Annotated in this window: 92 protein-coding genes, 4 tRNA genes and 1 pseudogene; 56 read left to right on the top strand and 41 right to left on the bottom strand. The window is 63.2% G+C overall.

Features of this window, described 5'->3' with window-relative positions; translation table 11 throughout:
• Positions 1-91: 91 nt before the first annotated feature.
• Together HMPREF9465_RS02740 and HMPREF9465_RS02735 are read right to left on the bottom strand one after the other, a co-directional pair.
• Positions 92-580 carry a single-stranded DNA-binding protein gene (locus HMPREF9465_RS02740; protein WP_005433879.1) on the bottom strand — a complete coding sequence of 163 codons (489 nt, stop codon included), beginning with the start codon at positions 578-580 and terminating at the stop codon, positions 92-94.
• Between the two features lie 25 nt (positions 581-605).
• Positions 606-1,808: an MFS transporter gene (locus tag HMPREF9465_RS02735; RefSeq protein WP_038006409.1), complete on the bottom strand. Its 1,203-nt coding sequence runs from the start codon at positions 1,806-1,808 to the stop codon at positions 606-608.
• A gap of 143 nt (positions 1,809-1,951) precedes the next feature.
• Here HMPREF9465_RS02735 and uvrA point away from each other — a divergent pair, with 143 nt between their 5' ends.
• Together uvrA and HMPREF9465_RS12175 are read left to right on the top strand one after the other, a co-directional pair.
• Positions 1,952-4,738, top strand: coding sequence for an excinuclease ABC subunit UvrA (uvrA, locus tag HMPREF9465_RS02730; protein WP_038006407.1), 2,787 nt, complete (start codon positions 1,952-1,954; stop codon positions 4,736-4,738).
• Between the two features lie 31 nt (positions 4,739-4,769).
• The gene (locus HMPREF9465_RS12175; protein ID WP_051008971.1) at positions 4,770-5,684 is read left to right on the top strand and encodes an SDR family oxidoreductase; all 915 of its coding nucleotides are present in this window, start codon (positions 4,770-4,772) and stop codon (positions 5,682-5,684) included.
• 98 nt (positions 5,685-5,782) lie between these two features.
• Here the strand turns inward: HMPREF9465_RS12175 and galE are convergent, their stop codons facing one another.
• A complete protein-coding gene (galE, locus tag HMPREF9465_RS02720) occupies positions 5,783-6,778 on the bottom strand; it encodes a UDP-glucose 4-epimerase GalE (protein WP_005433873.1) in 996 nt (331 codons plus the stop codon).
• A gap of 150 nt (positions 6,779-6,928) precedes the next feature.
• On the opposite strand from galE, the gene ruvX reads away from it, so the two are divergent.
• Together ruvX and HMPREF9465_RS02710 are read left to right on the top strand one after the other, a co-directional pair.
• The gene (ruvX, locus tag HMPREF9465_RS02715; protein ID WP_005433870.1) at positions 6,929-7,324 is read left to right on the top strand and encodes a Holliday junction resolvase RuvX; all 396 of its coding nucleotides are present in this window, start codon (positions 6,929-6,931) and stop codon (positions 7,322-7,324) included.
• A gap of 11 nt (positions 7,325-7,335) precedes the next feature.
• Entirely contained in the window at positions 7,336-8,187 is an 852-nt protein-coding gene (locus tag HMPREF9465_RS02710) for a lysophospholipid acyltransferase family protein (RefSeq protein ID WP_005433868.1), read from the top strand.
• Between the two features lie 7 nt (positions 8,188-8,194).
• Here HMPREF9465_RS02710 and HMPREF9465_RS02705 read toward each other — a convergent pair whose 3' ends face one another.
• Entirely contained in the window at positions 8,195-9,019 is an 825-nt protein-coding gene (locus tag HMPREF9465_RS02705; protein WP_005433866.1) for a symmetrical bis(5'-nucleosyl)-tetraphosphatase, read from the bottom strand.
• A gap of 107 nt (positions 9,020-9,126) precedes the next feature.
• Between HMPREF9465_RS02705 and galU the strand changes: the two genes are divergently transcribed.
• Positions 9,127-9,966 carry a UTP--glucose-1-phosphate uridylyltransferase GalU gene (gene galU, locus HMPREF9465_RS02700; protein ID WP_005433865.1) on the top strand — a complete coding sequence of 280 codons (840 nt, stop codon included), beginning with the start codon at positions 9,127-9,129 and terminating at the stop codon, positions 9,964-9,966.
• Positions 9,967-10,049: 83 nt separating this feature from the next.
• Here galU and rfaE2 read toward each other — a convergent pair whose 3' ends face one another.
• From rfaE2 to rfaE1, 4 genes are read right to left on the bottom strand one after another with little or no spacing between them, the layout of a single operon-like run.
• Positions 10,050-10,544 (bottom strand): D-glycero-beta-D-manno-heptose 1-phosphate adenylyltransferase, encoded by a 495-nt coding sequence (gene rfaE2 / locus HMPREF9465_RS02695; RefSeq protein WP_005433863.1) that lies wholly within the window; start codon positions 10,542-10,544, stop codon positions 10,050-10,052.
• Complete coding sequence (gene gmhB, locus HMPREF9465_RS02690; RefSeq protein ID WP_005433862.1) at positions 10,541-11,119, bottom strand: D-glycero-beta-D-manno-heptose 1,7-bisphosphate 7-phosphatase; 579 nt, start codon at positions 11,117-11,119, stop codon at positions 10,541-10,543. The genes rfaE2 and gmhB overlap by 4 nt, the downstream gene beginning before the upstream one ends.
• On the bottom strand, positions 11,116-12,120 hold the full coding sequence (rfaD, locus tag HMPREF9465_RS02685) for an ADP-glyceromanno-heptose 6-epimerase (RefSeq protein WP_005433860.1): 1,005 nt from the start codon (positions 12,118-12,120) through the stop codon (positions 11,116-11,118). The genes gmhB and rfaD overlap by 4 nt, the downstream gene beginning before the upstream one ends.
• A gap of 12 nt (positions 12,121-12,132) precedes the next feature.
• Positions 12,133-13,053, bottom strand: a complete 921-nt coding sequence (gene rfaE1 / locus HMPREF9465_RS02680; RefSeq protein WP_051008970.1) for a D-glycero-beta-D-manno-heptose-7-phosphate kinase — start codon at positions 13,051-13,053, stop codon at positions 12,133-12,135.
• Positions 13,054-13,264: 211 nt separating this feature from the next.
• Here rfaE1 and HMPREF9465_RS02675 point away from each other — a divergent pair, with 211 nt between their 5' ends.
• From HMPREF9465_RS02675 to HMPREF9465_RS12170, 15 genes are all read left to right on the top strand, one after another.
• The gene (locus tag HMPREF9465_RS02675; RefSeq protein WP_005433856.1) at positions 13,265-14,647 is read left to right on the top strand and encodes a phosphomannomutase/phosphoglucomutase; all 1,383 of its coding nucleotides are present in this window, start codon (positions 13,265-13,267) and stop codon (positions 14,645-14,647) included.
• Positions 14,648-14,671: 24 nt separating this feature from the next.
• Positions 14,672-16,126 carry a hypothetical protein gene (locus tag HMPREF9465_RS02670; RefSeq protein ID WP_005433854.1) on the top strand — a complete coding sequence of 485 codons (1,455 nt, stop codon included), beginning with the start codon at positions 14,672-14,674 and terminating at the stop codon, positions 16,124-16,126.
• Positions 16,127-17,089, top strand: coding sequence for a lipopolysaccharide heptosyltransferase I (gene waaC / locus HMPREF9465_RS02665; RefSeq protein WP_005433853.1), 963 nt, complete (start codon positions 16,127-16,129; stop codon positions 17,087-17,089).
• Positions 17,086-18,399, top strand: a complete 1,314-nt coding sequence (locus HMPREF9465_RS02660) for a 3-deoxy-D-manno-octulosonic acid transferase (protein ID WP_005433852.1) — start codon at positions 17,086-17,088, stop codon at positions 18,397-18,399. Before waaC ends, HMPREF9465_RS02660 begins: the two co-directional genes overlap by 4 nt.
• The gene (gene thiD, locus HMPREF9465_RS02655) at positions 18,360-19,199 is read left to right on the top strand and encodes a bifunctional hydroxymethylpyrimidine kinase/phosphomethylpyrimidine kinase (RefSeq protein ID WP_005433851.1); all 840 of its coding nucleotides are present in this window, start codon (positions 18,360-18,362) and stop codon (positions 19,197-19,199) included. The genes HMPREF9465_RS02660 and thiD overlap by 40 nt, the downstream gene beginning before the upstream one ends.
• A 59-nt stretch (positions 19,200-19,258) precedes the next feature.
• A tRNA-Met gene (locus tag HMPREF9465_RS02650) sits at positions 19,259-19,335 on the top strand.
• A 103-nt stretch (positions 19,336-19,438) separates the two neighbouring features.
• The gene (gene miaB / locus HMPREF9465_RS02645; RefSeq protein ID WP_005433850.1) at positions 19,439-20,767 is read left to right on the top strand and encodes a tRNA (N6-isopentenyl adenosine(37)-C2)-methylthiotransferase MiaB; all 1,329 of its coding nucleotides are present in this window, start codon (positions 19,439-19,441) and stop codon (positions 20,765-20,767) included.
• A 10-nt stretch (positions 20,768-20,777) separates the two neighbouring features.
• Positions 20,778-21,809, top strand: a complete 1,032-nt coding sequence (locus tag HMPREF9465_RS02640) for a PhoH family protein (RefSeq protein ID WP_005433849.1) — start codon at positions 20,778-20,780, stop codon at positions 21,807-21,809.
• Positions 21,806-22,267, top strand: a complete 462-nt coding sequence (ybeY, locus tag HMPREF9465_RS02635; RefSeq protein ID WP_005433848.1) for an rRNA maturation RNase YbeY — start codon at positions 21,806-21,808, stop codon at positions 22,265-22,267. Before HMPREF9465_RS02640 ends, ybeY begins: the two co-directional genes overlap by 4 nt.
• Before the next feature lie 69 nt (positions 22,268-22,336).
• Complete coding sequence (locus tag HMPREF9465_RS02630; RefSeq protein WP_231289329.1) at positions 22,337-23,146, top strand: HlyC/CorC family transporter; 810 nt, start codon at positions 22,337-22,339, stop codon at positions 23,144-23,146.
• A gap of 1 nt (position 23,147) precedes the next feature.
• Positions 23,148-24,701: an apolipoprotein N-acyltransferase gene (gene lnt, locus HMPREF9465_RS02625; protein ID WP_005433842.1), complete on the top strand. Its 1,554-nt coding sequence runs from the start codon at positions 23,148-23,150 to the stop codon at positions 24,699-24,701.
• Positions 24,702-24,793: 92 nt separating this feature from the next.
• Complete coding sequence (glyQ, locus tag HMPREF9465_RS02620) at positions 24,794-25,702, top strand: glycine--tRNA ligase subunit alpha (RefSeq protein WP_005433835.1); 909 nt, start codon at positions 24,794-24,796, stop codon at positions 25,700-25,702.
• A gap of 23 nt (positions 25,703-25,725) precedes the next feature.
• Positions 25,726-27,816, top strand: coding sequence for a glycine--tRNA ligase subunit beta (glyS, locus tag HMPREF9465_RS02615; RefSeq protein WP_005433833.1), 2,091 nt, complete (start codon positions 25,726-25,728; stop codon positions 27,814-27,816).
• Between the two features lie 112 nt (positions 27,817-27,928).
• Positions 27,929-28,651 (top strand): lysophospholipid acyltransferase family protein, encoded by a 723-nt coding sequence (locus HMPREF9465_RS02610; protein ID WP_005433831.1) that lies wholly within the window; start codon positions 27,929-27,931, stop codon positions 28,649-28,651.
• On the top strand, positions 28,626-29,456 hold the full coding sequence (locus HMPREF9465_RS12170; protein ID WP_005433829.1) for a M48 family metallopeptidase: 831 nt from the start codon (positions 28,626-28,628) through the stop codon (positions 29,454-29,456). Before HMPREF9465_RS02610 ends, HMPREF9465_RS12170 begins: the two co-directional genes overlap by 26 nt.
• Positions 29,457-29,459: 3 nt before the next feature.
• On the opposite strand, the gene rsmA is transcribed toward HMPREF9465_RS12170, so the two are convergent.
• Genes rsmA through HMPREF9465_RS02585 form a run of 4 tightly spaced genes read right to left on the bottom strand, consistent with a single transcriptional unit; the run spans position 29,460 to position 34,902 of the window.
• On the bottom strand, positions 29,460-30,275 hold the full coding sequence (gene rsmA, locus HMPREF9465_RS02600) for a 16S rRNA (adenine(1518)-N(6)/adenine(1519)-N(6))-dimethyltransferase RsmA (protein WP_005433828.1): 816 nt from the start codon (positions 30,273-30,275) through the stop codon (positions 29,460-29,462).
• On the bottom strand, positions 30,256-31,227 hold the full coding sequence (pdxA, locus tag HMPREF9465_RS02595) for a 4-hydroxythreonine-4-phosphate dehydrogenase PdxA (RefSeq protein WP_005433826.1): 972 nt from the start codon (positions 31,225-31,227) through the stop codon (positions 30,256-30,258). The genes rsmA and pdxA overlap by 20 nt, the downstream gene beginning before the upstream one ends.
• An 8-nt stretch (positions 31,228-31,235) precedes the next feature.
• Complete coding sequence (locus HMPREF9465_RS02590; RefSeq protein WP_005433824.1) at positions 31,236-32,594, bottom strand: peptidylprolyl isomerase; 1,359 nt, start codon at positions 32,592-32,594, stop codon at positions 31,236-31,238.
• Entirely contained in the window at positions 32,587-34,902 is a 2,316-nt protein-coding gene (locus HMPREF9465_RS02585) for an LPS-assembly protein LptD (RefSeq protein ID WP_005433822.1), read from the bottom strand. Before HMPREF9465_RS02585 ends, HMPREF9465_RS02590 begins: the two co-directional genes overlap by 8 nt.
• 156 nt (positions 34,903-35,058) lie before the next feature.
• Here HMPREF9465_RS02585 and HMPREF9465_RS02580 point away from each other — a divergent pair, with 156 nt between their 5' ends.
• The 10 genes from HMPREF9465_RS02580 (at position 35,059) to HMPREF9465_RS02535 (ending at position 45,656) form a co-directional block, all read left to right on the top strand.
• On the top strand, positions 35,059-36,078 hold the full coding sequence (locus tag HMPREF9465_RS02580) for an aminoglycoside phosphotransferase family protein (RefSeq protein WP_005433820.1): 1,020 nt from the start codon (positions 35,059-35,061) through the stop codon (positions 36,076-36,078).
• Positions 36,079-36,083: 5 nt separating this feature from the next.
• Complete coding sequence (locus HMPREF9465_RS02575) at positions 36,084-36,791, top strand: nucleotidyltransferase family protein (RefSeq protein WP_005433819.1); 708 nt, start codon at positions 36,084-36,086, stop codon at positions 36,789-36,791.
• 96 nt (positions 36,792-36,887) lie between these two features.
• Entirely contained in the window at positions 36,888-37,874 is a 987-nt protein-coding gene (dusB, locus tag HMPREF9465_RS02570; protein WP_005433817.1) for a tRNA dihydrouridine synthase DusB, read from the top strand.
• Positions 37,867-38,253, top strand: a complete 387-nt coding sequence (locus HMPREF9465_RS02565) for a helix-turn-helix domain-containing protein (RefSeq protein ID WP_231289328.1) — start codon at positions 37,867-37,869, stop codon at positions 38,251-38,253. The genes dusB and HMPREF9465_RS02565 overlap by 8 nt, the downstream gene beginning before the upstream one ends.
• Before the next feature lie 11 nt (positions 38,254-38,264).
• A complete protein-coding gene (gene purH / locus HMPREF9465_RS02560; RefSeq protein ID WP_005433811.1) occupies positions 38,265-39,818 on the top strand; it encodes a bifunctional phosphoribosylaminoimidazolecarboxamide formyltransferase/IMP cyclohydrolase in 1,554 nt (517 codons plus the stop codon).
• Between the two features lie 139 nt (positions 39,819-39,957).
• Positions 39,958-41,253, top strand: coding sequence for a Tol-Pal system beta propeller repeat protein TolB (tolB, locus tag HMPREF9465_RS02555; RefSeq protein ID WP_005433809.1), 1,296 nt, complete (start codon positions 39,958-39,960; stop codon positions 41,251-41,253).
• A gap of 54 nt (positions 41,254-41,307) precedes the next feature.
• Entirely contained in the window at positions 41,308-41,835 is a 528-nt protein-coding gene (gene pal / locus HMPREF9465_RS02550) for a peptidoglycan-associated lipoprotein Pal (protein WP_005433807.1), read from the top strand.
• Positions 41,836-41,952: 117 nt separating this feature from the next.
• Entirely contained in the window at positions 41,953-42,678 is a 726-nt protein-coding gene (gene ybgF, locus HMPREF9465_RS02545; protein WP_005433805.1) for a tol-pal system protein YbgF, read from the top strand.
• A 272-nt stretch (positions 42,679-42,950) separates the two neighbouring features.
• Entirely contained in the window at positions 42,951-44,573 is a 1,623-nt protein-coding gene (locus HMPREF9465_RS02540; protein ID WP_005433803.1) for an NAD-dependent malic enzyme, read from the top strand.
• A 207-nt stretch (positions 44,574-44,780) separates the two neighbouring features.
• Entirely contained in the window at positions 44,781-45,656 is an 876-nt protein-coding gene (locus tag HMPREF9465_RS02535; RefSeq protein ID WP_005433801.1) for a segregation and condensation protein A, read from the top strand.
• Positions 45,657-45,736: 80 nt separating this feature from the next.
• On the opposite strand, the gene HMPREF9465_RS02530 is transcribed toward HMPREF9465_RS02535, so the two are convergent.
• The 3 genes from HMPREF9465_RS02530 to HMPREF9465_RS13085 all read right to left on the bottom strand — a co-directional run bounded on the left by HMPREF9465_RS02530 (position 45,737) and on the right by HMPREF9465_RS13085 (position 49,874).
• Positions 45,737-47,485 carry a SulP family inorganic anion transporter gene (locus HMPREF9465_RS02530; RefSeq protein WP_038006325.1) on the bottom strand — a complete coding sequence of 583 codons (1,749 nt, stop codon included), beginning with the start codon at positions 47,483-47,485 and terminating at the stop codon, positions 45,737-45,739.
• A gap of 131 nt (positions 47,486-47,616) precedes the next feature.
• On the bottom strand, positions 47,617-49,674 hold the full coding sequence (metG, locus tag HMPREF9465_RS02525) for a methionine--tRNA ligase (protein ID WP_005433797.1): 2,058 nt from the start codon (positions 49,672-49,674) through the stop codon (positions 47,617-47,619).
• Positions 49,671-49,874: a hypothetical protein gene (locus HMPREF9465_RS13085; RefSeq protein WP_147645214.1), complete on the bottom strand. Its 204-nt coding sequence runs from the start codon at positions 49,872-49,874 to the stop codon at positions 49,671-49,673. Before HMPREF9465_RS13085 ends, metG begins: the two co-directional genes overlap by 4 nt.
• Here HMPREF9465_RS13085 and apbC point away from each other — a divergent pair.
• A complete protein-coding gene (gene apbC, locus HMPREF9465_RS02520; protein ID WP_005433796.1) occupies positions 49,873-50,961 on the top strand; it encodes an iron-sulfur cluster carrier protein ApbC in 1,089 nt (362 codons plus the stop codon). The genes HMPREF9465_RS13085 and apbC overlap by 2 nt on opposite strands.
• Before the next feature lie 119 nt (positions 50,962-51,080).
• Here the strand turns inward: apbC and HMPREF9465_RS02515 are convergent, their stop codons facing one another.
• Together HMPREF9465_RS02515 and HMPREF9465_RS02510 are read right to left on the bottom strand one after the other, a co-directional pair.
• Entirely contained in the window at positions 51,081-52,166 is a 1,086-nt protein-coding gene (locus tag HMPREF9465_RS02515) for an NAD(P)/FAD-dependent oxidoreductase (protein ID WP_005433794.1), read from the bottom strand.
• A 106-nt stretch (positions 52,167-52,272) separates the two neighbouring features.
• On the bottom strand, positions 52,273-53,772 hold the full coding sequence (locus tag HMPREF9465_RS02510; RefSeq protein WP_005433792.1) for a M48 family metallopeptidase: 1,500 nt from the start codon (positions 53,770-53,772) through the stop codon (positions 52,273-52,275).
• 147 nt (positions 53,773-53,919) lie between these two features.
• On the opposite strand from HMPREF9465_RS02510, the gene moaC reads away from it, so the two are divergent.
• The gene (moaC, locus tag HMPREF9465_RS02505) at positions 53,920-54,402 is read left to right on the top strand and encodes a cyclic pyranopterin monophosphate synthase MoaC (RefSeq protein ID WP_005433791.1); all 483 of its coding nucleotides are present in this window, start codon (positions 53,920-53,922) and stop codon (positions 54,400-54,402) included.
• 80 nt (positions 54,403-54,482) lie between these two features.
• Here moaC and HMPREF9465_RS02500 read toward each other — a convergent pair whose 3' ends face one another.
• Both HMPREF9465_RS02500 and HMPREF9465_RS02495 read right to left on the bottom strand, forming a co-directional pair.
• A complete protein-coding gene (locus HMPREF9465_RS02500) occupies positions 54,483-55,346 on the bottom strand; it encodes a LuxR C-terminal-related transcriptional regulator (RefSeq protein WP_005433789.1) in 864 nt (287 codons plus the stop codon).
• A gap of 240 nt (positions 55,347-55,586) precedes the next feature.
• Positions 55,587-56,486, bottom strand: coding sequence for a universal stress protein (locus HMPREF9465_RS02495; RefSeq protein WP_005433787.1), 900 nt, complete (start codon positions 56,484-56,486; stop codon positions 55,587-55,589).
• Positions 56,487-56,737: 251 nt separating this feature from the next.
• Here HMPREF9465_RS02495 and HMPREF9465_RS02490 point away from each other — a divergent pair, with 251 nt between their 5' ends.
• The 6 genes from HMPREF9465_RS02490 to mnmC all read left to right on the top strand — a co-directional run bounded on the left by HMPREF9465_RS02490 (position 56,738) and on the right by mnmC (position 62,848).
• Positions 56,738-57,526: a tRNA threonylcarbamoyladenosine dehydratase gene (locus HMPREF9465_RS02490; protein ID WP_005433778.1), complete on the top strand. Its 789-nt coding sequence runs from the start codon at positions 56,738-56,740 to the stop codon at positions 57,524-57,526.
• Positions 57,527-57,607: 81 nt separating this feature from the next.
• Positions 57,608-58,042: a universal stress protein gene (locus tag HMPREF9465_RS02485; protein WP_038006379.1), complete on the top strand. Its 435-nt coding sequence runs from the start codon at positions 57,608-57,610 to the stop codon at positions 58,040-58,042.
• Positions 58,043-58,199: 157 nt separating this feature from the next.
• Positions 58,200-58,595 carry a hypothetical protein gene (locus HMPREF9465_RS02480; RefSeq protein WP_005433773.1) on the top strand — a complete coding sequence of 132 codons (396 nt, stop codon included), beginning with the start codon at positions 58,200-58,202 and terminating at the stop codon, positions 58,593-58,595.
• 48 nt (positions 58,596-58,643) lie between these two features.
• Positions 58,644-59,294 (top strand): hypothetical protein, encoded by a 651-nt coding sequence (locus tag HMPREF9465_RS02475; RefSeq protein WP_005433772.1) that lies wholly within the window; start codon positions 58,644-58,646, stop codon positions 59,292-59,294.
• A gap of 213 nt (positions 59,295-59,507) precedes the next feature.
• Entirely contained in the window at positions 59,508-61,172 is a 1,665-nt protein-coding gene (ettA, locus tag HMPREF9465_RS02470) for an energy-dependent translational throttle protein EttA (protein ID WP_005433771.1), read from the top strand.
• A 38-nt stretch (positions 61,173-61,210) separates the two neighbouring features.
• Positions 61,211-62,848 carry an FAD-dependent 5-carboxymethylaminomethyl-2-thiouridine(34) oxidoreductase MnmC gene (gene mnmC / locus HMPREF9465_RS02465; RefSeq protein WP_196793843.1) on the top strand — a complete coding sequence of 546 codons (1,638 nt, stop codon included), beginning with the start codon at positions 61,211-61,213 and terminating at the stop codon, positions 62,846-62,848.
• An 89-nt stretch (positions 62,849-62,937) separates the two neighbouring features.
• Here mnmC and HMPREF9465_RS02460 read toward each other — a convergent pair whose 3' ends face one another.
• Positions 62,938-63,633, bottom strand: coding sequence for a UPF0149 family protein (locus tag HMPREF9465_RS02460; protein ID WP_005433769.1), 696 nt, complete (start codon positions 63,631-63,633; stop codon positions 62,938-62,940).
• Positions 63,634-63,795: 162 nt separating this feature from the next.
• Between HMPREF9465_RS02460 and HMPREF9465_RS02455 the strand changes: the two genes are divergently transcribed.
• Positions 63,796-64,626 carry an undecaprenyl-diphosphate phosphatase gene (locus HMPREF9465_RS02455; RefSeq protein WP_005433768.1) on the top strand — a complete coding sequence of 277 codons (831 nt, stop codon included), beginning with the start codon at positions 63,796-63,798 and terminating at the stop codon, positions 64,624-64,626.
• 59 nt (positions 64,627-64,685) lie between these two features.
• Here HMPREF9465_RS02455 and trmB read toward each other — a convergent pair whose 3' ends face one another.
• From trmB to HMPREF9465_RS02415, 8 genes and pseudogenes are all read right to left on the bottom strand, one after another.
• Positions 64,686-65,444, bottom strand: coding sequence for a tRNA (guanosine(46)-N7)-methyltransferase TrmB (trmB, locus tag HMPREF9465_RS02450; protein ID WP_005433766.1), 759 nt, complete (start codon positions 65,442-65,444; stop codon positions 64,686-64,688).
• Positions 65,445-65,529: 85 nt separating this feature from the next.
• Positions 65,530-65,603: transfer RNA gene (locus HMPREF9465_RS02445), tRNA-Gly, on the bottom strand.
• 69 nt (positions 65,604-65,672) lie between these two features.
• Positions 65,673-66,083 (bottom strand): phosphate-starvation-inducible PsiE family protein, encoded by a 411-nt coding sequence (locus tag HMPREF9465_RS02440; protein WP_005433763.1) that lies wholly within the window; start codon positions 66,081-66,083, stop codon positions 65,673-65,675.
• Between the two features lie 59 nt (positions 66,084-66,142).
• A pseudogene (locus HMPREF9465_RS02435) lies at positions 66,143-66,943 on the bottom strand (MetQ/NlpA family ABC transporter substrate-binding protein).
• Positions 66,944-67,169: 226 nt separating this feature from the next.
• Positions 67,170-67,823 carry a methionine ABC transporter permease gene (locus HMPREF9465_RS02430; protein WP_005433758.1) on the bottom strand — a complete coding sequence of 218 codons (654 nt, stop codon included), beginning with the start codon at positions 67,821-67,823 and terminating at the stop codon, positions 67,170-67,172.
• On the bottom strand, positions 67,813-68,862 hold the full coding sequence (locus HMPREF9465_RS02425; RefSeq protein WP_005433756.1) for a methionine ABC transporter ATP-binding protein: 1,050 nt from the start codon (positions 68,860-68,862) through the stop codon (positions 67,813-67,815). The genes HMPREF9465_RS02430 and HMPREF9465_RS02425 overlap by 11 nt, the downstream gene beginning before the upstream one ends.
• A 179-nt stretch (positions 68,863-69,041) precedes the next feature.
• Positions 69,042-69,117: transfer RNA gene (locus HMPREF9465_RS02420), tRNA-Lys, on the bottom strand.
• Positions 69,118-69,142: 25 nt separating this feature from the next.
• Positions 69,143-69,218, bottom strand: a tRNA-Lys gene (locus HMPREF9465_RS02415).
• A 389-nt stretch (positions 69,219-69,607) separates the two neighbouring features.
• On the opposite strand from HMPREF9465_RS02415, the gene recA reads away from it, so the two are divergent.
• The 3 genes from recA (at position 69,608) to HMPREF9465_RS02400 (ending at position 72,537) form a co-directional block, all read left to right on the top strand.
• The gene (gene recA / locus HMPREF9465_RS02410; RefSeq protein WP_005433754.1) at positions 69,608-70,723 is read left to right on the top strand and encodes a recombinase RecA; all 1,116 of its coding nucleotides are present in this window, start codon (positions 69,608-69,610) and stop codon (positions 70,721-70,723) included.
• 112 nt (positions 70,724-70,835) lie between these two features.
• Positions 70,836-71,654, top strand: coding sequence for a recombination regulator RecX (gene recX / locus HMPREF9465_RS02405; protein ID WP_005433752.1), 819 nt, complete (start codon positions 70,836-70,838; stop codon positions 71,652-71,654).
• A 145-nt stretch (positions 71,655-71,799) separates the two neighbouring features.
• Positions 71,800-72,537, top strand: a complete 738-nt coding sequence (locus tag HMPREF9465_RS02400; protein WP_005433750.1) for a TerC family protein — start codon at positions 71,800-71,802, stop codon at positions 72,535-72,537.
• 288 nt (positions 72,538-72,825) lie between these two features.
• Here HMPREF9465_RS02400 and HMPREF9465_RS02395 read toward each other — a convergent pair whose 3' ends face one another.
• Both HMPREF9465_RS02395 and mnmA read right to left on the bottom strand, forming a co-directional pair.
• Positions 72,826-73,431, bottom strand: a complete 606-nt coding sequence (locus HMPREF9465_RS02395; RefSeq protein ID WP_005433745.1) for a helix-turn-helix transcriptional regulator — start codon at positions 73,429-73,431, stop codon at positions 72,826-72,828.
• Between the two features lie 237 nt (positions 73,432-73,668).
• Entirely contained in the window at positions 73,669-74,757 is a 1,089-nt protein-coding gene (mnmA, locus tag HMPREF9465_RS02390) for a tRNA 2-thiouridine(34) synthase MnmA (protein WP_005433742.1), read from the bottom strand.
• Between the two features lie 76 nt (positions 74,758-74,833).
• Here mnmA and HMPREF9465_RS02385 point away from each other — a divergent pair, with 76 nt between their 5' ends.
• A complete protein-coding gene (locus HMPREF9465_RS02385) occupies positions 74,834-75,922 on the top strand; it encodes an NAD(P)H-dependent flavin oxidoreductase (RefSeq protein ID WP_005433740.1) in 1,089 nt (362 codons plus the stop codon).
• A 278-nt stretch (positions 75,923-76,200) separates the two neighbouring features.
• Positions 76,201-77,709 carry an SLC13 family permease gene (locus HMPREF9465_RS02380; RefSeq protein ID WP_005433739.1) on the top strand — a complete coding sequence of 503 codons (1,509 nt, stop codon included), beginning with the start codon at positions 76,201-76,203 and terminating at the stop codon, positions 77,707-77,709.
• Positions 77,710-77,787: 78 nt separating this feature from the next.
• Here the strand turns inward: HMPREF9465_RS02380 and HMPREF9465_RS02375 are convergent, their stop codons facing one another.
• Positions 77,788-78,519, bottom strand: a complete 732-nt coding sequence (locus tag HMPREF9465_RS02375; protein ID WP_005433733.1) for an LrgB family protein — start codon at positions 78,517-78,519, stop codon at positions 77,788-77,790.
• Positions 78,520-78,521: 2 nt separating this feature from the next.
• Positions 78,522-78,875: a CidA/LrgA family protein gene (locus HMPREF9465_RS02370; protein ID WP_005433731.1), complete on the bottom strand. Its 354-nt coding sequence runs from the start codon at positions 78,873-78,875 to the stop codon at positions 78,522-78,524.
• Between the two features lie 253 nt (positions 78,876-79,128).
• On the opposite strand from HMPREF9465_RS02370, the gene HMPREF9465_RS02365 reads away from it, so the two are divergent.
• Positions 79,129-79,365 carry an RNA-binding S4 domain-containing protein gene (locus HMPREF9465_RS02365; RefSeq protein WP_005433729.1) on the top strand — a complete coding sequence of 79 codons (237 nt, stop codon included), beginning with the start codon at positions 79,129-79,131 and terminating at the stop codon, positions 79,363-79,365.
• Between the two features lie 75 nt (positions 79,366-79,440).
• On the opposite strand, the gene HMPREF9465_RS02360 is transcribed toward HMPREF9465_RS02365, so the two are convergent.
• The gene (locus HMPREF9465_RS02360; RefSeq protein WP_005433727.1) at positions 79,441-81,123 is read right to left on the bottom strand and encodes an AMP-binding protein; all 1,683 of its coding nucleotides are present in this window, start codon (positions 81,121-81,123) and stop codon (positions 79,441-79,443) included.
• A 252-nt stretch (positions 81,124-81,375) separates the two neighbouring features.
• Positions 81,376-81,915 carry a menaquinone-dependent protoporphyrinogen IX dehydrogenase gene (gene hemG, locus HMPREF9465_RS02355; RefSeq protein ID WP_005433726.1) on the bottom strand — a complete coding sequence of 180 codons (540 nt, stop codon included), beginning with the start codon at positions 81,913-81,915 and terminating at the stop codon, positions 81,376-81,378.
• A gap of 321 nt (positions 81,916-82,236) precedes the next feature.
• Here hemG and infA point away from each other — a divergent pair, with 321 nt between their 5' ends.
• The gene (gene infA, locus HMPREF9465_RS02350; protein WP_005433725.1) at positions 82,237-82,500 is read left to right on the top strand and encodes a translation initiation factor IF-1; all 264 of its coding nucleotides are present in this window, start codon (positions 82,237-82,239) and stop codon (positions 82,498-82,500) included.
• Between the two features lie 102 nt (positions 82,501-82,602).
• On the opposite strand, the gene HMPREF9465_RS02345 is transcribed toward infA, so the two are convergent.
• From HMPREF9465_RS02345 to HMPREF9465_RS02325, 5 genes are read right to left on the bottom strand one after another with little or no spacing between them, the layout of a single operon-like run.
• The gene (locus tag HMPREF9465_RS02345) at positions 82,603-83,574 is read right to left on the bottom strand and encodes a phosphatidate cytidylyltransferase (RefSeq protein WP_005433724.1); all 972 of its coding nucleotides are present in this window, start codon (positions 83,572-83,574) and stop codon (positions 82,603-82,605) included.
• Complete coding sequence (locus tag HMPREF9465_RS02340) at positions 83,571-84,185, bottom strand: lysophospholipid acyltransferase family protein (protein WP_005433723.1); 615 nt, start codon at positions 84,183-84,185, stop codon at positions 83,571-83,573. Before HMPREF9465_RS02340 ends, HMPREF9465_RS02345 begins: the two co-directional genes overlap by 4 nt.
• Before the next feature lie 55 nt (positions 84,186-84,240).
• Positions 84,241-85,722, bottom strand: coding sequence for a metalloprotease TldD (gene tldD / locus HMPREF9465_RS02335; RefSeq protein ID WP_005433721.1), 1,482 nt, complete (start codon positions 85,720-85,722; stop codon positions 84,241-84,243).
• 4 nt (positions 85,723-85,726) lie between these two features.
• Positions 85,727-86,536, bottom strand: a complete 810-nt coding sequence (locus HMPREF9465_RS02330; protein WP_005433719.1) for a nitrilase-related carbon-nitrogen hydrolase — start codon at positions 86,534-86,536, stop codon at positions 85,727-85,729.
• Between the two features lie 49 nt (positions 86,537-86,585).
• The gene (locus HMPREF9465_RS02325; protein WP_005433718.1) at positions 86,586-90,689 is read right to left on the bottom strand and encodes a YhdP family protein; all 4,104 of its coding nucleotides are present in this window, start codon (positions 90,687-90,689) and stop codon (positions 86,586-86,588) included.
• Between the two features lie 473 nt (positions 90,690-91,162).
• Here HMPREF9465_RS02325 and HMPREF9465_RS02320 point away from each other — a divergent pair, with 473 nt between their 5' ends.
• From HMPREF9465_RS02320 to HMPREF9465_RS02310, 3 genes are all read left to right on the top strand, one after another.
• Positions 91,163-91,813 (top strand): hypothetical protein, encoded by a 651-nt coding sequence (locus HMPREF9465_RS02320; RefSeq protein ID WP_005433717.1) that lies wholly within the window; start codon positions 91,163-91,165, stop codon positions 91,811-91,813.
• Positions 91,756-92,220: a hypothetical protein gene (locus tag HMPREF9465_RS02315; RefSeq protein ID WP_005433716.1), complete on the top strand. Its 465-nt coding sequence runs from the start codon at positions 91,756-91,758 to the stop codon at positions 92,218-92,220. The genes HMPREF9465_RS02320 and HMPREF9465_RS02315 overlap by 58 nt, the downstream gene beginning before the upstream one ends.
• 81 nt (positions 92,221-92,301) lie before the next feature.
• Positions 92,302-94,017 (top strand): transposase, encoded by a 1,716-nt coding sequence (locus tag HMPREF9465_RS02310; protein ID WP_005433715.1) that lies wholly within the window; start codon positions 92,302-92,304, stop codon positions 94,015-94,017.
• A gap of 613 nt (positions 94,018-94,630) precedes the next feature.
• Here HMPREF9465_RS02310 and HMPREF9465_RS02305 read toward each other — a convergent pair.
• The gene (locus HMPREF9465_RS02305) at positions 94,631-95,695 is read right to left on the bottom strand and encodes an IS110 family transposase (protein ID WP_005433713.1); all 1,065 of its coding nucleotides are present in this window, start codon (positions 95,693-95,695) and stop codon (positions 94,631-94,633) included.
• Between the two features lie 443 nt (positions 95,696-96,138).
• Here HMPREF9465_RS02305 and glnE point away from each other — a divergent pair, with 443 nt between their 5' ends.
• The 7 genes from glnE (at position 96,139) to dnaJ (ending at position 106,157) form a co-directional block, all read left to right on the top strand.
• Positions 96,139-99,000, top strand: coding sequence for a bifunctional [glutamate--ammonia ligase]-adenylyl-L-tyrosine phosphorylase/[glutamate--ammonia-ligase] adenylyltransferase (glnE, locus tag HMPREF9465_RS02300; protein ID WP_005433711.1), 2,862 nt, complete (start codon positions 96,139-96,141; stop codon positions 98,998-99,000).
• 39 nt (positions 99,001-99,039) lie between these two features.
• Complete coding sequence (locus HMPREF9465_RS02295; protein ID WP_005433710.1) at positions 99,040-100,014, top strand: YheT family hydrolase; 975 nt, start codon at positions 99,040-99,042, stop codon at positions 100,012-100,014.
• Positions 100,015-100,102: 88 nt separating this feature from the next.
• Complete coding sequence (locus HMPREF9465_RS02290; protein WP_005433709.1) at positions 100,103-100,657, top strand: VUT family protein; 555 nt, start codon at positions 100,103-100,105, stop codon at positions 100,655-100,657.
• A gap of 142 nt (positions 100,658-100,799) precedes the next feature.
• Positions 100,800-101,840 carry a ferrochelatase gene (hemH, locus tag HMPREF9465_RS02285; RefSeq protein ID WP_005433707.1) on the top strand — a complete coding sequence of 347 codons (1,041 nt, stop codon included), beginning with the start codon at positions 100,800-100,802 and terminating at the stop codon, positions 101,838-101,840.
• 136 nt (positions 101,841-101,976) lie between these two features.
• On the top strand, positions 101,977-102,594 hold the full coding sequence (gene grpE, locus HMPREF9465_RS02280; RefSeq protein WP_005433705.1) for a nucleotide exchange factor GrpE: 618 nt from the start codon (positions 101,977-101,979) through the stop codon (positions 102,592-102,594).
• A gap of 334 nt (positions 102,595-102,928) precedes the next feature.
• A complete protein-coding gene (gene dnaK, locus HMPREF9465_RS02275) occupies positions 102,929-104,845 on the top strand; it encodes a molecular chaperone DnaK (protein WP_005433703.1) in 1,917 nt (638 codons plus the stop codon).
• 160 nt (positions 104,846-105,005) lie between these two features.
• Complete coding sequence (gene dnaJ / locus HMPREF9465_RS02270; protein ID WP_005433701.1) at positions 105,006-106,157, top strand: molecular chaperone DnaJ; 1,152 nt, start codon at positions 105,006-105,008, stop codon at positions 106,155-106,157.
• 74 nt (positions 106,158-106,231) lie between these two features.
• On the opposite strand, the gene HMPREF9465_RS13615 is transcribed toward dnaJ, so the two are convergent.
• On the bottom strand, positions 106,232-106,417 hold a 186-nt coding region (locus tag HMPREF9465_RS13615), incomplete at its 5' end, for an ISL3 family transposase (RefSeq protein ID WP_005433699.1).

Genomic DNA, 106,417 nt, shown 5'->3' with positions numbered 1-106,417 from the left:
AGATTTTAGGGCGTACAACCGTGGTTGTACGCCCTAATTTAATTCCCCGCTTTCATGCGCAGGGGGGTGGCACTAAAGTGCTACACACCTCTTAGAACGGAACGTCGTCGCCTTCAAGCTGGTCGAAGGGGGTGTTGGACGTCACCGGGGCGCTCTGGCGGGCTGGCTGGGGAGCTGGCTGGGGAGCGGGACGCGAGGCGCGCGGAGCGCTTTCGAAGCCGTCGTCCATGCCCTGGTTGTCGGACTGGCGGCGGTCGAGGAGCTGCATCGTTTCGCCGATGATTTCGGTGGCGTAGCGGTCAGTGCCGTCCTTGGCCTGGTACTTGCGGGTGCGCAGGCGGCCTTCGATGTAGCACTGGCTGCCCTTGTGGAGGTATTCCTTGGCGATTTCGGCAAGGCGGGAGAAGAGGACCACGCGGTGCCATTCGGTTTCGCTGACGGTCTGGCCTTCGGCGTTGCGGTAGCGGCGCGTCGTGGCGATGTTGAGCGTCGTGATGGCGGTGCCGCCGTCCGTCGTGTAGCGGGTTTCGGGATCTCGGCCGAGATTGCCGATCAGGATTACCTTGTTGATGGAAGCCATGATTAACTAACTTGCAAAATTATATCTATCGAACTTGAATTGCTTCACCTTGTTCATGCTGTCTGCGGGGCTTGGGCTCCTTGAGGCCAAGTGCAAGCAGGAACCAACAAAGCATAGCAAAACTCGATGCATAGAACACGGCCTGCGATGAAAAATGTTGGGCGATCCAGCCGCCCGCGGCGCCGCCGACGAAGAGCCCGAAGCTCTGCGTCGTGTTGTAGATGCCGAGTGCAAGCCCCTTGTCGGCCTTGGGGGCCGTGCGCGAGATGAGGCCGGGCAGCGTGGCTTCGAGGATGTTGAAGCCGATGAAGAAGAGCGTCACGAGGAAGGCCACCTCCCAGACGGAGTGCATCAGGAAGGAGAAGAGCACGAAGACGACCGCGAGAAGGAGCACGTTCATGCGCAGGAGCGAGGCGACCTTGCGGTTGCGCTCGGCCCAGATGATGGGCTTCATCATGACGGCGAAGCCGATGAGCACGGCGGGAAGATAGATGTACCAGTGGTGCAGGACGGGAAGTCCCATCTCGACGAGCTGCGTCGGAATGACGACGAAGAGGGCCATCTGCACGCAGTGCAGGCAGAAGATGCCCGCGTTGAGGCGCATGAGCTGAGGGTCGAAGGCGACCTTGGGCCAGGGCTGGTGGTCGTCCGCCTCCTCGGTGGCGACGGCGGGCACGTCGGGCACGACCTTGAGGACGATCCAGACGGCGCCTGCGGAAAGGACGGCCGTGAGCCAGAAGAGTCCGGGCACGCCCCAGAGTTCGGTGAGCGGCGGGGCGGCGACGAGGCTGAACGCGAAGGTGAGGCCGATCGAGGCGCCGACGAGCGCCATGGCCTTCGTGATGACGTGGTCGCGCACGCTGTCCGCAATGAGCGCGGTGACGGCGGCGGAGATGGCGCCCGCGCCCTGAAGCGCGCGGCCGATCATGACGGCCCAGATCGTGGTGCCCATGGCGGCGACGACGCTGCCTGCAATGAAGAGCAGGAGGCCGGCGACGATGACGGGCTTGCGGCCGAGACGGTCGCTCGCAGCGCCGAACGGAATCTGCAGGACGCTCTGGGTGAGGCCGTAGATGCCGAGCGTGAGGCCGACGAGAAAGTCGCTGTCTCCGCCGGGCAGGTGCCTGGCATAGACTGCGAAGACGGGAAGAATGAGGAAGAGTCCGAGCATGCGCAGGGCGAAAATGCCTGCGAGGGAGATGCTGGAACGCTTCTCCTGAGCCGTCATGGCTCCGGAGGCGTTTGAGGGATCGTGTTTGGCGCGCATGAGTAGCCGTAAGAATGAAAAGTCGGGAGGACATCCTTTCCCCGAACGGTAGGACAGTCTATATTTGTTAGTTTGATTTTGCCCTTAAGAGCCGTCTTCACATGATGAAAGCCATTTCCGTGCGTGGCGCGCGCACCCACAACCTCAAGAACGTCAGTCTGGATATCCCGCGAGACAAGCTCACGGTCATCACGGGACTTTCGGGCAGCGGCAAGAGTTCGCTCGCCTTCGACACGCTTTACGCGGAGGGGCAGCGCCGCTACGTGGAGAGCATTTCGGCTTATGCGCGGCAGTTCCTTGAGCTGCGTCCGAGGCCCGACGTCGACGGCATCGATGGACTTTCGCCCTCCATCGCCATCGGACAGCGCAGGAGTTCGGGCTCGTCGCGCTCGGTCGTGGGCACCGTCACCGAAATCTCGGACTACATGAGGCTTCTCTTCGCCCGCGCGGGCGTGCCCTACTGCCCCGAGCACGGCAAGCATCTGGAGATGAGCTCGATCGCCTCGATCGTCGACCGCACGCTCACGCTCTCGGACGGCGCGAAGATCATGGTGCTCGCACCTGTTTCTCGCGGCAAGACGGGCAACTTCAAGGCGTATTTCGAGAAGTCCCTCGCCGATGGCTACGTGAGGTTCAGGATCGACGGCGTCGTTCAGGTTCTCGAGGTTGCACCGTCCCTCAACGACGGCCGGCCGCACGACGTGGACGTCGTGGTCGACCGTCTCAAGGTCTCGCCCGAGGCCCGCACTCGTCTGGCTGAAAGCTGCCAGAGCGCATCCGACCTGAGCAACGGCCGCGTCTACATCGAGGAGTTCGGCACGGGGATGCACTACGAGTTCAGCACGCAGTTCGCCTGTCCGCTCTGTAGCTTCAGCGTTCCTGCGCTCGAACCCATTCACTTCTCCCCCTTCAATCCCGCCGGATGCTGCACGGCCTGCGAAGGCACGGGTACCGTGCGGGCCTTCGACGCAGGGAAGGTCGTAACGGCCGAGACGGGATCGATTGAGGCGGGCGCCATCCCGGGATGGGATGCGAGGAACGGCGTCAAGTTCAAGCTCATCTCCGCTGCGGCGGAGGTGCTCGGCGTGTCCGTCCGCACGCCCTGGTGCGAGTATCCGGAAGAGGTGAAGCAGGTCTTCCTCTATGGCAACGAGCAGACGCGCAAGCTACGGGTGCCCTTCATCGGCGTGATGAACGACCTGCAGAGGCAGTGGGACGATCCGAGGACCCTCAGCTACATGAGGCAGGGTCTCGAGACGTACCGCTCCGACGTCACCTGTCCCGTCTGCAAGGGCGAACGACTTCGCCCCGAGCTTCTGTCCGTCTACGTGGGGGACGGCGACAAGCGCTACTCCTACGGCGAGATGAACTCGATGAGCCTCTCGCAGCTTCGAGCGGCGTTCGCGGGACTTGAGTTCTCGGAGCGCAGGGCTGCGGTGGCCGAGCGTCTGACGGCGGCCATCTCGAGCCGCCTCGCCTTCCTTGAGAACGTGGGGCTGGGCTATCTCTCCCTGAACCGCCGCGCCGACACGCTGTCGGGCGGCGAGATGCAGCGCATCAGGCTTGCGAGCCAGATCGGCTCGGGGCTCTCGGGCGTGCTTTACGTTCTGGACGAGCCGAGCATCGGCCTGCATCAGCGTGACAACGAAAGGCTTTTGAAGAGCCTCGCCGACCTGAGGGACCTCGGCAACACCGTCATCGTCGTCGAGCATGACGAGGACGCCATGCGTTCGGCCGACTATCTCGTCGACATGGGGCCCGGTGCGGGCGAGAAGGGTGGCGAGGTTCTCGCTGCCGGCACGCCCGAGGAGGTCATGGCAAGCGAGCGCTCCCTGACGGGCAAATACCTCAGGGGCGAGCTGAAGATTCCCGTGCCGAAGGAGCGCCTCAAGCCCGAGCGCGGCTGGCTTACGCTTTCGGGCGCCTGCGGCCACAACCTGCGCAACGTCACCCTCAGGGTTCCCGTCGGACTTCTGAGCGTCGTGACAGGCGTTTCGGGCTCGGGCAAGTCCTCGCTCGTCATCGACACGCTCTATGCGGCGATGTCCCGCACGATCAACCGTGCGACGACGATGCGGCCGCTTCCGTACGGACGCATCGAGAACATCGAGGCCTTCGACAAGGTCATCATGGTCGACCAGTCGCCCATCGGACGCACGCCCCGTTCGAACCCTGCGACCTATACGGGCATCTTCTCCGCCATCCGCGAGGTGTTCGAACAGACGCAGACTGCGCGCGAACGCGGCTACGCGGCAAGCCGCTTCAGCTTCAACGTCAAGGGAGGCCGATGCGAGGCCTGTCAGGGCGACGGCATCGTCTGCATGCAGATGCAGTTCCTGCCCGACGTCTACGTGCCCTGCGACGTCTGCCATGGACGCCGCTACAACAGGGAGACGCTTGAGGTGACCTATCAGGGCAGGAACATCGCCGACGTGCTCGAGATGACCGTCGACGAGGCGCTCCCGTTCTTCGACGCCTATCCGAAGATCAAGCGCGTCCTGCAGGCGCTCGCCGACGTCGGCCTCGGCTACATCAAGCTCGGCCAGAGCGCGACGACCTTCTCGGGCGGCGAGGCCCAGCGCATCATGCTCGCCGCCGAGCTGTCGCGACCCGAAACGGGCCGCACGCTCTACATCCTCGACGAACCCACGACGGGCCTTCACTTCAAGGACATCGAGCAGCTTCTCGGCGTCCTGCGCCGCCTGACGGATCAGGGCAACACCGTCCTCCTCATCGAGCACAACCTCGACGTCGTCAAGTGCGCCGATTACGTGGTCGACATGGGCCCCGACGGCGGTGAGAACGGAGGCGTCATCATGGCCGAGGGCACGCCTGAGGAAGTGGCGGAGTCCGACAGCGTCTCGTCGCCTTATCTGAAGCGTGTTTTATAAGTCGATATAAGGAAATACATCTGTGTCCGTGATGATTTTGGGTGCGTCGGGCCGTCTCGGCAGGGCGCTTTGGGAGAGCCGTCCGCAGACGCTCGAAGTGACGGCGCTGACGCATGCGGAGCTTGATGTAACGGACATTCGGGCGGTCGAGGCCGTCATTGCGCTCGCTAGGCCCGACGTCGTGATCAATGCCGCGGCTTGGACGGACGTGGCGGGCGCCCAGACGAACGCGGCCGCTGCGCGGGCTGTCAATGCCGTGGCGCCCGGCGCCATGGGGCGTCTTTTCGCCCGCACGGGCGTCAGGATCGTGCACTTCTCGACGGACTATGTCTTTTCGGGAGAGGGTTCCTCACCCTGGAACGAAGCTTCCGAGGCCCATCCCAGACAGGCGGGCGTCTACGGCGTCACGAAGCACGAGGGGGAGAGGCTCCTTGAGGAAAGCGGCGTTTCGGGAGCGATCGTGCGCGCGGGCTGGCTTCACAGCGGCGAGCGCGACTTCGTGAAAGCCATTCTGTCGGCGGCGGCCGAGGGCAGGGCTCTCTGCGTGACCGCCTCTCAGATCGGTACGCCTACTTCGACGGAGGCGCTCGCCCGATGGACCTGGGACGCCCTGCCCGAACTGACGCCTGTCGATCGACTGACGACGGTCCACTACGTGGAGGAAGGCGGCTGGATCAGCAGGGCCGATATGGCCGTTCATGCACTGGAGGCGGCCGAGGACCGGGCCATCAGGCTCGGTGAATTCAAGCTGGCCATTCGCTTCCGAAAGGCCAGGGAGGGCATGCGGAGAACGGATGCCGACGACGGCTTCAGGCCGCTCAACTGCCGGCTCTCGAGTCTCAAAAAGGACGAGTTTCCGCGGACGGAACGGTGGATGGAGGGTGTGGATAAGTCTGTGGATATCGTGGTTGAGGCCAAAAAATCCCTGTGGATAACTCAAAAATGAGAGTCTGAATCTCCTTGAATTTCAATAAGATGAAATGAAAACGGCCGCCAAGGGGGCGGCCGTGGATAACTTTGGCTCTCCTGTAGGGGAGCGGTGCGTCAGCGCTTGTTGGACTCGAAGTTCCAGGCGTCCCTGCACATGTCGTCGATCGTGCGGGAGGCCTTCCATCCGAGGAGCCTTTCGGCGCGGGCGGGGTCGCACCAGTTGGCGGCGATGTCGCCCTCGCGGCGGTCGACGAGTTCGTAGGGAACGGAACGGTCGCTGGCCTTTTCAAAGGCCTTGACGACTTCGAGGACGCTGTAGCCGCGGCCGCAGCCGAGGTTGATGGCGATCCAACCCGTGTGGTTCATGATGTAGGGCACGGCCTTGGCGTGGCCGTCGGCGAGGTCCATCACGTGGATGAAGTCGCGCACGCCCGTGCCGTCGGGCGTCGGGTAGTCGTGTCCGAAGACGCGCAGGCGGGGCAGCGTGCCGTGAGCCACGCGGGCGACGTAGGGCAGCAGGTTGTTCGGAATGCCGTTGGGATCCTCGCCGATGAGGCCCGAGGGATGGGCGCCGATCGGGTTGAAGTAGCGCAGGCAGACGGCGCTGAATTCGGGATAGGCGCGGCAGACGTCCGCGAGAATCTGCTCGATGTGCAGCTTCGAGCGGCCGTACGGGTTCGTCGGTTCGCCGGTCGGGCAATCCTCGGTGAGGGGAAGCGTCTCGGGCGTGCCGTAGACCGTCGACGAGGAGCTGAAGATGATGCGGTTGACGCCCTTCCTGCGCATGGCCGCGAGCAGCACGAGCGTGCCGTTGACGTTGTTGTCGTAGTACTCGACGGGCTTGCTGACGGATTCGCCCACGGCCTTGAGGCCTGCGAAGTGAATGACGGCGTCGACACCGTCGAGCGCCTTCTCCATGGCGGCGGCGTCGCGGATGTCGCCTTCGATGAAGACGGGGCGACGGCCCGTGATCGTCTCGATTCGGTCGAGAACGGAGCGGTCGGCGTTGGAGAGATTGTCGAAGAGCACGACGTCATGGCCGGCCTCGATGAGCACGACGGCCGTATGGGAGCCGATGAAGCCCATGCCGCCGGTGAGCAGAATGTTCATGTCTGGGTCCTGCGAGGTGAAGACGGGAGGCGCGGGAGCGCCGTCCCCTGGGGTGGTGGCATTGTAATGCTGCGGCGTGATTGCAACAACAGTCTTCCCGAATCGGCGTGCGGCCCGGCCGTATAATCACAGTTTTTTGCAGGATCGAGCATGCAGGAAGGAACCGTACTCTGCTTTGACTTCGGACTGGCCAGAACCGGCGTCGCCTCGGGCAATACGCTCACGCGCAGCGCGCAGCCCGTCACGATCATTCATGCCAGAACGAACGACGAGCGCTGGAAGGCCGTCGAGGCCCTCGTGAAGGAATGGGAGCCCGTGCTTCTGGTGGTCGGCGTACCCCGTCACGGGGACGGCACGGACTGCGACCTCACGCCCCGCTGCGAGCGCTTCGCCCGCCAGCTCGGCGGCCGCTTCCGCCTGCCCGTGCGCACCGTCGACGAGCGCTTCTCGTCCGTGATGGTCGAACACGGCGCGGACAAGATCGACGACGAGGCCGCCGCCGTCATCCTGCAACAGTACTTCGACGAGCAGGACGCCGTCGCCTGAGGAAGCCTTTCATGCGCTATGTCATCGGATGCGGCCGCATGGCCGCCGTGGGGATCATGATCCTTGTGATCCTCTTCATCCTTCTCGTGCTTTTCCCGCTGGTCGGCCGCAAGGGCCGCGGCCGCTGCGTCAGGCGCGTCTGCCGCGTGCTCATGCGCGTGCTCGGCGTGCGCATGACCGTCAGGGGCGCGGTGCCCGTCGCGCAGAGCGCCGAATGCGGCGTGAACGGAGAGGGACCGGGCTACATGGTCTGTGCAAACCACGTTTCCTTCATCGACATCTTCATCCTCGATGCGGTCCTTCCGTGCCGCTTCGTCGCCAAGAAGGAGATCGCCTCCTGGCCCGTCTTCGGCTTCATCGCCAGGGGAACAGGCACGCTCTTCATCGACCGCAACCGCAAGCGCGCCGTGCTTGAGATCGCCGACGCCATGGCGGGCGCCATCAACGAGGGCACCAACGTGCTCTTCTTTCCCGAGGGCACGACGGGCAACGGCCTTGAGCTTCTGCCTTTTCATCCGAATCTCTTCGAGGCCGCCGTCCGCTCGGGCGCGCAGATTCTGCCCGTGACGCTCCGATACACGCTCGACGGCAAGCCGAGCGGGCTCGTTTCCTATGCGGGGGACGTCGCGCTCTTCACGGTCCTCAAGCGAATCCTCTTCACGCCGGGACTCGACGTCGAGGTGACGGTGCTCGATCCCGTCTCCGTCGACGGAAAGACCCGCCAGGCGCTCTGCCTTGAGGCATCCGCGCTCATGTCGGGGGCGCTCGGCGTCTCCGACGTCACCGCTGAACGCGAAGAGGCCCGCAGGCGCCGCCTGCAGGCCATGTCCGAAACGAAGGCCGAAGCCGAAAAGACCGTCTGAGACGGACTTATTTGTATTTGAAGGGGTCTGCCCAGCAGGGGCAGTCCTCCTGATAGATCCGCCTGTCGGGGAAGCGCACGGCGGTGAGCTTCCCGCCCCACAGGCATCCCGTGTCGATGGCCACGATGTCGTCGCGGCGGATGAGGCCCAGCATGGACCAGTGGCCGAAGCAGATGGGCGTGCCCGCCATGGGGCGCTTCGAGTATTCGAACCACGGGATCAGGTGCTTGGGTGCGGAGCCGATGTCCTCCTTCTGCTTGAAGTCGAGCTCGGCCGTCTTTTTGTCCACGAAACGCATGCGCGTGAAGCAGTTGAGAATGGCCTGCATGCGCTCGCCGCCCTTGAGCCCGTCGTCCCAGTCGCTGTTGCCGTACATCTGCTGGAGCATGGCCTTCCAGTCGGGCCCCGACAGCACGGCCTCGGCCTCGCGTGCGAGTCCCCTGGCCTTTTCCAGCGTCCAGAGCGGATGAACGCCCGCATGCACGAAGACGGCGTCCTCGGTTTCGATCATGATGGACTGGTGCCTGAGCCACTCGATGAGTTCGTCCGCGTCGGGCGCCTCGAAGATTTCTCCGATCGTGTCCTTCTTGTGCACCTTGCTCGCACCCGCCGCCACGGCCAGAAGGTGCAGGTCGTGGTTGCCGAGCAGGCATCGCGCCCTGCTGCCGAGGCCAGCGACGCGCCGAAGGGTCGCTAGCGATTCGGGCCCCCTGTTGACGAGATCGCCGAGGAAGATGAGCGGGGCGTCCTCCGGGAGCTGTTCGAGCAGACCGTCCAGGCTTTCCAGACAGCCCTGCAGGTCGCCGATGGCGAAGTACGGGTTCGTGACCATAAGAATCTCTAATTCGTGCTAGTCTTTACGACAATTTCAGCGTTGATTGCCCCGACTGAGGGACAACCCTGATTTTCTCAATTGTACTTTTTATTGGTCACAAGACAATGAAGCCTGTTCGCAAAGTCGTGTTCCCCGTCAACGGTCTCGGCACCCGCTTTCTTCCCGCCACGAAGGCGATGCCCAAGGAAATGCTCCCCGTGGTCGACATGCCCCTGATCCAGTACGCAGTGGCGGAAGCCGCTGCGGCGGGCATCACCGAAATGATCTTCGTGACCGGCCGCAACAAGCGCGCCATCGAGGACCACTTCGACTCCTATCCCGAACTCGAGCGCGAGCTTGAGGAAAAGGGCAAGGACGAGCTTCTCGAGCTCGTGCGCGGCATCGTTCCCGCCGGCGTCAAGTGCATCTACATCCGCCAGCCCAAAGCCCTCGGCCTCGGCCACGCCGTGCTGTGCGCCAAGCCCGTCGTGGGTGACGAGCCCTTCGGCGTCATGCTCGCCGACGACCTCGTCGACGCTCCGAGCTCCTGCATCGGCCAGCTGACGGCCGTGCGCGAAGCCCGCGGCGGCGGTTCCGTGATCGCCGTCCAGGACGTTGCTCCCGAAGCCACGAACAAGTACGGCATCGTGAGCGTGGATGACACGAGCCTGCAGACCTCCCAGATGCGCGGCATCGTCGAGAAGCCCGACCCCAAGGTCGCGCCGTCCCGTATGGCCGTGATCGGCCGCTACGTCTTCGAACCCGAAGTCTTCGACTACCTCGAGAAGGTCACGGTCGGCGTCGGCGGTGAAATCCAGCTCACCGACGGCATCGCCTCGTCGCTCGACACGGTGCCGACCTACGCCCACCGCTTCGAGGGCACGCGCTTTGACTGCGGCAGCAAGCAGGGCTTCCTTGACGCGACCATTCACTTCGCACGCAAGCGCGGCTTCAAGATCAACTGATCCCGCCTTCCGCAAGAATGACAAAACCCGCACAGGCCGACAGCCGTGCGGGTTTTGTTGTTTCAGAGGGCTTCGGGAGGCCGTCAGGCGCCGCGGACCTTCTTCAGAAGGGCCGTGGTGGAGCGTTCGTGCTCGAACTGAACCGTGACGGTCCTGGCGCCCCAGGTGGCGACGAGCTTCGCCTCGGGGAGGTCCTCGATGCGGTAGTCGCCGCCCTTGACGTAGATGTCGGGGTGGGCAAGCTCGACGGCCTTGAGCGGCACCTTGTCCTGGAAGACGACCACGAGGGAGACGGACTCGAGCGAGGCGAGTACGGCGGCGCGGTCGGCCTCGGTGTTGATCGGACGGTCGTCGCCCTTGCCGAGCATCTTGACGGAGGCGTCGCTGTTGATGGCCACGACGAGACTGCCGCCGAGGCTGCGGGCCTGGGCGAGGTAGGTGACGTGGCCGCGGTGCAGGATGTCGAAGACGCCGTTGGTCATGACGACCGGATGCGCAAGCGCGGCGGCGCGCTCGGCGAGCTCGTCCATCGTGCAGATCTTGCCTTCAAAGGCAGGGGCGGGTAGACGGGTGCTCACGGGAGACTCCTTTGCTTGAGTTGTGCGAACCAGGGGGAGGCGACGGCGTCGGCCAGACTCCTGAAGGCCCCGGTGGCGTCCGCGGAGGGAACGGGGGCCTCAAGGCCGTCGGTGCCGAGCTGAATGCGCTCAACGCAGCCTGCGGCGCGGCCTGCCGTCATGTCGCCCGGCTTGTCGCCGAACATGATCGAGGTCGAAAGGTCGATGCCGAGGTCCTCGGCAGCCTTGAGAAGCATGCCGGGACGGGGCTTCCTGCAGTCGCAGTCCATGCGGTAGGGCAGATTCGCCTTTTCGGGATGGTGTGGACAGAAGTAGACGCCTGCGACGGGGGCGCCCGCCTCGGCGAAGCGGGCCTTCATCCAGTCGGTGAGGCGGGTGAAAGCGGCTTCGTCGTAGTATCCGCGTCCGATGCCCGACTGGTTGGTGACCACGACGAGCAGGTAGCCTGCTTCCGAGAGGGCGCGGGCGGCCTCAAGGACGCCCGGAACCCAGTCGAACTCCTCGATCTTGTGGACGTAGGCGTGATCGATGTTGATCACGCCGTCACGGTCGAGAAATGCGGCCTTTCTCATCATTCTTCCACGTTCGGGAAGGCGGCGAGGAGGTTCTGCATGTACTCGCGGGTGCCCTCCTGAACCGTGCGGAACTCGACGTCGCAGCCGGCCTTGCGCAGGTTCTCGAGGTTGGCCTGCGTGAAGGCCTGGTACTTGCCCTTGAGGGCTTCGGGGAACGCGATGTACTCGAGCTCGCCCGTCGCGACGGCCTCTTCGAGCGTGAGCTGCTGCCTGCCGTCGTGTTCGCGCAGGGCGTTGATCACGGACAGGGCGACGTCGTTGAACGGCTGGGCTCGGCCCGTGCCGCAGTTGTAGACGCCGGAGACGGGCTTGTCGAGGAAGTGCATAAGCACCTTGCAGACGTCGCCGACATAGACGAAGTCGCGGGACTGCTCGCCGTTGCCGTAGCCGAGGCAGCCTTCAAAGAGCTTGACCTTGCCCGTGCGGCGGTACTGGAAGTACTGGTGGAAGGCGACGGAGGCCATGCGGCCCTTGTGCTGCTCGTTCGGGCCGTAGACGTTGAAGTAGCGCAGGCCGATCACGGGAGCGCGAAGGCTCTTGAGTTCGCGGCGAAGCACCTGGTCAAAGAGGTACTTGGAGTAGCCGTAGACGTTGAGCGGGCCTTCATAGCGGACGTCCTCGATGAACTCCTGGTGCGCGCCGTACGTGGCGGCGGAGGAGGCGTAGATGAAGGGAATGCCGAGTTCCTGGGCCCAGCGGTAGAGCTCAAGCGTGTAGCGGTAGTTGTTCTCCATCATGTACTTGCCGTCGTGCTCCATCGTGTCGGAGCAGGCACCCTGATGGAAGATCGCCTCGGGCTTCGGAGCGGAGCCGTCACGCACGCGGGCGATGAAGTCGCGCTTGTCGAAGTAGTCGGAGATGCTGCACTTGGCAAGGTTCTGGTACTTTTCGCCGCGCTCGAGATTGTCGACGGCGATGATGTCGGTGATGCCGCGCTCGTTGAGGGCGAGAACGTTGTTGCAGCCGATGAAGCCGGCGGCGCCGGTGACGAGAATGCTCATGGCAGTCAATCCTTAAAAGAGTTCTTCATAAGAAACGGTGGCGGTGCCGAGCTTGCCGACGACCACGCCGGCGGCACGGTTGGCCGTGCGGACGGCTTCCTCGACGGTCATGCCCGTGGCGAGCATGGTGGCGAGGATGGCGATGACGGTGTCGCCCGCGCCCGAGACGTCGTAGACCTCGCGCGCCTGAGTGGGCACGGTGATCTGGCCGCCTTCAAAGTAAAGGGTCATGCCTTCCTCGCTGCGGGTGAGGAGGAGGTACTTGAGGCCGAGCTCGGCGCGCAGGCCCTGGGCCTTGGCGGTGAGCTCCTCCTCGGTCCTCCAGGAGCCGACGACCTGGCGGAGTTCGGAGCGGTTGGGCGTGAGCATCGTGGCGCCGCGGTAGCGCGAGTAGTCGTCGCCCTTGGGATCGATGAGGACGGGGATGCCCGCATCGCGCGCCATGGCGATCATGGAGACGATGTGGGAGAGGCCGCCCTTGCCGTAATCGGAGAGAATCAGGGCGTCGTGTTCGGCGAGCAGGGCGCGGAACTTGTCGAGGTGCTTGTTGAGGACCTCCTCGGCGGGATGCGACTCGAAGTCGCAGCGAAGCATCTGCTGTTGGCGGGCCACGACGCGCAGCTTGACGGTCGTGTCGAGCGATTCGTCGAACTGGAAGTGCGGCGTGATGCCCTGTTCGCGCGCAAAGCGTTCGAGCGTGCGGCCGGGTTCGTCGTTGCCGACGACGCAGAGCAGGGAGGAGCGGCCGCCGACGCTGGCGATGTTGACCGCGACGTTGGCCGCGCCGCCGAGGCGCTCTTCGGTGCGGCTGATGCGCACAACGGGAACCGGCGCTTCGGGGGAGATGCGTTCGGCGTCGCCAAACCAGTAGCGGTCCAGCATGGCATCGCCCGTCACGAGAACGCGGGCTTTGGAAAGAGTCTGTTTGTCCATAAAACTTGCGGGCGGCGCAACGGCCGCCATGGTGGTAGACGTGCCCTGATTGTAATGGTTGGCGGGCCCTCGCGTCGGCGCGGCCGTGCGTTTGCCAACGGTTGCAATCGGGTTTTGGGCGGAAGTCACCGATTGGCTACAATTATCTAATTACCTGAAGCAGGCGCAGGCCCCGTTCCAGCGCCTGCGGACTAATACGAGGAGAGAAATTATGGCGCCCGACGCCTCTATTTTTAAGGCTTATGACATTCGCGGCATTGTTGACAAGACTTTGACGGAGGATGCCGTCCGCCAGATCGGCCGGGTGCTCGGCACGATGGCGCACGAGGCCGGCAGGACCTCGTTCTGCGTCGGCCGCGACGGCCGCCTGTCGGGCGAGAGGCTCGCGGGCGCCCTGATGGAGGGCATCACTTCCGCAGGCGTGGACGTCATCGACATCGGCATGGTGCCGACGCCCGTTCTCTACTTCGCCACCGTCCACTTCGGCAACGGCACGGGCGTCGCCGTGACCGGCTCGCACAATCCGCCCGAATACAACGGCCTCAAGATGATGATCGGCGGCATCACGCTCTTCGCCGACCAGATTCAGGGCATTCTCGCCCGCATCCGGAACGAGGACTGGCGCACGGCCGAGGTGCCGGGCACGATCCGCCGTGAGGACGTGGTGCCCGCCTATCTCGAGCGCGTCCTTTCCGACGTGCGCCTCGAGCGCTCAATGCGCATTGCGATCGATGCGGGCAACGGCGTCGCCGGCCCCGTCGCCGCCAGGCTCTTCAAGTCCCTTGGCTGCGAGGTGACCGAACTCTTCACGGACGTTGACGGCACCTTCCCGAACCATCATCCCGATCCCTCCAAGCCCGCCAATCTCGAGGACCTCAAGAAGGCGGTTCTCAAGGACGGCATCGAGCTCGGCCTCGCCTTCGACGGCGACGGCGACCGCCTCGGCGTCGTGACGAAGTCGGGCGAGATCATTTATCCCGACCGTCAGATGATGCTCTTTGCGAAGGACATCCTTGCGCATCATCCCGGCGCCCAGATCGTCTACGACGTCAAGTGCACGCGCCGTCTGGTGCCCTGGATCGAAGCCTGCGGCGGCGTCCCGACGATCAGCTGCACGGGCCACTCTCTCGTCAAGGCCAAGCTGCGCGAGACGGGCGCTCCGTTCGCGGGCGAGATGTCGGGCCATCTCTTCTTCAACGACGGCCGCTGGCCCGGCTTTGACGACGGCGTTTATGCCGGCGCCCGCATCCTTGAAATCCTTTCCCGCGAGGCGGATCCGTCCGCCGCGCTTGAAGCGCTCCCGAGCGCCGTCAACACGCCCGAACTGCAGATCCGCATGGCCGAAGGCGAGAACAAGGCCTTCATCGCCCGCCTGCAGAAGGAGGCCCGCTTTGACGACGCGCTTGACGTGATCACGATCGACGGCGTGCGCGTCGAGTGGAACGACGGCTTCGCGCTCGCCCGCTCCTCCAACACGACGCCGGTCGTCGTGCTTCGTCTCGAAGGCGACACGCCCGAGGCGCTCGAGCGCATCAAGAAGACCTTTGCGGAGGTGCTGCTCAAGGTCGAGCCGTCGCTTGAGCTTCCCTTCTGATAGACCGCGTCAGGAATTTTCCTCATGACTGATTCGAACAACTGGACCCTGCTTCCCTTCCTGCGCGACAGCGCAGGCGTGGACACCATGGTGACCGCCTGCGGGATCCGCCTTGACATCTCCCGCCAGCGCCTGACGGGCGAGGACCTCAAGCGCCTTGTCGACCACTGCCGCACGCGCGGCGTCGAGGAGGCGCACCGCCGCATGATGGCGGGCGAGATCGTCAATCCGAGCGAAGGGCGCGCAGCGCTTCACACTTCGCTGCGATCCTTCTCGGCCGGTGCGCCGAAGTTCGCCGAGGTCGACCGCGAGCGTCGCCGCATGCTCGACTTCGCGCGCCAGGTGCGCGAGGGCATCCGCCTCGGCTGCAGGGGTGACCGCATCACCGACGTGATCAACGTCGGCATCGGCGGCTCCGACATGGGGCCGCACGCGGTCTACCATGCGCTTCGTCCCTCCAATCCGAAGATCCGCGTCCATTTTCTCTCCACCGTCGACGGCGTGCTCCTTGAGCGCATTCTCGACGTCTGCAATCCGCTGACGACCCTCGTCGTCGTCTCCTCGAAGAGCTTCGGCACCCGCGAGACGCTCGTCAACGCCGCAGCCGTCGACCAGTGGCTGCTCAACCACGGCATCGTGGGCACGGACCGTGCGCACCACATGGTGGTCGTCTCGGCCAACCCCGACGCGGCCGCCCAGATGTGCCTGCCCGAGGAGAACTTCTTCCGCATGTGGGACTGGGTCGGCGGCCGATTCTCCGTCTGGGGCGCAGTGGGCCTGCCGCTCGCACTCTCTCTCGGGCCCGAGGTTTTCCTCGAGTTCCTGCAGGGCGCGGCCGAAATGGACCGCCACTCGCTGACGGCGCCGCTTGAGAAGAACCTTCCCGCGACGCTGGCCATGATTGCGTTCTGGAACGCCAACCGCCTCGAGATCAGCACGCACTGCGTGCTGCCCTACGACGAGCGCCTGCGCGTGATCGTGCCCTGGCTGCAGCAGCTCGAGATGGAGTCGCTCGGCAAGAACCACACGCCTGACGGCCGCCGCATCCCCGGCAGGACCGGCCAGGCCGTCTGGGGCGCAAACGGCAACGAGGCCCAGCACAGCTTCTACCAGTGGCTTCGCGAAGGCACGGGCCGCGCCAGCATCGATCTCCTCTGGAGCGAGATGCCCGGCCACCGCTATGCGGAGCACTACCGCGTGCTGCTCGCCAACGCCCGAGCTCAGGCCGAGGCGCTCATCATGCGCGATCCCGACAATCCCTGCTTCAACGCCGTCTCAGCCATCGTGATGGACGCCGTGACGCCGCGCCGCCTCGGCGCGCTCATGGCCATGTACGAGCACAAGACGACGATGCTCGGCACGCTCTTCGGCATCAACCCCTTCGACCAGCCCGGCGTCGAGCTTGGCAAGCGCCTGAGCAAGCGCGCTGAACGTGGCGAGGATCCGATGACTGCAGTTGCGGAAGAGGTGAGGTTTTAATTGAAGATCCTCGTCATCAAGTCCTCCTCCATGGGCGACATCATTCATGCGCTGCCCGTGGCTCATGACATCAGGCAGGCTCTGCCCGAGGCCGAGCTTCACTGGGTTGCGGAAGAGAGCTTCCGCGACATTCCGACGCTCGCCCCCGCAGTCTCCAAGGTTCACGTGACGGCCTTCCGCCGCTGGCGCAAGGCCATTCTCTCGGGTCCCGTCCGAGCCGAAATGGCGGACGTGAAGAATGCGCTTCGCGCCGAACACTACGACGTCGTGCTCGACATCCAGGGGCTGATGCGCTCGGCGATGGTCGCCCGCTGGGCGGGCGTTCCCGCCACGGGCTACAGCTGGGGCACGGCCCGCGAGCCGATCGCCTCGCTCGCCTATGCCCGCAAGCTTGATCTGCCCGCATCGCTCGGCGCCGTGCGCCGCTACCGCATGGCCGCAGCCGAAGCTCTCGGCTACGAGATCGATCCCGAAAGGCCCGTCTTCGGCCTGCAGGCGAATGCGGAGCCGTCCGTGAAGCCCGCCGGTCCCTATGCGGCGCTGGCCGTCAATACGAGCCGTGACGAAAAGCTCTGGCCCGAGGAGTACTGGACGCATCTGGGCCGCAAGTTCGCCGGCGCAGGCCTCAGAAGCGTTCTCTTCTGGGGCAGCGACGTCGAGCGCGAGCGCGTGGAGCGTCTGGTCAGGACCATTCCCGGCGCCGAAGTGGCTCCGAGGACCACTCTGGCGACGACGGCCGCCACGCTGGCCCGTGCCGAGTGCGTCGTGGGCGTCGACACGGGGCTTGCCCATCTCGGGGCGGCGCTCGGTCGTCCGAGCGTCGGCATCTTCGTCTCCACGCCGACCGAGACCCTGAAGCTTGTCGGGGACGGTCCCGTGCGCAGCCTCGGCGGCATCGGACAGTGTCCGGACGTCGACGAGGTTTGGAAGGCGCTCGTCGCCGTTCAGGGAGAACGCTTGTGAGAATCACTCCGTCCATGTACAGGGCGGTGAGCGTCGTTGCGCTCCCGCTCGCCAGTCTTTATCTGATGTGGCGCTCCCGCCGCCAGCCCGCTTACCGCCAGTTCTGGGACGAGCGCTTCGCCTGGTCGAGCTTTCCGCTCAAGACGGGGCGTCCGCGCGTCTGGATCCACGCCGTGAGCGTGGGCGAGACGAATGCCGCTAAGCCGCTGCTCGAGGCGGTTCTCGAGCGCTGGCCTGAGTGCGACGTGCTGCTCACGCACATGACGCCGACGGGTCGCGAGGCCGGCGCTAAGCTTGTGGCGCTTGCGCCCGACCGCATCCATCAGTGCTATCTGCCCTACGACGCGCCGTATGCCGTCGAGAAGTTCTTCCGCCAGACCCAGCCCACGATCGGCATCATCATGGAGACCGAGGTGTGGCCGAACCTCATGAGCGAGGCCAAGCGGTGCGGCGTGCCGATGGTGCTTGCCAATGCGCGCGAAAGCGAGAAGTCCCGCGCTCAGGCCGAGAAGTTCCTCGACGTGATGGGCCCCGCCTTCGGCAGCTTCACGGCCATCCTCGCGCAGAGCGAGGAGGACAAGGAGCGTCTTGAGAGCCTTGGCGGACGCAACGTCACCGTCTGCGGCAGCGTCAAGTTCGATATCCGTCCGAACGCCTCCCAGGAGGCCGCCGCGCGTGCCTGGAAGGCGTCGCTCAGCCGCCCCGTCGCGCTCATCGCCTCGACCCGTCAGGGCGAGGAGGTGCTGTTTGCGAAGGCCATGGCCACCCGTCCCGAACTTCTCAGGCGTGCGCAGTTCTGGCTGGTGCCGCGTCATCCGCAGCGCTTCGACGAGGTCTTCCGCACGCTCACCGGCGCAGGCCTCAAGGTCTGCCGCCGCTCGCAGATTGCGGAGCCCGCCGACGTGCCCGCCGACACCGACGTCGTGCTCGGCGACAGCATGGGCGAAATGAGCTTCTACTGCGCTCTGGCCGACATGACGGCCATGGGCGGATCCTTTCAGAACCACGGCTCCCAGAACGTGATCGAGCCCGCGCTTGCAGGCTCGCCCATCGTCGTGGGACCGTCCATCTTCAACTTTCAGAAGGTCATCCGCGACGGCCTGTCCGCCGGCGCCATGGTGCAGGTCGAGACTCCCGAGGAGGCACTCGACCGGTTCGAGCACTGGCTTGACGTTCCCGAAACCCGCGTGAGCGCGAGCGAGGCTGCCCTCGGCTTTTCGAGGCAGTATGCGGGCGCGACTCAGCGAATGATGACGATATTGGAGGTCTTGTGGCAGAAGGCACAGAAAACAGCATCCCTAACGTCGTAAGCATCGCGGGGGTGGACCCCTCGGGCGGTGCGGGCGTTCTCGCCGACGTCAAGGCCATGAGCGCCTGCGGCGCCTATGCCTGCGGCGTCATCGCGGCCCTGACCGCTCAGAACACGCAGACCGTCACGGGCGTCATGCCCGTGCCCGCGACCTTCCTCAAGGAGCAGATCGACACGCTCTTTGACGACGTTCGCATCGACGCGGTCAAGATCGGCATGCTCGGCACGGTCGAGCAGATCGAGACGGTGGCCGACGCGCTCGTGCGCCGCAAGCCCCGCTTCGTGGTGCTCGACCCCGTCATGGTCGCCAAGGGCGGCAGCCGGCTGCTTGCGGCTGACGCCGTCGACGCCTTGAAGGAGAGGCTCCTGCCGCTCGCCACCATCATCACGCCCAACCTGCCCGAAGCCATGTGCCTTCTCGGACGAGAAGAGGACGTGACGGAGGAGGAGTTCCCCGAAGTCGCCCGCGAGCTCTGGAAGCTCCTCGGGCGTCGAAACGCCTGGGTCTATCTCAAGGGCGGCCATCTTGAGGGCGAGTCCGCCTACGACCTGCTCTTCAACAACGTCGTCTCGGTTCCCTTCACGGCTCCCCGCGTACCGACGAAGAACACGCACGGCACGGGCTGCACGCTTTCGTCCGCCATCGCGGCCTTCCTGCCGCAGTCGGTCGACGTGCCCGAGGCCTGCCGCCGCGCCAAGGAGTACCTGACGGGCGCCGTCCGACACGCAGGCGAGCTCGACGTCGGCCACGGCCACGGTCCCACGAACCACTTCTGGCGCCTCTGGAAGGAGAGGGTGTAAAAATTTGTAACGCCTCCTTGACGGGGGATTGGGAAGGCTGCATAATCTCAGTCCTCAACGGCGCATTAGCTCAGTCGGTTAGAGCAGAGGAATCATAATCCTTGTGTCCGCGGTTCGAGTCCGTGATGCGCCACCAGATTTCAAAAGCCCCGCCTTCTCCACTGAAGCGCGGGGCTTTTTTCTTTCCCGGCCGCAGGCCATGGTCCTGCGGCTCTAAACATCGTCCCCGGATCTAAACCGTGCAAGCGAAGAAACTCTATCTGCGCAGCTTCGGCTGCCAAATGAACGACTACGACAGCGGTCGCATCGCCGACCTTCTCAACGCCGAAATGGGCTATGAACGCACCGACGTGCTTGAGGAGGCCGACCTGGTCGTCGTCAACACCTGCTCCATTCGTGAAAAGGCTCAGGAGAAGACTTTCTCCGACCTCGGCCGCATCCGCGAAGTCAAGAAGACGCGTCCCGGCATGCTGATCGCCGTGGGCGGCTGCGTCGCGAGCCAGGAGGGCGAAAACGTCATCCGCCGCGCGCCCTGCGTTGACGTGGTCTTCGGACCGCAGACCCTGCATCGTCTGCCCGACATGCTTCGCGCCCGCGTTGAGACGGGCCGTCCCCAGGTCGACGTGAGCTTCCCCGAAATCGAGAAGTTCGATCATCTGCCCGCCCCGAAGGCGCATGGCGCCGCCGCCTTCGTCTCGATCATGGAAGGCTGCTCGAAGTACTGCTCCTACTGCGTGGTGCCCTACACCCGCGGCGAGGAGATCTCGCGCCCGATGGTGGACGTCCTCATGGAGGTCGCCCAGCTTGCCGATCAGGGCGTCAGGGAAGTGACGCTTCTCGGCCAGAACGTGAACGCCTATCGCGGCAAGATGCCCGACGGCTCGATTGCGGACTTCGCCCTGCTGCTTGACTACGTCTCCGAAATCGACGGCATCGAGCGCATCCGCTACACGACGAGCCATCCGCGTGAATTCTCCCAGCGCATCATCGACGCCTACGGCCGCCTGCCCAAGCTCGTCAACCACGTGCACCTGCCCGTGCAGGCGGGCTCCGACCGCGTGCTCGCCGCCATGAAGCGCGGCTACACCGCCGCCGAGTACGTCGAGATCACGAGGAAGCTCCGAGAGCTTCGTCCCGACATCTCGATCGCGACCGACTTCATCGTGGGCTTCCCCGGTGAAACCGCCGAGGACTTCGAGGACACGATGAAGCTCGTCGAGGAAGTGGGCTTCGACGCCAGCTTCTCCTTCATCTACAGCCCGCGTCCCGGCACGCCCGCCGCCCGTCTTCCCGACGACACGCCCTATGACGTGAAGCTTGCGCGCCTGCAGCGCCTGCAGGCGACGATCGACGCGAACGCGACCCGCATCAGCGAGAGCATGCTCGGCACCGAGCAGCGCGTGCTCGTGCTCGGCCCCGCGCGCAAGGGCGAGGGCTTCCTCATGGCCCGCACGGACAACAACCGCATCGTGAACTTCGAGGGACCGCTTTCGCTTGTGGACACGATGGTGCGTGTTAAAGTGACGGATGTGTATCCGCATTCGCTTGGCGGACAACTTCTGGACTGACTACCGACCTATGGCTAGTGAAAAGACCGTGCAGCCCGAAACGCTGCGCTACTCCGCAGATGCGGGAAACGCCGAGCTTTCCGCGCTTTGCGGCCCGCTTGACGAAAACCTGAGGCAGATCGAGACGATCCTCAACGTGCGCGTCAGCCGCCGCGGAGACGTCTTCCGCGTGACGGGCGAGCTTGAGGCCGCCCGCCGCGCCGTGACGGCGCTCGCAGCCCTGATGACCCGCGTCAAGAGCACGGGCGAGGAGCTGAGCGTCGACGACATCCAGTGGCACTTCGTCGGACATGACGACGAGTACCGCAGCGGCGCCGCGTCCGATCCCGAGGGCGCCGTCGACGACGTCGACCTCAAGGTCCGCCGCCGCGACCTCCAGGGCCGCACGCCCAACCAGCGCCTTTACCTCAAGGCCATCATGGGGCACGACATCAGCTTCGGCGTCGGTCCCGCCGGCACGGGCAAGACCTTCCTCGCCGTCGCCGCGGCCGTCGACGCCTTCGAGCGCGGCACCGTCGAGCGCATCGTGCTCACGCGCCCCGCCGTCGAGGCGGGCGAGCGTCTCGGCTTCCTGCCCGGCGACCTGACGCAGAAGGTCGATCCGTACCTGCGTCCGCTCTACGACGCGCTCTTCGATCTGATGGGCTTCGAGAAGTCACAGCGCCTCATGGAGCGCCAGTCGATCGAGGTGGCGCCGCTCGCCTACATGCGAGGCCGCACACTCAACAATGCGTTCGTCATCCTTGACGAGGCCCAGAACACGACGCCCGAGCAGATGAAGATGTTTCTCACTCGCATCGGCTTTGGTTCCAAGGCTGTGATCACGGGCGACGTGACGCAGATCGACCTTCCGAAGGGCGTTCCGAGCGGCCTGAAGCATGCGATCCGCATTCTTGACGGCGTGCGCGGCATCGAGATCACGCGTTTCACGTCCAAGGACGTGGTGCGCCATCCGCTCGTCGCGCGAATCGTCGACGCTTATGAAGAGGCCGCCAAGCAGGATGAGCTTGCGGCCAAGGCCAGAAAAGAGGTGAAAGAATGAGCGAACCTGCAGTGAAGTTTTCGTTCCAGAACGCGGCCGCTTTCCCGCAGCTGCCTTCGCGCTCCGTGATGATTCGCTGGATGACGCGCGCCTGCGAGCTTCCGACGATGATGACGGTCCGCTTCGTCGACCAGGAGGAAGGCTACGAGCTCAACCACTCGTACCGCCACCGTGACTACGCGACGAACGTTCTGACGTTCAACTACACGACCGAGCCCGAGGTGACCGCCGACGTGGCGATCTGCGTGCCCGTCGTCGAACGTGAGGCAGCGGAGCAGAACAAGGAGTTCCGCGCGCATCTCGCACACCTGCTCATCCATGCGGTTCTGCATGCCCACGGGTATGATCATGTTACGCAGGAAGAGGCTGAGGTCATGGAGGCTCGCGAAACCGAGCTCATGCTCTCCCTCAAGTTCCCCAATCCCTACAGCGACCGCATCGGCATGGTGCACGACTGACTCTGACCAAGTTGAAAACAAGCTGTTCCGGCAAATATGTCCAGTTCCTCTGAACCTCCCAGTCCGACCTTGGGCCGTACTTTTCTTGACCGTCTTACCTCCGTCTTCCACGAAGAAGAGCTCAACGACCGGGCCGACGTGCTCGAAGTGCTCGGCGAGGCCCGCCGCCGCAATGTGATCGACGACGAAGTGTTCTCCATGATGGAGGGCGCGATGGCCGTTTCCGAAATCAGGGCGGGCGACCTGATGGTGCCCCGCTCCCAGGTGCAGGCCGTCGACTTCTCGGAGCCGCGCGAAGTCTGGCTTCCCGCCCTCATTGCCTCGGGGCACTCCCGTCTGCCCGCCGTCGAGGACGATCTGGACAACGTGCTCGGCATCCTGCACGCCAAGGACCTGCTGCAGGTGCTTATGAATCCCGCGGTTGATCCGAAGACGCTTCTGCGTCCCGCCCGCTTCATTCCGGAAACGCAGCCGATCAACGTGCTGTTGCGAGACTTCAAGGAGACCCGAAGCCATCTGGCCCTCGTCATTGACGAGTTCGGCAGCATCTCCGGCCTCATCACCATCGAGGACGTGCTCGAGCAGATCGTGGGCGAGATTTCCGACGAGTTCGACCATGACGAAGAGGGTAGCAACATCGTCGCCGACGGCGAGGGCCGCTGGCGCGTCAAGGCCATCACGCCAATCGAGCAGTTCAACGACTACTTCAAGTCGAACCTCGAGGACCAGTACTGCGAAACGATCGGTGGTCTCGTGACCGACCGCTTCGAGCATGTGCCGCACACGGGCGAGACCATCGAGGAGAACGGCTTCCGCTTCCGCATCCTCGGCGGCGACGACCGTCAGGCTCGTCTGCTGAGCGTCGAGAGGATCAAGTAGCGTGAGCGAGGCGTCGCACTGGTGGGAGCGCCGGCCCGAAGCGGCGGGCGCGCTCGGCGCCTTGGGCATGGGGCTTCTCTTTGGCACGGGGTTTGATCCGCTTGGCTGGCAGTGGATGTCGCTCATCGCGCTCGTCGGCTTCTTCCTCGTCTTCGCGGCGCGTCCGACGCCCGCCCGAGCCGCGCTCGTGGGTTTTCTCTTCGGACTCGGCTGGTTCGTGCCGGGACTCTCCTGGACGATGAACTCCATTGCGGTCTACGGGCGCCTGCCCTGGGCCGTTGCGGCGCTTGCGCTTTTTGTACTGGGCGCCGTCCTTTCTCTCTTTCCCGCCTTCGCCTGCTGGATTGCGAAGAAAATCGGCGGCGGAAGGCTCGCCACCGAGCTGCCCGCGCTCGCAGGCGTCTGGACCCTTGCGGAATGGCTCAGGGGCGACGCGCTCGCCAATTTCGGCTGGCTCATGCCGGGGTACGCCGTCATCGACACGCCGCTTGCGGGCTGGGCCCCGCTGGGCGGCATCTACGCGGTCACGCTCGCACAGCTTCTCTTCGCGGCGCTCGTCGCCGTCGCGCTCAGCTGTCGCCTTGCCTGGCTTGCGGTGCCCGTCATCGGTGCAGCGCTCATTGCTGGCACGGGGCAGGTCTCCCGACAGCACGCCTGGTCGGAGCCGTCCTCCACGGTGGACGTGCGCATCATTCAGCCCGCGCTGCCCGTGGTCGACGCCTATACGCGCGCCAATCCCGCACAGCGCATCGAGGCGCTCTTTCCCGCCGCCTTCAAGCCGTGGCCCGCATCCGACAGGCCCCGACTGCTGCTGACGCCCGAGGGCATCGTGAACGTGCCCGTGAGCCGTCTCGGCAGGGAGGCGGCAGGCAGGCTCGTGCTCCTTCAGGAGAAGACCGAGGCAAGGGTGCTCTTCAACGGCTTCCGCAAGGACGGTCCGCGCTTCTTCAACACCTCCTTCGTTCTGGACGAGGGGCAGATCGCCTACAGGCTCGACAAGCGTGAGCTCGTGCCCTTCGGCGAATACGTGCCTGCAGGCTTCCACTGGTTCGTCGAGATGATCGGCATTCCGATGTCGGACCTGATGCGGGGCGACGCCGTGCAGCCGCTCCTGTCGCTCGGAGGGGCCGATGCGGGCATTCTCATCTGCTACGAAAACCTCTACGGCAGCGTGGTCCGCACCTTCTGGCAGTCCCGCTCGCCCGACTTCCTCATCGTGACGTCCAACCTCGGCTGGTTCGGACGCTCCGTGCTCGGACAGCACCTCACGATGAGCCGCATGCGCGCGATGGAAAGCGCAAGGCCGCTGGTGAGCGTGAGCAACACGGGCATGAGCGCCCTCGTCAATTCGAAGGGCGAGATCGCGGCCATGCTCAGGACCGATGGTCCCGATGCCGCGACCATGCCGCTTCTGGGCGCCACGGGCTCGCCCACGCCCTATGTGAGGCTCGGCAGCTGGCCCGCGCTGCTCGCATCGCTCGTTCTGGCGCTCTGCGCCGTGCTCGTCCGCTTAGGGACAGCCAGAATCCGAGCGGGCAAGGTAAAGGGCTTATAATTAAATCTTTGAGCTCCCGTTTCCGTCAGGAAAGGGAGGGCTCCCTCATTTTTTGAATCAACAGGCGCCGACAAGAATCGGCGGCATAGAGAATGATTACCTTTCAGGAAGTAATCCTGCGCCTGCAGGAATATTGGAACCGCCAGGGCTGTGCTTTGCTGCAACCGATCGACTTGGAAGTCGGTGCCGGCACGTCCCATACTGCGACCTTTCTGCGGGCTCTGGGGCCGGAACCCTGGCGTGCCGCCTACGTTCAGCCCTCGCGTCGTCCGAAGGACGCCCGCTATGGTGAAAATCCGAACCGCCTCCACCAGCACCACCAGTTCCAGGTCGTGCTGAAGCCGGCTCCGACGAACATCGTCGACCTCTATCTGGGCAGCCTTCGCGCGCTCGGCATCGACACGGAAATCAACGACATCCGCTTCGTCGAGGACAACTGGGAAAACCCGACGCTCGGCGCCTGGGGTCTCGGCTGGGAAATCTGGATGAACGGCATGGAAGTGACGCAGTTCACGTACTTCCAGCAGGTGGGCGGCCTTGAATGCAAGCCGATCACCGGCGAAATCACGTACGGTCTCGAGCGCCTGACGATGTATCTGCAGAACTGCGACAACGTCTTCGACCTCGTCTTCACGACGTGGACCGATCCGGACGGCACGGAACGCAAGCTCACCTACGGCGACGTCTTCCATCAGAACGAAGTCGAACAGTCCGTCTACAACTTCGAGGCCAGCGACTGCGAGAAGCTTCTCAAGCAGTTCGACTACTTCGAAAGCGAAGCCAAGCGCCTGATGGACCTGAACCTGGCCCTGCCCGCCTACGAAATGGTGCTCAAGGCCGGCCACACCTTCAATCTGCTTGACGCCCACGGCGCCATCTCCGTGACCGAACGCGCCGCCTACATCGCCCGCATTCGCAACATCTCCCGCTCTGTGGCCCAGAGCTACTACGATTCCCGTGAACGTCTGGGCTTCCCGATGCTCGCCAAGTCCGCGGAATAATGCGAGTGGAGGAAAAGAAGAAAATGACGAATTTGCTCGTTGAACTGCAAACCGAAGAACTCCCGCCGAAGGCCCTCGAAAAGCTTTCCGAAGCTTTCGCCGCCGGCGTCGAACAGCATCTTAGGAACCGCGGCTTCCTCGCCGAAGGATCCGTCACCACGGCCTACGGCTCTCCGCGCCGCCTCGCCGTGCACATCTCGAACGTGCTTGAAAAGAGCCCCGACGAAGCCTTCACGCAGAAGCTCGTCCCGGTGCGCGTCGGCCTTGCCGCCGACGGCTCCGCCACGCCGGCTCTCGTCAAGAAGATGAACGCCCTGGGCATCACGTGCGACGTCGCCGAGCTCAAGCGCGTCAACGACGGCAAGAATGAACAGCTCGTCTTTGAAGGCGTCCGTCCGGGCATCGTGCTCGCCGAAGGCCTCCAGACCGCTCTCGATGCCGCCGTCAAGAACCTCCCGATTCCGAAGGTCATGACCTACCAGCTCGCCGACGGCGAGACGACGGTCGCCTTCGTCCGTCCGGTCAAGCATCTCACCGCCCTCTACGGCGAACAGATCGTTCCGGTCAAGCTCTTCGGTCTCAACGCAGGCCGCATCACGCGCGGCCACCGCTTCCACACGACGGAACCGGTCACGCTCTCCTGCGCCGACGCCTATGACGCCGAGCTCAAGGCCGCCAAGGTCATGCCCTGCTACGCCGAGCGCCGCGAACTCCTTCGCAAGCTCCTCACGGAGCGCGCCGCCCAGATCGGCGGCACGGTCATCATGCCGGAAGACCTTCTCAACGAAGTGACCGCCCTGACCGAATGGCCGATCATCTATGAAAGCTCGTTCGAAGAAGAGTTCCTCGCCGTTCCGGAAGAGTGCCTCATCCTCACGATGCAGCTCAACCAGAAGTACTTCGCGCTTCGCGACGCCGAAGGCCGCCTGATGAACCGCTTCCTCCTCGTCTCCCAGCTTGAGGCCAAGGACGGCGGCGCCGCCATCTCTTCGGGCAATGCCCGCGTCGTGCGCGCCCGTCTTGCCGACGCCAAGTTCTTCTACGATCAGGACCGTCAGGAAAAGCTTGAGACCCGCGTTGACGGCCTCAAGCACGTCGTCTACCACAACAAGCTCGGCAGCCAGGCCGAACGCATGCTCCGCGTCAAGACGATGGCCGGCCTCTTCGCCGACCTGATCGGCGCCGACCGCGCCAAGGCCGAACGCGCCGCCATGCTCGCCAAGGCCGACCTCCGCACGCTGATGGTCGGCGAGTTCCCCGAACTCCAGGGCATCATGGGCGAGTACTACGCCAAGTATGACGGCGAAGCAGAGGAAGTGGCGCTTGCCATCCGCGAGCACTACCAGCCGCGCTACGCCGGCGACGCCCTGCCGTCCACCCCGGTGAGCCTCGCCACGGCCCTCGCCGACAAGATGGAGACCCTGATCGGCCTCTTCGGCATCGGCCAGATGCCGACCGGCGAAAAGGACCCGTTCGCGCTTCGCCGCCACGCCCTCGGCGTGTTGCGCATGCTCATCGAAAAGGCCCTGCCTGTCAGCCTCAACACGCTGATCGATGCCGCCTGGGAGGCTGAAAAGGCTGTTCCGGGCGTGACGGACCACCGTGAAGAGCTTCGCCAGTTCTTCCAGGACCGCCTGCGCGTCATGCTCCGCGATGCCGGCTACACCACGCTCGAAGTGGACGCCGTCCTCGCCCTGAATCCGGAAAAGCTCGACGAGCTTCCGAAGCGCCTCGCCGCCGTCCGCGCCTTCATGGCGCTGCCGGAAGCCGAAGCCCTGACCGCCGCCAACAAGCGCATCGGCAACATCCTCAAGAAGATCGAGGGCGAAGTCCCGACGGTCGTCAACGAGGCCCTTCTTGCCGAAGACGCTGAAAAGCAGCTCTTCGCCGCCATCAACGACGTCGAACCCAAGGCCCTTCAGCACTTCGCCGCCGGCGAATACGAGCAGATGCTCGCGACACTTGCCGTTCTTCGCGGCCCGGTCGACAGCTTCTTCGACAACGTCATGGTCAACGCCGAGGATCCGGCCCTGCGCGCCACGCGTCAGGCCCTTCTGAAGCGCCTCTACGACGTCATGAACAAGGTTGCTGAAATCGCCCGCCTCGCCAAGTAAGCGACGTGCGCCGAAACGGCCCTTTCGAGGGCCGTTCAACAGGGATCCAAAACGGTATGATTTCGTTTTGGATCCTTTTTTTTATCCGGCTCTGCAGGCCGGACATTCCAACATGAATCTTCTTCGAGGCTGGCTCTTCTACATCGTCCTGAGCTTTTCGATTCTGGTCCTTGCGGTCTGCGTGCTCTGCACGACGCCCTTTGCGAGCGTGAAGTGGCGCTATGAGGCCATCTGCCGTCCGTGGGCGAAGTTCGTGCTCGCACTGCTTCGCGTCATCTGCGGCATCAGGCTCGAGATGAAGGGCATGGAGAACCTTCCGCCCGCCGACACGCAGGCGGTCGTGCTGATGAAGCACCAGTCCGCCTGGGATCCGTTCTGGCTCGGCGCCTATCTTCCCGCGCCCGCCTGCTTCATCTACAAGCGCTCGATCAACTGGATTCCGGTCCTCGGCTGGGTGGTCTGCGCCATGGACATGCTGGCGATCGACCGCAGCAAGGGCCGCTCCGCCTTCGAGGCCTTCATGAAGAAGGGCCCCGTGAAGCTCCGCGAGGGCTTCTGGATCAGTCTCTTCCCCGAAGGCACCCGCGTGCCGCCGGGAGAGCGCGTGCGCTACAAGACGGGCGGCGCCCGCTTCGCATGCCAGAGCGGGACGCCCATCGTGCCCGTCTGCCACAATGCAGGCCACTGCTGGCCCAAGAACTCCATCGCCAAGCAACCCGGCACGATCACCGTGAGCGTCGGCCCCGTCATCGAGACGAAGGGCAGGGATCCGCATGAGGTGACGGCCGAAGTCGAAAAATGGATTGAAGATGAGCTTGAACGAATTGATGCCTGAAGCCGGCAGGGGGCTGTCTCTTCGATTGACGTCGCACCAGAGGGCCGTGACGGCGGAAGACGGCGAGCGCATCGAATATCTGTTCCAGCCCTCCCGACGCCACAGGACCCGCGTCATCCTGAGCTACGATGGCAGGCAGGACAAGCCCGTGGTGACGGTTCCGTACCGCTATGCCGGTCCGCAGATGCTGAGCGATGAATTCGTTCTTCAGCGGTGCGATGAAATCATTCTTCAGAAGAGGGAGTACGTCAGGTGGATGCGGGCGCAGACGCATGCAGTTCTGGACGCTGCGTACTGCATTGCAGGCGGCAGCGGGTACATTCTCTACCGTGGTAGGAAGACGGCCGTTGCGGTCGACGCGACGGCGAAGACTTCGTACGTCGACGTGACGGGAGACGACGCCGTCATTCGTCTGGCGCTGCCGCAGACATGCTCGAGGAAGGAGGTCGACAGGGCGTTGCTAGCCCTTTTCAAGGCGCAGGCCAAAACGGTGCTGGGCGACCTGATGGAGGCCTATCGCGGCAGTGCGCGCCACTGGCCCGCGTCGTGGAGTCTCTCAAGCGCGAGGATGAGATGGGGATGCTGTACGACGAGGAATACGATCAGACTCTCCTGGAGGCTGATCTTCCTTGATGATGCGGTCGCCTCCTACGTGATCGCGCACGAGCTTGCGCATCTCGAGCATTTCAATCACTCGAAGGCCTTCTGGAAGGAGGTGGAGAGGCTCTGCCCGGACTGGCGGGTACAGCTCGCCAAACTCAACGCGGCGAAGGTGCTGCCCGAACTGGAGGAGGTCGGGCAGTGAGGCTCAGACGGCGTCGGCGTGATGCGGCAGATTGGCCGCCTCGCGTGCCAGTCGCACGAAGGCCGCCACGTCGAGCGTTTCGGCGCGTGCGGCGGGATTGACGCCCGCGCGTTTGATCGCGGCGTCATCCATGAGGGTGGAGAGCGCGTTGCGCAGCGTCTTGCGGCGCTGCTGGAAGGCGAGCGCGACCACTTGGGAGAAGATCTCCATGTCGACTTCGGGAAGCGACTCGACGGGGCGCGGCACCATGCGCACGATCGAGGACGTGACCTTGGGCGGCGGCACGAAGGCGCCGGGCGGCACGTCGAAGAGCTTGTGCATGACGTAGCGGTACTGGAGCATCACGCTCAGACGGCCGTAAGTCTTGCTGCCGGGTTCGGCGACCATGCGGTCGACCACTTCACGCTGGAGCATGAAGTGCTGGTCGATGACGCGGTCCGCAGCGCTCATGAGCGCGAAGAGGAGCGGCGAGGAGATGTTGTAGGGCAGGTTGCCGATGATGCGCAGGCGGCGGCCCTCAAGGACGGTCGTCCAGTCGAGTTTCAGGGCGTCGGCCTCGATGAGCGTGAGCTCCTCGGGGGAGAACTGCTCGCGCAGAAACTGGGCGAGGTCGCGGTCGATCTCGACGGCGGCTTCGTGGCCTGCGCAGGCGATGACTTCGCGCGTGAGCGCGGCCTGGCCCGGGCCGATTTCAATGAGAGCGTCGCCCGGCTTCGGGTCGATGCCGCGCACGATGCGCTCGATCCAGTGGCGGTCATGAAGGAAGTTCTGACCGAAGCGTTTGCGGGCCTTGTGCCCTTCAAGCCATTCTTGTTTCACGGTTCTTCGATAAAAAGTGTGCTAATCGGAGGGCGGAGATCATGCTCGTGTCGTCCGCCTTGCCCTGTCCTGCGATGTCGAGCGCAGTGCCGTGGTCGACCGAGGTCCTGATGTAGGGAAGCCCGAGCGTCACGTTGACGCCCTCGGCGAAGCCCACGTGCTTGAGGACGGGAAGTCCCTGATCATGGTACATGCAGAGCACGGCGTCGTAGCGGTCCCAGTGGCCGGGCACGAAGGCCGTGTCGGCGGGCACGGGACCGTCGGCGTGAATGCCGCGGCTGCGCGCTCTTTCCAGAGCGGGCGTGATCGTGTTGATTTCCTCGTGGCCCATGTGGCCGTTTTCACCTGCGTGCGGGTTGAGGCCCGTGACGAGGATGCGGGGCTCGGCCAGACCGTAGTCGCGTGCGAGCGCCGTGTTGAGCGTGTCGAGCACCTCGTCGAGCAGCTCGCCCGTGATGGCCTCGGAAAGCCTGGCGATCGGCAGGTGAGTGGTGGCGAGGGCCACCTTCATCGCGTCCGTGCGGGCGTTCGACGTGAGCATCATGACGACGCGCCTGACGCCGCAGAGATCCTGGAAGAACTCGGTGTGGCCTGTGAAGGGCACACCGGACTCGATGATGATGCTTTTCTGAACGGGCGCCGTGACGACGGCGCTCCATTCGCCTGCGGCGGCGCCTTCATGAGCTGCGCGCAGGATGTCGAGCACGTAGGCCGAGTTGCGGGTGTCAAGCCTGCCGGGTTCGGCAGGCGCCCGAAGCTGCACGTGACGGATGGAGACGTGCGCGGGCAGGGGCCAGGCGATGCCGAGGCGGCGGGCCTCGGCTTCAAGCAGCGTGCGGTCGCCGATCAGGAGGATCGGGTCGGACACGGCGGCTGCGGCCTTGAGCGAGACTTCCGGTCCAATGCCGGCGGGCTCGCCGGTCGTGACGGCAACGGACCGGAGTTCAGTCATGGTTCGCCTCAGTAGTGGCTGTCACGGATTTCAACGTAGGCGCGGTCGCGGAGCTCGCGCTGCCAGTTGTAGACGGCCTCGCCGAGCTTCTTCTCGCGAAGCTGCTGTCGGGCGGCGATGCGCATGCGCTGCGGATTGCCGTTCTTTTCCATGCGGCGCTCGATCACCTGGATGAGGTGGTAGCCGAACTGGGACTTGATCGGTTCGGAGACCTCGTTGGGCTTGAGCGAGTTCATGGCCTTTTCGAATTCGGGCACGGTGTCGCCGGGCTGGAGCCAGCCGAGGTCGCCGCCGCGGGTCGCGCTGTTGTCGACCGAGTGCAGGCGAGCCATCGTGGCGAAGTCGGACTCGCCCGCGTCGATGCGGCGCTTGATGTCGTTGAGGCGGTGGATCACCTCGCCTTCGGGCGTGATGTCGCTCACGAGCATCAGGATGTGGCGGGCGTGGGTCTGTTCGACCGGGCCGCCGGCGAGCTTGAACTGAACGCCGTCACGGGTGTCGGAGACGCGCATGACGTCCCAGGAGTCCTTGCCCTTGATGATGTAGACGCCTTTCCTGGGGGATTCCTTGAGCACGTCGGCCATGACGTTGGGCAGCGACTGCAGGTTGCGCCAGCCGATGTCACCGCCCTGCAGCGCGTCGGAGGCGCGCGAGTAGGTGGCGGCGAGCATGGCGAAGTCCTCGCCTGCGCGGGCGCGCTCGGCGATCTCCTCGGCATGCTTCTTGAGCTTTTCGGTGTTGTCGGGATGGTCGATCGGGATCAGGATGTGCTGGATGTGGAATTCCGTCGTGTTGCCCGTCGTGAAGCCGGCCTGCTCGGCGAGGTAGGCGTCGATTTCACTTTCGGGAATCTGGATCTTGGCGTCGACCTCGCGTTCGCGCAGGCGCTGCGTCGTGATTTCGTCGCGGATCTCCTCGCGGAAGGAGGAGAAGGAGACGCCGTCGGCCATCAGACGCTGACGGAGCTGGTCGACCGACAGGTTGTTCTGACGGGCGATCTGCTCGATGGAGGCGTTGACCATCTGGTCGTCGATGCGGATGCCGGTTTCGCGGGCGCGCTGCTTGATGGCGCGTTCGAAGATCAGGCGTTCAAGCACCTGGGCGCGGAGCTGCTCCATCGGCGGGAGCTGGATGTTCTGGCGGCGCAGGTTGATGGCGACGACGTGCGTGCGCTCCTGAAGCTCGCGGTCCGTGATGACGTCGTTGTTGACGACCGCCACGATGCGGTCGAGTTCGACGTTGCCGGCCTGAGGCTGGACGACGGGAGCCGCCTGCGCAGATTCGGTAACGGCCTGCTCGGCGGCGAAGGCGGTGCTGAGGGCGGCCATGCTCATCGTCAGCACGGCAATGGTCTTGAGCTTATTCATAGTAATCGTACTGTCCAATCTTGTCGGGAACACGGGTGGTGGTCTGATAACCCTTGATGTTCCTCTGGAGTTCAGAAAGCGGGCTTGTGCCAATACTACCCAAGCCGTTGAGCTCGAGTTGTAAGAAGAAGTTGGTCTCGTCGTTGTTGGACGTCGTCGTGTAGCGCTGTGCGGCAAAACGAAGCGTCCAGCAGTCGTGCAGGTACTCGACGCCGCCGATCATCTCGATGGGCTTGTCCTGCAGGAGCGAGTAGTTGTAGCGGAAGAGGCCGAACAGACGGTTCGTGATCGGCCACTGGACCGCCAGGTCGATCTGCTTGATGTAGTCGTTCTGATAGTCCGTGTAGTCGCGCTCGGACGAGTAGTTGTAGCGGTAGTAGAGGCCGACGAGGGACATCGGGCGCGGCTGCCACCTGACGCCTGCCTTGGCCTTCACCCAGCGGCTCATCGCCGAGGAGTACTGGCCGCTCACGTCCGACGTGATCGAGCGCGTCAGACGCGCGCCCACGCTCGCGAGCAGGTCGCTGCGAACGTCGGTGCGAAGCGGGCTTTCGCGCATCTGGGTGTCGCCCGGCGTGTAGAAGTTGACGCGCTGGTCCGAGAAGTAGTTGCGCTGGCCCACGCTGGCCTTGAAGAGCTCGAGGCCGCTCGTCTTGTCGATGTAGCGGGTGGTGAGCACGCTCGTCAGCTGGTTGGCCTCGCTCACGCGGTCGTAGCCGGAGAAGATGTTCTCCGAGAAGAGCGTTGCAAAGTTCAGGTCGGCGATCGTCGTGTCGAAGACGGGCAGGTCATCCTGATTGCGGTACGGCACGTACGCGTAGTAGACGCGCGGCTCGAGCGTCTGGTACGCCTCGCGGTTGAACCAGACGGCGTCGCGGTCGAAGACGAGGCCGGCGTCAAGGCTGAACATCGGCGTCGTGCGGTGCGGATCCTTGTTGGTGAAGCGGCCCCCGTCGCGGTCCAGGTTCTCGAGCTGGTACCAGGTGCCGAGGAAGGTGCCTTTGGGCACGACGAACCAGCCCGCGCCGCGCATCGGATAGGAGACCGTCTGCTCGAAGACGAAGCGGTCGCCCGTCGTGAACGTCGGATGCTCGAACCTCGTCGCCTCGATGGTCGTGCCGACCTCGAAGCCGTAGAAGTCGCCGTTGTAGCCGTTGAAGGTGATCTGGGGCACGCGTTCGTACGGCTTGTAGTAGTCGATGTGGTCGAAGGTGAGCGCCTGGTTCTTCTTGACGTTGATCGACGTGTTCCAGTACGTCTCGTCGTAGCGAAGGGCGTATTCCTGCGGCAGGACGGTTTCGGAGGACTCTCGGACGTTGCTCGAGAAGTCGCTGATGAAGTCATCGTCGGAGACGCGGTTGTAGTCGACGAAGGCGCTCAGCTTGTCGCGGCGCCAGCTCATGTCGACGTGCAGGCTCGAACGGCTGTCGTCCATCTCCTTGTCGTCGGGCATCAGCGCGTAGTCGACTGTCGTCTCGAAGTTGTTGTAGAGGAACCTGGCCTCGGTGTCGAGCATGACGCCGCGCTTGGTCATCAGACGGGGCGTCAGCGTAAGGTCGTAGTTGGGCGCGATGTTGAAGTAGTACGGGACCGCGAGGTCGAGGCCGCGGGTCGAGCTCATGCCGAAGGTCGGCACGAGGAAGCCGGAGCGGCGCTCACGGCTCACGGGGAAGGAGAACCACGGGGAGCCGAAGACGGGCACGCCCATGAAGTGCAGCGAGGCGTTCGTGCCCGTTGCCGTCTGGTCGTACTCGTCGATCTCGAGCTCGTTCATCTTGATGAACCAGGCTTCGTCGTCGCGCTTGCAGGTCGTGACCTTGGCGTCGTCAAAGACGGTCGATTCACCCGAGATGAAGCGGATGTTCTTCGCGCAGCCGCGGATGTTGCGCGGCGCATATTCGTATTCGGCGTCCGACATGTCGCCCGTGCGCGGCGAGATCTTGAAGCGCATGGACGGACCCGAGAAGGAGGCGCCCTGGCGCGAGATGCGCGCGTTGCCAACGGCCTCGACTTCGTCGGTTTCCTGCGTGTAGGTGATTCGGTCGCCCTTGAGGACGGTGCCGGCGCGGCGGATCTCCGCGTTGCCGTAAAGGTGGAGCTGGTCTTCGGGGTTGCCTTCGATGCGGTCGGCGGACACGAAGCTCGCGGCGTCCGAGTCGGGCGTTGCGCGGGACGGATCGAGCGTCGTCACGGATTCGAGGGACACCACGCTGCCTGTCTGAGCGGCCGGCGCAATGGAGGTGTAGGCCATGGCGGCCAGCGCGATGCTTACGCTGATCGCGGTCTGTCGGGGACGCGGGAATGACATGAAAAAACGGTGAGAGTGACAGCCTGTGGGCAGGCCTATAAAATGACGTCAAGACAATTGAAGGATTATAAAGCCCCGTCATTCCCGAGGGGCGCCGCGCAGTCCATAAAATCCCTGCGGGCTTCAGATCCTTCGGCACTAGAGGACGACGAAAACATGACGAACAGCGCGGCCGCCTCCGCCTTCGGGCAGTGGCTCCAGAGCATTTCCCCGAAATATCAGCTCGATCTGACGACGGTAAGCCGTGCAGGCGCGGACGCTGGCTTCAGGTCCTATCACCGCATTGCCGCCGCCGACGGCCGCAGCTTCATCGCCATGAATGCCGAGGGCGAGACGCCCGAGAGCTTCGCTTCCTTCATCAAGGTCGACGGCCTGCTGAGGAACGAGGCGGGCCTCAACGCCCCCGAAATCTTCGAAGCCGACACGGACCATCGCTTCATGCTGCTCTCCGACCTCGGCAGGGAGACCTATCTTGACGTCCTCAACGAGGACAACGCCCGCGAACTCATGGACCGTGCCACCACGGCGCTCGTCGCGTGGCAGAAGATCTCCCGCCCGAACGTGCTTCCCGCCTACAGCCGCGAGGTCCTGCAGCGCGAGCTCGAGCTCTTCCCGACCTGGTACGTGGGCCGCCACCGCGGCGTCGAGTGGACCGAGGAGCAGCAGAAGTGGTGGAGGATGACCACCGAGGCCATTCTCGACACCAACTGCCGCGAGGCCCTCGTCTTCGTGCACCGCGACTTCATGCCGCGCAACCTGATGGTCTCCGATCCGATGCCCGGCATCCTCGACTTCCAGGACGCGCTCTACGGTCCGCTCAGCTACGACATCGCCTCGCTCCTGCGCGACGCCTTCATCTCCTGGGACGAGAGCTTCGTGCTCGACACCACGATCCGCTATTGGGAGAAGGCCCGCAAGGCGGACATCCCCGTGCCCGCCGACTTCGGCAACTTCTACCGCGACGTCGAGTTCATGGGCGTGCAGCGCCATCTGAAGGTGCTCGGCATCTTCGCCCGCCTCAACTACCGCGACGGCAAGCCCAAGTACCTTGAGGACACGCCGCGCTTCATCCAGTACGTGCGCAAGACGGCCCGCCGCTACATCCAACTCTCGCCGCTCACGCACCTCATCGACGACCTCGAGGGCTCCGAAACGTCCTTCGGCTACACCTTCTGACGGTCATGCGCGCTCTGATCCTCGCGGCGGGGGAAGGCCGCCGCATGCAGCCCGTCACGCTCACGACGCCCAAGCCCCTCGTCGAGGTGGCGGGGACGCCCATGGCCGTTCGCCAGATTCTTGCACTCAGGAAGGCGGGCGTCGAGGAGATCGTCCTCAACGTCGCGCATCTCGGCGACAGGATCGTGGAGACGCTTGGAGACGGCTCCGCCTGGGGCGTGCGCCTGCGCTATTCAGTCGAGGGCCGCACGGCGGGCGAAGCCCTCGAGACGCTCGGCGGAATCGCGAAGGCGCTTCCGATGCTCGATGACGGCGACGGCGCATTCATCGTCGTCGCGGGTGACATCGTGACCGACTTCGACTACTCGCGCCTTGTGCGTGCGGGCCGCGCTCTCGCGGGCTCGGACGCAGTTGCGCACCTCGTGCTTGCGCCCAATCCCTCCTACCATGCCGACGGCGACATGACGCTGGATGAGCTGGGACTCGTCCGAAGGGAGCCGAGGACGCACACGTTCTCGAGTCTCGGCGTCTACGGGACGTCGCTCTTCGAGGGCGTCGAGCCTGTTCGTGCAAAGCTCTTCCCGTGGCTCTGGCAGTTCTGCGAGGCGGGACGCGTCACGGGCGAGGTGTACGAGGGCATGTGGTTCAACGTGGGCGATGTGCGCGAGCTCGCGCTTGCCGAGGCGCGAATTCGAAACCAAATGGAAAAGTGAGGGCACGGCAGGGCCTGTGCGCCGGTCGTGTCGGTAAAATGTGGCGGTCGGGCGCTCCCCGTGTGCAGAGCGCCCCCCGAATAACGTGAGAAGAGAGTGAAGCTCGGTCCCTACGCCGTCGATGTTCCCGTCATGCTGGCCCCCATGGCCGGCATGAGCGATCTGCCTTACCGCGAGATCTGCCGCGCCCATGGTGCGGGATATGCGGTGGGCGAAATGACGACCTGCCAGCCGCAGTTCAGGACGAGCCGCAAGAGCGCCACGCGCTGGGCCTGTGACGCCGAGTTGGGACTGCGCGTCGTGCAGCTTCTCGGAGCTGATCCCGCCATGATGGCCGACGCCGCCCGCTATGCCGAGGATTCGGGCGCGCAGGTGGTCGACATCAACATGGGCTGTCCCGCCAAGAAGGTGCTTCAGACGGCGTGCGGCAGCGCGCTCATGAAGGACGAGGCGTTGGTGGCGCGGATTCTCGAGGCCGTGTGTGCGGCCGTCTCCGTGCCCGTGACGCTCAAGATCCGCACGGGCTGGGACAGGGAGCACAGGAACGCGCTCGCCATTGCGGGCATCGCCGAGCAGACGGGCGTCGCCATGCTGACGATCCACGGCAGGACGCGCGAGGACGGCTTCAGGGGCGAGGCCGAGTACGAGACGATCAGGACCGTGAAGGCCGCCGTCTCCATTCCCGTCATCGCCAACGGCGACATAGACTCGGGCGAGAAGGCAAGGCGCGTGATGGCGCTTACGGGCGCCGACGGCGTGATGATCGGCAGGGCCTCCTACGGCAATCCGTGGATCTTCTCGGAGGTCGGCGCCGCCCTCGGCCATCTTCCCGAAAGGAAGGCGCCAGGGCTTGAGGAACGACATGCGGTCATTTGCGACCACATGCGCCGTCATTTTGACTATTATGGCGGTGCTAGAGGTGCCGTGACCTTCAGGAAGCACCTGAGCCATTATTTGAAGGGGCTGCCGGGCTCCGAGGCGTTGTTGGGCGAGTTGTTCGCCACGTCCGATGCGGACGTCCTCGGTGCGGCCGTCAGCCGTTATTTTGAGAGGTTGCAGGATGACGAGCAGGGACTTGGATGACAAGGCGATTGTCCGCCGTAAGCCTGAAGCGCCGCAGATCAGGCTGATCAGGCAGGCGAAGCAGAGAGTCAAGCTGGGACTTGACTTCGAGGGCGTTACGCTGGAAAGCCTGGCGAAGGACATGCCCGAGCTCAAGGCGGGCCGCATTGAAGAGGCCGTGATCGTCCAACTCAACCAGTACTTCCAGCAGCTCGGCGGTTCGCAGCCGCATCCTCTCTACAGTCTGGTCATGGAGACGGCGGAGCGTCCGTTGCTCATCTACGTGATGAAGCTCTGCCGCAACAACCAGATTGAAGCCGCAAAGATTCTTGGCATTAACCGAAATACTCTGCGCTCGAAGCTTCGCATTCACAAGCTTCTGCCCGGAGAAAGTTCATAAGGAAATAGGCAATGAAGAAACAGGCTCTTATCAGCGTGTCCGACAAGACCGGCGTCGTGGATTTTGCCCGCGAGCTCGTCGCTCTCGGCTACCACATCCTCAGCACGGGCGGCACCGCCAAGCTCCTCACGAAGGAAGGCGTCCCCTGCCAGGAAGTCGCCGACTACACGGGCTTCCCTGAAATGCTCGACGGCCGCGTCAAGACGCTCAACCCGAAGATCCACGCCGGCATCCTCGCCCGTCGTCCCGTCGCCGAGCACATGGCCGCTCTCGAGGCCCACGGCATCGACCCGATCGACATCATCTGCGTGAACCTCTATCCGTTCGAACAGACGATCGCCAAGCCGGACTGCACGTTTGAAGACGCCATCGAGAACATCGACATCGGCGGCCCGACGATGATCCGCGCCGCCGCCAAGAACCACGAGTCCGTCGCCGTGATCGTTGATCCGACCGACTACGCCTCCGTCGTCGCCGAAATCAAGGCCGAAGGCGGTGTCACGGCCGCGACGCGCCTCGCGCTCGCCAAGAAGGTCTTCGCCCATACCGCCCGCTACGACGGCATGATCACGAACTACCTCACGAGCCTTGACGAAAACAACCAGCGCACCCGCTTCCCGCAGGTCCTCACCCGCCAGTGGGAAAAGGTCCAGGACATGCGCTACGGCGAAAATCCGCACCAGGCTGCCGCTTTCTACCGCGAATCCTCCGTTGCGCCGGGCCTTCTCGCCGGCTATGAACAGCTTCAGGGCAAGGAACTCTCCTACAACAACATCGCCGACAGCGATGCCGCTTGGGAATGCGTCCGCTCCTTCGAGGCTCCCGCCTGCGTGATCATCAAGCACGCCAATCCGTGCGGCGTCGCCGTGGGCATCAGCTCCGCCGAAGCCTACTCCAAGGCCTTCCAGACGGACTCCAAGTCCGCCTTCGGCGGCATCATCGCCTTCAACCGCGAAGTGACCGGCGAATGCGCCGAGCTCGTTTCCCGCCAGTTCGCCGAGTGCATCATCGCTCCGAGCTTCTCCAAGGAAGCTGTCGAGATCTTCGCCGCCAAGAAGAATCTCCGTCTTCTCACGGTCGCTCTCGGCAAGGCCCACAACGACTTCGACTTCAAGCGCGTCGGCGGCGGCCTGCTCGTTCAGACGCCCGACAACCAGATCTGCGCCGAAGGCGCCCTGCGCTGCGTGACGAAGCGCCAGCCAACGTCGTCCCAGATCGCCGACCTGATGTTCGCCTGGAACGTCGCCCGCTTCGTGAAGTCCAACACGATCGTCTATGCCCGCGGCGGCATGACGCTCGGCGTCGGTGCCGGCCAGATGAGCCGCGTCGACTCCGCCCGCATCGCCATGCTCAAGGCTGAAGAGGCCGGTCTCTCTCTCGAGGGCTCCGTGGCCGCTTCCGACGCCTTCTTCCCGTTCCGCGACGGTCTCGACGTCGTGGTGGACGCCGGCTGCACGGCCGTCATCCAGCCGGGCGGCTCCATCCGTGACGATGAAGTGATCGCCGCCGCCGACGAGCGCGGCATCGCCATGGTCTTCACGGGCGAACGCCACTTCCGCCACTAAGGCGGTCCCGAGGCGCGGGGAGCCGTGAGGCTCCTGCGCCTCAAACGCAGCGGTGAGCGGCGTTTCGACGCCGCCTCCGCGTACCGAATGCAAGCCGCTCCCCGACGGGAGCGGTTCCGTGCTTACAAGGGAGTCATCCGTGACCAACTTCAATCCTTCCCGCCGCAGAGTGCTGTGCGCTGGCGTGCTTGCAGGCGCCTTCACGGCATGTCCTGCGCTTGCCGAACTTCAGGTCTCCATCACGGGCGTGGGCGCCAATCAGCTCCCGATCGCCGTCAAGGTGTTTGAAGGCTCCGGCGCCACGGGGTTCGATGCTGCGGCCGTCATCGGAGCCGACCTTGAGCGATCCGGCGCGTTCCGCCTGATCCCGACGGGCGCCGAAGGCGAACCCGAGAACCTTGAAAAGCCCGCGAGCCTCGAGGCCTTCGGCAAGCTCGGCGCGAACGCGCTCGCCGTGGGCCGCGTCAGCCGTCTTCCCGACGGCCGCTGGGAGCTCACCTACTATCTGCACAACACCGTGACGGGTGCGCTGACGGACTCGGCCGTCTTCACGACGTCGGGCAACGACGTGCGCATGTGCGCGCACCGCATCGCCGACCGCATCTACACGAATCTCACGGGCGAAGGCCCGATCTTTGCGTCGAAGCTCGTCTACGTGGCCCAGCTCGCCCGCAACCGCTATGAGCTCGTCATCAGCGACAGCGACGGCGGCAACCGCCAGGCCGCCCTTCAGTCCCATGAACCGATCATCTCCCCCGTCTGGTCTCCCGACGGCAAGAAAATCTCCTACGTGAGCTTCGAGGACCGCAAGCCGATCATCTATGTTCAGGAGCTCGCGACGGGCGCCCGTCATGCGATCTGCGCCTTCCGCGGCAACAACTCCGCGCCGGCCTTCAGCGCCGACGGCGGCACGCTTGCCGTGGCGCTCTCCCGCGACGGCCTCACGCAGATCTACCTGATGAACGCCAACGGCACCGGCCTGCGCCGCTTTACGAAGAGCTACGGCATCGACACCGAGCCGTGCTTCTCGGCGGACGGCCAGTGGGTCTACTTCACCAGCGATCGAGGCGGCGCTCCGCAGATCTATCGCCAGCCGCTCGCCGGCGGTCCCGCCGAGCGCGTGACCTTCGGCTCTAGCTACGCGATCAGCCCGACGGTCAGCCGCGACGGCCGCTATCTCTCCTACATCTCCCGCATCGACGGCCGCTTCCGTACGGCCGTGATGGATCTCACGACAGGCCAGAACACGCTCGTGACCACGACCGACCGCGATGAATCGCCGTCCTTCGCGCCCAACGGCCGCTTCCTCGTCTATGCGACGGAAGTCAACGGCCGCGGCGTTCTTGGAACGGCCTCCGTCGACGGCAGGCTCTCGACGCGCCTCACCGGTCTGGGCGACATCCGTGAACCCTGCTGGGGACCGATTCTGCCCTGATGAAGGGCGAAAACCAACGACAATCAACCACAACACTGTTGCCAGGAACACAAAATGTCCTTTTCGTGGAAAATCCTCGCTGCCTCCGCAGCCGTTGCCGCTCTTCTGAGCGGCTGCTCGTCCGTCTCCCTTGACGAAAGCGCCAAGGACGGCACGCTCGCCGGCCAGACCGCCGGCAGCCAGACCCAGGCGGTGAATCCGTTCGCCGATCCGAACAACCCGCTCTCCAAGCGCTCCGTGTACTTCTCCTTCGACTCCTATGAAGTCGAAGCCCAGTACATGCCCGCCGTCGAAGCCCACGCCCGCTGGCTTGCCGCTCATCCGAACGTCAACATCATCATCCAGGGCAACACCGACGAACGCGGCGGCCGCGAGTACAACCTCGCCCTCGGTCAGAAGCGTTCCGAAGCCGTCAAGCAGCGCCTGCAGCTCCTCGGCATCCCCGCCGAGCGCATCGAAGCCGTTTCCTTCGGCCGTGAAAAGCCGGTGGCCTACGGTCACAGCGAGGAAGCCTGGGCCCAGAACCGCCGCGCCGACATCGTCTATCCGACGGAAGTGACGTCCGGCAAGGCCGCCCAGTAATCTCTGGACGCATTACCTGAGACGACGGCCGGACGCAGCCCCACGGGGACCGCGGCCGGCCGCCTGCTTTTCGAGCCCGGCTCGTGCACGGACACGAGCGGCTTCTTCGGAGAAATTATGAATTTGAACAAGCTGATGGTTCAGGCCTGCACGGCCGCGATCCTGTCGGGCTCCGCCGCGGGTGCGATGGCCTTCGCGGACGACGATGCTCGCCGCGCCATTCTTGATCTGCGCGCACAGGTTGCCGCCCTTGAGGAACAGCTCAAGAACGCACAGATTTCGTTTGCGACGCGTCTCGACAACCTGCAGAACCAGAACCGCCTTCTCACCGGTCAGGTCGAGGAGCTCACGAATGCGATCCGTCAGGAAAAGCGCAGCACGCGCGAGCTCTACACCAGCATCGACGAGCGCCTCGGCAAGTTCGAGCCGCGCGAAGTTGAGGTCAACGGCGAGAAGGTCATGGTTCAGCCTCAGGAGCAGGCCGCCTACGACGCCGCCGTCGAGCTTCTCAAGGCGGGCGACTACAAGAAGGCCGCCGCCGCATTCAGCACTTTCGGCGCCGAGTGGCCCAAGTCCGCCTACGCGGCCGACGCCGTCTACTGGCGCGGATCCTGCCTCTTCGCCCTTGAGCAGTACAAGAGCACGATCAACGTTCAGAATTCGCTCATCCGCAGCTACCCGAAGCATCCGCGCGTGGCCGATGCCATGATCTCCGTGGCGTCGTCCCAGGCGGCGCTCGGAAACGTCAAGGCAGCCTCTGCGACGCTCGCCAAGGTGATCAAGCAGTATCCGAATTCGGACGCGGCCAAAACCGCCGCCCAACTTCAGAAAACTTTGAAATAAGTCGACGAGAGCACTCAAATGCAGCCTGTCCTGTCATAGGGGCAGGCTATTATTTTGTCGGGTGAAGAGGGGAAAATGCCGTGGATAGCCGCAAAATATGAGCAGAAGCGGAATTTTTAGGTTGTTTCACTTACCGAAGCCGTTTCTACTGGCCTCACAGAGTTGCTAGAATCACCATCGGAGGTGTCGCCATGGATTTGGCGGCACCTTCAGTACCTTATAACTGCCCGGACAATTTCGTACCCCGTGGAGTTTTTTAGCAAGAAGGACTTATGACTGAATCCAAGCAAATTTGCGGCGCCGACCTGCTCCGCAACCCGCAGCTCAACCGTGCCGACGCCTTCACTCAGGAGGAGCGCGACGCCCGCGGCCTTCGCGGTCTTCTGCCGCCGGCCGTTTCCACCATGGAGCTGCAGGTCAAGCGCACGCTCGCTTTGCTCGACCGCTGCCCGACGGCTCTCGACAAGTTTCTGATGCTCGACAGTCTGCATGCGACTGACGAAGACCTCTACTTCAAGATCCTGATCGACTACATCGACGACTACATGCCCGTGGTCTACACCCCGACCGTCGGCGAGGTCTGCCAGAAGTTCAGCCATATCTACCGCTATCCGCGCGGCGCCTTCATCTCGATCAACGACAAGGGCCGCGTCCGCGAAATCATTGAAAACTGCCCGAACGAGGAAGTCGACGTCATCGTCGTGACCGACGGCCAGCGCATTCTCGGCCTCGGCGACCTCGGTATCAACGGCATGGGCATCCCCTGCGGCAAGCTCTCGCTCTACACGGCCTGCGCCGGCATCGCCCCGGAAAAGACGCTTCCCGTCACCATCGACGTCGGCACGAACAACCCGGAATACCTGAACGATCCGATGTACCTCGGCCTGCGTCAGGAACGCGTGACGGGCGAAGCCTACGACGAACTCATCGAGGAATTCGTCACCGAAGCCCGCCGCCGCTGGCCCAACGTCCTCATCCAGTTCGAGGACTTCGGCAACAACCACGCCTTCGACCTTCTCGAACGCTACAAGGACAAGGTCCTCTGCTTCAATGACGACATCCAGGGCACGGCTGCCGTGGCCGTCACGGGCGTCTACTCCGCTCTTCGCGTCACGAAACAGAAGCTTGCCGATCAGCGCTTCCTCTTCCTCGGCGCCGGCGAAGCCGCCACCGGCATCGCCGAACTCCTCGTCGACGCCATGGTCGCCGAAGGCGTTGAACGCGAGGAAGCCCTCAAGCACTGCTTCCTCTTCGACTCCAAGGGGCTCGTGACCTGCAACCGCGGCGACAAGCTCGCCCACAACAAGGTTCCGTTCGCCCACGACGTCGAGAACTGCAAGACCTTCATCGAAGCCGTCCGCGCCCTGCGTCCGACCGGCATCATCGGCGTGGCCGCCCAGCCGGGCGCCTTCAATGCCGAAGTGCTCGGCGCCATGGCCGAAATCAACGAGCGTCCGATCGTCTTCGCGCTTTCCAACCCGACGTCCCGCGCCGAATGCGACGCCGCCACGGCCTACCGTGAAACGAACGGCCGCGCGCTCTTTGCCTCCGGCTCTCCGTTCGCTCCGGTCGACTTCAACGGCAAGACCTTCGTGCCGCGTCAGGGCAACAACAGCTACGTGTTCCCCGGCCTCGGCCTCGGCGCCGTCTTCGCCCGCGCCAAGACGATGCCCGTGGGCATGTTCCTCGCCGCCTCCCGCGAGCTCGCCGAGCTCGTGAGCGAAGCCGACCTCGAACAGGGCTCGCTCTATCCGCCGCTCTCCACCGTGCGTGAAGTCTCGGTCAAGATCGGTGCTGCCGTCGCCCAGTACGCCTACGACAACGGTCTCGCTGGCAACGAACGCCCGGCCGATCTCGAAGCCGCCGTTCGCGAATTCATGTACAAGCCCGAATAAGTTCCGGCTTCATCCGTGAATGAATGAGAAAAGCCTCCGCACTTCGGTGCGGAGGCTTTTTTGTCAGGATTTCGTCAGGATTCAGTCAGGAGTCGCAGGCAGCCGCAGGGCGGGACCCGAGGGCGTGCGTTGTGGTATTCTCCCCGACGCCCGAGAGGTCAGCCCTGATGCGGCGGGCCTTCATCTTCTGCAGGAACCCGTCCCTTCATGACCGACCTTTTCACCGCGCACCGAGGCGTCGACACGCAGACCGAGGAGAAGATCCTCGCACGCCTCTACGGCGAGCCGCTGGAGGAGTGTCCCGACGGGCTGTACATTCCACCCGAGGCGCTGCGCGTCTTTCTGGCGAGCTTCGAGGGACCGCTCGACCTGCTTCTCTACCTCATCCGCAAGCAGAAGTTCGACGTCATGGACATCCCGATGGCGGAGCTTACCGACCAGTACATGCGCTACGTGGATCTGGTGAGGGAGAGCGATCTGGAGCTGGCCGCAGCCTATCTCGTGATGTCCGCGACGCTCATGCAGATCAAGAGCAGGCTTCTGCTGCCTTCCGTGAGGACGGCCGAGGGGACGGAACCCGAGGATCCGAGGGCGGAACTCATGCGCCGTCTTGAGGAGTACGAGCGGATTCGTTCTGCGGCGCTCAAGCTGCAGGCCATGCCGAGGATAGACCGGGACTTCCGTGTCGCCGAGGCGGAGCGCTGCGTGCCCGTGGTGGCGCTCCAACCCGATGTGACGCCCGAGATGCTCGCATCGGCCTGGGCTGCCGTCGCCGCCCGTCTCAAGCTTCGGGACAGGCACAAGGTGAGCAGGCAGGAGCTTTCGGTGAGGGAGCACATGACGGCCCTTCTGAAGCGCCTGCAGACGGAGCCCTTCGTGACGCTGGAGGGGCTCTGGAACGGCACCCGAGACCGCGAGACGATGACCGTGTGGTTCCTGGCGCTCCTCGAGCTTGCCAAGGAGGGAATGATCATCCTCACTCAGGGAGCGCCCTACGCGCCGCTCTACGCCACGCTGCCCGAGGATGCGGGCACGCTTGAGCTTCGCTGCCCCGATCCCGATCCGCTCGTGCTGACGAGCTGAGACGGTGAACGGACAAAACAAAACCCCGCCGGGCGGAGAGCCTGACGGGGTTTTTGTCTTTGCCTGAGCGTGGAGGCTGTTTAGGCTTCTCCGCCGAGGAGAGCGCGCTTGGCGGCGGCCTTTTCATCCTGCTCCTTGAGGATGATTTCGGCACGGGCGAAGGCGAACTCCATGTTCGGCACGAGGTTTGCACCGAGACGCTGGGCGATGTTGGTGCGCTTGAGCTGGGCGAGCGGGTGGCCGGAGGCGCCCGCAATGATCAGCTCGTGGTTGTGGCGGTGCAGGGCGCGTGCATAGACTTCGATCTGGTCCATCGCGGAGTTGTCGATGTTGAGCAGGTCGGTGAAGTCAAGGATCACGATGCGGGCTGCGGAGGCCGACGTGATGCGGGCCGGATCGGTCACGTGCTCGAGCTTGGAGACGGAGCCGAAGAAGAGGGCGCCCTTGATGTGCCAGGCCTCGACCGTGTCGGGCACGTTGAACGGAAGCGTGACGGGTTCGACGACCGTCAGGTTGTTCATGCGCATCAGGAAGAAGACGCAGGCAACGACGAGGCCGAACTGGACGGCGACCGTCAGGTCGAAGATCACGGTCAGGAAGAACGTGATGAGAAGCGTCGCCTTGTAGGAGAGCGTCATCGAGCGCAGGCGCAGGAACTCGCGCCAGTTGCCCATGTTCCAGGCCACGAAGACGAGGATGGCGGCAAGCGCGCAGAGCGGGATGTTGCTCGCAAGCGGGGCGGCGGCGAGGATCACGACGAGAAGCGTGATGGCGTGGACCATGCCCGCGACGGGCGAGAAGGCGCCGGACTTGATGTTCGTGACGGTACGGGCGATTGTGCCGGTGGCGGGGATGCCGCCGAAGAACGGAACGATCATGTTGGCGACGCCCTGGCCCATCAGTTCCTGATTGGGGTCGTGGCGGTCGTCGGTCATCGTGTCGGCCACGCGGGCGCACAGCAGGCTTTCAATGGAACCGAGCACGGCGATCGTGATCATCGGGCCGAGAAGCTGCTTGGCGGTGTCCCACTCGAGGTCGGGGATCTGCAGGCTCGGGAGGGACTGCGGAATGCCGCCGAACTTGGAGCCGATCGTTTCGACGGGAAGGCCGAAGACCGTGACGATGATCGTGGAGAGCACGAGGACGACGACGGTGCCGGGCAGGTGGGCGAGCCAGCGCTTCCACTGCGGGCCGCTCATCTGATAGCCCTTGGGCCAGAACTTGACGATGAGGAAGCTCGCAAGCGCAAGGCCGAAGGCCCACGGATTGATCGTGCCGATGTTGTTGATGATCGTGTTGACCTGGCCGAAGAAGTCGGCGGGCATCTTGGCGACGGTGAGGCCGAGGAAGTCCTTGACCTGCTGCAGGCCGATCATGACCGCAATGCCGTTCGTGAAGCCGATCACGATCGATACGGGGATGAACTTGATGAAGCCGCCGATCTTGAAGAGGCCCATCAGGAAGAGGATGACGCCTGAGCCGAGCGTGGCGAGCATGAGGTTGCTCAAGCCGTACTGTGCGATGATGCCGTAGATGATGACGACGAAGGCGCCGGCGGGACCGCCGATCTGGACGCGGCAGCCGCCGAGAAGCGAGATGAGGAAGCCAGCGATGATGGCGGTGTAGAGGCCCGATTCGGGCGGCACGCCGGAGGCGATGCCGAAGGCCATGGCGAGCGGCAGGGCCACCATGCCCACGGTGAGGCCGGCGGAGATGTCGCGCGACAGCATGCGGCTGTCGTATTCCTTCAGGCAGGTGAGGAGCACCGGATGGAATTTGGCCAGCGGCACGTGGTGCATGAATTCGCGGGCCATGTCTTTGAAGCTCATGTCGAAAACCGGATGAGGTGAGGGAAAAACGTCTAATTGTAAGAAAAGGCATCCTCCTTAGGAAGAGGATGCCTTTGCTCAATCGCAAGCAATGGCCAAAAAATCAGGCCTATTGCGCAAATAAGTCGATCTTATCGGATGCGCATGCCGGGAATAGCGCCGGAGTGCGGTTCGAGCACGAAGAGGCCGAGCGACTTGTCGGCGGCGTCGGAGGCGGCGAGAACCATGCCTTCGGAGACGCCGAAGCGCATTTTGCGCGGGGCGAGGTTGGCGATCACGACCGTCATGCGGCCTTCGAGCTGCTCGGGCTTGTAGGCGCTTGCAATGCCGGAGAAGACGTTGCGGGTGCGGCCTTCGCCCAGATCGAGCGTGAGGCGCAGAAGCTTCGTGGAGCCTTCGACGGGCTCGCACTTGACGATCTTGGCGACGCGCAGGTCGATCTTCGTGAAGTCGTCGATCGTGCACTCGGGAGCGATGGCTTCGCCGCCGGGCAGGACGGGTTCGGGCTCGGGAGCCTTTTCGGGGACGAGGACGTCAAGCTGCTTTTCCATGTCGACGCGCTGCATCAGGTGCTTGAAGGCCTTGATCGGGCTCGCGGAGGAGAGCGGCACGGAGACGCTCGCCCAGGTGAGAGGTTCGATCGAGAGGAAGTCCTCGACGCGGGTGGCCGTGGCGGGCAGCACGGGCTTGAGGTAGAGCGTGAGCAGGCGGAAGCCTTCGAGGGCGATCGAGGAGACGCGGTGCAGTTCGGCCCTGGCCTCGGGGTTCTTGGCGAGCTCCCACGGCTTTTCCTGATCGACGAACTCGTTGATCTTGTCGGCGAGCTCCATTACGAGGCGCGTGGCGCGGGCGAACTCGCGGATTTCGAAGAAGCCCTTGACTTCCTCGGCGCGGCTGCGGATGGCTTCAAGCAGCGGATCCTGCATGGCGGAATCGTCGACGCGGCCCTCGAACTTCTTGAAGATGAAGCCCGCGGCGCGGCTGGCGATGTTGACGTACTTGCCGATCAGGTCGGAGTTGACGCGCTGGGCGAAGTCGGACTTCGTGAAGTCGACGTCCTCGACGCGGGAGTTCATCTTGGCGGCAAGGTAGTAGCGGAGCCATTCGGCGTCCATGCCGAGCTCGAGGTACTGCAGCGGCGAGATGCCGGTGCCGCGGCTCTTGGACATCTTCTCGCCGTTGACGGTCATGAAGCCGTGGGCGTTGACGTGATCGGGCACGCGGAAGGGCTTGCCGGCAAAGTGCAGCATGGCGGGCCAGAAGAGCGTGTGGAAGTAGATGATGTCCTTGCCGATGAAGTGGATCTGCTCCGTCTTTTCGTCGGAGAGGATGCCTTCGAAGTCGAGGCCCTGCTTGTCGCAGTAGTTCTTGAGCGAGGCGAGGTAGCCGACGGGGGCGTCAAGCCAGACGTAGAAGTACTTGCCCGGAGCGTCGGGAATGGCGATGCCGAAGTACGGTTCGTCGCGGGAGATGTCCCAGTCTGAGAGGTTGCCGTCCTTGCCGAGCCATTCGCTGTCCTTGGCGAGGACCTCCTGCTGCACGCGCGGCAGGCCGTCCTTGCCTTTGCCGTTGGTCCAGTCGCGGAGGAACTGGACGCACTGCGGGTCGGAGAGCTTGAAGAAGTAGTGCGTGGACTTGCGGATTTCCGGACGGGAGCCCGAAAGCGTGGAGTACGGGTTCACGACTTCCATCGGGGAGTAGACGGCGGAACACTTTTCGCAGTTGTCGCCGTACTGGTCGGTCGCGCCGCAGCGCGGACACGTGCCCTTGATGAAGCGGTCGGCGAGGAACATGCCCTTGACCGTGTCGTAGTACTGCTCGATCTCCTTCGTGTAGATGAGACCGGCGGCGACGAGGCGGCGGTAGATGTCCTGGCTGAGCTCGTGGTTTTCAACGGCATCGGTGCTGTGCCAGTTGTCGAAGCTGATGTGGAAGCCGTCGAGGTACTGCTTGCGGCCTGCGGCGATTTCGGCGACGAAGGCCTGCGGCGTGATGCCGCGCTTCTGGGCGGCAATCATGATCGGCGCGCCGTGCACGTCGTCGGCGCCGACGAAGTGGACCTTGTTGCCGGACATGCGCTCGTGACGCACCCAGATGTCAGCCTGGATGTACTCCATGATGTGGCCCATGTGGAAGGCGCCGTTCGCGTAAGGCAAGGCGGTCGTAACAAAAAGATTGCGCTGACTCATCGTCGTGTTAAATCCGAAGTTGAAATGAAGGGCGCTTCGGAAAAACCGAAGCAATCAGTTATTTTAGCGTAGCGAAAACCCGAGGGGGCTTGGAGAGCCTTTCCAATCCGGGCCTTTTCAGGAAAATCAAAGGATCGGCGCGTAAAATCCGCATAACCACACGCGCGATGCGCGCGGACATCAACGGAGAAGAATCCCATGACCATTTCCACGGAAGCGATCAAGAGCGCCCTTTCCGCGCTGATCGACCCTGTCACCGGCACCGACTACGTGTCCGGCAAGATGTTCAAGAGCGCCGAAACCGACGAGAACGGCAACGTCAAGGTGTTCATTGAGCTCGGCTATCCCGCCAAGCACCGTGCCGAAGCCGTCGGTCAGGCCGTGGGCGAGGCCGTCCGCGCCGCAGGTGCCGCCTCCGTTGAGGTGAGCGTCACGCAGAACATCATCGCGCACAAGGTGCAGGGCACGCTTCGCGTCATGCCCGGCGTCAAGAATATCATTGCGGTGAGCTCCGGTAAGGGCGGCGTCGGCAAGTCCACGGTCTCCGCCAACCTCGCGCTCGCGCTTGCGCACGAAGGCGCCCGCGTCGGCGTGCTTGATGCGGACATTTACGGTCCGTCCCAGCCCAAGATGCTCGGCGCCTCCGGCCAGCCCGTGAGCGCCGACGGCAAGACGATGGAGCCGATGGAATCCCTCGGCCTGCAGATCAACTCGATCGGCTTCATGATCGAGGAGGACGATCCGATGATCTGGCGCGGCCCGATGGCCGCAGGCGCCCTGCAGCAGCTCATCACCCAGACGAACTGGCACGACCTCGACTACCTGATCGTCGACATGCCTCCGGGAACGGGCGACATCCAGCTCACGCTCTCGCAGCAGGTGCCGCTCACGGGCGCCGTCGTCGTGACGACCCCGCAGGACATCGCGCTCATCGACGCCAAGAAGGGCCTGCGCATGTTCCAGAAGGTGAATGTGCCCATCCTCGGCATCATCGAGAACATGTCCGTCTTCATCTGCCCGCACTGCGGCGAAGTCGAGCACATCTTCGGTGAAGGCGGCGCCAAGCGCATGAGCGAGCAGTACGGTGTGCCGCTTCTCGGCGAGCTTCCGCTTTCGGCCAAGATCCGCGAACAGGCCGACAGCGGCCTGCCCACGGTCGCCGCCGAGCCCGACGGCAAGGAGGCCCTGATGTACCGCGAGATGGCGATGAAGGTCGCCGGCGCTCTCGCCCGCATCACGAAGGACTACACGGCCAAGATGCCCGGCATCCGCGTCGTGAACGACTGATCGAAAGAAAACGGCGTCGAAGGCCCACGTTGAGCGCGGGTCTTCGCAGGCGAAAAAGCAAGAGGGGACGGCCGCAGGGCCGTCCCCTCTGTCCATGGAGTCCTTGGACTCAAAGACGATCAGTCTTCGTCAAAGTTCGGCGTCTCGACGCCGAGTACCTTGTGGAGCTTCGGCGACGTGGTCGTGTACTGCAGGAACACGCGCTTTTCCGGGAAGACGTAGTCGCAGGCCGCGAAGGCGGCGAGGGCGCATTCGTGGAAGCCGGAGAGGATGAGCTTCTTCTTGCCGGGGTAGGTGTTGATGTCGCCCACGGCGAAGATGCCCGGGATGTTCGTCTCAAAGCGGGCGGTGTCGACGACGATCTGCTTGCGGTCGAGCTCGAGGCCCCAGTTCTCGATCGGGCCGAGCTTGGGCTGCAGACCGAAGAAGACGAGCAGATGGTCGAGCGGGATGCGGCGCGTGACGCCGTCGGCGCCCGCGACGAGCACTTCGGTGAGCTTGCCGTCGGCTTCGTTGAAGCCCGTGACCTGGCCCACTTCGAACTGCATCTCCCAGTTCTCGCACAGTTCCTTCATCTTGGCGACGGAGGCGGCTTGGGCGCGGAAGCCGTCGCGGCGGTGAACGAGTACGACGCTTTCGGCGCGGCCCACGAGGTTGAGCGTCCAGTCGAGGGCGGAGTCGCCGCCGCCGCAGATGACGACGTTCTTGCCTTCAAAGACGGAGGGATCCTTGCAGCTGTAGTGAAGCTGCGTGCCCTCGAACTTCTCGATGCCCTTGACGCGGAGCGGACGCGGCTGGAAGGAGCCGACGCCGGCGGCGATGATCACGACCTTGGTCATGAAGCGGGTGCCGGTGCTCGTCTCGACGTAGAAGCGGCCGTCCTCCTGCTTTTCAACGCGGGTGACTTCTTGGCCGAGGTGGAAGACGGGGCCGAAGTGATGGTTCTGCTTGAGGAGGTTTTCTGTGAGCTCGTAGGAGGAGCAGACGGGAACGGCGGGAATGTCGTAGATGGGCTTCGTCGGATAGAGCTCCATGCACTGGCCGCCGACGTTGCGAAGCGAGTCGATGACGTGGCACTTGATTTCGAGCAGGCCGAGCTCGAACACCTGGAAGAGGCCGACGGGACCGGCGCCCACGACGACGGCATCGGTTTCAATGAGCTCATCGGTGGGCTCGGCAACGGTCATATAGTCTTCAATAGCCATGATTCTGTTTCGAATGGGTAAAAACGGTTGAGCCTTCCCCTCGGGGAAGGCGGTTGCGGTATTTTCGCACGCTTTCGGGCCCTGATGCAGGCGCCTGCGGGGCCTATCACTTGGCGCGCTCCTTCTCGATGAGGAGCTGCTCGCGCAGTTCGCGCAGGCGTGCGTCGATCTGGCTCATGGTGTAGAAGTCGCCGTCGGCGGCCTTCTGCCCGAGCGTCATCTGGTAGACGGCCGCCTCGGTGGAGCCATAGAGCGCGTACATCTCGCCCGTGTGCAGGTACTGGAGGCTCTTCTTGCCGAGCTTTTCGTAGGAGCGTGCGAGGAGTGCATGGTAGTTGGAGCTCTCCTGGCTTATCGCGGTGTTGCTGCGCAGGAAGTTGATGAGCTTCTGATGCTCGTTCTGGCTGTAGAGGAGGTCGACGTAGTTTTCCGCAATCATCGTGGAGAGCGGAAAGCGATCGACGGCGCTGCGGGCGTCCTCGACGGCCTTTCTCTTGTCGGCGGCGGTGCGGGCGGCGTCGTACTCGGTGCGCGTGAGATTGCGCACGAGAATGGCGCTCTTGCCCGCCTTCATGGCGAGGCGCGCCTCGACGAGGGCCTCGTCGGGTTCGTGCAGCTTCTGGGCCGCCACCGAGAGGCCGTAGTGAAGCACGGCCTCATTGACGCCCGAGGAGGTCTTGAGGCGGCGCTGGAATTCCTTCCTGACCTTGTACCAGCCGTCGTGGCGCGTCTCCTGCAGCACCTCAAGGCGCGCCTGGATCAGCTTGAAGTCGAGGCTGTCGCGGTGCAGGCGCGGCGGGATGCTGCGGGTGCGGTTCTCCATGTCGGCCATTCGCTCGACGGTGAGCGGATGGGTGGAGAGGTAGGCGGGGGCGGCCGATTCGTAGAAGCGGTTGCTCGAATGGAGGCGCTCGAAGAAGCTCTCCATGCCCTTGGGGTCGAAGCCTGCGTTGTAGAGGGTCTGCAGACCCACGCGGTCGGCCTCTCGTTCGGCGTCTCTCGAGTAGTTGAGCTGGGACTGGATCATGGCGGCCTGGGAGCCCATGGCGACGGCCGCGGCGGCGTGACCGCCCGAATTTCCGCCCGCTCGTGCGGCGAGAATGGCCAGAAGCATGGAACCGATTGTGAGGGCCATGTTCCCCTTCTGGGCCTCGATCATGCGCGCGATGTGGCGTTGGGAGACGTGGCCGATTTCATGGCCCATGACGCCTGCAAGCTCGCTTTCGTTCTGAGCGTTGATGATGGTGCCCGTGTGCACGGCGATGTAGCCGCCCGGAAGCGCGAAGGCGTTGAGCGTTGCGTCCCGGATGGGAAAGAAGAAGAACTGGTAGGTGTAGGTGTTCGCGTTGCTGACGAGCTGGTAGCCGAGCCTGTTGAGGTATTCGCTCGTTTCGGGGTCCGACATGTAGGTGGGGTCGGCTCGAACCTGCCGCATGATCTGCGCGCCGAGAGCGTATTCGTCGGCGGGTGAGAGCTCGGCGCCTGCGACGGTGCCCAGACTCGGCAGGTTGAGGTCGAGCGGCGTCTGGCCTGCCGACAGTGCCGTGCCGGGCAGGCATGCGGTCGTCATGGCCGAGACGAGAAGTACCCACGCTTTGAAGTTCATCGAAATTCCTTTGGGGTGGAGGAGCGGACAGTGTGCGCCGCGCCTGCGCATCGTGCAGACAAAATGGAGGTCCCGACCGCTATCATAATGGGCGGACGCGCCCGGAGCCCCGCTTTCGGGCGCCTTACAGGATCAAAGGTAACGAAAATGAGCGAACTGACACACTTTGACGAGGCCGGTCAGGCCCATATGGTCAACGTCGGCGAGAAGTCCGAGACGCACCGAATCGCAGTGGCCTGCGGCCGCATCCACATGCAGCCCGCCACGTTCGAGCTCGTCGCGGGTGGTACGGCCAAGAAGGGCGACGTGATCGGCATTGCGCGCGTGGCGGCCATCATGGCCAGCAAGCGCACGTCGGATCTCGTGCCGCTCTGCCATCCGATCGGACTCACCCGCGTGGCGGTCGACTTCGAGCTTGACGAGAAGACGCACGCCGTGACGTGCACGGCCCGCTGCGAATGCTACGGCAAGACGGGCGTCGAGATGGAGTCGCTCACGGCCGTGCAGGTCGGCCTGCTCACGATCTACGACATGTGCAAGGCCGTCGACCGAGGCATGGTGATGACCGACATACGCCTTCTCGAGAAGGACGGCGGTAAGTCGGGCCGCTGGACGGCTGAAAGGGCCTGAGGCGGCTTTTTCCCTGACTGAAACGAAAGGAGGTCGGCGTGCATTTGGCACGCCGGCCTCCTTTCGTATGGAGCCCGTCGTCAGCTGTCGCTGATCAGGTTGAGGGCTCTGGCCTCGTAGACCGCTTCGCCGCGGGAGTGGACCTGAAGCTTGCGGTAGATCTTCTTGATGTGTGCAGTCACGGTGTGCGGCGAGATCATGAGGATCGTGCCGATTTCGGCGAACGGAATGCCCTTGGCCAGAAGCTCGAGAATCTCGCGCTCGCGGGTGGAGATGTCGGGCGCGTCGTTCGTGGCGGCCACGAGCGGCTCGGAGTTCTTCTTCATCTGCATGGCGCGCAGGACGTGGCGGGTCACGGCGGGGGACATCGGGGATCCGCCGCCGTTGATGAGGCGCACGCAGTTGTCCAGGCTTTCCTGGGAGTTGCGTAGCACGTAGCCGAGCGCACCCGCACGGATGGCGTTCATGATGAAGTTCGGCTCGCTGCGGTTCGTGTAGCAGAGCACGTTGAGGTTCGGGCGGAGCGTGACAGCCTTTTCGACGATGGGGAAGACCGTGGCGCCGCCGAGTTCGACGTCGGTGACGAGCACGTCGACGTCGGTGCGCAGGTGCAGCGTGGCGTCAAGCTCGTTGAAGGTCGTGGCGGTGCCGACGACCATGAACTCGTTGCGGTCCGAGAGCATGGCGCTCAGGGAGCGGGCTTCCGTCTTGCTGTTCGCGGCGATCAGCACGCGGATGCGACTTGAGGGAGCGGAGCTCGAAAACTTGGAGTCGCGGTCCTGTTCGCGGGGGAACGTGCCGTTGACATAACGGCGGCCGCCCCTGCCCTCCTGGAGGTCGGAGGTGTCGAGCCTGCGGCCGGAGGAAGCGGGCGACTTCTTGGAGTCCTTGCCCGCGGCGGTCGTGCCGCTAGAACTCAACTGTTCTTCGGTGAGAGTAATCATCTTTGGATTTGTCAGGGTCGCAGAGGTGGGGCGCCGGGCGGCTGAGACGCTGCCCGGCGGAACATGCAGGTATTCTACGACATCCCGCAAATCGGGGATGGTCAGGCGTGCCGTTCGTCGAAATGCCTGTGTTGCAGGTGCTCCAGGGCGTATGCCGGTGGAAAAAGATAGCCGGCCAGAGGCCGGCTATCTTCAGCGGCGGGTGGCATCCTGCAGGAACCGCCCGCTGCGCTCAGGCCGTCAGGCCTGACGGATGATCAAAAGCGGAACGTCGCCCGTGGCGGCGATGCGGGTTGCGGTCGAGCCCATGACGGCGGCCTTGAAGCGGCCGTAGCCGTGGGAGCCCATGACCACGAGGTCGAGCTTCTTCTTCTTCGCGAAGGCGGCGATTTCGTCGCCTGCGTTGCCGACGAGGCAGATTTCCTTGGTCGCGACGGCGGCCTTGGCAAAGAGCGGACGCAGCGGCTCGACGGCTTCATTGAACTCGTCCTTCTGCAGTTCGAGCACTTCCTCTTCGGAGAGTGCGGGCAGGGCCATGCCGGCCATGTCGGGCATCACGGCGCCGGCGTAGTCGCTCACCACGTTGATGAGGTAGAACTGTGCGCCCGTGCCGAAGAGCGAGATGTGCTTGAGGGCGTAGCGCACGGCGGCGCGGCCGTACTTGGAGCCGTCGACCGCGATGCCGACCTTGAGAGCGTCGGACTGCGGCGCGGCCTTGTCGCGCAGCATCAGGACGGGGCACTTGGACTTGGCGAGGACGCCGTTCGAGACGGAGCCGAAGAAGAGGCCGCGAAGAGCGGTCTGGCCGCGGGAGCCCATGACGATCAGGTCGGCGCCGAACTTTTCGGCTTCGGCCGCGATGCTGTCGGAGGCTTCGCCGACGAGGAAGGCCTCGCCTGCCTGGAAGCCGACCTTGTTGAGCTCGGCGCGCACGGGTTCGAAGACCTTGGCGGCTTCGTCTTCATAGTAGCGGGTCAGGGAGTCCTGGCCGACGAGTCGGCAGGCGCGTGCCGGAAGCGGAAGCTGAACGTTCAGGACTTCGATTTCCGGATTGCTCCCGAGAAGCGTGGTGCGGCTGGCGATGAATTCCACGGCGTGCATGCTGTTTTCACTGCCGTCAACGGGAACGAGAATGCGCATATAACCTCCTGAGGATCTTTGCAGGACGGTGGTCACGTTGTTCTTTGCCGTCGCCGTGCTTTACACTCGCGGTGGCGAAGAACTTCCGTCCTTGAGGACAATGTACTCTGAAACGACTGCGGCGGCATCAAAGCCAAGACGTTCGCACCGTCGTTTTCTTGCTCTAAAGCAATAAAAAACGAAATTGAGCCTCTCGGAAAACTTCACTCACATTTTAAAAATCTAATTGTTCGGACAAATGGAGAACTGATATGAGCGTGACGACTGACCCGAGGCGATTCGGAGGCGTGGGCCGTCTTTTCGGCGAGGAGGGCGCCAGGCGCCTCGCCGACGCGCATGTGGCCGTGGTGGGGCTGGGCGGCGTCGGCAGCTGGGTCGTGGAGGCTCTGGTCCGCACGTCGGTGGGCCGCATCACGCTGATCGACGGCGACGATGTGGCGCTCTCGAACACGAACCGCCAGCTGCCCGCCTTTGAGGGCGCCTACGGACGCGCGAAGGCCGAGGTGCTCAGGGAGCGCTGCCTGCTCATCAATCCTGACTGCCGCATCGAGGTGAAGACGCTCTTCGTGACGCCCGAGAACGCGGCGCAGGTCATTCCGTCCGACTGCGACTGGCTCGTCGACTGCATCGACGACCTCAAGGGAAAGGCCGCGTTGCATGCGGCGGCCCGCGGCATGGGCGTGAGGACCGTCTGCGCGGGCGGCGCAGGCGCGCGCATCGATCCCTCGCGCATCGAGGTTTCGGACCTCGCGCGCGTCAAGGGTGATCCGCTTCTCGGGAAGCTACGCACCTTTCTTAGAAAGGAGTACGGCTTCCCCGCAGGTTCGGCCGACGGCCGCTCGACGCTCTTCGGCATTCCCGCGGTCTACAGCACGGAGCCTCTCAGGCAGCCCGGCGCCGACAGTCTGGAGGCGATCGGCGCCGAGCCCGGCAGCCGGATCGGCTTCGGCTCCTTCGTCTCCGTGACGGGTTCCGCAGGCCTCAGGCTGGCGGGAATCGTGATCAACGATATTGCGGGCGCTCAAAACACGGCAGACTGAATCCGCCTACAATGAAAGGATATGCGTCGTCCCGCGCAGGACGGCGCCATGGAAAAACAGAGTAAAAAGGATCTCAACATCATGTACAAGCGCATTCTGGTTCCGACCGACGGCACGCCGATGTCGGAAAAGGCCGTGGAGGGCGCCGCCCGCTTTGCCAAGTCTCTCGGCGCTTCGCTCGTGCTCATCACCGTCGTCGAGCCGTACTCCTACACGAATCTTTCCGAATACCGTCCGGAATCGATCGAGCAGTACGACGAGCGCGTGACCGCCGAGGCCAAGGACCGTCTTGCCGACGCCAAGCGCCGCTGCGATGAAATCGGGGTGCCCTCGACCACCCTCATGGTGAAGAGCTTCTCGCCCGCCGAGGCGATCATCGAACAGTCCAAGAAGCACGACTGCGACGTCGTCTTCATGGCGAGCCACGGCCGTCAGGGCTTCGCGGCCGTCCTGCTCGGCTCCGAAACCCAGAAGGTGCTCACGCACTCCCAGATTCCCGTCATGGTCTACCGCTGATCTGACGACGCCTTCGGGACGGCCCTGCGGACCGTCCCGTCAACTTCTGTACAATTTCGACGCGACGCCGGCGGCCTGCCGCCGGCTTCCCATTGATTGGATATTGATTGGAACATGACGCCGCCGGCGCAACGCCTGCGGCCATTCGGAGAGTCTTATGCCCGCACAGGACAGCATTGATGCCATGAACACCCAGATGGATGTGGCCAGCCTCTATCGCGAAGAGGTCGTGACGGACCGCAAGGTCGGCACCATCCACGTCTTGACGCCGATTCTCGACTCCGGCGAGCGCGACACGAACCGTCCGCTCCTCTTCCTCGGCGACACGCAGATCATGACCCAGATGGGTCCGCTGCCGATTTCCTTTGAGATCAAGGCCGAAACGCTTGCCGAAGCCGTCGCCGGCTACGGCGAGGCAGCCAAGCAGGGCGTGCGCGACACGATCGAAAAGCTTCAGGCCATGCGCCGCGAGGCCGCCAGCCAGATCGTCACCCCGGGCATGCCGGGCTTCCAGGCGCCGCCTGCCGCCGGCAGTGGCATCGCCATGCCCTGATGACGTCAGGGGACGCGCCGCCTTCGGGCGGCCTCTCCGGGATACCTCATGACCGAGACCAAGCCTTTTGCCCGTGCCGATCTGGCACAGGCTCCGACGAAGCTCCTGCGCAACGGCCGCGTGGCCAACGCTGTCGTCACGCGCGTGGAGATTGACGGACGCTCCTGGACCGTGAAGGACTTCTCCGCGCGTCCCTGGTGGGTCCGCACCTTCATCGCGCCCTTCCTGCTGAGGCGAGAGCTTTCGATTCTCGCGCGCCTGCGCGGCGTCGAGGGCGTTTCCCAGGAGTCCTTCCGCATCGACCGCGAGGCGATGGCCGTGCTCTTCATGGAGGGCTCGAACATCGGCCGCGAACCCGAGCGCGTCACGCCCGCCTATCTTGAGGCGTTCGAGGAGCTCCTGCGCGCCATGCATGCGCGCGGCGTCGTGCATCTCGACGTGCGCGGAACGGGCAACGTGATGATCCGCCCCAACGGCTCGCCCGGCCTCATCGACTTCCAGGCTTCGCTCTACACGGGCTGGATGCCGGGCTTCCTTCGTCGCCTTCTCGAGGACTTCGACATGTCGGGCGCCCTCAAGAAATGGCTTCAGTTCCAGCCTGAAATGATGGGCGAGGAGCGCCGAAAGGAGCTCGAGCGCATCAACGGGCTAAGAAAGTTCTGGATCTTCAGGGGTTACTTCGGCCTCAAGAAGCACTAGGTCTGAAGCAAACCCTCACAAGAGCCGCGGCAGAGTCCGCGGCTTTTTTGTCGCCAAGCCCCGCCGTTTCCGTTAAGATAGCGGCACATTCCATGCGTCCGGCATCCGTCGGTCCGCGCCTCATTTTTTCCCTTATCAGCTCATGCACGTTGCGTTCGGACGAATCCTTCGTTCTCCGGCCGCCTTCGTCATGTCCGGAGTAGTCATCAAACCATGGCCCAGTATGTTTTTACGATGAACCGCGTCGGGAAGATCGTCCCGCCGAAGCGTCAGATTCTTAAGGACATTTCCCTCTCGTTCTTCCCGGGCGCCAAGATCGGCGTCCTCGGCCTCAACGGCGCCGGCAAGTCCACGCTCCTCAAGATCATGGCGGGCGTCGACAAGGACATCGAGGGCGAAGCCATCCCGATGCCCGGCATCAACATCGGCTACCTGCCGCAGGAACCCGCTCTTGATCCGGCCAAGACCGTCCGCGAGACCGTCGAGGAGGGCATGGGCGAGGTGATGCAGGCTCAGGAGAAGCTCAACGCCGTCTACGACGCCTATGCCGATCCCGACGCCGACTTCGACGCCCTTGCTGCCGAGCAGGCCCGTCTTGAGGCCATCATCGCCGCTGCGGGCACGAACGTCGAGACTCAGATGGAGATCGCCGCCGACGCCCTGCGCCTTCCGCCTTGGGATGCCGTGATCGGCAACCTCTCCGGTGGTGAAAAGCGCCGCGTCGCGCTCTGCCGCCTGTTGCTCTCTCGTCCCGACATGCTGCTGCTCGACGAACCGACGAACCATCTCGACGCCGAATCCGTCGAATGGCTCGAGCAGTTCCTGCACCGCTTCCCCGGTACCGTCGTCGCCGTGACCCATGACCGCTACTTCCTCGACAACGCGGCCGAATGGATTCTCGAACTCGACCGCGGCGAAGGCATTCCCTGGAAGGGCAACTACTCCTCCTGGCTTGACCAGAAGGAAAAGCGCCTTGAGATCGAAAAGCGTCAGGAAGACGCCCGCATGAAGGCCATCAAGCACGAGCTTGAATGGGTCCGTCAGAATCCGAAGGGCCGTCAGGCCAAGTCCAAGGCCCGTATTGCGCGCTTCGAGGAGCTCTCCAGCGTCGAGTACCAGCAGCGCAACGAAACGAATGAAATCTTCATCCCTGTCGCCGAGCGTCTCGGCAACGACGTGATCGAGTTCAACCACGTTTCCAAGGGCTTCGGCGACCGCCTGCTCATCGACGACCTGTCGTTCCGCATCCCCGCCGGCGCCATCGTCGGCGTGATCGGTCCGAACGGCGCCGGCAAGTCCACGCTCTTCAAGATGATCACGGGCCGCGAGCAGCCCGACAGCGGCGAAATCAAGATCGGCACCACGGTCAAGCTTGCCGCCGTCGACCAGATGCGCGACTCGCTCCCGAACGACAAGACGGCGTTCGACGCCGTGGCCGACGGCCAGGACATCCTGCAGGTGGGAAAGTTCTCGATGTCGAGCCGTGCCTATCTCGGCCGCTTCAACTTCAAGGGCGGCGACCAGCAGAAGCTCGTCGGCAGCCTTTCCGGCGGCGAGCGCGGCCGTCTGCACCTTGCCAAGACGCTTCTCGCCGGTGGCAACGTGCTGCTTCTCGACGAACCGTCGAACGACCTCGACGTCGAAACGCTGCGCGCCCTCGAGGAGGCCCTGCTCGAATTTGCGGGCTGCGCCCTCGTGACGTCTCATGACCGCTGGTTCCTCGACCGAATCGCGACGCACATCCTCGCCTTTGAGGGCGACTCCCGCGTCGTATTCTTCGACGGCAACTACAACGAGTACGAAGCCGACAAGCGCCGCCGTCTCGGCGAAGAGGCCTGCCAGCCCAAGCGCCTTCGCTTCAAGCCGCTCAAGCACTGATGAGGAAATGCGCCCGGCCGAAAGGCCGGGCCGATGCGATGACCGTTCATCTGCTGACATCTGCGAAAAAGCCTCTGCTCGACTTCGTGCGGCAGAGGCTTTTGCCGTTGGAGCCCTGCGAAGTCCGCACCGTGCTCGTTCCCGTGGCGCAAGAGACGGCGGAGGACGTCGCGCAGGCGCTCGGACTAGTTCCCGGAGATTCGGGATTTGCGTCAATGCCGGGACTCCACGTGGTGCCCTGCGGCGGGACGAGGCTCGTCCTCGTCAGGGCGGAGACCGCCGCTGCGGCCCTCAGGGAGACGACGACCGTGCCCGACGTGCTCGTTTCGATGCCCGAGGACATCAACGGCGGGTTCAGACGTCTGATGGGGGCTCGAACCCGTCTCGTCACGACGGCGCCGCTTGAACGCGCGCCGGGTTTTCTTGAGCCTGACGGAGAGTCGTGGCGCCTGAGGAGCGCACGGAAGGCTCCTGAAGAGCAGCAGGAACAACAGGGGGGCGGAAGCAGCGCTTCGGAGCGCGTGCTGATCGTGGGTGCGGGGCTTGCCGGCGCCATGACGGCATGGGAGCTCGCTCAGCGCGGCAGTCGTGCCGTGGTCGTTGATGCGGGGCCTGTGCCCGGCAGCGGCGCCTCGGCCCTTCATGCGGGACTCATTCATCCGCACTGGCAGGCGTCGGATTCGCCGCTCTTTCAGCTCACGCGAGCGGGCTTTGAGGCCATGACGGAGGTGCTTCGAGACTTCCCCGACGCCTTCATTCCCGAGGGCGTCGTTGACACGGCCTCGTCCGAGGAGGAGTACGAAAAGTGGCGGGAGGCCGCAGCCTATGGCCGTCCCGTGCATCTTCCGGGAGACTTCGCGTCGCTCCTCCCGCGTGAGGAGGCGTCCGAGCGGGCGGGACTTGCACTCTCGCGCGGCGGCTGGCTCTACCCGAAGGCCGGTCTCGTGCATGCGGGACGTTTTGCCAGAAGGATGCTTGAGGCGGCGCAGGCTCAGGTGCTCACGAACATGCCCGTGAGCCTTCGCAGGCGAGAGGGGCTGTGGGAGGCCGTGTCGGCTCAGGGCGTCGTCGTTGCCCGCGCTCCGAAGGCGGTTGTCTGCGCCGCGCTTGCCACACCCTGCGTGCTCGGCCTCGCACGCGGCACGATGGGACTCAGTCCGCTTTACGGACGCATATCGCTCCTCAGGGAGACGGATCTTCCTGAACTCAGGTGTGCGCTCACGGGTGACGGATACGTAGCCCGAACGGAAGGCTTCTGCGCGGTGGGCGCCACGTACGAGCCGGGCGAGGCGCCCGACGTTGCGGTGCAGGAGGCGCATGAGCACAACCTGTCCACCTTCGACAAGCTCACGGGGCGTCGCCCCGACGTGCTGGCCGCGGGCTTTTACGAAGGCGTCCGAGCCGTACCCGCCGACCGCATGCCGCTTGCGGGCCGCGGCTGGACGGTCGCCGAGCTCGAGGGGCTTGCTTTCAGGGGCGTGCCCGAAGCGAGATCGATTCCCAGGGCGCCTGGTCTCTGGATCTGCGCGGGCTTCGGCTCCCGCGGGCTCACCTGGGGGCTTGCGTGCGCAAGGCACGTGGCGGCGGACGTGACGGGCGACGTGCAGGCGCTGCCCGGATCGCTCGCCGCGAAGCTCGATCCCGCGCGCTTCCTCCCGAAGCTGCTCGCGGGCTGAGAGAGGAAGGTTGAAAAAGATCTGGCCGAAAAAAGCAAAGGGACGGTCCGTGCAGGATCGTCCCTTTCGTCAGTCACTGGACGTAAGGCTTACTTTTTACCGCAGCACTGCTTGAACTTCTTGCTGCTGCCGCAGGGGCAGGGGTCGTTGCGGCCCACGCGGGGTTCTTCGCGCACGACGGGCTTGTTCGGATCGACGAGCTGCTTGAGATCGAAGACGGCCTTGACGAGGTCGTAGAGGGCGTCCTCGAGGTTCTTCGGCATCTCGCCGCTGCGGTATTCCTGCACGAACTGCTCGGCTTCCTCGGGGGTTTCGAAGTCGTCGGGAGAGATGTTGCGGATGATCGGCGTGGCGAGCGAGTTGATCTCGTCGTCGGCGATGAGGTCCTCGCGCCAGTGCATCATGCCGAAGAAGAAGCCGGAGGCCCAGGGTTCGAGGGCTTCGATGCCCTCTTCGTCGGTGATGATCTCGTCGTTGTCGTCGACGAGCGGGAAGATGACCGGATCAAGACCGCCCTTGGCGGCCAGCGCGGCCTGGATTTCGTTGAGGCGAATGTCGAGCAGCTCGAGGATGCGGTCGTCTTCGGGCAGGGCGGCGGGATCGCCTTCCTCGCTGAAGATGTAGGGGTAGATGTCGTGCTTGCTCGGGTGCTCGGGGTTGAGCGCATAGGCGGTCAGGAAGCCGTCGATCACGCCTGCATCCATCACGCCTTCGTTGTTGAGCGCTTCAAGGCGCTGCTGAAGCTCTTCAATAAGCTCGCTGTCCATCTGTTTTTCGTTCGCCATTTCTGGAGTTCCGGTTGAGGATTGATGATGGCGCTATCTTAACAAAGCGGGCTTTGGCCTGCAGGGCTCGAGAGCCGTAACGGCTTGTTTCCCTCAAGTGTGTCCGTGCGTCGTATCTGCGACAATATGGGCGCTTTTCACCATTCCGATACAGGACGCTCAATGTTCGACTGGCTTTATCTGCTGCAGGCCGCCTTCCTCGGCATCGTCGAAGGCCTCACTGAATTCCTTCCGGTGAGTTCGACTGGGCATCTGATCGTGGCGGCGGACCTCGTGGGATTCACGGATGCAACGTCAGACACGTTCGTCGTCGCCATTCAGGCGGGTGCGATCCTTGCGGTCTGTTGGTACTACAGGATGAGGATCATCAGGGTCCTCCGTGGTCTCTTTTCGGAGCCCGTCCAGCAGCGCCTCGTCGTCAATACGCTCGTGGCCTTCCTCCCCGCTGCCGTCGTCGGCGTTCTTGTCTCGGATCTTCTCAAGACCTATCTCTTCAATCCGCTCACCGTGGCGACGGCGCTGGTCATCGGCGGCCTCATCATCCTCTATGTCGAGCATCGTCATGAGAAGCTCGGCATCGAGCCGCGCGTGAAGGAGATGGACGACATGGACTGGAAGGACGCGCTCAAGGTCGGCGTCGCGCAGTGTCTCGCGATGATTCCCGGCACGAGCCGCTCGGGCGCCACGATCATCGGCGGCCTCATCTTCGGGCTTTCGCGCAAGGCTGCGACCGAGTTCTCCTTCTTCCTCGCGATTCCGACGATCTTCGGCGCCACGGTCTGGGACCTCTGGCAGGCGCGCGAGCAGCTTGTCGCCGCCAATCTGCCGGGACTGGCGGTCGGAACGGTGGTGTCCTTCTTCTCTGCGCTCGTCGTCGTCCACTGGCTCATCCGCTTTGTTTCGAGGCACGACTTCCGCGGCTTCGGATGGTACCGCATCATCTTCGGCGGCGTGATCCTCCTTACCTGGGCGACGGGGCTGGTGAGCTGGTGATCGCCGTTTGCCGATGGCTCAAGAAAAAAGCGCGCCTTTTCCGGGAAGGCGCGCTTTTTTTATGACGCAGAGGGAGCGGGTTGCTTGCGGATGTAGACCAGATCCCAGATGCCGTAGCCGAGGCGTTCGCCGCGGGCCTGGAACTTCGTGCGGGGACGCTCGCAGAGCGGGTTGCCCATCACGGGGCTGAAGTTGCCGGCGCCGTGGAGGTTCTCGAGGAGCGGTTCGCCCTCGAGCACTTCGAGCATCTGCTCGGAGTAGTTCTCCCAGTCCGTGGCGCAGTGGATGTAGCCGCCCGGACGAATGCGGGAGGCGAGGAGTCCGATGAAGGGTTGGGCGACGAGGCGGCGCTTGTGATGGCGGGCCTTGCGCCAGGGATCGGGGAAGTAGATGTGCACGCCGTCGAGGGAGTTCTCGGCGATCATGTCGCGCACGATTTCAACGGCGTCGTGGCGGACGATGCGCACATTGGTGAGGGACATCTCGTCGAGACGCTTGGCAAGCGCGCCGACGCCGGCCACGAAGACCTCGCAGCCGAGGAAGTTGACCTCGGGGTGGGCCTGCGCGATGGCGGCGGTCGTCTCGCCCATGCCGCAGCCGATTTCGAGAACGAGCGGGGCGTGGCGGCCGAAGGCCTTGTCGGCGTCGAGAAGCTCGGGGGCGTACTCGATCTGGTATTGCGGGAGCGACTCGTCAAGGGCGCGCTTCTGGGCGGCCGAGATGTGGCCGCGGCGCATGACGAAGGAGCGGATGTGGCGCTTCTTGAGCGCCTCGAGTTCTTCAGGCGTCAACTCGGGCTTTTCGCAGTTCTTTTCCATGGTGCGGAGCAGGGGCGGGCCGCACGGGGCGGCGGTAGATACGAAAAGATCCCGCAGCTTACGCTCAGGCGGGATCCTTGGAATATGGAGCGGGTGAAGGGAATCGAACCCTCGTCTTTAGCATGGGAGGCTATTGCTCTGCCATTGAGCTACACCCGCAACAGGTCTGGAATTCTACCATAAAAGCATGCCGCCGTTCTTCGGGCGGCATGCGCCGGACGTTGCCGCTCAGTGGCGGAAGCGCACGTGGCTGAGCACCCAGAGGGCGCAGACGAGAACCAGAATGGCGCCTGCGGTCATGAGCATGAAGGCGGGCGTCATGTGCTCGACGTCGACCACGATGTAGCGGGCGACGGCCACGATGGCAAGAGCCACCGGCGTGCGGATCGGGATCTCGCGGGTGCCGAGCGCGGAGCCCTTCACCATGGAGAGGATCTCGATGTAGAGGAAGAGCAGGAGCAGGTCGCCGAGGCTGGCCTTCTCAAGCTCGACCATGCTCCAGATCGAGGAGCAGATGCCGACCAGGGCGGCGACGGCGATGGCAACGAGCGCGAAGCCCTGAGCGAACGTCAGAACAGAGTTGAACTTGACGGCGGCATCGGAAAGCGGCGCCGTCTCGGAGTTGTGGTTTTGATCCATTGTGGCGATAGGTAATGCTTATGAAAAACGAGGGTGCGTTTGTTCATTGCATATTAGCATCACCAGGCGCAGAGCATGCCCCCGTTGAAGCGCTTTTCTACAAATGCCTTGACTTCGGGGGAGTGGTAGCACTGGACGAACTTGGCGACCCAGGGCTTGGAGAGGTCCTCGGCGCGGACGCAGAGGATGTTGGCGTAGGGGCCGTCGGGGCGTTCTTGGGCGATGCCGTCCTTGGCGGGCGTGAGTCCTGCGGGCTCGGCGTAGCTCGCGTTGATGGCGGCGGCGTCAAGGTCCTCGAGGCTGCGGGGCAGCTGGGCGGAGTCGAGCTCGATGATGCGGAGCTTCTTGGCGTTATCGATGATGTCGAGGACGGTGGCGCGAATGCCGGCCTTCGGATTGAGTCTCACGAGTCCCTGTTCCTCGAGCATGTGCAGGGCGCGGTTGGCGTTCGTCGGATCGTTCGGAATGCCGACGCGGGCGCCCTGGGGAAGGTCCGCAAGGGTCTTGTAGCCCTTGCGGGTGTAGTAGGTGAGCGGGAACGTGATGGTGGGGGCGGCGGAGGCGAGCTTGTAGCCGCGGTCCTCGTTCTGCTGGTCCATGTAGGGCTTGTGCTGGAACGAGTTGATGTCCAGATCGCCCGCGACGAGCGCCGCGTTGGGCTACACGAAGTCGTTGAATTCGACGATGCGGATCTTCATGCCCTGTTTTTCGGCGATCCTCTTGACGACTTCCATGATTTCGGCGTGCGGGCCTGCGGTGACGCCGACGACGATGGTCTTTTCGGCGGCGAGCGCGGAGAGCGGAATGCTGCCGGCAATGGCAAGAATGCCTGCGGCGGCGACAAGGGTGCGGCGTTTCATTCGGAATGTCCTTTTCGGGTATGAACCGCCCCGAGGCGGGGCGTGGCGGCATTATGCACGCGGGTGCAGGGGGCCGTCGGGGAGATTGAAGGTATGTTGATTACCGCACACCGGCATACGGAAAACACCTGATGTTCCGCCCGGTTTGAGGGAGATGGAACACGAGGGATTGAAAAAAAAGCGCGCCGCTTTCGAGCAGCGCGCCTTCTGCAGTGTCCTGCTGAGCTTACTTGTGGGAGATCCTTCGCACGATCCAGTCGCCGAAGCTCTGGATGCCCTGAACGAGGATGATCAGCACGATCACGACGGTCCACATGACTTCAGGCATGAAGCGCTGGTAGCCGTAGCGGATGCCGAGGTCGCCGAGACCGCCGCCGCCCACGGCGCCGGCCATGGCGGAGTAGCCGATCAGGCTGATGATCGAGATCGTCAGGCCCGCGACGATGCCGGGCATGGCTTCGGGAAGCAGGACCTTCGTGATGATCTGCATATTCGTGGCACCCATCGACTGGGCGGCCTCGACGAGGCCCTTATCCACTTCGCGCAGGCTCGTCTCGACGATTCGGGCGATGAAGGGCGCCACCGAGAGTGTCAGAGGAACGATGGCGGCGGCCGTGCCGATCGAGGAGCCGACGATGAGTCGGGTGAACGGAATGATCGCCACGAGCAGGATGATGAACGGCACCGAGCGGAGAGCGTTGATCACCGTGCCGAGAACGGCGTTGAAGCCCGGCATCGGAAGGAAGGACTTGCGGTCCGTCACGAAGAGCAGGATGCCGAGGGGAATGCCCGCGAGGGCGCCGATGCCGCCGGAGATGGCGACCATGATGATCGTCTCCAGGAAGGAGTCCCAGATCATCTGAATGAGATTACTTGACATCATTGATCTCCTCAACGACCACGCCGTTCTCCCTCAGGAAGTTGACGGCTTCGATGAATACGCTGCTTTCGGCCTCGATGAGTACGGTGAGCGAGCCGAGGGTCTGGCCCTGGACGTCGTCGACAGTGCCGCGGAGGATGTTGAAGTCGAGGTTGAAGCGGCGCGAGCATTCGGAAATGACGGGGCGCGTGACTTCGTTGCCCGAGAAGGCGAGGCGAAGCAGGTAGACTGCGTCGCTGTTGGGATGGTTTTCGCGAGCCTTGCGGAAGCGGTCGAGAATGGAGGCCGGCATGTCGCGGGCCATCACGTTGCCGATCAGGGCCTTCGTGGTTTCGTGCTGCGGCGACATGAAGATGTCGACGACCTTGCCCTGCTCGACGATCTTGCCGTAGTTCATCACGACGACGCGCTCGCAGATCTGCTTCACGACCTGCATTTCATGTGTGATCATGACGATCGTGAGGCCGAGCTCCTTGTTGATGCGCTTGAGAAGCGCGAGGGTGGCGACAGTCGTCTCGGGGTCGAGGGCCGAGGTGGCCTCGTCGGAGAGAAGGACCTTGGGGTCGTTGGTCAGGGCGCGGGCGATGCCGACGCGCTGCTTCTGGCCGCCGGAGAGCTGGGACGGATACTTGTGGGCGTGTTCGGTGAGGCCGACGAGCTTGAGAAGCGGCTCGACCTTTTCGCGGATGACGTTCTTGGGCGTGCCGACGAGCTCGAGCGGGAGCGCGACGTTGTCGTAGACCGTGCGGGAGCTCAGCAGGTTGAAGTGCTGGAAGATCATGCCGATGCTGCGGCGGCTTTCGCGCAGCTCGTCTTCGGAGAGCTCGGTGAGATTCTTGCCGTCGACCGTGACGGTGCCTTCGCTCGGGCGGTTGAGAAGGTTGATGCAGCGCACGAGCGTGCTCTTGCCGGCGCCGGAGCGGCCGATGATGCCGAAGATCTCGCCGGGGCGGATCTCGATCGACACGTCGTCGAGGGCCTTGAACTCCCGACCTTCAGGCGTCTTGTAGGTCTGGGTTATGTGGTCAAGCTTGATCATTTTTCTATGTGCGTATGAATCGCAAAGGGGAAGGTTCGGACAGTTTACCTGTTGTGCGGCGCAAAGGGAGCGAAAGCGCGGGGAAATGGGCGGATGCTTGAGGTATTACCGCCGGAAGGGAAGAGAGGAACGAAAAAAAAATCCCGCGGACCATCTGTCAGCAGGATCATTGGGAGGTGTGGTGGGAACGCAGGGATTCGAACCCTGGACCGACGGATTAAGAGTCCGCTGCTCTACCAACTGAGCTACGTTCCCATTCCAGATTGTCCGCAGATAGTTGTGGTGGGTCGTGCGGGACTCGAACCCACGACCAACGGATTAAAAGTCCGCTGCTCTACCAACTGAGCTAACGACCCGTTTGCCGCAGATGAGTCACAAACGACGTGAACAACTAACTGAGGAAACGAATTATGCACGTGCCTTCCGGACCTGTCAATAGTGCATGAAAAAAAAGTTGGTGAGCCTGTCGCCCAAGGCAATCATTCCGCGCCCGTAAATAGAATGTAAAGGTGTCTTTTGTTGGGGTAAACACCAACAAAGTAGACCTTGGCAAGCGGGATTTTTTCAGGCATCATGACGGTAACGAACAAGGCGGCAGGGTGCTCAAAACTCCCGTCTTGCAGGTGAAGCGGATGATCCTTTGTGCATCGAGGCTAGTGAAATGATCCTGCCATTCGAGATGTAAATTGATTGTCGTGTATTCATAAATATTTAGTATTGTGATTGTTTGAGACAGGAGTCCGTCATGGCTGCCAAGTCCGCGAATCCGACCCGCCCCGGTCGTTGCGAAGGGGAAGAACGCAAGAAGGCGCTCAGCGTCGCGCTTGCCAATATTGAAAAGCAGTTCGGCAAGGGCGCCATCATGCGCATGGCCGACGGCGCCGAAGTCGAGGACATCGAGACGGTGTCCACGGGCTCCCTGGGCCTTGACCTTGCGCTCGGCGTGGGCGGTCTGCCCCGCGGTCGCATCATCGAGGTGTTCGGTCCCGAATCCTCCGGCAAGACGACGCTCTCCCTGCAGGTCATCGCCGAAATGCAGAAGATCGGCGGTACGTGCGCCTTCATCGACGCGGAACACGCGCTCGACGTCCAGTACGCACAGCGTCTCGGCGTGCAGCTCTCCGACCTTCTGATCTCCCAGCCCGACACGGGCGAACAGGCCCTTGAGATCACCGACGCCCTCGTGCGCTCGGGCTCCGTCGACCTGATTGTCGTGGACTCGGTCGCCGCGCTGACGCCCAAGAGCGAAATTGAGGGCGACATGGGCGACGCGCTGCCCGGCCTTCAGGCCCGCCTGATGTCCCAGGCCCTGCGCAAGCTCACGGGCTCGATCACCAAGACGAAGTCCATGGTGATCTTCATCAACCAGATCCGCATGAAGATCGGCGGCTACGGCAACCCGGAAACCACGACGGGCGGCAACGCGCTCAAGTTCTACAGCTCCGTGCGTCTCGACATCCGTCGCATCGGCGCCATCAAGAAGGGCGACGAGGTGATCGGCAACGAAACCCGCGTCAAGGTCGTTAAGAACAAGGTTGCGCCTCCGTTCAAGCAGGCAGAGTTCGACATCCTCTACGGCGAGGGCATTTCCCGCTACGGCGAGATCATCGACATTGGCACCGAGCTCAACGTGCTTGAGAAGTCCGGCGCCTGGTACTCCTACAACGGCCAGCGCCTCGGCCAGGGCAAGGAGAACGTGCGCGAGTTCCTCAAGCAGCATCCCGACGTCTGCGGCGAGGTCGAGCAGAAGATCCGCGAGATGAAGGGCATCCACCTCAAGAGCATCTCCGCCGTCGACGGTGATGACGAGGGCATGCCCGAGGATGATCTGCCGCTGGCCGACGCCGACATAGATCTGTAATGGAGAGCCGGTTTTCGGACCGGATTGAAGAACGGCTTCAGGGAAAAGGGGGTGGTCCGGACATGGAGGACCGTCCCCTTTTTTTCCGTGAATGATCCGTGGGAGAAGGGAAATGGGAAGAAACTGGGAGGAAGGCGAGCTCTTCGTCTGGGGTGACGACGGACTCGTGCCCGCTGATTCGCAAGAGAAGGCCGTGCGGTCCGCCGCGGAACCCGCACGTGCGCTTCCTTTGGAGACGCCTCCCGTGCGCCGCAGCGAAGAGCCCGCCGTCAGGCGCGTCGGGCGCAGCTCGGGGCTCGGCGAAATCGTCACGGGCGTCGACGAGGCCTCGGGCATCGTTCGCACGGCGCCCAAGGTGCTGCCGCGCCGCCAGCGGAGCACCTATGAAAGTGACGACGACTTCTGCAACGATCCCGAGGAGCTCGAGAGCCGGCAGGCGCAGAAGAAGGCCGCCCGTCCGAAGAAGGAGCGCCCGAGTCTTTTCGTCAGGGCGATCGGCTCGCTGGCCCGCCGCGAGTATTCCAGACGGGATCTTGAGGCGAAGCTCCGCCGCTCCCTGTCGGAGGATGAGGATCCGGACGAGGTTGGGCGCGTGCTCGACAGGCTCGAGGGCGCGGGCTATCTTTCCGACGCGCGCTTTGCCGAAAGCCGCGCCCGCTCAAGGTCAAGGGTCATGGGAGACGCCCGCATCAGGCGGGAGCTGCGCCAGTGCGGCGTGGCGGGCGAGCATGTCGATGCTGCGATGGACGAGATCGAGGAGCCCGAGGAGGTCAGGGCCTACAGGCTGTGGGCAAGGCGCTTTGGAGAGCTGCCTGCGGACAGGAAGGAGCGCGACAGGCAGATCCGCTTCATGATGTACCGCGGATTCGGCATGAGCGCCATCAGCAGGGTGCTCAAGGGCGCCGTCGAGCCGCCTGACGACATGGCCTAGCGATTTGTTTGCCGGCTCATTGTTCGAACGGGCTCCCGATCCCTGTCCTGAAGCGGATTCGAGGCGGGGGATTTCAAGTTTTTTCCTGTTGCTTTTGTTAAAATCATCGGCTACCTGTTTTTGAGATTTTCCCACGGAGGCTATTTTGGAATATCTCTTCGATCTGCTTGCCAACCTGCATTGGGCTGCGGTCGGCCAGATCATCATGATCGACATTCTTCTCGGCGGCGACAATGCCGTCGTGATCGCCATGGCGTGCCGCAACCTGCCTGAGAGCCAGCGCAACAAGGGCATCTTCTGGGGCACGGCCGGCGCCATCGCCCTGCGCGTCGTGCTGATCACCTGCGCAGTGATGCTTCTCGACCTCCCGTTCCTCAAGGTGGCGGGCGGTGCGCTTCTCGTCTGGATCGGCGCCAAGCTCCTGCTTCCCGAGGACGGCGATCATGAAAAGGTCGAGGGCAGCAGCAAGCTCATCGGCGCCATCAAGACCATCATCGTCGCGGACTTCGTGATGAGCTTCGACAACGTGATCGCCATTGCGGGCGCCGCCCAGCAGGCTCATGAGACCCATCAGACGCTCCTGATCATCTTCGGGCTGCTCGTCTCGGTGCCGTTCATCGTCTTCGGCTCCCAGATCATCCTGAAGCTCATCGACCGCTTCCCCGCCATCATCTACTTCGGCGCAGGCCTTCTCGGCTGGATTGCCGGCGGCATGATCGCCTCCGACGTGTTCGTCACGACGCGCTGGCCCGAACAGGCCTTCATGATGCACTACCCGCTCTCCGTGGGCTGTGCGGCGCTCGTGATCCTCATCGGTCACTTCCTCGGCAAGGCGAAGATGAAGAAGTTGCTTGCGAAGGAAATGGAAAAGGATCGCAGCTGAGCTGCCTCCCTCTGATGCAGTACCCAAAAAAGAAGCGCAGCCCGCAAGGGCTGCGCTTTTTTTTGTTTCAGGCGGGCGTCGGAAGGAGGGCAAGCCTCATTTGTTCTTCTCTTCCTTCATCTTCGCCTTCCAAGTCAGGCGTTCGGTCTCGCGCCTGCAGATCTGTTTGGCCGTGACGCCCTCGATTTCCGCCAGCTCCTTTTGAGACAGTTCCATTGCCCTGCGCTCTTCGCGTGCACGAAGCCCCTGTTCGCTCAGATGACTGTCGTCGAGGCCCTGCTCGGTCGCCTAGTTGTCGTCTTCGTCAACCGCAGCGAAGAAATCGGGAATTCTCTCGGGCACGTTCAGATAGTCGGCGATCCGCAGGATGATCTCCGGGGTGACACGGGTGTATCCATATTCAAGGTTGCAGATGTACTTGCTGTCCTTGCCGAGCGCGCGACACAATTCTCTTTGACTCACTCCCAGTTCCTTTCGCAGTGTGCGCAGGAGGATGCCGAAGCGGCAGAGGCCGTCATTGAGGTCTCCTGAATGGCTTCGAGGATCCTGTCCGGAGAGATGGCGCAGTTTGCGCCATTCTTCGTAGGCTTCGGGTACGCTGTACATCCGGACCAGCTCCATGAGCTTGACGTCCGAAATGTTTGCCTTTCCAACCTCGTAGTCCCCGAGGGTGGTGGAATGCACGCCATGTCTGGCAGCGAACTTCTCAAGGTTGAGGCCGAGCTTTTGGCAGTTGTCGTAAATCCACTTTTCGAAAGGTGTACGGTCGATATCGCATGACCTGCGCTGGTTGGTGTCGGGGTGGAGCGCTCGGTCGTGCACCCATTCGATCACGTCTTCAGGCGCGGGACCGAGGATGTTCTGAATGTGCGCGATGGGGGGCGTACCGGCCAATCTCGTATTCCCTGAGGGTGGTGGAGTTGATGCCAAGCTTGTCGGCGAGGTGCTGGCGGACACCGCCGTGTTTCTTCCTTTCGTGGCACAGCCATTGCGCCAGCGGATTGAGGTCGGTTGTCTGCATGTGATGGTTGGGTCGTGGTTGGAATTGGTTTGAGGGGCGGCTGTCGTGCCCTGCCTGCGGCCGCCATGTCTGTCGAGCGTGTGACTCATGGCGGCCGGGACGGCGACGGGTCAGTGCTTCACGGTGTCGATGAAGCCGCCGCCGAGGCAGACGTCGCCCTGATAGAGAACGGCGCTCTGGCCGGGCGTGGCCGCCCACTGAGGCTTGTCGAAGCCAAGCGTGAAGTTCTTTTCGGAGACGTACTCGAGTCTGCAGGGATCGTCGGGCTGGCGATAGCGGGTCTTCACCGTAAGCTCGGCGTCAAGCTCGGGCGCATGTCCGGAGATCCAGCTTGGATGGACGGCCTTGAGCTCGTGCGCGAGAAGCCACGGGTGATCGTGTCCCTGGCAGATCCAGAGCGTATTGGTGGCAAGATCCTTCTTCGCGACGAACCACGGCTCGCCCGTGGAGTCGTGGCGGCCGCCCACACCGATGCCCTTGCGCTGGCCGAGCGTATAGAAGGAAAGGCCCATGTGCTCGCCCACGACCGTGCCGTCGGGAATGCGGATCGGACCGGGCTGGGTAGGCAGATAGCGGTTGAGGAACTCGCGGAACGGACGCTCGCCGATGAAGCAGATGCCCGTGGAGTCCTTCTTCTTCGCATTGGGAAGCTTGAGGTCGTCGGCGATGCGGCGGACCTCGGTCTTGCAGATTTCGCCCACGGGGAAGATCACGCGGGAGATCTGCTCTTGGGTGAGGCGGTGCAGGAAGTAGCTCTGGTCCTTGCCGGGATCGACGCCGCGCAGCAGCTGGACGCCGTCGTCCGTGTGACGGACGCGGGCGTAGTGCCCCGTGGCGATGAGGTCGGCCCCCATGGCCATGGCATGGTCGAGGAAGGCGCGGAACTTGATCTCTGCGTTGCAGAGAACGTCGGGATTGGGCGTGCGGCCTGCGCTGTATTCGCGTAGAAAGTCGGAGAAGACGCGCTCGCGGTATTCCTTCGCGAAGTTGACGGCCTCGATGTCGATGCCGATCACGTCGGCGACGGCGCTCGCGTCGATGAAGTCCTGACGGGAGGAGCAGTATTCGCTGTCATCGTCGTCCTCCCAGTTCTTCATGAAGAGGCCGATGACGTTGTAGCCTTGCTCCTTGAGGAGCCAGGCGCTGACAGAGGAGTCGACGCCGCCCGAAAGGCCGATGACGACGGTTTTCTTGGACATACGTATATATGGTCGGTAAGTCGGGATAGAATCGGGACGTACCCTTGAATTCATTAATTAGGAGATCGTGGCAATTATGTCTCAGACGAACGAATCGTGCACCCGCTTTGCGAAACTTCTTGGCATCGAGGTGCCCTTCCTCAATGCTCCGATGGAGGGCATTGCCACGCCTGAGCTCGTGGCGGCCGTGTCCGAGGCGGGCGGTCTCGGCGTCATTCCCGCCGCCGGTCTCGCTCCCGACGAGATCCGCGCCTTTGCCGCGCGCGTGAAGGAGCTCACGCAGAAGCCCTTCGCCGTGAACCTTGCTGTGCCCGTCGACGCGCCCGCGGATGCGGCGGAACGCTTCGAGCGTTTCGGCGACGCCGTCTCGATGCTGCTCGAGGAGCTCGAGCTGCCCGCAGGCGAAGGCGCCTCCTATGCCGAACGCTACGATCTCGAGGGCTGCACCCGCCCCGACTTCTTCGAGCAGTTCGATGCGGCGCTCGAGGTGAGGCCCGCAGCCGTCATCTCGTCCTTCGGCGGCTTCCGCGAGCCCGAGGAGGAGAAGCTCGCCGAACTCGGCATCGTCAACATCGGCACCGCCACGACGCTCCGTGAGGCCAAGGTTCTGCGCGCCGCGGGCTGCGGCGCCGTCATCGTTCAGGGAGCGGAGGCCGCGGGCCCGCGCCTCTCGTTTGAGGATCCCGAGGACGCTCTCGTCGGTCTCATGTCCCTCGTGCCCGCCGCCGTCCGCGCGACGGGGCTGCCCGTCATCGCGGCGGGCGGCATCGCCTCGGCCGAGCAGGTGAACGCACTTCTGGCCATGGGCGCTGCAGGCGTGTCCGTCGGCACGGCCCTGCTGACGACGGCCGAGTCCAGCGCCTGCGACGCGCACCGCTACTACGCGGAGTTCGGCACGGCCTGCGACACCGTACTCACGCGCATCTACAACGGCAGGCTCAGCCGCGTGCTCAGAAACGCGCTCGTCGAGGCCCTCGACGACTGGGAGCTCATGACGGCCGGCTACCCCGCCCAGAAGGCCCTGATGGGCCCCCTTGACAGGTGTGCCTCCGAAGTCGGACGCAACGACCTCGTCATGCTGCCTCTGGGACAGTCCGCAGGCCGCAGCGCCTACAGGCGGACTGCCGACTGCGTGCATGCGCTCTTTCCCCGTCGCGCAGACTGAATCAAACAAACGGATAGATTTTCAAAATCGTCGCAACACCTTGAAAATCGACGTACGGCGTCCGACTTAGGTAAAACCCCTCGGACTTGGGGGTTAATTTCACAATGCGGAACGCGCTTTCGTATTGTGAAATATGTGACCTAGTTTTGCGGGTTATCCCTTGAATATGTGTCGTTGAAAAGGGTTTCGGGCTTGATTACTATCAACCGAACAGAACTCGTTTACGATTTCACGGATCGGTAGGCGGGATTCGATCAACATTAACTGAGGGTTCAACCATGACCGAATCCAGTATTGAAATCGGCGCCATGTCCAACAGGGGCAAGCTTCTGGCGCTCGTCGCCGGCCCGATCTTGGGGCTGCTGACCTACTTCCTTCTGCCTGAAAGCTACATCAACTCCCAGGGCGTTGAAACCGCCTTCCCGTATGCGGGCCGCGCCTGCATGGGCGTGACCGTGTGGATGGCGATCTGGTGGTTTACCGAAGCGCTTCCGATTGCGGCGACCGCAATGATTCCACTGGTCGTGTATCCGCTTCTGCAGATCACGTCCGCCAAGGCTGCGATGAGCAACTACGCCTCCGGGACGATCTTCCTCTTCCTGGGCGGCTTCCTGCTCGCGGCCGGCATCCACCGCTGGCACCTTGACCGCCGCATCGCACTGCTGACGCTGCGCCTCTTCGGCACCCAGCCCAAGCAGATGGTGCTCGGCCTGATGCTGGCCACTGCCGGCCTCTCCGCCTGGGTGTCCAATACGGCGACTGCCGCCATGATGGTTCCCATTGCCATCGCCGTGCTCGGCGTCGTGCGCTCCACCCAGAAGAGCGAAGTCATCGGCAAGGATGAACGCAACTTCGGCATCGCCGTGCTGCTCTCCATCGCCTACGCGGCCTCCATCGGCGGCATGGTCACCGTGATCGGCTCGCCCCCGAACGGCATCTACGTCCGCTTCATGGAACAGACCTACGGCGAGACCGTGAGCTTCATTGACTGGCTCAAGATCGGCCTTCCGGTTGCGCTCCTGCTGCTCCCAGCCACCTATTTCCTGCTAGTGAACGTTCTCTTCCCCTGCAAGATGGAAGGCATTCCCGGCGGCAAGGACTGGGTCCGCAACGAGCTTCGCAAGCTCGGTGCCATGTCCCGCGGTGAAAAGATCGTTCTGGCGGTCTTCGTCCTCGCGGCCGTCCTCTGGATCTTCGGCCCGGTCATCCGCGGCCTTGAATTCGACGGCGCCAAGCCCTTCGCGGCCCTCAAGGACGAAACCATCGCCATGGCTGCAGGCCTCCTGCTCTTCGCGATCCCCGTCGACTCCAAGCGCGGCATCCACGCTCTTGACTGGTCCTCGGCCAAGGACGTGATCGCTTGGGATGTGCTGCTCCTCTTCGGCGGCGGTCTCACGATGGCGGCCGCTCTGCAGAGCACTGGCGCCGCTGCCCTGGTGGGCGCTCAGGCCACGGCCCTCGGCAGCCTCGGTGAAGTCTCCATGATGGCCGGCGTCGCTACCCTCGTGACCTTCGCTACCGAAGTGACCTCGAACACCGCACTTGCCGCCACGATGATGCCGCTCATCTCCGCCTCAGCCGATGCGCTCAAGATCGATGCCTCCGGCCTCCTCGTGACCACCGCGCTCGCCGCTTCCTGTGCCTTTATGATGCCCGTCGCCACGCCGCCCAACGCGATCGTGTTCGGCACCGGCCGTCTGAAGATCGGAGACATGGTGAAGGCTGGCTTCTGGCTCAACATCCTCGGCGTCGTGATCATCACCTGCGTGGCCGCAGTAATCCTCTGACCGCCTCTCTGAAAAACAAGCGAACAAGCGCGCACCCCCGAAAGGAGGCGCGCGCTTTCATTTGAGGTGCAGGCAGGCTCAGATGCCCAGAAGCTTCATGAGGGGGCCTGCGATGAGCGGCGCAAGGAAGGCGGTGATGATGCCGGAGAGGCCCATGGCCAGACCGCCGAAGGCGCCCGCCCTGTTCGAGATCTGGAATGCGGCGCTCGTGCCCATGCCGTGTGCGGCGAGGCCGAGCGTCACGCCGCGCACTGGGTCGGACGTGATGCGGCAGAGGTTGAAGAGCGGACGGCCGACGATGGAGCCGAAGATGCCCGTGATCACGACGAGGCAGGCCGTCAGGTCGGGGCGCCCGCCCATGGCTTCGGACACGCCCATGGCGATCGGTGTCGTGACGGACTTCGGAATCATGGAGATCATTGTTTCGGCCGAGAGTCCGAAGAGCCAGCCGAAGGCAACGACGGAGACGATGGCGGCCACGCTGCCTGCGAGAAGGCCGCAGGTGAGGGGCAGCCAGAGCTCGACGAGCTTCTGGCGCTGCTCGAAGAGCGGCACAGCGAGCACCACGGTCGCGGGCCCGAGCAGGAAGTGAATGACGCCTGCGCCCTGGAAGTACTGCTCGTAGGGCACGCCCATGACGAGCAGCACGACGATGATGCTCACGACGGCCACGATGATCGGCGTGAAGAGCGGATTGAACTGCGTGAGCTTGTAGAGATGCTGGCCGAAGATAAAGGCGACGAGCGTGACGGCAAGCCAGAGGGCGGGATTGCCGAGGATCGGCGAGAGCTGCTGAAGAATGTCCTGCATGGTCAGTCCTTGTTCTTGTGCACGAGCTTGTCGACGAAGATGATGGTGTAGGCGGTCACGAGCATGGCGATGAGGGTTGAGATCACAAGCACGGCGCCGATGGCGAGGCCCTCGCGAAGGAAAAGGTCGCCGTAGCGCATGACGCCCACGCCCGCCGGCACGAAGAGAAGCGACAGGTTCGATAGGAGCACGCCGCCCGTTGGGCGGATGCGGCCGATGAGATCGTCCTTGACGAAAAAGGCGAGAAGCATGAGGATCATGCCGATCACGGGACCCGGAACGGGAATGCCCGCGCTGCGACTGATGACTTCGCCGACGACCTGAAAGGCCAGAATGAGTGCGATGGCGGAAAGCATGAAAGAAGTACCGTAAAATGTTCTGACCGTCTTTCGGCGTGCTAGGGTTTGCACGTATGAAAGGTGTCAAGGTGTTGATTGTGTCACTACGGCGCCTGTCGTGGGGGCATTCGGATTTGACTTAGGTTAGGAAAGTTGAAGTGTCGGCGGTTCTTGTCTTCGGAAGAGGACCGCTCCGACGGGCTGCCTGGCCGAACTTGAAGAGGAGGACGGCGCGTCCTCTCCCGTCCCGGGGACTGCGCGCCGAATTTCTATGAAGCAGGAATTTCAGATCAAGGGCGAGCTCATCACGCTCGACGCCCTTCTCAAGGCTGTCGGCGCGGCCGACTCCGGCGCTCATGCCAAGGCGATGGTCGCCGAGGGCCTCGTGCGCGTCGACGGCGAGGTCGAGCTTCGCAAGACGAGGAAGCTCCGCGGCGGCGAGCGCGTGGAGCTCGAGGGCCTGACCGTTGTGCTCAAGGCCGATCCGGCCTTTGCCGCACGGGACTGAGTCCGCACGTCAAGATAATGCAAAAATGCCGGCTTCCGCAGGAAACTGGCATTTTTTCATGGGGCTGCAGCAGAATTATTGGATGTCCTTGAGCTCGCGGCGCAGGATCTTGCCCACGGCGGTCTTCGGGAGCGAGTCGACGAAGATGATCTCGCGCGGCATCTTGTAGCCCGTGAGCTGGGTGCGGCAGTACTTCTTGACGTCGTCGGCGGTGAGGGCGGGATCCTTGCGCACGATGACGGCCTTGACGGTTTCGCCGGACTTGGCGCTCGGAACGCCCACGACGCCCACTTCAAGCACGCCGGGCATGCTCGCGATCACGTTTTCGACTTCGTTCGGATAGACGTTGAAGCCGGAGACCAGAATCATGTCCTTCTTGCGGTCCGTGATCGTGATGCTGCCGTTCATGTCCATGTGGCCCACGTCGCCCGTGCGCAGCCAGCCGTCGCGAAGAACGGCGGCCGTCTCCTCGGGCTTGTTCCAGTAGCCCTGCATGACCTGCGGGCCGCGCACGCAGATCTCGCCTGTGTATTCGGGAATCTTGTCGGGCGACGGGCAACAGCCGAGGTCGCGGAAGCCTTCGCCGCGGATGGATACTTCGGTCGACGGGATGGGCACGCCCACCGAGCCGTCCCACGGAGCCTCGGGGATGTTGCCGCAGACGCCGGGCGAGCATTCCGTGAGACCGTAGGCCTCGAGGATGTTGCAGCCCGTCTGTTGCTTCCAGCGTTCGGCGATGGTGCGCTGCACCTGGGAGCCGCCGCCCGCGGTGACCTTGAGGCGCGTGAACTTGTGGGCGCAGAAGATCTTGTTGTTGAGCATCGCGGTGAAGAGCGTGTTGACGCCGACGATGATGGAGAAGTCCCACTTGGCGCATTCCTTGGCCAGCCCGTCGATGTCGCGCGGGTTGGTGATGAGCACCATGTTCGCGGCGAACTGCGTGAAGGAGAGCGTTGCCGTGAGGGAGAAGATGTGGTAGAGCGGCAGCGCCGTGAGGGCGACTTCCTCGCCTTCCTTGCAGGCGCTCGCAAGCCAGTAGCCCACCTGCTGGAGGTTGGCGAGGAGGTTGCGGTGCGTGAGGATGGCGCCCTTGGCAACGCCGGTCGTGCCGCCCGTGTACTGCAGGAAGGCGATGTCGGTGTTGTGGATCTCATGGGCGGTGAAGCCGTGGCGGCGGCCGATCTCAAGCGCTTCGTTGAAGCCGACGGCGTTCGGGAGCGAGTATTCGGGCACCATCTTCTTCACCTTGCGCACGACGAAGTTGACGAGCGTGCGCTTGAAGAACGGGAAGAGGTCGCCGACAGCGGTCGTGATGATGTGCTCGCACTTCGTGCCGGGCAGGGCGTTCTGGAGTGTCTTGGCGAAGTTCTCGATGATGATGATCGCCTTCGCCTCGGAGTCGCGCAGCGTGCCGTTGACCTCGCGGGAGGTGTAGAGCGGGTTGATGTTGACGACGATGTAGCCCGCGCGCAGGCAGGCGTACATGGCGATGACGTACTGCAGAAGGTTCGGCATCATGATGGCGACGCGGTCGCCGGGCTTGAGGCCGAGACTCTGGAGGTAGGCGGCGAGTTCCTTGGTGAGCGCAGCCGTGCGGCTGTAGGTCAGGCCGCAGTCCATGTTGGTGTACCCCACCTTGTCGGGGTAGCGCGCGGCGATGTCGTCGAGGACGGCCGGAATGCTCGGATAGCGGTCCGGATTGATTTCGTGCGGGACGCCTGCGGGGTAGCTCTTGTACCAGGGAAAGCTTTGAGTCATGTCTTAGTGATCTTCGAATTCTTGCGATGGTGGCCGGCCTGAGCCGGCGGTGCGGATGCGCCCGAAGGAAGGCTTGGCTCCCATGGCCCGCGCCGTTGATGAACATCGGCGAAAGGCGGACAAGCGCACCTAGCTTAAGTTTAGCGGCACGAGGACGCGAAAACGAGGTCAAAAAACACGACTTAACCCCTATATGCGCAAAAAGCCTCCGGATTCCGGAGGCTTTTCGTGTGCGGAAACTGAGCGGAAGGCTTAGGCTTCGAGCGTCAGGCAGTGGCGGGCGTAATCTTCAACGGCTTCCCAGTCGGTGTAGTCGATGACGGCCGTCATTTCCGTCGGGCCCTTGGTCATCTTCATGATCATCTGGATGAGCTTGGCGTCGATCCAGCTCCAGTTCGGGTAGTCGACTTTGCCGGCGAAGCACTTGACGTCCTTCGGGTGCCACGGGTTGTTCTCAAGGAACTTGCGGCAGTAGACGTTGCCTTCGGGCGTGGCCTTGGCCGGGTTGCGGGCGATGACGGTCACGTTGAAGAAGCTGTTGGGCTTGGCGTCGAGGACGGCCTTCCAACGGTTGACGAAGGCGAGGAACTGCTTGCGGAACACGCCGTAGAGGACGGGAGCGCCGCAGATGACAAGGTCGTACTTGTTCCAGTCGACGCCTTCGCGGTCGGCTTCAAGCACGTGCATCATGTCGGCCTGGTGGCCTTCGGCAATGATGGTTTCCCAAATGCGGCGGGCGATACGAGCGGTATGGCCGGAGCGGCTGTCGTAAACAACAAGCACCGTCTTCATGTTCTATTCTCCAAAAGGGTCGCCGGCGCGCAGGCGAGCGCACGCCGAAAAATGTGTTTCAAGAGCAGGGCTTTCGCAGGTCTTCCCTACTCCCGCCTGTATTTTAGCCAAGTGTATATTGTCCGAGCCTTAACCGTATGGGGAGAAACGACGAAGATTGCGGGTAAAACCCGATGTTGCAAGGACAATCAGTGCTACAATCACGCACTTGTGACGGCGACCGTTCGCCGTCGATAGTTTCACCCATCGCCGTGTCCGCCTGCTGCCCGACGTGCAGCCTTTTTTTGTTTTTGAGGACCCGGCGGATCAACTTGGAAGAATATGGCAAAGGAAGATCTCATCGAGATGTCGGGCCAGGTGCTTGAAGTGCTGCCCGATGCCCGTTATCGCGTCAAACTTGACAACGGTCATGAACTGGTGGCCTACACCAACGGCAAGATGCGCAAGCATCACATCCGCATTCTCGCGGGCGACAAGGTGTCCCTCGAGCTCTCGCCGTACGATCTGACCAAGGGCCGCATCACCTTCCGTCACATCGAAGGCCGTCCGCCCGCCGGTGCCCAGAACGGCAACCGCCGTCGCTAAGAGGCCCGGTCGTCAGACCGCGTGAAAAAATGAAAAACCCCCGAAGCCGCATGGCCCGGGGGTTTTCTTTTGGTCGTTCCTTCCGGACGTCCGTCCTTCTGCTTAGAACGCGTCCTTGTAGAGGATGAAGAATGTGATCGTCAGATGGTAGAAGACGGGGGCCGCGAAGGTGAGGGGAGCGAGGCGCGCAAGCGTGCCGCGCGTCATGTAGATGTCTCCTTCGCCTGCAAGGCGCGTGGCGCCCATGCTGTGGCGCACGGAGTTGATGACCAGGTCGCCCATCACGCAGGAGGCCGCGATGATGACGGCCATGATGACGGCCTGCCAGGCGCGGAACGGCGTGATCCAGAACATGGCCGCACCGGCGAGCACGCCGCAGAAGGAGCCGATGAGCGTGCCCTTGATCGTGCGGTTGGAGTTGAAGCTCAGGGTCTTGCCGCCGAAGAAGGAGCTGGCGATGCTCGAGGCGAGGTCGCTCACGAATACGACGAGCAGGAAGAAGAGGAGCAGCAGCGGACCGGACGAGTTGTAGCGCGTCAGGTCGAGCGTCGCGATGGCGGGTGCGTGGCTCACGCAGAAGACGCAGAGCATGACGCCCCACTGCACCTTGGCGACGCGCTCGAGATAGCGCTCCGTGTCCTTCGTCATGGCCATGATGACGGGCAGCGCGAGGAACAGGTACGTCGGAATGAAGAGCGTCGTGAAGTACGAGAGGTCGAAGCCGATGAGCGCGTACTGCACGGGAATCGCGATGTAGAACGCGACGACGAGCGCATTGTGGTCGGTGGGCTTCGTAGGCGTGATCGCGATGAACTCCCTCAGCAGGAAGAAGCTGATGAGCGCGAAGAAGACGAGAAGCGTGGCCTGGCCGAGCGCGAAGGCGATCGTGAAGACGACGATGAGCCACCAGGACATGCGCACGCGGGCATTGACCGCAAGCAGGCGGGCGCGATGTTCGGGATCGCTGCTGCGGTTCAGGGCCCAGTTGGCGTAGAAGGTGCCGGCGGCGGCAAGAAGCGCGAGGCCGACGAGAAGGATGCCGTAGGCCTCCTGAATGGTGAATCCGAGTCTCATGGCTGTGCTAGGGAGATGATGGCGTTGCGGGCGCGTTCAAGGAAATCCTCCTTCAGGTCTTCGGGAGAATGCTCGAGCGGGGCGCCGAAGCGGATGGAGCAGACGGTGGGAACGGGAAGCAGCACGCCCTTGGGCATGGCGCGGTGCAGGTTCTCGATGTAGACGGGAATCAGCTCGACCTGAGGAAATTCCTTCATCAGGCGCCAGATGCCGGACTTGAACTCGCTCGGCAGCGGTTGGGGACGGCGGGTGCCCTCGGGGAAGATGATGAGGGAGGAGCCTTCCTGTAGCGCCTGACGCAGGGGATCGAGCGGATTGCTGTGTTCCGTGCGGCGGCGGTCGACGAGCACGACGTTGAGCTCGTCAAGCGCGATGCGGCGGCGAAGCAGGCCCTTTTCCCAGTAGTCCTTGGCGGCGACGGGGCGAACGAATGGACGGAGCTGCGGGGGCAGCGAGGCCCAGATCACGATCGTGTCGAGATGGCTCGTGTGGTTGGCGAAGTAGATGCGCTGTTTGGAGGACGGCGCACAGCCCTGCCAGTGGGGGTAGGCGCCGACGAGCAGCCTCGTGAGCCACACGATGGGCGTCATTAGCTTGAACGATTTGAACACGATATGTTCCTGTTTTAAGGGAATCTAAACATTATAAACCGCACGGCTGGTACGCTTAAACGGCATTTTCCGCAGTGCCGCCAACGGTCAGCGCATCGATGCGGATGGTGGGCATGCCTACGCCCACGGGTACCTGCTGGCCGTCCTTGCCGCACTGTCCCGTGCCCTCGTCAAGTGCAAGATCGTTGCCGATGAGCGGGATGTGCTTGAGGGCCTCGGGACCCGAGCCCGATAGCATGGCGCCGCGCACGGGGTGAGTGAGCCTGCCGTCCTCGATCATCCAGGCGCGGCTCATCGCAAAGACGAACTTGCCGTTGGTGATGTCGACCTGCCCGCCGCTGAAGTTGCTCGCGTAGATGCCTCGTTTGACCGACTTGACGATGTCGGCGGGATCGCAGTCCCCGGGCGTCATGAAGGTGTTGGTCATGCGCGGCAGGGGCAGCGTGGCGAAGCTCTCGCGTCGGCCGTTGCCCGTCGGGGCGGTTCCGAGAACGCGGGCGCTCGTGAGGTCGTGCATGTAGCCCGTGAGGATGCCGTCTTCGATGAGCGTCGTGCGCGCGGCGGGCGTGCCTTCGTCGTCGGCGCAGATGGAGCCGCGCGCTAGTCCGATCGTGCCGTCGTCGACGACCGTGACGCCGGGGGATGCGACGCGCATGCCGATCCTGCCCGTGAAGGCGGAGGTGCCCTTTCTGATGAAGTCGCCTTCAAGTCCGTGGCCCACGGCCTCGTGGAGCAGAATGCCGGGCCAGCCCGGACCGAGCACGACGGGCATGATGCCTGCAGGTGCGGGTGCGGCGCCGAGATTGTGGATTGCCTCCGAGACGGCGTCGCGAGCCCACTTACGGATGCGCTCCCGCGTGAAGAACTCAAGCCCCGCGCGTGCGCCGCCTCCGGCCGAGGCTCGCTCGCGCCTGCCGTTTTCCGAGGCGATGACCGAGATCGAAAGGTAGACCATGGGGCGGATGTCGCCCGAAAGCAGGCCGTCAAGGCGGCAGAGGAGCGTTGCATCCGTCTCGCACTGAAGGGTGACGACCACGTCTGTGACCCTGGGATCCGCCTCGCGCGCCAGGGCGTCGGCCTCGCGGATGAGCTCAAGCGCCTGTGGCGTGTGCATGTTCGAGGATGCGTCCTCCGTCCCGCAGCAGGGCCTGTAGGAGCCGGGGGTGAGGCAGGCGGGGATGACGACGCCTGGGGCGCCCTCGGGGGAGTAGGCGGCCGAGGCGACCACGGTGCCTGCAGCATCGAGAAGCGAGACGGGCGTGAGCACGTCCGTGTAGGCGAGCGTGGAGGTCTCGCCGCAGACGGTGCGCAGTCCTGCGCCCCTGTCGATGGAGAATCCGCCCGTCTTGACGGCGCCCTCGTCGAGAATCCAGGAACGGGAGACGGTCTGCTGAAGGTAGATGTCCGCCCAGTCCGCGCCTGCCGGCGTCATGCGGCCGAGCACCTTGAGAAGCGCGCCGTCGTCGAGTCCCGTGCCCGAGTAAAAAAGCGCTTGAGCGGCTGAAAGCCGCTCAAGCGAGGATGTGAATGTCGTCATGTGTTCAGTAGATCGTGCGCGAGGCGAGCGCGGGAAGCGTGCTTCGGACGTTCTCGAGCTGGCTGCGCTCGATGTTGCCGATCACGATGCCCGTCCCGGAGGCGAGCTCGCTCACCATGCCGCCCCAGGCGTCGATGATTCTGGAGTGGCCCCAGGTGCGCCTGCCGCAGGCATGGTGTCCGCCTTGGGCGGCCGCTGCGACGAAGCACTGGTTCTCGATGGCGCGTGCAGCGAGCAGCGTCGCCCAGTGGGCGCGGCCCGTCATTTCCGTGAAGGTCGCGGGCAACACGATGAGGTCGGGCTGGGAAAGGCCGCGGAAGAGTTCGGGAAAGCGCAGGTCGAAGCCGAGCGAGAGGCCGACGGAGAAGGACTCGCCGTCCCAGGTCGTCATCCTGAAGGTGACGGGGGACTTGCCGGGTTCGATGTAGATGCGCTCGTCGTAGAACTCGGTCTTGTTCTGCAAGCGGAAGAGATGGATGCGGTCGTAGCGGGCCGCGATGTTGCCTTCCGGATCGAACACGAGCGAGGACTGCGTGTAGTGGGTGGCGTCCTTTCCCTTGAGCGGAATCGAGCCAGCGACGACCCAGAGGCCGCAGCGCATGGCCGCCATGCGCACGGCATCCTGGATCGGGCCTTCGCCGACGGCTTCGGCAATGCCGAGGTTGGCGGCGTCGCCCGCCATCAGGGCGAAGTTCTCGGGGAGCACGACGAGATCGGCGCCCGAGTCGGCGGAGGCCGAAATGAGGTTGACGGCGTCGAGAACGTTCTGTTCGGGATCAATGCCCGAAATCATCTGGCAGGCGGAAATGCGCATGGTGTCAAAAGAAAGGGATGTTGTGTCCGCACATTGTAGCGGATGCGTTCTAGTCGAAAAGCGGGCGGATGCGCTCGCCGGGCGCGGCGGGCTTGATTTCCGCGCCGAGTTCTGTTCGCGAGGCCTTCTCGACGACGGGGTCGTCGAACGGGCCCTTGATCTCGTACTCCATGCGGAACATGTTCGAGAGCTGGTCCTTGAGAACCCACTGCGTGAGGAAGGTGCCGATGCCGACGGCGGGGTTGATGATCGAGAGCGCAAGCGCCGGCCCGCCCGCGTTGATGGCGGGGAGAATGATGGCGTCGAGGTCGAGCGTCTCCCTGACGAGGCTGATGCTGCCGCCCACCATCACGGTGGCGGACGAGCCGAGGACGGAGGCCTTCGGAATGCTCAGGACGCCGTTCTTCACCGTGCCCGCAACGTGGGCGGAGTCGAATGCGAAGCCCTTGCCGAGCACGTCCCTGAAGTCGAGCGTGAGCCTGCGCAGAAGGTGCTGCATCGACAGCAGGCTCAGCAGGCGGCCTGCGCCGGGCTCGATCTGCAGGAATTCGCCGCGCTTCATCTCACTTGAGAAGGAGCCCCTGAGCGTGGAGAGGTCGGGGCGGTGAGGCGCGTTGTTCCAGGAGAGGTCGGCGTGCAGGGTCGTCGGCGCGCCGTTCACGGCGTGCGGAATGTCGAGGCTCGCCAGAAGCTTGCCCGCGTCCGGAATGTTGCCGTCGATCGAGACGGAGGTCTCGCCCGACTTGCCGGGCGTGTGCACCCAGCTACCTCGTGCGCGGATGACGCTGCCCGCATTGCGAAGGGCCGCCTCGGTGATGCGCCAGACGATGTTGCCCGCCTCGACCCTTCGGCTGGCCTCGAACTCAACCTTGCCGAGGTGACGCTTGCCCACCTTGAGGTCGTCGATGACGAGTGAGATGTCGGGCAGGTCGGAGACGGTCGTGACGGCCTCCTGCCTGGCGCTCGGCACGAAGCTCTCGGCCTTGCTGTCGGGAAGCGCGAAGCGGGTGAGGTTGACCTTGAGGCGTGCATGGGCCTCGCTCGTCGCCTGGTTGTATTCGATCTGTCCTGCGGCGTCGTCGCCCGCCACCCTGACGTGCCAGTCGTTCTTCGCAAAGCGTCTGGCCGTGAGGCTGAGGTTGCGGAACTCCTTGTCCGACCAGAGGGCGCCGCCGATCTCGGCTTCGACCATGGAAATGCGGTCGACGGCCGACTCCCCGGCTGCGGTCCTGCCGCTGCCGGGCTTCGCGGGACTTTCGTCCTGAAGAATGTAGGGCTGCCAGTCGTCGATGGACGCACGGGGCGTCTCGACGCGGATTGCGATGCCTTCGGCGGGAGCCCGCATGGGTGCGGATCCGAGGCCTGCGTAGCCGTGCCTGAGCGAGAGGCCGTCCTTGTCGCGGGTGAAGCGAAGCGCCACGGCGGCGCGTCCGGGGCTCGATACGTCGACGTGCATGGCCTTTTCGGGAAGCGTGACGCTGAAGGTCGTGGGCCACTTCTCGCCCGCCGCCTTTTCATAGGGCTCGGGCAGCGTACTCGCGATGCCGTCGAGGTCCGTCCTGCCGGTGACGGCGAAGCGGCTCTTCGTGAGCCCGATTTCGGCGTCGACATGAACGGGAGACGTGCCCGTGAGCTTTTTGAAGAAGAGCTCGGCGACATCAATGCCGAGGAAGTGCTCGAGTTCGGCTGTCGTCGGCTCGGCATCGATGCCGAGCGTCATGACGCCGTCCTTCGTTTCGGCGGTGACCTTGACGGGCTTGCCGCCGGGACTCGTGCCCGTGAGGGGCGCGGGCGTGACGACGCTCTTTTCCGTGATGTGCAGGCTCCCATTGACGCCCGAGACCGTCGGCAGGTTGAGGCCGTAGTAGAAGGTGGCGTTGCGGATGTCCGCATCGATGTTGACGCGCAGGTTTCTGACGATGTCGCCGGAAAGGGGAATATGAAGGTTCATGCGCACGTCGGCGGCGCCCGAACCTTTGCTTTCGGCGAACGCGGAGGAGAGGATGTCGTTGAGCATCCTGCCCTGATTGAGATAGCGGAGCACGCGGCCGAGGTCTCCCTGGGCGCGGCCCGTGATCTCCAGATCGGCGTCCGTGTAGGACTTCATGCTGACGACGACGTCGCTTGCCTTGAGGTCGTGCGAGGTTGCGCTCCGGCCGCGGATTTCGAAGCCGTTTCCGATGAAGGCGAGGTGCGCGTCGATGTTGTTGAGAACGGGCCAACTCGAGGCGGTCTCCCAGCTGCCGTCGGCCTTCCTGACGTGCGAGGGGAGGAAGTCGAGCCTGCCGCCCGTCATGTCGGCCTCGATCGCAAAGTGTCCGTCGTTCTTGTGCTTGCCGTCCCAGGGAAAGTGCTCAAGCGGTCCCTTCACGATGAAGGTGCCGTTGGAGCCGCTGCCGCCGAGAATGCCGGCCTCTAGCCAGTCGAGCACGTCGTCGCCCACGACGAGCGGAATGTAGTCGGGCACGGCCGTCGCCCTGGCCCTGCTGATCGTGCCGTTGAGCTCAAGCGTGCCGGGGCCGCCCGTCGCCTGCCAGCTGCCGCTTCCCTTGAGCGCGGCGTCCGGATTCGAGGCCTCGAAGGACGGAAGACGGACGGTGAGCGTCGGATGGGGCACGATCTCGGCGGTTGCCTTGAGCGTGTCGAACTTCATGTCGGAGTGACGGAAGATGCCGGGGAAGGAAAGGGTCGACTTCGGGCTGTCGAGGACCACCTTGAAGCCCTCGCCGTTCTTGAGGGGGGAAATCGAACCCGAAATGGCCCTGATGCCGGGAATGCCGTCCGCAGCCTTGAGGGAGAGGTCCTTGAAGGTGGCGGCGGGACGCCAGTTGCCGGGGTCGGAGGGATTGCCCGAGAAGGCGACGCTGACGTCCTTCAGGTAGCCCTCGGGGGCGTGTGCGGTCACGAAGGAGCGCACGGCGTCGTCAAGCGGAAGCTCGGGAACGAGGGCGATGAGCGAGCCGATGTCGAGGCGCGAGACGGTGATGGCACCGTCGGAGATCTGGCCCGCGCTGTCGGTCCTGATCGTGACCGAGGCGTCGGTGGGCTTGAGGCGGCGACGGTCGGCCGTCATGAAGTCCAGCTTCCTTACGCCGAAGGTCTGTTCGGCGCGATCGCCGAACGAGCCGTTGTAGTAGAGGCGCGATTCGAGCCAGGCAAGCTTCAGGGGCTCGAGATTGTCGGCGAGCTGAGTGTGGATGTCGAGCAGCGCGACGTCGGCCGTGGCGCTCGTGATGCGGCCGTCCGCAAAGCCCGCCCAGACCTCGGCGGCGCCCGAACCCGAGGACATGAACTGCGGGAAGCCCGCGCGCGAGAGAAGCTTCGCGACGTCGGCGTGCGAGAAGCGCACGTAGGCCTGTCCCTTCCAGGTCAACGGGTTCGACGTGTCCGTGAAGATGTGGCGGTCGATGCGGGCCACGGCGGTGAAGCATTCGCCCTGCTTGTGCGGACTCTCCTCGGCGCTGATGTGAGCGGTGCCGTCGACGGCGACTCGCCAGTCGAGAAGCGTCTGCTCGAAAACGACGTTAGCGTTCATGACGCGGACTTCGGCGGCGCCGGGGCTGTAGCGGTCGTCATAGGTGATGGTGCCGTTGACGAGCTCGAGCTTCTTCTGCGCGAGTAACCAGGCGGCGACCCTGCTGTCGCCGGAAGCGGCGAAGTTGGATTCCTCGTCGCTTCCTTCGGGGAGATTGACGACGAAGCCCGCGATGTCGAGCGTCGTTTTGTCGAGACGGGTGATGCGCAGGTCGGGACTGCTGATGCGCAACAGCTGGAAACGTGGCTCGAGATGCCAGAGCGAGGACCAGGCGAGTCTTGCCTTGACTTCGGGGAGCGTGAGCGAGACGGGGCCGCCCGGCCTTGCAAGCTCGAGCTGCCTGACGGTGATGACGGGCCAGAAGCGCTCGAAGCCTGCGGAGAATTCGCCCGCATGGACGTCGACGCCCGCGGCTTCGGAGACGAGTGCTGTGATTTCATCCCTGTAGTGGTCGGCCTGCGTCATGAAGAAAACGCGGGTGCCGATGACCAGGATGCAGATGATGAAGTAGAGCCAGACGGCGAGCTTCACGATCGGCTGGGAGAAGCTGAGCTGCGTCGCGAAGTTGCCGCGACCTCTGTAGCTGATCGAACGGCGGCGGAAAAAATTTTTCTTCATCGGCGGCGGTGCAGAGTCTGAGATCTTTTGACAGAACCCGTGCGCCGCAAGCCTCTCATTTCAATGGGAGGTAAGGCGCACAAAGTTTTCGAACGTGAAGTAACATTGTCCTATTTATACTACCACCCCTTCCTACATTGTCGAACTTCCGCTTCGTGTGAACGATCAGCAGAATCGTTTTCTCGAAAAGGCGTTTGAGTTAGGACGTACGCATCTACAATGCGACGCTCGGGACAGCTCTCGGGTGTCTGCAGCGCATGCGTGAAACGCAGGAGTGGCGGGTGGCACGGGACATGCCCAAGGGGAAAGCACGCACGAAAGCGTTCAGTGCTGTTCACTAAGCCTTTGGACTAACCGAGTTCGGCCTTACGATCATTGCGAATAATCATCGCAAGGCGAGCGGTCGAAAAGACATTGGCGCTCATGAAGCGCAAAGTATTGGCAAAGCGGTCCGGAGGGCTCTACAGCGTCACATGTTCCGGAAAGCCGGCAGACCTCGCTTCAAATCCTTCAGGCGTGGACTCAATTCCATCGAAGGCACGAACAATCAGGAAATCATGTACAAGCCCGAGCGTGGAGCCATTGTCTGGCGCAAGCACGTGATGACGTACATGAAGCCCGACACCGGCTACATGAAGGAGGCGCTCGCCTCCGACCGGCGCGTGAAATACTGCCGAATCGTGCGCAGGACGCTCAAGGGCGTCAGGCGCTGGTTCGTGCAGCTCGTGGTTGAAGGCCTGCCGCCCGTTCGCAAGGTCTATGCGTCCAAATGCGAGGTCGTCGGCATCGACCCGGGTTCAAGCCGGATTGCTTATTTTCATGAGCGTCATGCGGCCATAGTCGAGGTTGCACCTCACGTGGATCTGAAGGAGCCGAAGATCCGTCTTCTGCAGCGAAGGATCGACCGTTCAAGACGAGCGAACAATCCCGACGGAACCGTGAAAAAGGGTTCGTCGACTTGGAACACAAGCAATCGCGGACGCAGGACGGCGGCACGATCAAAATTGAGAAAAACAATTACCGATCTTTTCAACGCTGCTTCGGACGGTCGACAAACCGGAGGGGAATGGGTGAGTTTGTGGAGCATCTCAAACGCAAGGCTGAAAGCGCCGGCTGCGAGGTGATCGAACACAATGCCTATAAGCTGAAGATGTCGCAGTACGATCCGCAAACGGATGCGTACCGCAAGAAGCCGTTGAAGGAAAGATGGCCCCGCTGGGGAAACACCGGCACGCTCGTGCAGCGAGACGCCATGAGTGCGTTTCTGGCGTGCCATGCCACTGAAAAAGGACACGACCGAGCCCTTCTCCTGGAGAAGTGGACGACTGCGGAAGCACTGTTGAGCGGCAGCGGTCTGTGTCGTCATGAACCTTGTAGCGACCCTGAAGTATCGAAAGACGCTTCGAGGCTCACGAAGCCGAATTGCGGGAGCAAGGCGGAACGGGAATACATGGTCAGCTCCCCGTTTGCAAGCCTAAAAGTCGTCGAAAGACCCCACGAAACCCTGTTGGGAGTAGGTCTTTTAAACTAAAAGTCCGTGAAACACACGGACTTTTTATTGACTCCAATAGTGCACCTATAATATAATACAGGTACACCATTGGAGCAGATTATGGGACGTCCTCTCACTGGAAAAAAGCATGTTGGAATTCGTCGTGACACCCGCCCGAATGGCGATGTTTACGTGTATGAACGCGTCACCGGATATGACGCCAAGACGCAGAAAACCAAGACGATCTCTACCCGACTTCTTGGAAAAATCCTGGCCGGAACGACGGAAATGATCCCGACTCGCCCCAAAAAATCGCGTTCTGAGGTTGTAGAGCCTCCGGTTGAAGCTGTGCGCACGCATGTCGGACTGCAGACAATTCTCGAATGGGCCGGAAAGGAATCGGGCATCGATGAGGATCTGAAGACATGCTTCGAGATTGGGGAGGCTCAGAAATTGAGTTCAATCGCCCGATATTGGGTTGCCACTGATGGTGATACGCTGCCTCGCATGGAGACGTGGCAGATGATGAATCCGTTGCCTTACGAGTACCCCATCACGCAGGATGTGTACGGCAAGCTTTTTGCGTCTGTCGGACGTAATGAGTCAGGCGTGCAAGCCTATTTTCGAAGCCGTGCTCAAAGAGTTTCCTCGTCGGGCTTGAATTTGGCTCTGGACACAACGACCTTTTCTACATATTCGAAGAATCAAATCGAAGCGCGTCAGGGATTCAACAAGGATGGCGACGGACTGGATACGATCAAGCTTCTGGTCCTGTATTCAGTTGAGAATCGAGAACCGGTAGCTTTCAGCAAGCAGCCGGGAAACATTCCGGACAAGATCTCGCTGGCAAATTCTCTACGGCAGCTTGAGGTGCTGGGTCTCTCTGCACCGGTTATCGTGGCTGACAACGGCTTTTACTGTCAGGCCAACATGACGTACCTCGCGCGGGAGCACGTGAAGTTCCTGATGCTCGCCAACAGCACCGACAAATGGGTTCGTGAAGAAATTGATGCTGTTCGCGAAGAGATTGGCGCTTTCGAAAATTCCTGTCCGTTTGATGTCGGTGTCAATGCCGTCATGCGTCGTCGCCAGCACGATTTCAGCATCGTTCGTCAGCGCACGCGCGGCAACTACGAAGCAGGACAGACTGAAACATTCACCCGGCGATTGTATGTTCATGTTTGTTACAAGCCGGAAGCAGCTCCGATTCAAGAAAGACGTCTCAAGGAGAGCCTTTTTTCAATCAAGAAAGATTTGGAAGATGGTGTTGAAGAATTCCGACCTGCCGCCCAGAAGCTGATCGACAACTTCCTCATCGTGAAGCGCACAAGCAAAGGCGTCAAGGTTTCCTTCAAGAATGAAAAGATCGAAGAAGCCAAGCGATACTGGGGGTACTTTGTCCTCGTGAGCAACGAAATTTGCGATCCCTTTGAAGCTCTGAAAGCATACCGCTCCCGCGAAAAGATTGAAGAGTTGTTCGCGACCTACAAGGACAGCTTCGACGGACGCAAGCCCAGAACGTGGTATCCGGAAAACCTTTACGGCAGACAATTCGCACAATTCGTCGGGCTGGGCTATCACTGCTTCCTGACGAAGAGAATTCAGGATGTGAAAAAGGGGCTTGCCCAAAAGAGCACTGAAAAGAAAACGAAGGAAGAGTTGAATCTCGAAGAAAAGCTGCTTGCTTGGCTCGATCAGCACTCACTGATTCAAATTCTTGATTGGTTCCGTTGCGTCGACTACGTTGCTACGACAGGTAACGACAGTGCTTCCAAATGGGCCACGGAAACAACCAAACGCGATCAGCTATTCCTCAAGCTGCTTGGTGTCAGTTGAATCGTGGCCGCATTAGACGACTTTTAGGTTGCAAGTGTTCGGGGCATTTTTTGGGGTACAACTCCCCCTGGAGGGCGCGCCCATGCGCGTCCTCCATCCAATACGTGGCGAAGCCACACCACTAAATTTGTAAAGTCAGATTACGGAATCGAGAAGGCTTTCATATGACAAGCAGCTGCCTGCCCGGGTTTGGTTCCCCATTCTCTTCGTGAGCGCAGCGCCCGGTAAGTCGCTCGAAAGGCCTCGTCGACTTGCGCACAACAAGCTTTCAGCAGACTCTATTTCCTTCCTTTTTGAGCGCGCACTGCGCGCCTGTAACTCATTCAGACTTCTACCAGAAGAAACCTGCTGCAACTCATTCGAAGTTGAAGAAAGGGCTTCACTGAAATACATCCGCGGTCAGGAGGTATTCATTCCTAAACCTCCGCCGACATAGTGAGATTCGGGGCAATAGAGGTGCTTTATTAAGAGGGTGTGATTAACGCTAACTACGCGATATCACATTACCGTTCACAGCATCACTCTATTGCGTTGAGCACGATTCGTCACTAGTAGTTGCCTTCGTAGTCCTTGGCGGGAATTGGCCGATGATCGCTCTGTGCGATATGCACCTTTAACAGCTTAGTACAGATGTGTAATCGACCTTGTCTTTCATCAGACGATAAATGATTCGAGCTAACTTGGCTGCGATGGCGCAGACAATGACGCCATGTTTCTTTCCGCTGTCTCGCATTTTTCGCACCCAGTCACCGAAATTCCCTTTCCACTTTTCCGTGTGCATGAGGACGAGTTGGGCGCACTGCACGAGATTGGAGCGAAGCCTCTTGGGCCCACATTTGGTGATGTGGTTGAGCGTGTTGTTGCCGCCGGTGCTGTTCTGCTTTGGTACAAGCCCGAGGGAGGCCGCGAACTGCCTGCTGTTCTTGAAGCGCCCGATGTCGACGCCAATATGAACCAGCAGTCCTACTGCCGTCTGAGGTCCAACGCAGGGAACCGTCATGATGCGCTTTGCATTGGCATCCGTTGCAGCCACCTGTTCCAGCCGCCTCTTGGCTTCCTCCTCTTGCTGAAGAAGATTGAGCCAAATCTCACGCCTGCGCTTAAACGAAGCCATCACGTCCTCAGGAATAAGCTCGGCATGCTTTTCAAGATGTGCCACCATGCGGGTCTTAATGAACTTCGAAGATTTTCGGACGGGACATCCGAACTCTTCGAGTCCCGCGTGGATCTGATTGCCTGCTTGAATGCGCAACTCCTGAAGGCTCTTATACTCGTTCTGCAGAAACTGCAGGGACTGCTGCTGTTGACTTTTAATGTAGACGTACGTGGTACCTGGTACGAAGTAAAGCTTGGCGATATAGGCGGCGTCACGCAGGTCATTCTTATGATTGATATTGCGAAGTGCCTTTACGTCGGCCCCTTTAACAAGGCGCACCTCATGACCGAGATCAGCGATACTCCGAGCATGGAACATGCTGCCCTTGCATGCCTCCATCAGGACAACAGCCTGAGGCAGATTGGACAGAATCTCCCGAAGCTTTGCATAGGAGCATCCATCCAGCCTTAAGCAAATTTTTCCGTTCTCATCGTAGCCGATGACATCGCAGTGATCTTTCGCGAGGTCAACGCCGATGACTTTCACGATTTTGCTTTTAGTCGAATTTTGTGTAGTATTCATGTCGAAGCACTCCTCTTGTCGTATGAGTATCAGGACTCAATGGCACTTTGATGCCGGTGTACTCGCATGGGCCCCGAGCCCGCTAGCGAGAGAAAAGAGAGAGTGCTTCTTTTTTTGCCCGTTTGTCAAGTTCTGCATGGATGGTCTCCGGTGTTCGATGCCCCTTGGGAGCTGACCATCTAATTAAGAGGTCTGCCGCGCACACTTTGTACGGACGGTGACGTTTAGGCGGCTTTGCCCCCTAAAAGAGCTGTCTGACGGTCAAAGTGAATCCTCTGTCTTCAGACAGGGGAGCTTCAAAGGCATTGAACTGCAGGGCGAAGGACCTCCAACAGCGGTGCGGCGCCCGACACTCTCCTTGAGACCGTGCCGATTTGGCTAGAATGGGCTGACGGGGTCGCCCCATGAATTCAATAGATACTTTCCTGCTTTCGGAGTCCTTCATGCCCTCACTGACTCTTGAGGACGTCGTCCGCTTCTCGCCCTTTGTCGCACGGTCGTTGTCGGCCATGCATCCCGGAGAGGACGCTCGGGCGTGCCTCGCGCATTTTGAGAGGATCGTCGAGGAGACGTTCCCGCGGGAGGCCATGGAGGCCGAGGCGGCGGCCGCGGCCGACAGCCAGACGCTGCGCATGAAGCTCAGGGAGATGAGGCGCCGCCTCATCGTGAACATCATCGGGAGAAACGCGACGGGTCGCATCGACTACTTCGAAGTCGTGAGGCTCATGAGCGACTTCGCCGAGACGGCCGTCACGGCGACGGTGAAGGTCAACGCCAGAGAGCTGGCCGAGCGTTGCGGCGTGCCGTACGGCATGTCTGGACGTCCCCAGGACCTGATGGTCGTGGGCATGGGCAAGCTCGGCGGCCGAGAGCTCAACGTCTCCTCCGACATCGACCTCATCTTCCTCTTCGACGAGGAAGGCGAGACGCGGGCGACGCCCGAATTTCCGAACGCCCGCCGCACGCTCACCGTGCAGGAGTTCTATGAAAGGCTGGCAAGGCGCGTGATTCCCGCCCTGAACGACATCGAGGGGCCCGGCTTCGTCTTCCGAGTCGACATGCGCCTGCGTCCGAACGGCGAGTCGGGTCCGATCGTGTGCTCGACGGACATGCTCGAGGAGTATCTCTACACGCAGGGCCGCGACTGGGAGCGCTTCGCCTGGCTCAAGGGCCGCATCATCAACGAGCCCGTCTTCTCGGCGCCTGAGGACTTCGAGCAGCAGAAGCGGAACGTCTCGTCCCTCGTGCGTCCGTTCGTCTTCAGAAAGTATCTGGATTTCAACGCTATTTCGTCGCTCACGCGCCTGCACGAGATGATCCGCGCCGAGACGGCCAGACGCGAGCTCGCCCGCGGCGGCACGTGCATCAACGTCAAGCTCGGACGCGGCGGCATCCGCGAGATCGAGTTCCTCACGCAGACGCTTCAGGTCATCCGCGGCGGACGTGATCCGCTTCTTCGCGGGCGCGAGACGCTCGCGATGCTCGAGGTGCTCTCGGGCGACGGCGGCATTTCCGCCGAAATGGCCGCGAGGCTTTCCGAGCACTACGTCTTCCTGCGCAACGTCGAGCATGCCATTCAGTATGTCAACGACGAGCAGACGCAGCGCCTCCCGAAGGAAGGCGAGGGACTCACGGCCGTGGCGGGCCTCCTGGGCATGCCCGCCGACGAACTCTGGAGCCGTCTTGAGGGCGTGCGCGAGTATGTCGCCGCCGCCTTCGACAGCGTCTTTCAGGTCCATGAGCCCGCCGCAGACACGGCCGACTGGCCCACGGGCTGGGAGACGGGCACGTCGAGCGCGAGCGAGGCGCTCACAGGAAAGCTCAGATCTCTGGGCTACGGCGATGACGTCGACGAGCTTGTCTCGCGCATCATGCGTCTTGCCTCGGCCCGTGCGGGCCGAAGCCTCTCCGACGAGGCGAGGAAGCGCCTTCAGAGCCTGATTCCCGTCGTGGCCGAAGGATGTCCGGAGTGGCTTCCCAAGGACGGCCCGCGCGTGGTGCCGGCGGTCGAGGTGTTCTCCCGCTATCTGAAGCTGCTTGAGGCGATCGCGGGCCGCTCGACCTACGTGGCGCTCCTCTCGCAGTATCCGAAGGCCGCCGAGCGCGTCGGACGCGTGCTGGCGGCGAGCCGCTGGACGGCCGACTACATCGTGCGCCATCCGATCATCCTTGACGAGCTCGTCGACGGACGCATCCACGAGATGGACGACTTCACGCCCGTCGACTGGAGCGAGTGGGCGGACAGGCTGCATCGTGCGCTCGTCGAGGCCGATGGCGATCAGGAGCGCCAGATGAACGCGCTTCGCGACGCCCATCACTCCGCCGTTTTCAGGCTGCTGATCGCGGACCTTGACGGCCGCTTCACGGTCGAGCGCCTGGCGGACCATCTCTCGGCGTTGGCCGACGCCGTGCTCGAGGAGGTGCTCGATCTGGCCTGGGTCAGCATGACGAAGAAGCACTGCGACCGTCCGAAGTTCGCCGTGATCGGCTACGGCAAGCTGGGCGGCAAGGAACTCGGCTACGACAGCGACCTCGATCTGGTCTTCATCTATGACGATCCCGATCTGGAGGCCGACCTCACGTACAGCCGCCTCGTGCGCCGCATGATGAGCTGGCTGACGATTCAGACGTCGTCGGGCAAGCTCTTCGACGTGGACCTGAGGCTGCGTCCGAACGGCGACAGCGGCCTCATCGTGTCGTCCTTTGACATGTTCAGCCGCTATCAGAGGAACGCCGACGGCAACGGCGCCTGGTTCTGGGAGCATCAGGCTCTCACGCGCGCCCGCTTCGTGGCGGGCGATGCGGACGTGGGCAAGCGCTTCGAGGACGAGAGGCGCGAGATCCTGATGATGCCGAGAACGCAGGACGAGGCCCGCGCGAGCGTGCTCGAGATGCGCAGGAAGATGCTCGACGGGCATCCCAACCGCACGGCGCTCTTCGACATCAAGCACGACCGAGGCGGCATGGTCGACGTGGAGTTCATCGTGCAGCTTCTCGTGCTCACGCACTCCGCGGAGCATCCCGAGCTGGTTAACAACTTCGGCAACATCCTGCTTCTTGAAAAGGCGGCCGACCTCGGCCTGACGGATCCCGCCGTTTCGGCGCCCGCCGTGAGGGCGTATCGACGCTACCGCGCCCTGCAACACGAGATCAGGCTCAATGCGGGCGAAGGTGTGCCCGTGCGCGTTCCTGCGGACATGATCGAGGCCGAACGCGAGGCCGTGCTCAAGCTCTGGAGAACGGTGTTTGAGACCGATGCGCCTCTGAGAGAGGGCGATACGTTCGATCGGTCCGAAACGCGCTAGACTGTCGGACGATCGATTTTCCATCAACCGGAGCATGTGATGCCCATTGTCGTTCCTGATTACAAAGCCCCGTCCTGGTGTCCCGGCGGTCATCTTCAGACCGTCATTCCCGCCAAGTTCATGCCGAGGCCCGCGATCGAGTACAGGCGCGAGAAGGTTGAGCTTCCCGACGGCGACTTCATGCTCTGGGACTGGGCCGTGCCCGAGCCCGCCGATCCGTCGGCGCCCGTACTTGTGCACTTCCACGGGCTCGAGGGCTCGAGCCGCAGCCACTATGCCGAAGCGCTGATGGCGGCCTGCACCGAGCGCGGCTGGCGCGGCGTCGTCGCACACTTCAGAAGCTGCGGCGGCGAGATGAACAGGCTTCCGCGCGCCTACTTCGCGGGCGACAGCGACGACTGCGAATGGGTGCTCAGGACCGTGCACGAACGCTTCCCCGACGCGGAGCTCAGGGCCGTGGGCGTGAGCCTCGGCGGCAACCAGCTCGCCAAGTACCTCGGGGACCGCGGAACCGACGCGGGCTTCCTGACGGCGGCCGTTTCGGTGGGCGCACCGCTCGACCTCGTGGCGGGCAGCGAGCGCATCAGCAAGGGAGTCAACACTTTTTATGCCGACATGTTCCTTCACACGCTCCGCCAGAAGCTCGAGCTCAAGGCGAAGCAGTTTCCCGACGTGATCCGCGAGGAGGACGTGAAGGCCTGCCGCACGATGTTCGACTTCGACAACACGTACACGGGGCCGATCCACGGGTTCCGCTCGGCGATGGAGTACTGGCAGAAGTGCTCGGCCAAGACGGTGCTCCCCGACGTGCGCGTGCCGCTTCTGCTGCTCAATGCAAAGAACGATCCGTTCCTGCCGCCGTGGTGCCTTCCGACGGCGGGCGAGATGAGCGCCTTCGTCACGGGAGATTTTCCCGAAGAGGGAGGACACATCGGATTTCCACAAGGACGGGTTCCGGGCAACATCAATTATCTGCCGCAACGTATAATGCGCTTCTTCGACACCGGCAGCTGAACCGTCTGACCGGGTGTCAGCCTCTCGTCAATTCCTTCTTTTGGGCAAGCGCCGGCTTTCCGACCGGTAGCCCCTGGAGACCCGCAAGATGCCTTTCAGCATGTCCGGCCGCACCGTCGGCCTCATCAGCCTCATTCTCTTCATCCTCACCATTCCCGCAGGCAACTGGGTGGTGATGAACGTCGGCACCGTCTGTCCGCCCGACAGCCCCTGCCTCATTCCCGTCTGGCCCGGCATCATGTCGCCGTCCGCCGTGCTCTTCGCCGGTCTTGCGCTCATTCTGCGCGACGCGGTCCAGAGCCTGCTCGGCAAGCGCTGGACGCTGGTCGCGATTGCCGCAGGCGCCGCGCTCTCCGGCATTCTCTCCGAGCCCGCGATCATTCTCGGCTCGACCTGCGCCTTCCTCTTCTCCGAGCTGGCCGACTTTGCCGTCTACACGCCGCTTCGCGAACGTCATCTGACGCTGGCCATCGTGCTCTCCGGCCTCGTGGGCTCGATCGTCGACTCCGTGATCTTCCTCTCGCTCGCCTTCGGCTCCCTTGACTTCATCGTGGGTCAGGTGATCGGCAAGTTCTGGATGAGCCTTATTGCGGGCGCCATGATCATCATGTGGCGCAGTACCCGCCGCGCACAGGCCGCCTGAAGAAGCACCTCAACCTGATTCCAGCAGCCGCCAGGGTACGCCCTAGGCGGCTGTTTTCGTTCATGACGACTGCGGACGGACTGCGGACGAGGCCCTTTGCGGCGCGGCGTGAAAAAGCGTTCCTTAAGAAAGGTGTCCCAGAATGGGGTACAACCACGAATCCGTTTCCAGACCTCACCGTTCCATGGCTAATTCGAACAAAATCGCGCTTCTTTTGATCAATACGGGGAGCCCCGACGCCCCGACCGAAGAGGCCGTCCGCCGCTATCTGGCCGAATTCCTCGGCGACAGGCGCATCGTCGAGCTTCCCCGATGGAAGTGGTGGCCGATTCTGCACGGCATCATTCTGCGCACGCGTCCGAAGAAGTCCGCCGAACGATACAGAGGCGTCTGGACCGACGAAGGCTCGCCGCTCATCGTGCACACGAGGCGCACGGCCGGGGCGCTTGAGGCTGAGCTCGGGATTCCGGTCTACTGGTCCATGCGCTACGGCAGCCCGTCGACGGCGTCCGTCCTCGACAGGATGAAGGCCGACGGCGTCGGCCGCGTCCTCGTCATGCCCATGTTCGCGCAGTATGCCTCCCAGACGACGGCGGCCTGTCTGGACGGCGTGAGCGAATACCAGCTTTCTCATGTCGATGCGCCTGCGGTGCGCACGATTCACGACTATCACGACGATCCCGCCTACATCGACGCGCTTGCCGCGCACGTGCGCGCCTATTGGGACGAGCACGGCTCTCCCGTGAGCACGGGCGGCCGCCTCGTCATGAGCTTCCACGGCATCCCACAGGCAAGCAGCAACCGCGGCGACGTCTACGAGGCGCAGTGCCTGCGCACTGCGTCGCTTCTCGCCGAAAGGCTCGGCCTTGAGGAGGGCGCGTGGAGCGTGTGCTTCCAGTCCCGCTTCGGCCGCGACGAGTGGCTTCGTCCGTATACCATCGACAGCGTCAGGGAGCTGGCCGAAGCCGGCGTGCCGCGCATCGACGTCGTGTGTCCGGGCTTCGCTGCCGACTGTCTGGAGACGATCGAGGAGATCGATGACGAGCTTCGCCGCGAGTATCTGGCCGCCTTCAGGGACGATGCAGGGGCGGAATTCCACTACATTGCCGCACTCAACGACTCGCCCGAGGCGGTGAAGGCCTACGCCTCGATCGTGAGGCGCGAGGCTGCGGGCTGGATCTGACGCACGGACGGCGCATGAGCGGACTTGAAAAACGCCGCACCGTCCCCATATAAGAAGCAATCTATTGGGCCCACGGAGCGGACTCCCGGGCCGACCCAGTTTCCAGGCGTCTGGCGACGCTCATACGGAGTGACATATGACTGAAAATACTCAGAACCAGGAAGTGAAGGAAGAAGCCGGCTGCTGCTGCCAGGGCAAGTGCGCCGAAGAGGGCCAGGCCTGCGGCTGCGAGGGCAAGGAAGCCTGTACGGGTGAAGAGGCCAAGCAGCCCGAAACGCCCGAGCAGACGATCGAAACGCTTCAGACGGCTCTGAAACTCTCCGAAGCCAAGGTGATGGAGCACTACGACCTCTACGTGCGCGCCATGGCGGAGCTTGAAAACACCCGCCGCCGTTCCTCCGAGGAGGTTCAGAAGGCCCGCAAGTTCGGCATCGAGAAGTTTGCCGAAAACCTGCTGCCCGTCGTCGACAGCCTTGAGAAGGCCCTCGAGGTCACGAAGAATGAGGAGGAGAACCCCGTCCGTGAAGGCATGCTCGCCACGTACCGCCAGTTCATGCACGCCCTCGACGTCTCCGGCATGAAACCCGTTGATCCGAAGGGCGAGGCGTTCGATCCGCACCAGCATCAGGCCATCGCGATGGTGCCCGCTCCCGAAGGCGTCGCCTCCGGCACCGTGGTCGAAGTCTTCCAGCGCGGCTGGGTGATCGCCGACCGCGTTCTGCGCCCCGCCATGGTGAGCGTCGCTCAGGGCTGAGAAGCCCGAACACAGCCGCTCTGATCAGAAGGCGTCCCGTCGGGGGGCGCCTTTTTTCTTGATGGGCCTTAGAATGGAAAAGTGATGTTTTTCCCTTGCGGGGCAAGGCCTTGCGGTGGTGGATGTAATTATTTTTGACAAACCTTCGGCAGAAGGCTTGAAAAAAAAGGGGGCATCCCCATATAGGGATTAAGGTCGTTCGCAGGCTGAGGAGATTCCGCCTGCGGACACGTTAGTTTTTGAACGGTCCGAACGCTCCTGCGTGTGCCATGTGCCGCGCCTCAAGATGACGACGTTTCGGACGAAAGGTTTTCTTTTAGAGGATTAAACCACTATGGCGAAGATCATTGGTATTGACCTTGGCACCACCAATTCGGCCGTTGCCGTGATGGAAGGCGACAACATCAAGGTTATTGAAAACAGCGAAGGCGCCCGCACGACCCCGTCCATCGTTGCCTACATGGACAACGGTGAAGTGCTCGTCGGCGCCCCGGCCAAGCGCCAGGCTGTGACCAATCCGAAGAACACGCTCTTTGCCGTGAAGCGTCTCATCGGCCGCCGCTTCGACGACGCCGAAGTCCAGAAGGACATCAACCTGATGCCGTTCACGATCATGCGCGCCGACAACGGCGACGCTTGGGTCGAAGCTCAGGGCAAGAAGCTCGCTCCGCAGCAGGTCAGCGCCGAAATCCTTCGCAAGATGAAGCAGACCGCCGAAGACTACCTCGGCGAAGCTGTCACGGAAGCCGTCATCACGGTTCCCGCCTACTTCAACGACTCCCAGCGTCAGGCCACGAAGGACGCCGGCCGCATCGCCGGTCTTGAAGTGAAGCGCATCATCAACGAACCGACCGCTGCCGCGCTCGCCTTCGGCATGGACAAGGGCGGCAGCAGCGACCGCAAGATCGCCGTGTACGACCTTGGCGGCGGCACGTTCGACATCTCGATCATCGACCTCGCCAACATTGACGGCGACAAGCAGTTTGAAGTGCTCTCCACGAACGGCGACACGTTCCTCGGCGGCGAAGACTTCGACCAGCGCCTCGTCGACCACCTGATCAACGAGTTCCGCAAGGACACGGGCGTCGACCTCTCCAAGGACGTTCTCGCCCTGCAGCGCCTGAAGGACGCCGCTGAAAAGGCCAAGATCGAGCTCTCGAGTCGTCAGGAAACCGAAATCAACCTGCCGTACATCACGGCTGACGCCACGGGTCCGAAGCACCTCAACGTCACGGTCACGCGCGCCAAGTTCGAAGCCCTCGTCGAGGACCTCGTCCAGCGCACCATCGAGCCGGTCCGCAAGGCCCTGCGCGATGCCGGCACGTCCACGTCCGACATCACCGACGTCATCCTCGTCGGCGGTCAGACCCGCATGCCGCGCGTTCAGGCCGTCGTGAAGGAATTCTTCGGCAAGGATCCGCGCAAGGACGTCAACCCCGACGAGGCCGTCGCCATCGGCGCCGCCATCCAGGGCTCCGTCCTCACCGGCGAACGCCGCGACGTGCTCCTGCTCGACGTCACCCCGCTTACGCTCGGCATTGAGACGCTCGGCGGCGTGATGACCCCGATGATCAAGCGCAACACGACGATTCCGACGAAGCACAGCCAGGTGTTCTCGACCGCTGAAGACAACCAGCCGGCCGTGACCATCAAGGTCTACCAGGGCGAACGCGAAATGGCTGCCTCCAACAAGCTCCTCGGCGAGTTCAACCTTGAAGGCATTCCGGCGTCTCCGCGCGGCTTGCCGCAGATCGAAGTCACGTTCGACATCGACGCCAACGGCATTCTTCACGTGGCCGCCAAGGACAAGGCCACCGGCAAGGAAAATACCATCACGATCAAGGCCAGCTCCGGGCTGAGCGAAGACGAGATCGAACGCATGGTGCAGGACGCCGAAGCCAACAAGGAAGAGGACCACCGCCGCGCCGAGCTCGCTCAGGCCCGCAACCAGGCCGACGCCGCCGTCAGCCAGGTCCAGAAGACCCTGAAGGAATTCGGCGACAAGGTGGACGGTGCCGACCGCGCCGCCTGCGAAGACGCCATCCGCACGGTTGAAGAGAAAGTCAAGGGTGAGGACAAGGCCGCCATCGACAAGGCCGTCGAAAACCTGATGGCCGCCGCTCAGAAGATCGGCGAAAAGATGAACAAGGCCGCCGCCCAGCAGCAGGCCGCTCCGGAAGACAACGCCGCCGGCAGCAAGCCCGCCGACGATGATGTGGTCGACGCCGACTTCACGGACGTCAAGAAGTAATCCGTGAGTGACGGCAATCCGGGAGCCCCGGCTCCCAGGCTGATTCGGTCTTGAGTCAGCGCATCAAACGAAGGGTCGGTTCGCTCACGCGATGCCGGCCCTTTTCGAGTTTTGAAAAAATCAAAAAGAAGACGGGGTAGCTCCCCGCAGGGATTGGGTAATGTCTGATCGCGATTATTACGAGGTGCTCGGCGTCGGCAAGGACGCTTCCGCCGACGACATCAAGAAGGCCTATCGTCGCATGGCCATGAAGTACCATCCGGACCGCAATCCGGGTGACAAGGTCGCCGAAGAGAAGTTCAAGGAAATCGGTGAAGCCTACGCCGTGCTTTCCGACGACCAGAAGCGCGCCGCCTACGACCGCTACGGCAAGGCGGGCGTGGATCCCAGCGCTGCGGGCGGTCCCGGCGGCTTCGGTGGCTTTGGCAACATGAACGGCGCCGACTTCCAGAGCGCCTTCGGCGACATCTTCAGCGACATCTTCGGCGGTGGCGGCATGCGCGGCGGCCGTGCCGCCCGCGAGCAGGGCATCCGCGGCAACGACGTGCGCTTCGAGCTGGAAATCTCGCTTGAGGACGCCGCCATGGGCCGCACGATGGAGATCCGCGTGCCCGCCTGGGACGAGTGCCAGTCCTGCCACGGTACGGGCTGCAAGCCCGGCACGTCTAGGAAGACCTGTCCGACCTGTCAGGGCCATGGCGCCGTGCGCGTCTCCAACGGTCTCTTCCAGGTCCACCAGACCTGCCCGAAGTGCCATGGTTCCGGCCAGATCATCTCCGATCCGTGCCCGAACTGCCAGGGCGTGGGCAAGATCCGCACGACCAAGGTCGTGGAGGTCAAGATTCCCGCCGGTATCAACGACGGCCAGCGCATCCGCATGTCGGGCCGTGGCGAGCCGGGCATGAACGGCGGAGAGTCGGGCGACCTCTACATCGAGATCTCGGTCAAGCCGCACGACATCTTCTCGCGCGACGGCGACGACCTTCACACCGAGCTTCCCGTCTCCTTCGTGACGGCGGCGCTCGGCGGCGAACTCACGGTTCCGACCCTTGAGGGCGAATCGCGCATCACGCTGCCCGAAGGCACGCAGTCCGGCAAGACCTTCCGCCTGCGTGGCAAGGGCGTGAAGAACCTGCGCACGGGCGAGCCCGGCGATCTCTTCCTGCACATCTCCGTGGAGACGCCCGTCAACCTCTCCACCAAGCAGAAGAACCTGCTCCGCGAGTTCGACGCCTCCCTCAAGGAAGGCGGCGACAAGCACAATCCCAAGACGCAGGGTTTCTTCGACCGCATGAAGAGCTTCTTCAAGTAAGGCGCCGTCAGGGACCTCCCTGATGCGATCGCCGAAAAGGGCACACGCCTTCGGACGGGTGCCTTTTTTTAGGTTCATCTCGGAAGTCCGTGGAACGCGGCCTTGACTTTTAAGAAAAAGTACAGATCGTCTCGGAAGCCATAAGCTCGTCGCTTAATTTGCTTGATTTTATTGTTGACACCTTCAAGTACAGAGGTGTTGATCTTAAAGTCCGCGGCTGCAATGATGCCCTGCACATAGCCCCTGAGGTTCTTGCCGAA

Source organism: Sutterella wadsworthensis 2_1_59BFAA (assembly GCF_000297775.1).
Lineage (GTDB): Bacteria > Pseudomonadota > Gammaproteobacteria > Burkholderiales > Burkholderiaceae_F > Sutterella > Sutterella wadsworthensis_A.
This window is presented reverse-complemented; position numbering and strand designations above follow the sequence as displayed.

What these genes read in the sequence shown, in the direction of transcription:
- HMPREF9465_RS02740 (WP_005433879.1), bottom strand. Translation starts at nt 580, where the DNA reads ATGGCTTCCATCAACAAGGTAATCCTGATCGGCAATCTCGGCCGAGAT.
- HMPREF9465_RS02735 (WP_038006409.1), bottom strand. Translation starts at nt 1,808, where the DNA reads ATGACGGCTCAGGAGAAGCGTTCCAGCATCTCCCTCGCAGGCATTTTC.
- uvrA (WP_038006407.1), top strand. Translation starts at nt 1,952, where the DNA reads ATGAAAGCCATTTCCGTGCGTGGCGCGCGCACCCACAACCTCAAGAAC.
- HMPREF9465_RS12175 (WP_051008971.1), top strand. Translation starts at nt 4,770, where the DNA reads ATGATTTTGGGTGCGTCGGGCCGTCTCGGCAGGGCGCTTTGGGAGAGC.
- galE (WP_005433873.1), bottom strand. Translation starts at nt 6,778, where the DNA reads ATGAACATTCTGCTCACCGGCGGCATGGGCTTCATCGGCTCCCATACG.
- ruvX (WP_005433870.1), top strand. Translation starts at nt 6,929, where the DNA reads ATGCAGGAAGGAACCGTACTCTGCTTTGACTTCGGACTGGCCAGAACC.
- HMPREF9465_RS02710 (WP_005433868.1), top strand. Translation starts at nt 7,336, where the DNA reads ATGCGCTATGTCATCGGATGCGGCCGCATGGCCGCCGTGGGGATCATG.
- HMPREF9465_RS02705 (WP_005433866.1), bottom strand. Translation starts at nt 9,019, where the DNA reads ATGGTCACGAACCCGTACTTCGCCATCGGCGACCTGCAGGGCTGTCTG.
- galU (WP_005433865.1), top strand. Translation starts at nt 9,127, where the DNA reads ATGAAGCCTGTTCGCAAAGTCGTGTTCCCCGTCAACGGTCTCGGCACC.
- gmhB (WP_005433862.1), bottom strand. Translation starts at nt 11,119, where the DNA reads ATGATGAGAAAGGCCGCATTTCTCGACCGTGACGGCGTGATCAACATC.
- rfaD (WP_005433860.1), bottom strand. Translation starts at nt 12,120, where the DNA reads ATGAGCATTCTCGTCACCGGCGCCGCCGGCTTCATCGGCTGCAACAAC.
- rfaE1 (WP_051008970.1), bottom strand. Translation starts at nt 13,053, where the DNA reads ATGGACAAACAGACTCTTTCCAAAGCCCGCGTTCTCGTGACGGGCGAT.
- HMPREF9465_RS02675 (WP_005433856.1), top strand. Translation starts at nt 13,265, where the DNA reads ATGGCGCCCGACGCCTCTATTTTTAAGGCTTATGACATTCGCGGCATT.
- HMPREF9465_RS02670 (WP_005433854.1), top strand. Translation starts at nt 14,672, where the DNA reads ATGACTGATTCGAACAACTGGACCCTGCTTCCCTTCCTGCGCGACAGC.
- HMPREF9465_RS02640 (WP_005433849.1), top strand. Translation starts at nt 20,778, where the DNA reads ATGGCTAGTGAAAAGACCGTGCAGCCCGAAACGCTGCGCTACTCCGCA.
- ybeY (WP_005433848.1), top strand. Translation starts at nt 21,806, where the DNA reads ATGAGCGAACCTGCAGTGAAGTTTTCGTTCCAGAACGCGGCCGCTTTC.
- glyQ (WP_005433835.1), top strand. Translation starts at nt 24,794, where the DNA reads ATGATTACCTTTCAGGAAGTAATCCTGCGCCTGCAGGAATATTGGAAC.
- glyS (WP_005433833.1), top strand. Translation starts at nt 25,726, where the DNA reads ATGACGAATTTGCTCGTTGAACTGCAAACCGAAGAACTCCCGCCGAAG.
- HMPREF9465_RS02610 (WP_005433831.1), top strand. Translation starts at nt 27,929, where the DNA reads ATGAATCTTCTTCGAGGCTGGCTCTTCTACATCGTCCTGAGCTTTTCG.
- HMPREF9465_RS12170 (WP_005433829.1), top strand. Translation starts at nt 28,626, where the DNA reads ATGAGCTTGAACGAATTGATGCCTGAAGCCGGCAGGGGGCTGTCTCTT.
- pdxA (WP_005433826.1), bottom strand. Translation starts at nt 31,227, where the DNA reads ATGACTGAACTCCGGTCCGTTGCCGTCACGACCGGCGAGCCCGCCGGC.
- HMPREF9465_RS02590 (WP_005433824.1), bottom strand. Translation starts at nt 32,594, where the DNA reads ATGAATAAGCTCAAGACCATTGCCGTGCTGACGATGAGCATGGCCGCC.
- HMPREF9465_RS02585 (WP_005433822.1), bottom strand. Translation starts at nt 34,902, where the DNA reads ATGTCATTCCCGCGTCCCCGACAGACCGCGATCAGCGTAAGCATCGCG.
- HMPREF9465_RS02580 (WP_005433820.1), top strand. Translation starts at nt 35,059, where the DNA reads ATGACGAACAGCGCGGCCGCCTCCGCCTTCGGGCAGTGGCTCCAGAGC.
- HMPREF9465_RS02575 (WP_005433819.1), top strand. Translation starts at nt 36,084, where the DNA reads ATGCGCGCTCTGATCCTCGCGGCGGGGGAAGGCCGCCGCATGCAGCCC.
- purH (WP_005433811.1), top strand. Translation starts at nt 38,265, where the DNA reads ATGAAGAAACAGGCTCTTATCAGCGTGTCCGACAAGACCGGCGTCGTG.
- pal (WP_005433807.1), top strand. Translation starts at nt 41,308, where the DNA reads ATGTCCTTTTCGTGGAAAATCCTCGCTGCCTCCGCAGCCGTTGCCGCT.
- ybgF (WP_005433805.1), top strand. Translation starts at nt 41,953, where the DNA reads ATGAATTTGAACAAGCTGATGGTTCAGGCCTGCACGGCCGCGATCCTG.
- HMPREF9465_RS02540 (WP_005433803.1), top strand. Translation starts at nt 42,951, where the DNA reads ATGACTGAATCCAAGCAAATTTGCGGCGCCGACCTGCTCCGCAACCCG.
- HMPREF9465_RS02535 (WP_005433801.1), top strand. Translation starts at nt 44,781, where the DNA reads ATGACCGACCTTTTCACCGCGCACCGAGGCGTCGACACGCAGACCGAG.
- HMPREF9465_RS02530 (WP_038006325.1), bottom strand. Translation starts at nt 47,485, where the DNA reads ATGAGCTTCAAAGACATGGCCCGCGAATTCATGCACCACGTGCCGCTG.
- metG (WP_005433797.1), bottom strand. Translation starts at nt 49,674, where the DNA reads ATGAGTCAGCGCAATCTTTTTGTTACGACCGCCTTGCCTTACGCGAAC.
- apbC (WP_005433796.1), top strand. Translation starts at nt 49,873, where the DNA reads ATGACCATTTCCACGGAAGCGATCAAGAGCGCCCTTTCCGCGCTGATC.
- HMPREF9465_RS13085 (WP_147645214.1), bottom strand. Translation starts at nt 49,874, where the DNA reads ATGGGATTCTTCTCCGTTGATGTCCGCGCGCATCGCGCGTGTGGTTAT.
- HMPREF9465_RS02515 (WP_005433794.1), bottom strand. Translation starts at nt 52,166, where the DNA reads ATGGCTATTGAAGACTATATGACCGTTGCCGAGCCCACCGATGAGCTC.
- HMPREF9465_RS02510 (WP_005433792.1), bottom strand. Translation starts at nt 53,772, where the DNA reads ATGAACTTCAAAGCGTGGGTACTTCTCGTCTCGGCCATGACGACCGCA.
- moaC (WP_005433791.1), top strand. Translation starts at nt 53,920, where the DNA reads ATGAGCGAACTGACACACTTTGACGAGGCCGGTCAGGCCCATATGGTC.
- HMPREF9465_RS02500 (WP_005433789.1), bottom strand. Translation starts at nt 55,346, where the DNA reads ATGATTACTCTCACCGAAGAACAGTTGAGTTCTAGCGGCACGACCGCC.
- HMPREF9465_RS02495 (WP_005433787.1), bottom strand. Translation starts at nt 56,486, where the DNA reads ATGCGCATTCTCGTTCCCGTTGACGGCAGTGAAAACAGCATGCACGCC.
- HMPREF9465_RS02490 (WP_005433778.1), top strand. Translation starts at nt 56,738, where the DNA reads ATGAGCGTGACGACTGACCCGAGGCGATTCGGAGGCGTGGGCCGTCTT.
- HMPREF9465_RS02485 (WP_038006379.1), top strand. Translation starts at nt 57,608, where the DNA reads ATGTACAAGCGCATTCTGGTTCCGACCGACGGCACGCCGATGTCGGAA.
- HMPREF9465_RS02480 (WP_005433773.1), top strand. Translation starts at nt 58,200, where the DNA reads ATGCCCGCACAGGACAGCATTGATGCCATGAACACCCAGATGGATGTG.
- HMPREF9465_RS02475 (WP_005433772.1), top strand. Translation starts at nt 58,644, where the DNA reads ATGACCGAGACCAAGCCTTTTGCCCGTGCCGATCTGGCACAGGCTCCG.
- ettA (WP_005433771.1), top strand. Translation starts at nt 59,508, where the DNA reads ATGGCCCAGTATGTTTTTACGATGAACCGCGTCGGGAAGATCGTCCCG.
- mnmC (WP_196793843.1), top strand. Translation starts at nt 61,211, where the DNA reads ATGACCGTTCATCTGCTGACATCTGCGAAAAAGCCTCTGCTCGACTTC.
- HMPREF9465_RS02460 (WP_005433769.1), bottom strand. Translation starts at nt 63,633, where the DNA reads ATGGCGAACGAAAAACAGATGGACAGCGAGCTTATTGAAGAGCTTCAG.
- HMPREF9465_RS02455 (WP_005433768.1), top strand. Translation starts at nt 63,796, where the DNA reads ATGTTCGACTGGCTTTATCTGCTGCAGGCCGCCTTCCTCGGCATCGTC.
- trmB (WP_005433766.1), bottom strand. Translation starts at nt 65,444, where the DNA reads ATGGAAAAGAACTGCGAAAAGCCCGAGTTGACGCCTGAAGAACTCGAG.
- HMPREF9465_RS02440 (WP_005433763.1), bottom strand. Translation starts at nt 66,083, where the DNA reads ATGGATCAAAACCACAACTCCGAGACGGCGCCGCTTTCCGATGCCGCC.
- HMPREF9465_RS02430 (WP_005433758.1), bottom strand. Translation starts at nt 67,823, where the DNA reads ATGTCAAGTAATCTCATTCAGATGATCTGGGACTCCTTCCTGGAGACG.
- HMPREF9465_RS02425 (WP_005433756.1), bottom strand. Translation starts at nt 68,862, where the DNA reads ATGATCAAGCTTGACCACATAACCCAGACCTACAAGACGCCTGAAGGT.
- recA (WP_005433754.1), top strand. Translation starts at nt 69,608, where the DNA reads ATGGCTGCCAAGTCCGCGAATCCGACCCGCCCCGGTCGTTGCGAAGGG.
- recX (WP_005433752.1), top strand. Translation starts at nt 70,836, where the DNA reads ATGGGAAGAAACTGGGAGGAAGGCGAGCTCTTCGTCTGGGGTGACGAC.
- mnmA (WP_005433742.1), bottom strand. Translation starts at nt 74,757, where the DNA reads ATGTCCAAGAAAACCGTCGTCATCGGCCTTTCGGGCGGCGTCGACTCC.
- HMPREF9465_RS02385 (WP_005433740.1), top strand. Translation starts at nt 74,834, where the DNA reads ATGTCTCAGACGAACGAATCGTGCACCCGCTTTGCGAAACTTCTTGGC.
- HMPREF9465_RS02380 (WP_005433739.1), top strand. Translation starts at nt 76,201, where the DNA reads ATGACCGAATCCAGTATTGAAATCGGCGCCATGTCCAACAGGGGCAAG.
- HMPREF9465_RS02375 (WP_005433733.1), bottom strand. Translation starts at nt 78,519, where the DNA reads ATGCAGGACATTCTTCAGCAGCTCTCGCCGATCCTCGGCAATCCCGCC.
- HMPREF9465_RS02370 (WP_005433731.1), bottom strand. Translation starts at nt 78,875, where the DNA reads ATGCTTTCCGCCATCGCACTCATTCTGGCCTTTCAGGTCGTCGGCGAA.
- HMPREF9465_RS02365 (WP_005433729.1), top strand. Translation starts at nt 79,129, where the DNA reads ATGAAGCAGGAATTTCAGATCAAGGGCGAGCTCATCACGCTCGACGCC.
- HMPREF9465_RS02360 (WP_005433727.1), bottom strand. Translation starts at nt 81,123, where the DNA reads ATGACTCAAAGCTTTCCCTGGTACAAGAGCTACCCCGCAGGCGTCCCG.
- hemG (WP_005433726.1), bottom strand. Translation starts at nt 81,915, where the DNA reads ATGAAGACGGTGCTTGTTGTTTACGACAGCCGCTCCGGCCATACCGCT.
- infA (WP_005433725.1), top strand. Translation starts at nt 82,237, where the DNA reads ATGGCAAAGGAAGATCTCATCGAGATGTCGGGCCAGGTGCTTGAAGTG.
- HMPREF9465_RS02345 (WP_005433724.1), bottom strand. Translation starts at nt 83,574, where the DNA reads ATGAGACTCGGATTCACCATTCAGGAGGCCTACGGCATCCTTCTCGTC.
- tldD (WP_005433721.1), bottom strand. Translation starts at nt 85,722, where the DNA reads ATGACGACATTCACATCCTCGCTTGAGCGGCTTTCAGCCGCTCAAGCG.
- HMPREF9465_RS02330 (WP_005433719.1), bottom strand. Translation starts at nt 86,536, where the DNA reads ATGCGCATTTCCGCCTGCCAGATGATTTCGGGCATTGATCCCGAACAG.
- HMPREF9465_RS02325 (WP_005433718.1), bottom strand. Translation starts at nt 90,689, where the DNA reads ATGAAGAAAAATTTTTTCCGCCGCCGTTCGATCAGCTACAGAGGTCGC.
- HMPREF9465_RS02320 (WP_005433717.1), top strand. Translation starts at nt 91,163, where the DNA reads ATGTTCCGGAAAGCCGGCAGACCTCGCTTCAAATCCTTCAGGCGTGGA.
- HMPREF9465_RS02315 (WP_005433716.1), top strand. Translation starts at nt 91,756, where the DNA reads ATGGGTGAGTTTGTGGAGCATCTCAAACGCAAGGCTGAAAGCGCCGGC.
- HMPREF9465_RS02310 (WP_005433715.1), top strand. Translation starts at nt 92,302, where the DNA reads ATGGGACGTCCTCTCACTGGAAAAAAGCATGTTGGAATTCGTCGTGAC.
- HMPREF9465_RS02305 (WP_005433713.1), bottom strand. Translation starts at nt 95,695, where the DNA reads ATGAATACTACACAAAATTCGACTAAAAGCAAAATCGTGAAAGTCATC.
- glnE (WP_005433711.1), top strand. Translation starts at nt 96,139, where the DNA reads ATGCCCTCACTGACTCTTGAGGACGTCGTCCGCTTCTCGCCCTTTGTC.
- HMPREF9465_RS02295 (WP_005433710.1), top strand. Translation starts at nt 99,040, where the DNA reads ATGCCCATTGTCGTTCCTGATTACAAAGCCCCGTCCTGGTGTCCCGGC.
- HMPREF9465_RS02290 (WP_005433709.1), top strand. Translation starts at nt 100,103, where the DNA reads ATGCCTTTCAGCATGTCCGGCCGCACCGTCGGCCTCATCAGCCTCATT.
- hemH (WP_005433707.1), top strand. Translation starts at nt 100,800, where the DNA reads ATGGGGTACAACCACGAATCCGTTTCCAGACCTCACCGTTCCATGGCT.
- grpE (WP_005433705.1), top strand. Translation starts at nt 101,977, where the DNA reads ATGACTGAAAATACTCAGAACCAGGAAGTGAAGGAAGAAGCCGGCTGC.
- dnaK (WP_005433703.1), top strand. Translation starts at nt 102,929, where the DNA reads ATGGCGAAGATCATTGGTATTGACCTTGGCACCACCAATTCGGCCGTT.
- dnaJ (WP_005433701.1), top strand. Translation starts at nt 105,006, where the DNA reads ATGTCTGATCGCGATTATTACGAGGTGCTCGGCGTCGGCAAGGACGCT.